Genomic DNA, 110844 nt, shown 5'->3' on the forward strand with positions numbered 1-110844 from the left:
CGCCCACGGCACCGAGGGCGTCCACTTCTTCACCCGCGGCAAGGTCGTCACCACCCGGTGGATCGACCCCGCCAACCGCCCCGAGGGCGGCCTCGAGCTGGGATTCCCGCGCAATGACTGACCTGATCACGAGCGACCTGGCCAGCACGTACGACGCCGGGCGGGCCTACGAGCTCGACCGCGCGCACGTCTTCCACTCCTGGTCGGCCCAGGCCGAGATCAGCCCGATGGTCGTCACCCGCGCGGAGGGCAGCCACGTGTGGGACGGCGACGGCAGGCGCTACCTCGACTTCTCCTCGCAGCTGGTCTTCACCAACCTCGGCCACCAGCACCCGCGCATCGTCGCCGCGATCAGGGAGCAGGCCGAGCACCTGTGCACGATCGCCCCGGCGGTGGCCAACGGCACCCGGTCCGAGGCCGCCCGGCTGGTCGCGAGCCACACCCCCGGCGACCTCGACCACGTCTTCTTCACCAACGGCGGTGCCGACGCCAACGAGCACGCCGTACGCATGGCGCGGCTGCACACCGGCCGCCACAAGGTGCTGACGACCTACCGCAGCTATCACGGCGGCACCCACCTCGCGGTCAACATGACCGGCGACCCGCGCCGGTGGGCCAGCGACCACGGATCGGCCGGCACGGTGCACTTCTTCGGCCCATTCCTCTACCGCAGCGCCTTCCACGCGACCACCGAGGCCGAGGAGTGCGAGCGGGCGCTCGAGCACCTCGAGCAGGTCGTCGCCCTCGAGGGCCCGTCGACCATCGCCGCGATCGTGCTCGAGGCCATCCCCGGCACCGCGGGGATCATGGTGCCGCCGCCGGGCTACCTCTCAGGCGTCCGGGAGATCTGCGACCGCCACGGCATCGTGCTCGCCGCCGACGAGGTGATGTCCGGCTTCGGCCGCGCCGGGCGGTGGTTCGCTGTCGAGCACGGGGGCATCACCCCTGACCTGATCACCTTCGCCAAGGGCGTGAACTCCGGTTACGTCCCGCTGGGTGGCGTCGCGATCAGCGACGCGATCCACGCGACCTTCGCCCACCGCACCTACCCCGGCGGGCTCACCTACTCCGGCCACCCGCTGGCGTGCGCCGCGGCGGTGGCGACGATCCGCGCGATGGAGGACGACGACGTCGTCGGTCGCGCCGACCGCCTCGGCGCCGAGGTGCTCGGTCCCGGCCTCCGCGAGCTCGCCGACCGGCACGAGTGGATCGGCGAGGTGCGCGGCACCGGAGCATTCTGGGCGCTCGAGCTGGTCAGCGACCGGGAGACCCGGGAGCCCCTGGCGCCGTACGGCGGATCGAGCCCGGAGGTGGCCGCGGTCGTGAAGGGCTGCCAGGAGCGCGGGATGCTGCCCTTCGTCAACTACAACCGCATCCACGTCGTGCCGCCGCTCACCACGACCGACGAGGAGGCGCGCGAGGGTCTCGCGATCCTCGACGCCGCCCTGGCCGCGGCCGCCGGCTGACGCCCGACTCCCGGTGACCGCCCACCTCACCGCCTACGAGCGGCACGCCCCAGACCCGCGGCTCGTGGCGGAGTCGCTGGCCGACAGCGTGCAGGCGGTGTTCTGGCTCGACGACGTCGGCGCGGCGGCGGCGTACGACCCGCTGACCGCTCCGACCCGCGCCGACCTCACCGTCGTCGGCGGCGGCTATCTCGGACTCTGGGCGGCCGTCCACGCCAAGCGCCGCGACCCCGGCCGCCGGGTCGTGCTGCTGGAGGCGCAGACCGTCGGGTGGGCGGCGTCGGGGCGCAACGGAGGCTTCTGCGAGGCGTCGCTGACGCACGGTGAGGACAACGGCCGCTCGCGCTGGCCCGAGGAGTACGACGTCCTCGAACGGCTGGGCGCGGCCAACCTCGACGCCTTCGAGGCCGACGTGCGCGACCTCGGCCTGGCCTGCGAGTGGGAGCGGACCGGCGCCCTGTCGGTCGCGGTGGAGGACCACCAGGTCGAGTGGCTGCGCGACTCGCCACGCTTCCTCGACGGCGGACAGGTGCGAAAGGCGATCGACAGCCCGCTCTTCCTGGCCGGCGGACTCGCTCCCGACACCACCGCCCTGGTCCACCCGGCCCGGCTCGCGCTCGGCCTGGCGCGGGCAGCCGCAGACCTCGGCGTGGAGGTGCACGAGCACTCGGCCGTGACCGCGATCCGGCGCGAGGGCGACGTCGTCGAGGTCGCCACGGACCGCGCAACCGTCACGTCCGACCACGTCGTGCTCGCGACCGGCGTCTTCCCCGCCCTGCTGCGCCGCAACCGGCTGATGACCGTGCCGGTCTACGACTACGTGCTCGTCACCGAGCCGCTCACCACCGACCAGCGCGCCTCGATCGGCTGGGCCGGGCGGCAGGGGCTCGGCGACCTCGCCAACCAGTTCCACTACGCCCGGATCACCGCCGACGACCGCGTGCTGTGGGGCGGGTACGACGCGGTCTACCCCGCGGGCGGGCGGCTGCACCCGCGCCACGAGGACCGGCCCGAGAGCCACGAGCGCCTCGCCGCCCACTTCCTCGCGACCTTCCCCCAGCTCGAGGGTGTCCGCTTCACGCACCGCTGGGCGGGCGCCATCGACACGTCCACGCAGTTCGCCGCGTTCTACGGCACCACCCACGGTGGCCGGGTCGCCCATGCCGCCGGCTTCACCGGCCTCGGCGTCGGCGCCACCCGCTGGGCGGCCGAGGTGCTGCTCGACCTCCTCAGCGGTCGGCCGACCGAGCGCACCGAGCTGCGGATGGTGCGCGAACGTCCGCTGCCCTTCCCGCCGGAGCCGCTCGCCTCGGCCGGCATCAACCTCACCCGCTGGTCGCTCGACCGCGCCGACCACCGCGAGGGGCGCCGCAACGGCTTCCTGCGGGTGCTCGACCGGGCCGGGCTGGGTTTCGACTCCTGAGCTGGTCTATGCCTCCGGCGATGGTCGGTTGTCGGGGACCGATGCCGCGAGGAGAGTGAGGAGGTTATCCAACTGCGAAGGAGTTGAGCATGCCCCCGATGTCCGCTCGACCGAGGAGGTCCTCGGTGTTCCTCGCGGTGTTCGCCCTGTTGCTTGCCGCCATGCCCGCACTGCTGGCCAGCAACGCCCACGCCGCGTCCACTACCAAGGCCAAGACCTGGAACGTCATGGTCGGCGCAGAGTCGAGCTCAGGGGCCATCCAGACGATGGCGTACGGGCCGACGAAGATCTGGATCAACGCCGGCGACACGGTGCACTGGGTCTCCAAGTCGATGGAGCCGCACACGGTGTCGTTCGTCGACGACGCGCACCCCGCGGTCGCGTTCAGTCCCACGACCACGTACATGACGGCGCCGACGTCGCAGGRCACGATCTCCAAGCCCGGGAAGTTCCGCAGCTCCGGGATCATGGCCCCAGCACCCGACGCCCTCTTCCCGGACGCGGTCAAGACGTACGACCTGAAGTTCAAGAAGCCGGGCAAGTACCACTACCTGTGCTACGTCCACGGCAAGGCCATGAAGGCGGTCGTCGTCGTGCGCAAGGCGGGCACTCCCTACCCGCACACGCAGGCCGACTACAACGCGATGACCACGAAGGCGTCGAACGCGGACATCGAGCACGGGCTCGACCTGTGGGACGCAGCAATGGGCGCCGCTGACTCCCACCACGTGTTCGCGGGCGCCGCCGACATGCGCGTGCAGGTCAACCGGTTCATCGCTGCCAACGTCGTGGTGAAGGTCGGCGAAAGCGTGACCTTCGACATGGCGAGGAACGCGTTCCCGGTCCCGCACACGATCACGTTCGGTCCGCCCCCGGCCAACCCGTTCGCGCCGACCGGCGACCCGACGAACTTCCAGGGTGCCGCCCTCAGCTCCGGGGTGATCCTCCCTCCGGGCTTCGGACCGCCGCCGAGCACGTTCACGGTGAAGTTCACCAAGGCGGGCACCTACTCGTACGTCTGCCTCATCCATGCCGGGATGGGCATGGTCGGCCAGGTCGTGGTGCAGTAGCCGCCCAGGACTGACGAGAGTCCGGTTCCGACCAGCGGCCGGAACCGGACTCCGTACGTCGTCTGGTTCACATGCACGGGACCGACGTTGCCGTCGTCGTCGAGCCATACTGCCCTCATGCCGAAGTTCGCGTCGGTCGACGACTACCTCGCCTCGCTGCCCGCTGAGCAGAGGGAGGTGGTGGAGGAGATCGAACGGCGCGTGCTGCTGGTGGTGCCCGGAGCCGATCGCGTGATCCGCTACGACATGCCGACCTGGCAGGTTGAAGGCGTTTCCCTCGTTCACGTGGCGGCGTGGAAGCAGCACGTCTCGCTCTATCCCGTGCCACCGGCAGGCGACTCTGGTCTGGACGCCGACCTCGTGCCTTATGCCGGAGCGAAAGGCACGCTCAAGCTGCCGTACCCCGAGGTCGACTACGCCTTGATCGAGCGGGTCGTGCGCCGTCTCCTCGAGACTCGCTCGTCGAACTAGCGTCGAAGCTCCCCAGAGACGCACCCGGCACCGACCGCGCAGCGCCAAGGTCACCCTGTCCGGGTGAAGCAGTGCCCCGGCCAGGACGGCCACGGTGAGGGGACTCGACACCTCCCGCCCAGAGCGGAGGCGTGGGCACAGGAGGGGATGACATGCGCAAGACAGCTTCGTTGGTCGCCATCGTGGTGGGGATCGTGATGGCCGTTGCCGGAATCGCTACCTGGGTGGTCGTCAGCAACACCCTGTCGGAGCAGAAGATCGTGGTGGCGGACGACGCCAACTGCCTCGCGGGCGACGAGGTCAACGGACCGTTCTCCGCCTTCTGCCAGGCCGACGTCATCGACAAGCACACCAAGGCCATCACCGGCGGCCTCACCTACTCCGAGCTCGACAGGGAAGACCCCAACCGGGCGACCGCGATGGACTCCGCGTTCCTGCAAGCCTCGCTGTTCACCTCGGTGGTCGCGTTCGGCGTCGCGTTCATGGCCTTCGGGGTCGGCATCGTGTTCACCCTGATCGGCCTCGGCATGCGCGCGCCCGTCCCGAACCGCGACCCGGCCGGCTACACCGCTGCGGGCTGACCCGCCGCTCGTCTCGACCCATCGCCCCCACCCGGGGGCTACGACCTGGAAGGTGCACATGACGACGTCGACCTACTCCACCCGCAACGCCTGGGCCTCCGGGCTGATGCTCTTCGCGGCCGCCATGCTGCTGACCGTCGGGCTGTTCCAGATCCTGCAGGCCATCGCCGCCCTGGCCAACGACGACATCGTGGTCAGGGGGCCTGAGTACACGTACCACTTCGACCTCACGACCTGGGGATGGGTGCACCTGCTCATCGGGGTCGTCCTGATGGCGGTAGGTGCGTTCCTGTTCACCGGGGCCGCATGGGCCCGATGGGCAGGGATCGTGGTCGCCGTCCTGGCGATGGCGGCCAACTTCATGTGGCTGCCCTACTACCCGTTCTGGGCGATCACCCTCATCGGCCTGAACGTCGCGGTCATCTGGGCCCTCGCCGTGGTCGAGATCGAGCCCGACTTCGTCCGGCCGGCGCCGTAGCCGCGGCTCGCCCACCGGCCCGACCTCACGAGTCAGCCGCGGAGCGCGCGGATGGCCGGGGCCACGTGCTCACCGAGGTCGGCGAGGAACTGCTCCTGATCGTGTCCGGGGCCGTGGAGGACGAGGTGGTCGAAGCCCGCGTCGACATAGGGCCGGACCGCCTCGACCACCTCGGACGGCGTCGTGGCGATGATCCAGCGCGAGGCCACCTGCTCGATCGGCAGGCGGTCGGCGGCCGCCGCCATCTCGACCGGGTCGTGGAGCCGGTGCTTGTCCTCCGCGCTGAGCGAGAGCGGCGCCCAGAAGCGGGTGTTCTCGAGCGCCTCCTCGCGGTGAGCGGCGTACGACAGCTTGATCTCGATCATCCGGGTGAAGTCGCGCGCTGACTGGTCCGACGCGGCGAGACCCTCGTCGACGGCGGGCAACAACTTGTCGGTGTAGAGGTCCATGCCCTTGCCGCTGGTGCAGATGAAGCCGTCGCCCACGCGTCCGGCGTACTTCGCCATCTGCGGCCCGCCGGCCGCCACCCAGATCGGGACGCCGCCGTCGGGCCGGTCGTAGATCGTGGCGTCGACGGTGCGGTAGTAGTCGCCGTCGAAGGTGACCCGTTCGCCGGCCCAGAGCTCGCGCATGAGGCGTACGGCCTCCCGCAGGCGGGCCCAGCGCTCCTTGAAGTCGGGCCAGTCCGGGAGGCCGACGGAGATCTCGTTGAGCGCCTCGCCCGTGCCGACGCCGAGCACCACGCGGTCCGGGTTGAGCAGGGCGATGGTGGCGAGCTGCTGGGCGAGCACGGCCGGGTTGTAGCGGAACGTCGGCGTCAGGACGCTCGTCCCGAGCACGACGCGGTCGGTGCGCTCACCGAGGGCCGCCAGCGCCGCGAGGGCGCTGGGCGCGTGGCCGCCCTCGTGGCGCCACGGCTGGAGGTGGTCGCTGACCCAGACACTGTCCAGGCCGGCGTCCTCGGCGCGCACCCCGAGCTCGACGAGCTCGCGCGGGCCGAACTGCTCGGCCGAGGCCTTGTAACCGACGGCGAGGGAGGAGGTCACCGCGCCATGGTGGCACGGCGACCCGCAACGACCTCGTTGGGCCTCAGGCGGCCGGCGGCCGCTCGACCAGGCCGGCCTTGAGGTCGGTCAGGATCCGCGTGAGGACCCGCGACACCTGCGCCTGGGTCAGGCCGACGGACTCGGCGATCTCCTGCTGCGTCTGCTCCTGGTAGTAGCGCAGCCGGACGATGCGCCGGTCGCGCCCGGTGAGGCCGCGCATCAGCGGGTCGAGCATGACCTTGGCCTCCGCCTGGGCGAGCGCGCGGTCCTCGTGGCCCAGCAGGTCGCCGAGCGACGACGAGCCGTCCGCGACCCGGGCATCCAGCGAGGTGGGCGTGAAGCACCCGTCCGCGGCGAGCGCCTCCACGATGTCGGACGTGTCCTCACCGAGGTGGATGGCGATCTCGCTGGGTCGGGGCGATCGGCCCAACCGCGACTCGAGCTCCTCCTGGGCCGAGGCGATGCGGGTCTGGAGGTCCTGCACCCGCCGGGGCGGACGCACCATCCATCCCGAGTCACGGAAGTGTCGGCGCAGCTCACCGCGGACGGTGGGCACGGCGAACGACAGGAAGTCGTGACCGGCGTTGGGGTCGAAGCGCTGCGCGGCCTTGGTCAGCCCGAGCAGCGCCACCTGCTCGAGGTCGTCGAGGTCGATGCCGCGGTTGCGGTAGCGGGAGGCCATGCTGCGGGCCACGGCCGCGTTGGTCTCGATCAGCTGACGGGTCAGCTCATCGGTGTCGGCCTCACGGCTGACCTCACGGAGGTCGCGGACGATGGCATCGGTGCGCCGGGCTCGTGCCTTGCCCTCGAGGGGCTGGGCCGAGCGGGACTGGATGGGGCGGGACTGGACGGGGTTGGGTCCAGAGGGGCGTACAGGGGCGACAGTCATGGAAACCACGGCTCGCTTCCTGGTGGTGATGGTGCCTGCCGTGGTCTCCAGCAAGACGATCAGGATCCACCTTCGCATGGTCTGGACCAGCCGGACAGCCGCAAAGCGAAGCCACCCCTCAGGACGGGGGACGGAGCAACGTCTGTCCTGGGTTCTCGTCGAAGACCTGGCGGTAGTCCGAGGCGAACCTGCCCGGGTTGAAGAAGCCGAACCGGGCGGCGGCGTCGCCGACCGACTGCGCTGAGCCGTCGCGCAGCGACTGGCGCGCGAGGTCGAGACGCACCCGCCGCAGGTAGTCCTGCGGCGTGCAGCCCAGCTCCTTGCGGAAGGCGTACTGCAGGGCCCGCGGCGTCACCGCGACCGCCCCCGCCAGCTGCTCCAGCGTGAGCTCCTCGTGCGCGCGGTCCTCGATGACGCTGAGGGCACGGCGTACGGCGGACGGGCTGTCGCCGTAGAGCTCGCCGCGCGCCCCCGCGCGGGTGACGCCGTCGACGACGTCGTTGGGGAACGTGTCGAGGAGGGTGTGGCCGAGGAGCAAGGACGCGTCGGCGTGCCCGAGCGCCGCCGTCACCTCGGGGAAGTGGGCAGCGAGCTCGTCCACGGTGGCGCGCCACCGCGCGCCGGCTGCGCGGGAGTGCGGCACGTAGGACCGGAAGCTCACCTGGGGGCCGGACCGCTCGGGGTCGATCTCGGCGACAGCCGTCGCGAGGAGGTCGGCTGTGATGCTCGTGGTACGGATGTCGTAGCCCTCACCGCTGCCGCAGAAGGCCATGTCCCAGCCCGCCGCCAGGATCGTCTCGCCGTCGCGGGCTACGTCGGTCACGCCGTCGCGGGTGTAGGAGACGCTCCCGCCGAGCACGTCGACCACGACGAGCGCCGGCATGGGGTCGGCGTCGAAGGTGACCGGACCGCCGATGGTCAGGTGGTCGAAGGCGACGGTGCCGTGGTCGGCACGCTGGTGGCGGACCGTGCCGAGCTCTCCCGCCAGCCGGAGCCGGGCGCCGAAGGCCTTGTCGAGCCAGTCGCGGGCGACGTCGCCGACCCCCTCGAACTCGAACACCTCGGGGATGCCACGCCTCGAACGCGTGTGCGGCATGCAGCACCTCCTGGTGGAGCGTGCGGACGACCCGACGGCTTGAGTCGGGTCGAGCGTAACCCAGGATCCGGCCTCCCGCCCATCGGGAGGGCTGGAGCACAGCCTGTAGGGTGGACCCGCACAAACCGTCGATCTCCGCCCTGTGTCCGCGGACCTACGTCATGCAAGAGGTGACGATGTCAGGGACACCCCTATCTCCGGGCGAGCCGGCCCCCCACGCCGACGCGCTGCGCGACGAGGTCGCGCACCTGCACGAAGCCGTCAAGTCGCAGCGCGACATCGGCATGGCCATCGGGCTGCTGTCGGCGCGCTTCGACCTCAGCACGGAGCAGGCCTGGCGCACGATGCTGCGCATCTCGCAGGACAGCAACACCAAGGTCCGCACCGTCGCGCGGGTGCTCGTGACGACCCACGACGGCACCGCCGGACCCGAGGACCGCGAGGCCCTGGAGAGGTTCGTCGATCACCTTCCGGCGTCGGGCTGGCCCGGAGGGCCGACGGCTCAGGGATAATCCACTCCATGAACATCGACGACGCCGCGCTGGCCGACAGCCTGCGCCGGCTGTCCCAGCCCCGTGAGGACGACGGCAGCATCACCTCGGCGCTCCAGGTCGTCGTCGCCGCCTGCGTCGACCTGTTCGGCGTGGACGGCGCCGGCGTGCTCATCGCCGACGAGCAGGACATCCTCGTCTACGCCGCGGCGAGCGACGGCCCGGGCCGTCTCCTGGAGCAGACCGAGGCCGAGGCGGGCGAGGGCCCGTGCACCGAGGCGTTCGTCCAGGGGCGGGTGGTCACCAGCCGCGACGTGACAGCGGAGTCCGATCGCTGGCCCACGCTTGCGAGCGCGATGGCCGACCAGCCGGTGCGCGCCGTGCTCGGCACGCCGGTGCTGCTGGGGGGCGTGCCGGTCGGCACGCTCGACGTCTACAAGAGTCACCCCCATGACTGGGACGACAGCGAGGCAGCGGCGCTCGGCAGGTATGCCGAGATCATCGCCACGACCCTGGGCGCCGCGCTCCAGGCCCACACGGCCGGCGAGCTGGCCCGCCAGCTGCAGTACGCCCTCGACTACCGCGTGCTCATCGAGCGAGCCGTCGGCTACCTGATGGCCAAGGACTCGCTGGACGCGGTCGGCGCGTTCAACGCGCTGCGCACCGCGGCGCGCAGCCGTCGTACCAAGATCGGGGTCGTGTCGGAGCACGTCCTCGAGACCGGCGCGCTCCCGGCCTGACGAGGCTCCTCCCAAGGGAGGTGGTCCGCCCTCCGGGGCACGCCCGTGCGCATGAGCCCCAACCCTGCGGGTACTTCTGCGCGTGACCACCTCCGACATGACCACGGGGGCGCGCACGGCGTCGTCCGTGCCGCGTCCGCGTGCCGGGCGCCTCGTCATCGCCTCGGTGCCTGCCAACCACGTGTACGTCCGTCACCTCGCGCCCGAGGACGGCTCGGGTCCGGTGCGCCTGCCCGACCCCACGCCTCCTGGCGCGGCCACCACGCAGCAGTGGTGGCCCCCGGTGATGCTCGACGCCGCCTGGGTCGAGGACCACGACTTCGACGTCTTCCACCTCCACTTCGGCTTCGACGCCCGCAGCCCCGCGGACCTCGAGGAGCTGGTCGCCGCGCTCCGCCGGCGTGGCAAGCCGCTGGTCTTCACCGTCCACGACCTGCGCAACCCCCACCACCTCGACCGCGAGGCGCACGACCGCCACCTCGACGTGCTGGTGCCGGCCGCCGACGCGCTGATCACGCTCACGCAGGGCGCCGCCGACGAGATCCGCGCCCGGTGGGGCCGTGAGGCGGTCGTGGTGCCGCACCCCCACGTCGTACCCCTCGACGTGATGCGCCGCGCCGCCGCCAGGCGCGGGGTGCGAGGACGTGGGCCGCGCGACCGCGAGCTCCGCATCGGCCTGCACGTGAAGAGCCTGCGCGCCGGCATGCACCCCCATCCGCTGCTCCCCGTGCTCGTCGACGCGGTCCGCGACCTGCCGGGCGCGGTGCTGCAGGTCAACGGGCACCGTGACGTGCTGCTCCCCGACGGCCCGAGGTACGACGCCGAGCTGGCCGAGGCGCTCCAGCACCACGCCGCCCGCGGCGAGGTTGACCTGCGCATCCACGACTTCCTCGACGACGACGCGCTGTGGGCCTACCTGGTCGACCTCGACGTGTCGGTGCTGCCCTACCGCTTCGGCACCCACAGCGGCTGGCTCGAGGCCTGCCGCGACCTCGGGGCCGCCGTCATCGCCCCCTCGTGCGGCTACTACGCCGACCAGGGACCGGTGCTGACCTACGAGCACGACGAGGACCACTTCGACGCGGCCAGCCTCGTGGCGGCCGTGCGTGAGGTCCACGCCAGCCACGCACCCGCCCCGATCGACGTGGACGCACGACGGCTGCAGCGGGCACAGGTCGCCGCCACCCACGCCCGGGTGTACGACGCGGTCGTGGGTGGTCGACGGTGAGGATCTGCCTCATCGCCTCCAGCCGCTTCCCCATCCGCGAACCCTTCGCCGGTGGCCTCGAGTCGATGACCTGGACGACCGCGCGCGGCCTGGCCGAGCGGGGCCACGACGTCACGCTCTTCGCCGGTCCCGGGTCGGACACGTCGCTCCCGGTGCGCCTGTTGCCCCTGTCGACGGTGCAGGTCAGCTCCGTCGCGATGGCCGACAGGTTCGCGCCCGGACCGGGGTGGCTGGCCGAGCACCACGCCTACCTCGCCCTGATGCTCTCCCTCGCGCGCACCGGCGCCGAGGAGTACGACATCGTGCACAACAACAGCCTCCACCACCTGCCGATCGCGATGGCTCCGGCGGTCGACGTCCCGATGGTCACCACGCTCCACACGCCGCCGCTGCCGATGATCGAGTCGGCGCTGGCGCTGTGCTCGCGCCCGCCGCGCTTCGTGGCGGTGAGCGAGTGGACGGCCAGGTCGTGGCGCCACGCGGTCGACAGCGACGTCGTGCTCAACGGGCTCGACCTGCGCGACTGGCCGGCCGGACCCGGCGGCGGCCCGGCCGTGTGGTCGGGCCGGATCGTGCCGGAGAAGGCGCCCCACCTCGCGATCGAGGCCTGCCGGATCGCGGGCGTGCCGCTCGTGCTGGCCGGGCCCGTGCAGGACCAGGCCTACTTCGAGCGTGAGGTGGCGCCGCTGCTGGGCGACGACGCCCACTATGCCGGGCACCTCGCGCAGCGCGACCTGTCGGCCCTGCTGCGGCAGGCGTCGGTGGCGGTGGTGACGCCCATGTGGGACGAGCCCTACGGCCTCGTCGCCGCCGAGGCCATGGCCAGCGGCACCCCCGTCGCGACCTTCGCCCGCGGTGGCCTCAGCCAGGTCGTGTCGCCGCAGGGCGGCGTGCTCGCCGCGCCCGGTGACACAGCGGCCCTCGCCGAGGGCGTCGTGGCCGCGGCACGGCTCGACCGGGACGGCGTGCGCGCCTACGCGGAGTCGACGTGCAGCGCCGACGCGATGGTCGAGAGCTACCTCGACATCTACGCCGAGCTCACCCGCCAGGACGACGCGGCGTGACCCGCGACGGCGCCACAGGGGTCGTCGGCTACTACGTGCACCACGTCGGCAGCGGGCACCGCCACCGTGCCCAGGTGCTCGCCACCCGGCTGCGGCGCGACGGCGTCGCCGTGACCGGGCTGTCGTCCCTGCCGCGGCCTGACGGCTGGGACGGCGACTGGGTGCGGCTGCCCCGCGACGACGACGGCGACCCCCGCGACGTCTCCGCGCACGGCCACCTGCACTGGGCTCCCCTCCTGCACGACGGCACCCGCTCCCGGGCCGCCACCCTCAGCGCGTGGCTGGAGACCGCCCGCCCCGACCTGCTCGTCGTCGACGTCTCCGTCGAGGTGCTGCTCCTCGCCCGCCTCCACGGAATCCCCGCCGTCGGCGTGGTCCTCCCCGGACGGCGCGACGACCGCGCCCACCTCCTGGGCCTCGGAGTCGCCGAGGCGCTGGTCGGCTTCTGGCCGCGCGCGGCGCGCGACATGACGCCCGGGCTGCCCGACGACCTACGCGAGCGGCTCGTGCCGGTGGGGGCGCTGTCCCGCCATCCGGTGCGCACGGAGCCGGAGCATGCGGCCGGGGCGGCCGGTCGTACGGTCGCCCTGCTGCTGGGTTCGGGTGGTCACGACGTCACCGCCGACGACGTACGCCTCGCGCAGGCGGCCACGCCCGACTGGCGCTGGCACGTGCTCGGCGCCGACCGCAGCACCTGGGTCGCCGACCCGTCGGCGGTGCTCGCCGGCGCGGACGTGGTGGTCACCCACGCCGGGCAGAACGCGCTCGCCGAGACGGCCGCGGCCCGTCGGCCGGCGGTCGTCCTGCCGCAGCACCGGCCCCACGACGAGCAGCAGACCACCGGCACCGTGCTGGCCGACGGCTGGCCGGCCGTCGTCCGGCCCGCCTGGCCCGCCGCCGGCGAGTGGGCCGGCGTGCTCGACCGGGCGGCCGCTCTCGACCCCCGCCGCTGGGCGGAGTGGTGCGACGGCCGGGCCGCCGACCGGTTCGCCGAGGTGGTCCTGGAGACCCGCGCGCGCCTCGTGGACCGGACCGCCCGATGACCCGCGTCGCCGTCGTCACGATCGCCCACGGCCGGCACGAGCACCTCGCCGCACAGCACCGCTCGCTCGCCTGCGGCACCGTCCGGCCCGACCACTACCTGGCGGTCGCGATGGACGACCCTGCCATCGTCGAGGAGCGGGTCGACGGACTCACCCGCGAGGTCGTCGCCGTCGGTCGCGGACCCGCGGGCGGCCTGCCGCTGGCCGCCGCCCGCAACCTCGGCGTCCGCACCGCGATCGACGCCGGAGTCGACGCGGTCGTGCTCCTCGACGTCGACTGCCTGGCCGGCGCCGGCCTCGTGGCGTCGTACGCCGACGTGGTCACGGCGCGACCGGAGCGCATCTGGTCGGGCCCGGTGACCTACCTGCCGCCCCGCCCGCCGGGCGGCTACCCCGACGACCCGGCCGACCTCGCGGACTGGGACGACCCGCACCCGGCGCGACCGAACCCTGCGCGCGGCGAGCTGCTGGAGTCCGACGACCCCGACCTCTTCTGGTCCCTGTCCTTCGCCGTCGACCCAGGCACGTGGGAGCGCCTCGGCGGCTTCTGCGAGGACTACACCGGCTACGGCGGCGAGGACACCGACCTGGGTCGTACGGCGATCGCCCGCGGCATCGGCCTCGGCTGGGTCGGCGGCGCCCGCGCCTACCACCAGCACCACCCGGTCAACAGCCCTCCGGTCGAGCACCTCGACGACATCCTGCGCAACGGCCGGCTCTTCCACGAGCGGTGGGGCGAGTGGCCGATGACGGGGTGGCTGGAGGAGTTCGAGCGTCGGGGACTGGTGCGCCGCGAGGATGGGCACTGGACCCGGGAGACACCGCCGAGCAGCACGAAGGAGACGACACCATGAGCACGACGACCCGATCCGTGTCCGCCACGCCCGAGCAGGTGTGGGAGGTGCTGGCCGACGGCTGGCTCTACCCCCTCTTCGTCGTCGGTGCGTCCCGGATGCGCGACGTCGACGAGTCATGGCCCGCGGTCGGCGCGAAGCTGCACCACAGCGTCGGCACCTGGCCGCTGCTGATCGACGACACCACGGAGGTCGTCGAGGTCGAGGAGGGCAAGCGGGTCCTGCTGCTCGCCCGCGGCTGGCCCGCCGGTCAGGCCCACGTCGACATCTCGCTGCAACCCGACGGCGACACCACGGTCGTGACGATCGTCGAGGACGCGACGGCCGGTCCCGGGCTCCTGGTGCCGAAGCCGCTGCGCGACGTGCAGCTGCACTGGCGCAACATCGAGACCCTGCGACGTCTGGCCTTCGTGGTGGAGGGCCGGACGCGGTGAGCGCCGGCTCGCCGGGCACGTACGACGCCGTCGTGGTCGGCTCCGGCCCCAACGGGCTGGTCGCCGCCAACCTGCTGGTCGACGCCGGCTGGCGGGTGCTGGTGCTCGAGGCGCAGGCCACGCCGGGCGGCGCGGTCCGCAGTGACCGCGAGGTGCACCCCGACTTCGTCCACGACACGTTCAGCGCGTTCTACCCGCTGGCCGTGGCCTCGCGCGCGATGACCGGCCTGCGGCTGGAGGAGCACGGCCTGACGTGGGAGCACGCCCCGGCCGTGCTCGGCCACCCCTTCGGCGACGGGCAGTGGGCGGTCCTGCACCGCGACCGCCACGACACGGCCGCCGGTCTCGACAAGCTCCACGCGGGCGACGGCGACACCTGGCTCGAGCTGTGCCGCACCTGGGACCGCATCGGCCCGGCGCTCGTCGACGGGCTCACCTCGCCCTTCCCGCCGGTGCGCGCGGGAGCCCGGCTGGTGCCGGCGCTGGCCCGGACCGGCGGCCTCGACACCGTCCGGCGACTGGCGACCCCGGTCGCCTCCCTCGGCCGCGAGCTCTTCTCCGGACCCGCCGCCCAGCTGCTGCTCAACGGCAACGCCGGCCACGCCGACTTCCCGCTCTCCTCGCCCGGCTCGGGGGTCTTCGGCGTGCTGATGACGATGCTCGGCCAGGCGGTCGGCTTCCCCGTGCCCCGGGGCGGCGCCCAGCAGCTCACCGACGCCCTCGTCGCCCGCTGCACCTCCCTCGGCGCGGAGCTGGTGACCGACGCCGAGGTGACGGCCGTCGACGTCCGCGACGGCCGCGTGGCCGGCGTACGCACCCGTGACGGGCAGTCGTACGCCACCCGCGCCGTGCTCGCCGACGTGTCGGCCACCCACCTCTTCGGCCGGCTGGTCGCCGAGGAGCACCTGCCCGCGCGCGTCGTGCGCGGCATGCGCGACTTCGAGCTCGACCCCGGCACCGTCAAGGTGGACTGGGCGCTCTCCGGCCCCGTCCCGTGGACCAACCGGCCCGATCGCGCGCCGGGCACGGTGCACATCGCGGACTCCGTCGAGGAGATGACCCAGACCCTGGCGCAGGTGTCGTCGGGCGTGGTGCCGGACCGGCCGTTCCTGCTGACCGGCCAGATGACGTCGAGCGACCCCACCCGGTCGCCCGCCGGCACCGAGTCGTTCTGGGCCTACACGCACGTCCCGCAGCCCCCGGAGACCCGCCGCGACGCCGCGGACGAGGTCACCGGCGCGTGGGGCCACGACGACACGCAACGCTTCGCCGACCGCATGCAGGCGCGCATCGAGGCGCGCGCGCCCGGGTTCGGCGACCTGGTCCTCGAGCGCCGCGTGCTCGGGCCCCACGAGCTCGAGGCCCGCAACGCCAACCTGGTCGGCGGCGCCGTCAACGGCGGCACGTCTCAGCTGCACCAGGAGCTGGTCTTCCGGCCCGTCCCGGCGATGCGCGGCCGCGCGTCGACCGGCCTGCCGGGGCTCTACCTCGCCTCCGCCTCCGCGCACCCCGGCGGCGGCGTCCACGGCGCGGCAGGCGCCAACGCTGCCCGCGCCGCCCTCTGGCACCGAAGGATCCGCAGATGACCGAGCACCTCGCCTTCGGCACCCTCACGATCGCGTACGACGACCGCGTGCTGCGGCCACGGGAGTGGACGGCCGCCCAGTCGGGCTGGGCCGCCGACCTGATGACCACCGCCCCCCTCGGGACGGTGCTCGAGCTGTGCGCCGGTGCCGGGCACATCGGCCTGCTCGCGGTCGCGGCCTCCGGCCGCCGGCTGCTCTGCGTCGACGCCAACCCCGTGGCGTGCGACTACGCCCGCGCCAACGCGACCGCCGCCGGGATGGCCGAGCTGGTCGAGGTGCGCGAGGGGCGGCTGGAGGAGGCGCTTGCGCCCGAGGAGACGTTCCCGGTGATCATCGCCGACCCGCCCTGGGTGCCGCGCGAGCAGACGTCGCGCTACCCCGAGGACCCGCTCACCGCCATCGACGGCGGCGACGACGGCCTCGACGTCGCCCGCGCCTGCCTCGCGGTCATCGACGACCACCTCTCCCCCGGCGGCTCGGCCGTCCTCCAGGTCGGCACCCGCGCCCAGACCGACGCCCTGCGCCGCGAACCCTGCTTCGCCGAGGGCCGGCTCGCGATGGTCGAGGTGCGCCAACAGGTGCGCGGGGTGCTCGCCCGCATCGACCGGGCCTGAGGTCGTACGACACGCCCGCGGGCGGTGTCCCAGCCACATCTCCCGCCGCAGGAATGTGGCTCACGCACCGCCCCGAGCGCGCCKTCGTACGACACGCCCGCGGGCGGTGTCCCAGCCACATCTCCCGCCGTAGGAATGTGGCTCACGCACCGCTCAACGGCGGAAGCTCAGCTGCGCGGGATGACCTTGTGGGTCCCGTCGCACCAGGGCAGGCGGCTCGACTTCTCGCAGCGGCAGAGGGCGACCACGGGGCGGTCGACGGCGTGGACGGTGCCCTCGAGGTCCTGCACGGACTCGGCGCCGCGGAGCAGCATCGGGCCGTGCGGCACGAGCACGACGTCGGGGTGGTCGAAGTCGCGGTCGCTCACCGCTGGTCCTCCCACGCCCCGAGCATCGCGGTCGCGAAGCGTGCCTCGACGTCGAGGCAGGTGAAGGCGCCGAAGAGGATCTCGGCCGCCTGGTCGGGCTCGTCGTCCGCGAGGGTGCCGCAGATCTCGCGCGCGGCGAGGTGCTCGTGGATCGCGTCGGCCTCGACGTGCTCGTCGTAGTAGTCCGACATCGGCCCGTCGAGCCCGAGCCGGTCGAGCCCCTGCACCATCTTGCGCGAGGGCAGCGAGCTGGTCATCTCGAAGGCCGCGAGGTGCCCCATGGCCGCGCCGCGCAACCGGCGGTGCAGGCCGAAGAGGGAGCCGGCGTTGTTCATCTCGAGGTTCTCCGGGACGGCGTCGTCGACGTAGGCGCCGTACTCCGCTCGCAGCCCGACGGCCTCGAGGCCGCGCGCGAAGAGGTGGGAGTGGAGCCGGTTGGGGTCGCCGTCGCCGTACTCGTCGAACTGCAGCGCCATCAGCGCGGCCTTGGCCCGCACGGGCAGCCGCGGCACGACGAAGGCCGACGGGTCGGACTCCTTGAGGTGGTAGACCGAGCGCTGCCGCAGCAGCTCGAGCACCTGGTCGCGGTCGGCGCGCCGGCGCACGAAGTCGGCCAGGGACGGCCCGTCGTCCGCGGCGAGGAGGTCCTCGAGGGCGGTGGGTACGTCGGCGGGGGCGGGCGACGCATCGACGGCCTCCGTCCACCGCGCGCGCAGCCGGCCCTCGAGGGCGGTCTCGAGGTCACGGCGTACGCCGAGCAGGTCGGGGTCCCACTCGGCACGGTCGTCGGCGTCCTCGAAGCCGCGGAACGACAGCTCGTGCAGCGTCCAGAGCGAGATCGACTCGTCGTCCCACGAGTCCGCCCCGGGTGCCGACCCGCTGAGCTCCGGGTCGGCGAGCCGGGCGACGAGCCACTCGCTCAGCCCGCCGCGCGGCTTGGGCAGCCTCACGGCTGGAACACCACCTTCACCATGCCGTCCTCCTTGTCGCGGAACTTGCGGTAGGCCTCGGGGGCGTCGTCGAGCGGCAGGTGGTGCGTGGCGAACGACTCGACGCCCAGCACGTCCTCCTCCTGCTCGAGCAGCGAGAGGATGTCGTCGCTCCAGCGGCGGACGTTGGCCTGGCCCATCCGCACCTGCACCTGCTTGTCGAACAGCTGGAACATGGGCAGCGGGTCGGTGGGGGCGCCGTACACGCCGGAGATGCTGATGGTGCCGCCGCGGCGGACGCTGTCGATGCAGCTCATGAGGGCGGCGAGACGGTCGACGCCGAAGTTGAGCATCACCTTCTCCTGCACCTTCTTGGGGAGCAGGCCGAGCGCCTTCTGCGCGGTCTCGGCGACCGGCGAGCCGTGCGCCTCCATCCCGACGGCGTCGATCACGCCGTCGGCGCCGCGGCCGTCGGTGAGCTGGCGGACGGCGTCGCCCACCCCGTCGACCTCGGTGAAGTCGATCGTCTCGGCACCGCGGCCGTGCACGCGGGCGAGCCGCTCACGCACGGAGTCGACGACGATGACCCGCAGGCCCCGGTGCAGGGCGATCCGCGCGGCCATGTCGCCGATCGGGCCTGAGCCGACGACCAGGAGCGTGCCGCCGTCCTCGACGTCGGCGTACTCGACGGCCTGCCACGCGGTGGGCAGCACATCCGAGAGGAACAGGAAGCGGTCGTCCACCGGTCCGTGCGGCACCTTGATCGGCAGCGTGTCGCCGAACTGCACCCGCAGCAGCTCGGCCTGCCCACCGGGCACCTGCCCGTAGAGCTTGCTGTAGCCGAGCAGGCTCGCGCCGGTGCCGGTGTCGCGGTTCTGGGTGGTCTCGCACTGGCTGTGGAGGCCGCGCGTGCACATCCAGCAGGTGCCGCAGCTGATGTTGAAGGGCACCACCACGCGGTCGCCGGGCGCCAGGGTCGTGACCGCGGACCCGACCTCGCGCACGATGCCCATCGGCTCGTGGCCGACGATGTCGCCCGTCGTCATGAACGGCGCCAGCGGGTCGTAGAGGTGCAGGTCGGACCCGCACAGCCCGGTCGACGTCACCTCGATGACGACGTCGGTGCGTTCCTCGATGACCGGGTCCGGAACCTCCTCGACCTGCATGTCCTGCTTGCCCTGCCACGTGACTGCCTTCATCGAGCGGTGACCTCCTCGGTCGGTCGTACTGCCTCTGATCCGGTGGGAATGCGTGGACAGCCAGTGCCCCCGGACGGCGCCGTCCATGCGTCCCCCGGGCCTGACCGCGGCCCGGCCGCGGACGACCCGCCCGTTGGCAGGTGGTGCCTCCCCTCGCCGTCTGTGAACCTCGGAGCATGGACGACCAGCCCTCCCCCGAGCACCGCCGGCCCGACGGGGTCACCGACGCGACCGTCGAGGCGGTTGGCAAGCTCTCTGCGGCCCTCGACCACGTCGAGGACGCGCGCGGCCACCTCTACGCCTTCCACCGCCTCATGGGCAGCGCCGAGTCGACGTTCGAGGAGGCCGAGGAGCTCGTGCGGGAGGCCGGCCACGACGACATCGCCGACGCGATGGACCGCGACGTGCTCGGCCAGAACCCGCTGCCGGGGATGTGGTCGTTCCAGATGGTCGAGGCCTTCGACGACGGCTTCTACGCGCGCGCGAAGGGCCTGCACCAGCGCGCCCTCGACGAGCTGATGGACGGGCAGCGCCACGTCTTCGAGGCGGAGATGAAGGAGCTGCGACGCACCCGCGGGCGCGAGGGCCACGAGGCGAAGCCGGCGGACGTCGAGGGCGACCCCGAGTACGACGACTGAGGGCGACGAGGAGCTAGCGCGAGCCGCGCAGCTGCGGGAGCACGTCGGACCCGTAGGCCGCGATCAGGTCGGCGTAGTGCGGTCCCATGTTGGCGACGTACACCTCGTCGAAGCCGGCGTCGACGAACGGCGCGTAGGCCTCCACGTGCTCGGCGACGTCGGGCCCGAAGGCGCCCTTCTCGGCGAACGCCTCGCGCGTGACCAGCTCGCTGGCCTGCTCGAAGTGCTGCGGGCTGGGCAGCACCTGGCTGAGCTCGCCCGGGACACCGGAGTTCGGCCACAGCTCGTACGCCGCGTCGATCGCCTCGTCGCGGGTGGGACCCCAGGCGACCTTGAAGCCCGCCTGCGTCGGGGCGTCGGCGCCCTTGGCGGCACGGAACGTCTGCACCGCCTCGGCGTCGGGCTGGGTGGTGATGAAGCCGTCGGCGATGCGGCCCGCCACGTCGAGCGCCTTCGGGCCGAAGGCGCTCATGTAGATCGGCGGCGGCTGGTCGGGCAGCGTGTAGATGCGGGCCGTGTCGACGGTGTAGTGCCGCCCCTCTCGGGACACCACCTCGCCCGTCCAGAGCGCGCGGATCACCTCCACGGCCTCCTCGAGCATCTCGAGCCGCAGCTCGGCGTGGGGCCACACGTCGCCGAGGACGTGCTCGTTGAGCGCCTCACCGGTGCCCACGCCGAGGGTGAAGCGGCCCTCGCCGAGCAGCACGGCGGACGTGGCCGCCGCCTGCGCGACGATCGCCGGGTGGGTGCGCACCGTCGGGCAGGTGACGGCGGTGGTGACCGGGAGGTCGCACACCTGTGCGACCGCCCCGATCATCGACCACACGAACGGCGACTGCCCCTGGGCGTTGTTCCACGGGTGGAAGTGGTCGCTGATCCACAGGCTGTCGAACCCCGCCCGCTCGGCGAGCCGCGCCTGCTCGAGCAGCTCGTCGGGGGCGTACTCCTCGCAGGAGAGGAAGTAGCCGAAGCGGGTCATCAGCGCCCGGCGTAGGCGCTCACGCGGGGACGGGTCTGCTGCTCCGGTTCGTGGGACATCAGCAGCCCGTGCTGGATGGCCCAGAGCACGGCCTGCGAGCGCGAGGTCACCTCGATCTTGGAGTAGGCGCCACGGATGTAGGACTTCACCGAGTTGATGCTCAGGTTGGTCTCCTCGGCGATGTCGCGGTTGGCCTTGCCGGCCGCGATCATCGAGAGCACCTCGGTCTCGCGCTGGGTCAGCGGCCACTTCTCGGCCGCCGCCTTCTCCGCCTCGGCCTGGCCGGTCCACGCGTCGACGACGACGCGGCCGTCGGCGACCTGGAGCAGGTTCCACACGAGTCGCCGGGCCGGCAGCCACTTGCTGACGAAGCCGGCAGCTCCGCGCGACATCTCGGTGGAGACCGCCTCGGGGCTGCAGTCCCAGCCGAAGGCGACCATGCGGGTCGGGAAGCGCTGCGGAGCGGGGCGTACGCCGGCGGTGCGGCGGTGGGGTTCGTAGAGGGTGAGGTCGCACAGGGGAGCCGGACCGTCGGCCCGGTGTGCCACCACGGTGACCAGCGCGGAGTGGGGCTCGAGCATGGCGCGGAGGCCGTGGACGACGAGCTCGCTCTCCTCCATGATCGCCACCTTGACGTGGCGGGTGACGGGGACAGTAGGTCGTTGCATGGGCCTTCAGTACCCCGATGGGCGGGGCGCATGCGCCCCGGAAGGTGAAGCCCTGGGCCATTCCTAGGCCAGCAGCACCCGGGCCACGCAGGCCGCGTCGGACTCGGAGACGCCAGCACGCTCGGCGGCCTCGATCAGCATCACTGCCGCCATGTCGGTGGTGACCGCCATTCGCGCCGCGACGAGGCCCACGGCCACGTCGATGAGGCGCTGCTCGCGGAGCTTCGCGGGTGCGTGCTGCGCGCGGCGGAGGGTCTCGAACCCGAGGTCCGCGTTGGTGACCGCGCCCGCCTGCCAAGCGCCCAGCGCCTCGACGAGGCCCTCGATCCGGTCGCTGAACGCGTGGGCCGTGGAGGCGTAGAGGTCGATGTTGAGCACCGCGCGTCCCTGCTCGACGACCGGCAGGCACACGGTGCTGGCGATGGAGCCGAACGCCCGCTCGCGGGCCATGTCGGCCCAGTCCAGCTCGTCGAGGGGGTGGGCCTCGCCCGGTGGCGGGCCGGGGCCGGCCTCGCGGGTCTCGTACGCGGCGACCTCGTCCTGCGCAGGCACGCTGGTCGCGTCCCGGTCGACCAGGGTGAAGGTCAGGTCCTCGTCGAGCAGGGTGACACTGAGCGCGACGCAGTCCGGCACCGAGCGCACGGCCCAGCCCTCGATCACCCGCAGCAGGCCTTCCATGTCATCGATGGACGCCGTCACGTACTCGTCCAACGCCTCCCGACTCTGCGGCAGCAGCTCCATGACGATCCCCTCGACACATCGGTGTTGCCTGAGCCCTTGATGCTCCTCCGACGGCAAACACCACACCACACCCGCGCGGGCGGTGACGCATGGTGCCCCGTCCCCCGGGGTACGACGCGGCCGTGAGCGCGGAGAACCGGCACCTTCCCATCGTGGTCCTCGACCTGGACGGCACGCTCGTCGACTCGGTCTACCAGCACGTCGTCGCCTGGCACGCGGCGTTCCACGACGTCGGCCTGCACGTGAGCGCAGCACGCATCCACGAGACGATCGGGATGGGTGGCGACCGGGTGGTCGCCCAGGTCGCCGGGGACCCTGCCGAGGCAGCCGTGGGCGAGGACGTCCGCAGGTTGCACGACGACTACTTCCGCTCGTACCTCCGCACGGTGTGCGCCCTCGACGGTGCCGCCGACCTGGTGGAGGCACTCGCCGGCCACGGGCACCGGCTCGTGCTGGCCAGCTCGTCGGAGGCCGACCTCGTCGACGACCTGCTCGAGCTCGTCGGCGTACGCCACCACCTGACGGCGGTCGTGACCGGATCGGACGACGCCGCGACCAAGCCCGCGCCCGACATGGTCGAGCTCGCGATCGAACGGGCCGGTGGCGGCCAGGCGATCGTCATCGGCGACGCCGTCTGGGACGTGCTGTCCGCCGAGGCCGCCGGGGTGCCGTGCCTCGGGCTGCGCAGCGGTGGCGTCAGTGCCGAGCGGCTCAGCTCCTCAGGCGCGTCGCAGGTCTACGACGGCCCACGCGACCTGCTCGACCACCTGGAGGGCGGAGCTCTCACGCTGCCGGGTGGCTCGACGACCTGAGCAGCCGCGTGACACGTGGTGGGCACGTACGAAACCCGCCGGAGTCACCTCGCACGGCGTACGGGAGGTCAAGACCGGCGGGTCTCGCGTTGGTCGCCGGGGTCGTGGCGGGACAACCCCGGCGCGACTGAGGTGTACCCCTCAGGGGTGGAGTGCATACGCCCCCCGACTGAGAGCCGGTCGACGGGGTACGGGAACCACGACCTGAGACGTCCCCGCACCCCCCAGGAGGAAGAGATGAGTCCGTCCGACGACCGGTCGCAGGAGCCCTGGACCGACCCGCAGACCCACCTCGACACCGACCCGGTGAACGCCGAGGAGAGTCCCACCGACGACGACGCCGAGGAGGACGAGTCGTGACCTCGCTCTGGCTCGACCGGGCGTCGCCGATCGCCGACGACCCGCTGCCCGGCTCCGGGGATGCCCTGGACGCCCTCGTCGTGGGTGCCGGGCTGACCGGCCTGACCACCAGCCTCCTGCTCGCCCGCGCCGGGCTGCGGGTCGCGTGCGTCGAGGCCCGCCAGGTCGGCGCGGTCACCACCGGCCGCACCACCGGCAAGGTCTCACTCCTCCAGGGCACGCACCTGTCCCGCATCCGCAGCCACCAGTCCGAGGAGGTCGCGGCGGCCTACGTCGACGCCAACCGCGAGGGCATGGAGTGGCTGCTGCGGTTCTGCGACGACCACGCCGTCCCCTACCAGCGCCGCACCGCGGTGACGTACGCCGCCGACGAGCAGGAGCGCTCGTCGGTCGAGAAGGAGCACCGGGCCGCCGCCGCGCTCGGCCTGGCCGTCGAGTGGCGCGACACCCTCGACGTGCCCTTCCCCCACGTGGCCGCGACGACGCTCGCCGACCAGGCCCAGCTCGACGCCATGGACGTCCTCGCGGCGCTCGCCGAGCAGCTGCGCGCCCACGGCGGCACCCTGCACCAGGGCCACCGCGTGCGGTCGGTCTCGAAGGCCGGCAGGCCGACCGTCCGCCTCGAGGGAGGTGAGACGCTGACCGCCGACCACCTCGTGCTCGCCACCGGCACCCCGATCCTCGACCGCGGGCTGCACTTCGCCCGGCTCGAGCCGCAACGCTCCTACGTGCTGGCCCTCGACGGCGCCGGGCCGATGGAGGGGATGTACCTCTCGGCCGGGTCCGACGCCCGGTCGGTGCGCGACGCCCCCGGCGGCACGCTCGTCGTGGGCGGCGCCGGCCACGTGGTCGGTCGTACGGACTCCCACCTCGCGCACCTCGAGCGGCTCCGGGGGTGGGCGACGAAGTGGTACCCCGCCACCACCGAGACCCACCACTGGTCGGCCCAGGACTACAGCAGCCCCGACGGTGTGCCGTACGTCGGACCGCTGCGGCGGGGCGGCGACCGGATCCACGTCGCCACCGGCTACGAGAAGTGGGGCATGACCAACGCGGTCGTGGCCGCCCGCGCGATCTCCTCCGACATCCTCGGCGACCTGCCGTCGTGGGCGCAGACCCTCAGCGGCCGGTCGCCGTCGGCCTCCAACGCCGCCGAGATCGCCCGGATCAACCTCGGCGTCGGCGCCGCGGTCGTCACCGGGGTCGTGCGCACCGCTCGCGAGCGGCTGCCCGGCAACGCCGGACCGGCCCAGGCCAACCAGTGCGGCATCGTCGGCGTCTGCACCCACCTCGGCGGACTGCTGAAGTGGAACGACGCCGAGGAGACGTGGGACTGCCCGCTGCACGGCTCCCGCTTCTCGCCCGACGGCGACGTGCTCGAAGGTCCCGCGACCCGGCCGCTCCTCAAGCGCCCGAACGCCGCCGAGTGAGGTCGTCCTAGCGGTTGGCGCAGACCAGGTCGGCGGAGAGGGCTGCCTCGGCGGAGAGCTCGACGTCGGGGCCGCAGACCAGGTCGAGGGGGTCGGCCGCCTGCTCGACGGTGGCCACGGCCTTGTCGAACGCCGGGACCACGTCGGGGCAGGCGTGCTCGAGGCCGATGCGGGTGAGGCCCGAGGTGGACAGGTCGCCGCTGAGCGCCAGCTCGACGGTCCAGTCGCCGGCGTCGGTGCGCACACAATCGGCGGTCGCGGTCTGCCGCAGGGCGGCGAAGTCGAAGGTGCCGGTGCCGAGCTCGTCCTCGAGCGCTGACTGCCAGTCGGCGAGCGCCTCGTCCTCGGCCCGCGAGGCCGTCTCGGACGACTCGGTGGTGGCGTCGGCACCGCCGCCGCAGGCGGCGAGGGCGGGGACGAGCAGGACGGCCAGGAGTGCGGCGGGGGCGAGGGAGCGGAGGGCGGGAGCGCGCATGACGGGCAGGGTAGGAGCCGGACGACGGACCCGTCCGGGGTTCGTTACCGATCAGTACGTGATGCTCGACTCACTCCGCTGGCGGGTGGTCAGCACCCGTGCGGCGACGAACCCGCCGATGGCCCCGAAGAGGTGGCCCTGCCACGAGACGCCCGGCTGGCCGGGGAGGACACCGAGCAGCGCGCCGCTGTAGAGCAGGAAGACCGCGACCCCGATGAAGATCTCGACGGTGCGACGGTTGAGGAAGCCGCGGACGATCAGGTAGACGATCCACCCGAAGATCAGCACCGAGGCGCCGGCGTGGGTGCTGCCCGGCTGCGCGAAGAGCCAGACGCCGAGCCCGCCGACGACCCAGATGATCGCGGTGGCGGCGAGCCCGCGGGCCAGCCCGGTCGCGAGGGTGAGGAAGCCGAGCACCAGCACCGGGACGGTGTTGCTGACCAGGTGGTCGAAGCCGAAGTGCAGGGTCGGCGCGAGCGCGACCCCGACCAGGCCGTCCTCGCTGCGGGGCTGGACGCCGTACGCGTCGAGCGGGTTGCCCGTCGCGGCGTCGAAGATCTCGAGCAGCCACAGCAGCACGACGAACCCACCGGTGACGAGTGCGGCACCCTTCCAGGCGGGCTCACGGGCGGTGGTCTGCATGCCCCTCATCGTGACATCCGGCGCGAAACGGGCGCCCTGTCTCGGCGGCGCTCAGGACCGGCGGGCGGCGACCTCAGGTGGGAAGCCGCCGGTGGAGACGGTGCCCCAGCGGGTCGGCGTGATCCGGAGCAGGGACTTGCCCTGGTCGACCATCGCCTGCCGGTACTCCTCCCAGTCGGAGTGCTCGCCGGCGATGGAGCGGAAGTAGTCGACGAACGCGTCGAGCGCCTCCTCCCCCTCGCTCGCGTCGAGCACCTCGCACGTGCCGTCGACCTGCACCCACGCGTCGTCCCACTCGTCGGAGAGGACGACGACGGAGACGCCCGGCCGGTGCCGTGCGTTCTTCGTCTTCGCGCGCTGCGGGTAGGTGGCGACGACGATGTGTCCGCCGCCGTCGACGCCGCCGCTGACCGGCGACGCCTGCGGGCTGCCGTCGGCGCGCTCGGTGATGAGCAGCATGCGGTGGCGCGGGCGTACGAACTCGAGCAGCTCGTCGAGCCCGACCTCGGTGTTCGTCGCGATGTTCGGAGCCATGGCTTCGAGGTTAGCGACTGCCCTGCTGCTCCCCCGCCGGGGTAGTCCAGTGAGATCTGGTTGCCGGAACGTCGTTCCGACGACCGTTCGCCACTGGACTACCCCGATCTGGGGTGCGCGGATGCAGGGGAACACTCAGCGCACGAGGGCCCGCAGGTCGGCGACGGTCCTACCCGCGAGCGTCGGCCACACGACGAAGTCACCGCACTCCGGCAGCACCGCGTCGTTCGGCACCGCGATGCTCGTCGCGCCCGATGCGATCGCTGACGTGAGCCCGTTGGCCGAGTCCTCGATTGCCACGCAGTCGGAGGCACGTACGCCGAGCAGCTCGGCCGCGCGGAGGTACGGCTCGGGCGACGGCTTGGTCTGCGCGACGTCCTCGGACCCGACGACCACGGCGATCGCGCCCTCGGGCGCGGCTGCGGCGACGAGCGACGCCATCTCGTTGGAGGAGGTGGTGGCGATGGCGCACGCGATGCCTTCGAGCTTCAGCTCGCTGAGGAGCTCCCGCACTCCGGGCCGCCACGGCACGCTCTGGCGCAGCGAGTCGATCACTGCGCGCTCGAGCGTCGCGACGAGCACGGCCGCCTCCATGTCCACGCCCGCCGCCTGCATCGCTACTGCAGTGTCGTGCATGTCCGCGCCGACGAGCGCGAGTCCCTGCTCCCGCGACCAGGTCGCACCGTGCTTATCGGCCAGCACGAATTGTTGGGCGATCCAGATCGGCTCGCTGTCGATGAGGGTGCCGTCCATGTCCCACAGGACTGCGGCGAGGCGAGAGGTCACGGGGTGACCACCTCTCCCCCGATCCAGACGCGCTCGACCCGGGCGGCGCCGATCTCGTCGGGGGCGTCGAAGGGGTCGCGGTCGAGGAGGACGAGGTCCGCGACCGCGCCGGGCTTGACCATCCCGGCGTCGTCGCGGTGGCACACCCAGGCCGACCCGGAGGTGTACGCCGCGAGGGCGACCTCAAGGGACAGGGCCTGGTCGGGGAGGAACGGCTCGCTCCCGGCACGCCCGGGTTCCCCGTAGGCCATCCGGTGGACGGCGACGTGGACCGCCTCGAGCGGGTTCGGGGTGCTGACCGGCCAGTCGCTGCCGGCGACGAGGCGGGCGCCGGCGCGGTGGAGGTCGCCGAAGGGGTACTGCCGCGCCGCCCGCTCCTCGCCGAGGAACGGGATGGTGAGGTCGACCATCTGGTCGTCGTAGCAGGCCCAGAGCGCCTGGACGTTGGCCACGACCTGCAGCTCGGCGAACCGCGACACGTCGGCCGGGTGCACCAGCTGGAGGTGCGCGACCTGGTGGCGGTGCAGCGGCTCGGTGCCCTCGAGCGCGTCGAGCGCCTCGCGGACGCCGCGGTCACCGAGGCCGTGGACGTGCACCTGGAAGCCGGCCTCGTCGAGGGCGCCGACGATGCCGCGCAGCGCGCCCGGGTCGACGAAGGAGAGGCCTGTGTTGGTCGTCGCGTGCCCGCACCTGTCGAGGTAGGGCTCGACGAGGGCCGCGGTCCCGTTCTCCGCGACGCCGTCCTGCATGATCTTGACCGAGGTCGCGGCGAACCGCCCGTGGGAGTACGCCGTCCGCTTCTCCACCAGCTCGGCGACCTGCTCCAGCCCGCGCTCGCGCTCCCACCACAGCGCCCCGACCACCGAGGCCACGAGGTCACCCGAGCGGGCGGCGCGCAGGTAGGTCGGCCCGGTGTCCTGCATGCCGGCGTACGCCCCGACGATCGCGTCCTGCCAGCCGGTGATCCCCAGCGACAGCAGGTGGCGCTGGCCCTCGAGCAGCCCCGTGTAGAGCTCGTCCGCCGTCGCCGTCGGGAGCACCGCGAGCACCAGGCCCATCGCGCCTTCGTGCAGCATGCCGGTCGGCTCGCCCGAGGCGTCGCGCTCGACGCGGCCGTCGGCCGGGTCGGGGGTGTCACGCGTGATGCCGGCGACCTCGAGCGCGCGGCTGTTGACCCACATCCCGTGGTGGTCGCGGTTGACCAGCGCGGCCGGGCGGTCGGCGACGACGGAGTCGAGCTCCGCCGCGGTCGGGAGGCCGCCGGGGAAGGCCGCCATCGCCCAGCCGCCGCCCTGCACCCAGTCGAGGTCGGGCCGGGAGGCGGCGTACGACGCCACGTGCGCGAGGTAGGCGGCGCGGTCGACCGGCAGGCCGCTGAGGTCGCACGTCAGCCGTTCGAGACCACCCTGCACCGGGTGTACGTGCGCGTCGGTGAAGCCCGGCAGGAGCAGCGCCCCGCCGCAGTCGACGACCTCGGCGCCGGGCGTGCGCAGCGAGCCGCCGACCGCCACGACGCGGCCGTCGCGCACGAGCACGTCGCCGACGTCGCCGAGGTGGCGGGAGCCGTTGAAGACGCGTGCGTCGGTGAAGACGGTGTCCGGCATGGCGCCCATCGTGGCAGGCCGCCGGCCCGCGCTACGGTCGGTCGCATGCAGATCGACCTCGCCGGCAGGAGCGCGCTCGTCACCGGATCCACCCAGGGCATCGGCCTGGCGATCGCCGAAGGCCTCGCGTCCGCGGGTGCCCGCGTGGGCGTCAACGGGCGGTCCGAGGAGTCGGTCAGCCGGGCGGTCGACGAGCTCCGGGCGGCGGTCCCCGGCGCGGACGTCGTACCCGTCGTGGCCGACGTGGCCACCGACGACGGCTTCGCCGCGGCCGTCGACGCGATGCCGGAGGTCGACGCGCTGGTCAACAACCTCGGCATCTTCGAGAGCCGGCCGGCGCTGGAGATCACCGACGAGGAGTGGCGGCGGTTCTTCGAGGTCAACGTCCTCGCGAGCGTGCGGCTGACCCGCCACCACCTGCCGAAGATGGCGCGGCGGGGCTGGGGCCGGATCCTCTACATCGCCAGCGACTCGGCGGTCGTGACGCCGGTCGAGATGATCCACTACGGCATGTCCAAGACGGCCCTGCTGGCCGTCTCGCGCGGCTTCGCGAAGGAGGCCGCGGGGACGGGCGTGACCGTGAACTCCGTCATCGCCGGTCCGACCCACACCGGTGGTGTCGAGGACTTCGTGCGCAGCCTGGTGGGCGACGACCTGCCGTGGGACGAGGCGCAGCGCGAGTTCATGACGAAGCACCGCCCGCAGTCGCTGCTCCAGCGGCTCATCGAGCCCCACGAGATCGCCGCGATGGTGACCTACCTCAGCTCGCCGCTCGCCTCCGCCACCACGGGCGGTGCGCTGCGGGTCGACGGCGGGTACGTCGACGCCATCCTGCCCTGAGGACGGCCTCAGCCGCCGTCGAGCCCGCGCCGGTGCAGGTCCCGTACGCGGTCGTCGTACGGCGACACGGGTCCGTGGACGGGCACGCCCGGGGCGACGTCGGTGATCGGCAGCGCTGCGACCGGCGAGGCGGGCAGACCCCACCCGGCCCGCCACTGCGAGAGCTGCGCGGACGAGGCGGCGTACACGATCGGCCCGAGCCCGACCCAGGCGTGGCCGGCGGCGCACATCGGGCAGTGCTCGCCCGAGGTGTAGACGACGCAGCCGGCGCGCTCCTCCTCGGGCACGTGGGCGGCGGCCCACTGGGCGAGCTCGAGCTCGGGATGCGCGGTCGGGTCCGAGCCGGAGACCTCGCGGTTGCGCCCGGCGCGCAGGACCGCGCCCGAGGAGTCGACCAGCACCGAGCCGAACGCGCCGTCGCCGTCCCCGAGCGCCTCCTCGGCGAGGCGCAGGCAGAGCTCGAGGTGGTCGGCCGCCCCGGGCAGGTCCGGCAGGTCGCGTGGCATGGGCCCATCTGACCCGATCCGGGCCGGCGCGGACAAGGGTGCAGCGCGCACCCCTTCGGGCGGTCTGCGCTCGGCGACGGTCTGCCTACTGTCGAAGGCATGACCACCGTCAGCCGCACCTTCGACGTCCACCCGCAGCCCGCAGTCGTCATCGACTACCTCAAGGACTTCAGCAACGCCGAGCAGTGGGACCCCGGCACCGAGTCGTGCACCCGGCAGGACTCCGGCCCGGTCCAGGTGGGCTCCTCGTGGCACAACGTCTCGAAGATCGCCGGCGTGACGACCGAGCTGACCTACACGCTCCAGGAGCTGACCGACGACACGATCGTGCTGGTCGGCCACAACGACACCGCGCGCTCCGTGGACACGATCACGGTCGTGCCGAGCCCCGACGGGCCGGGCAGCCGGATCACCTACGAGGCCGTCATCGAGCTCAAGGGCGCGGCCAAGGTCGCCGACCCGGTCATGAAGATCGTGTTCGAGAAGATCGGCAGCGACACCGAGGACGACATGACGACCGTGCTCAACCGTCTCGCCGCCTGACCTCCCGGCACCGTAGTCTCGGTGTCACCACGCCGTGCGACGAGCGGAGGGGCGATGGCCGGGGACGACGAGCGCTACAACTCCGCGGGGCGCCTGCGGGGCAAGGCGTACGACACCGAGATGGAGCGGCTGCAGGAGCAGCTGGTGCTGCTGCAGTACTGGATCCAGTCGCAAGGGCTCAAGGTCCTCGTTGTCTTCGAGGGCCGCGGCTCGGCCGGCAAGGGCGGCGTGATCAAGCGGATCACCGAGCGCACCAGCCCGCGCACGGTGCGGATCGCAGCGCTGCCGAGGCCGACCGACCGCGAGCGCAGCCAGTGGTACTTCCAGCGCTACGTCGAGCACCTGCCTGCCGGCGGGGAGATGGTCCTGCTCGACCGCAGCTGGTACAACCGCTCGAACGTCGAGTGGGTGATGGGCTTCTGCACCGAGGACGAGCACCAGGAGTTCCTGCGCAGCTGCCCGGAGTTCGAGCGGATGCTGGTGCGCTCGGGGATCGTGGTCCTGAAGTACTGGTTCTCCGTGAGCGCCGAGGAGCAGCGGCGCCGCTTCGAGGCCCGCAACGACGAGCCGCTCAAGCGGTGGAAGCTGTCCGACATGGACCTCGCCGAGCGTGAGCTCTACGTCCGCTACTCGATGGCGAAGGACACCACGTTCCAGTACACCGACATCAAGCAGGCGCCCTGGTACGTCGTCCCGTCAGACGACAAGCGCGCGGCGAGGCTCAACTGCATCACCCACCTGCTCTCGCAGTTCGACTACGAGGACGTGGCGCCGCCGCGCGTCGAGCTGCCCGAGGTGCGCGACATCCCCTACGTCCGCCCGCCGCTCCACGAGCAGACCTTCGTGCCGCAGGTGTTCTGAGCGCTCACGTCAGCAGCAGCGTCCGTCTCCCGGCAGGTGCTCACGCTCGTCGTCCCGCAGACGCTCGAACTCGCGCCGGGACATCGGCTGCTCGCCGAAGTCCGCGCACTCGGCAAGGTAGTCGTCCCACCTGGCCTCCCCGGTGAGCTCACGGACGCGCCGGCGCAGCGTGCGTACCATCTCCAGCAGCGCGGTCATCGGCGCCTCCCCACTCCGGTGCCACGCCCGGTGGTCTCCCACTCCCGGACGGCCTCCTTCTCTTCGGCCGTGGCGAGGAAGTCGGAGGGCTGGACCAGGTGGGACTCCTGCCGCGGCACCTCGGTGGTCGGCAGGCTGCCGGCGCGCAGCGCGCGGAACCAGATGACGAACGCGTTGACGACCACCACGAGCACCAGGAGCGCGAAGATCGACTGCAGGGTGCCGTTGACGGTGGAGTTGAAGACCACCTGCTCCATCTGGTCGACGCTGGTCGCGGGTGCGAGCAGCTCGCCGGCGTCCAGGGCGTCCGCGTAGCGCTCGCGCTGGGTGAAGTAGCCGATGGCCGGGTTGTCGGAGAAGACCTTCTGATAGCTGGCCGTCATGGTGACGATGAGGTCCCAGGCCAGACCGATCCCCGGGACCCACACCCACTTGGCCTTGCCGTGCTTGATCAGCAAGGTCACGCAGAGCGTCAACGCGATCGCGGCGAGAAGCTGGTTGGAGATGCCGAAGAGCGGGAAGAGCTGGTTGATGCCGCCGAGGGGGTCGGTCACGCCGACGTACAGCATGTAGCCCCACAGGGCGACCACGATGGCGCTCGCCGACCACGAGGCCGGCTTCCACGAGAGGTCGGCGTACCTGGGCCACACGTTGCCGACGGTGTCCTGGAGCATGAAGCGACCGACCCGTGTGCCGGCGTCGACGGCGGTCAGGATGAAGAGCGCCTCGAACATGATCGCGAAGTGGTACCAGAAGGCGGCGAGCCCGCCTCCGAACGCCTCGGTGAAGATCTGGGACATGCCGAGCGCGAGCGTCGGTGCACCGCCAGTGCGGGAGATGAGCGTCTGCTCCTCCACCGCTGCGGCCGCCTGGGTCAGCTGGTCAGGGGTGATGCTGAAGCCGAGGCCGGCGATGAACTCCGCCGCGGTGGCCGGGTCGGCCCCGGTGGCGCCGGCCGGGCTGTTCATCGCGAAGTAGAGGCCCGGGTCGATGATGGACGCGGCGATGAGGGCGCTGATGGCCACGAAGGACTCCATCAACATGGCGCCATATCCGATCATCCGGACCTGGCTCTCCTTGGCCAGCATCTTGGGCGTGGTGCCGGAGGCGATGAGGGCGTGGAATCCCGACAGTGCCCCACACGCGATGGTGATGAAGACGAACGGGAACAGCTTGCCAGCGAAGACGGGGCCGGTGCCCTCGCGGGCGAAGTCGGTCACCGCCTCCTGCTGCAGGACCGGGGCGGCGAGGATCAGGCCGACGGCCAGCAGGACGATCACGCCGACCTTCATGAACGTCGACAGATAGTCACGAGGAGTGAGCAGCATCCAGACCGGCAGGATCGAGGCGACGAAGCCGTAGACGACCAGCGCGAGCGTCAGCTGTTCCTTCGAGAGGGTCAACGCCTCCTCGATGCCCATCTGGTCGACGTAGCCACCGCCGATGATCGCGAGCAGCAGCAGCCCGACCCCGATGGCCGTGACCTCCGAGACCCGGCCGGGGCGCAGCACCCGCAGGTAGTAGCCCATGAACAGGGCGATGGGGATGGTCAGGCCGATCGAGAAGACGCCCCAGGGCGACTCCGCCAAGGCGTTGACGACGACCAGCGCGAGCACCGCCAGGATGATGATCATGATCGCGAAGACCGCGATCAGGGCTGCGATCCCGCCCACCACGCCGATCTCCTCGCGCACCATCTGGCCCAGGCTCTTGCCGTCGCGGCGCATCGAGAAGAAGAGCACCACCATGTCCTGCACGGCGCCGGCGAAGATGACGCCGACGATGATCCAGATCGTGCCGGGCAGGTAGCCCATCTGGGCGGCGAGCACCGGACCCACCAGCGGGCCGGCCCCGGCGATCGCGGCGAAGTGGTGCCCGAACAGCACGTGACGATGGGTGACGTCGAAGTCACGCCCGTTGTCGTATCGCTCCGCCGGGGTGGCACGGGTGTCGTCGACCTCCAGCACCGTGTAGGCGATGAAGCGGGCGTAGAAGCGGTAGGCGATGGCATAGGACGCCAGGGCCGCGAAGAGGATCCAGAGGGCCGAGACCTCCTCCCCGCGGGAGAGCGCGAGGACGGCCCAGCAGACGGCGCCGACGACGGCGACCGTCCCCCAGATGGCGATCGACTTCGCGTCCAGGCGACGAGGGCCGCCCATCGGGCCTGGGGATGGAGGCGTGTGTGTCGACTGGGTGGACATGGTGCGACTCCTTCGTGCCAGGGCGCGCCCCGACGGACCGCGAGCCCTCCCCTGATGACTACCCCTCTCCGGGACCCACCACAAGACCTTCCCTGCATCGACGCTGGCGGGCCGCCCCGCGCACGTGCGGCGGTTGTGGCCCTCGATCCCGGCCCGCGGGGGCGACATCCGCCGCACGTGCGGCGGTCAGGCCACCGCTGGCAGGACCAGGTCCGCGATGGCCCGCGCCTCGGTCAGCGGGTCGGTCGGCGCGCCGCGCAGGAGGCTGGCGAGCGCTCCGTTGTAGACCACGAGGAGCCGGGCGACCGTCCCCTCCGGATCGGCGATCCCCGCGTCGTCGACGAGCTCGCGCAGCCGCGCCACCAGGGCGGTGGTGTCCGCCTCGACGAGGCGCAGCACGGGGTCGTCCGTCCCGTCTCGCGGGCGCTCGGACGCGGTCGCGAGGAAGCAGCACCACTGGGTCGTGCCCGACGAGCGGCGGAACTCCACGAGCGCGTCGAAGAGTGCGAGCACCCGGTCCCGCGGCGAGCCGGCTGCCGCGATCGATGCCTCCCACTGGACCGTCCAGGCCGCGAGCCGGCGCTCCAGCACCGCCGCGAGCAGCCGGTCCTTGCTGCCGACGTGCTGGTAGAGCGTGGCGATGGCGACGCCCGCCTCCGCCGCGACCCGGTCGACGCCGGTCACCCCGATGCCGTCGACGAAGAAGAGCCGCTCGGCGGTGTCGAGGATGCGCTCACGGGTCTCGGTCCTGGCCACACCTGAAGCATAACGCTCGTTATGGTAGAACGGTCGTTATGGCCACCGTGATGCGCGCCGATCAGCGCTCCCCCGCGAGGAGCGTCGCCGTCGCACTGGCGGGCACCCTGCTGATCGCGTCGACGTACGGCATGGCGCGGTTCGGGGTCGGCCTCTTCGCGCCGCGCCTCGTCGCCGAGCGCCCCGAGCTGGCGCCGGTCGTCGGGTGGGCGGCCGCGGCCCAGTTCGTCTCGTACTCCCTGGCCGCGGCAGTCGCGGCCCGGGTCTCGGACCGCCGGCCCCGCGCGGCCGTCCTGACCGCGGGGACCAGCGCCGCACTCGGGTGCGTCGGGGTCGCGACGACCGCGTCACCGGGCTGGTTCGTGGTCCTCGTCTTCGTCGGCGGCACGGGCGCCGGCCTCGCGTCACCAGCCCTGGTGCGCCTCGTCGACGCCGTCACCCCGCCCCCCGCGGCCGCGACCGCCCAGTCGCTCGTCAACACCGGGACGGCGGTCGGGGTCGTCGTCGCCGGCGCGCTCGCCCTCGCGGTCCCGTCCACCGCCGGCGCCTGGTGGACCATGGCGGCGCTGAACGCCCTCGCCGCCAGTGGGGTGCTCCTGCTCGTGCGTGGTCGCGCCGGGGTCGACGAGCACCGGCCCGCATCGGGCAGCGGGACGTCGTACGACTCGCGTCCCCTCGCGACGCCAGCGGTCGCGGCGGCGGTCGTCGGCGCCGGCTCGGCGCTCCTGTGGTCCTACGGCCCGCTCGTCGCGACCGGCGCCGGGCCGGTCGACGAGGGCAGCGTCGGGTTCCTGTGGATCGCGCTGGGCCTCGGCGGTCTCCTGGGCCCGCTGACCGGTCGGCTCGTCGAGCGCCGCGGACTGGCGGGCACCTGGGCCTGGTCCGTCAGCGCGGTGGCCTTCGCCTCCGTCGCCCTGGCCGGCGCGGTCGGCCTCGGCCTCGCGTGGCTGGCGTACGTCGCCATGGCGTGCTTCGGCGCCGGCTACATGTGCCTGTCGGGCGTGCTGATCCTGTGGGCGCGGGAGGTGTGGCCCGAGGCGGCGGGACGCGGGACGTCGGTCCTCTTCGTCGCGCTGGCGGTCGGCCAGGCGGTCGGTGCGGTCGCCTTCGACGTGTGGCTCGACGTCGCCGGTGCCGTCACCGCCTGCCTGACCGCCGCCCTCCTCTGCCTCGCTGGCGCAGCGCTGGTCAGGCGTCGCTGACGTCGATCAGCACCTTGCCGACCGCACCGTCCTCGACGGACGCGTGAGCCGCGGCGGTCCGCTCGAGCGGGTAGTGGTGCAGCGGCAGGCCGTGATCGTCGCCGACCCCGTAGCCGCCGTCGGCAACGGCGGCCGTGATGTCGTCGGCCGCCGCGCGCAGCGCCGCCTCCCCGACCGTGTAGAGCAGCACCCACTGGAAGCGGGCGTTGGTCGAGAAGGTCTCCCGCACGCTGATGCTCACCTCGTCGCCGCCGTTGTTGGCGTAGATCGCGATGGCGCCGCGCGGCTTGATGACGCGCAGGTCGAGCTTCAGGTTCTGCGCGGGTGCCACCTCGACGACGATGTCGACGCCGTCGGGCGCCAGGTCGCGCACGGCGTCGGCGGTGTCGCCCTCGCGGTAGTTGACCGTGTGGTGCGCACCGGCGGCGGTCGCCAGCCTGGCCTTGTCGTCGCTGCTGACGGTGGCGATGACGGTCGCGCCGGCCCACCGCGCGAGCTGGATGGCGGCGTTGCCGACCGCGCCGGCACCGCCGGCGACGAGCACCGTTCGACCGGACAGGGCGCCCGGGGCGAGCCGTTCGGGCCCGTCCTCTGAGGTGGTCAGGGCGCGGTGGGCGGTGATCGCCGGGACGCCGAGGGAGGCGCCCACGTCGTACGACACCCCCTCGGGCAGCGCGGTCAGGTGGCCGACGGGCAGCACGACGAGCTCCTGCGCGGTGCCGCCGGGGCGCCGGTGCTGCGCGAGCATCGTCCAGACCCGGTCGCCGACCGCGAGCCCGTCGACGTCGGGTCCGACGGCGTCGACGACACCTGAGCCGTCCTGGCCGGGCACGACCTCGGGGAAGGCGAGCTCGCCCATGCCGCCGGCGCGGAACTTCCAGTCGGTCGGGTTGACCCCGGCGCGGACGATCCGCACCCTGACCTCGCCCGGGCCGGGGTCGGCCGCCTCGCKCTCGACCACCTCGAGGACCGAGCTGTCGCCTGTCTCGGTGTAGACCACGGCACGCATCGCGCTTCTCCTTCGTCGGGGACGTGTGGTGTGCCTCAACGCACGCACCCCGCCGACTATGCCGCCCGGGGTCAGGTCGTGCCGAAGCGCCACTCGAGGTGGGCGGCGTACGTCTCCCCCTGCCGCAGCGTCGCCGACGGCCACTCGGGTCGGTTGGGCGAGTCTGGGAAGAGCTGCGGCTCGAGCGCGACGCCGTCGCCCTGGCGGTAGCGGCCCGCGCTGGTCGAGCGGCGGGTGCCGTCGAGGAAGTTGCCGGTGTAGACCTGCAGGCCCAGCTGGTCGGTCCACAGCTCGACGGAGGTGCGCGTCCTGGGTGACATCAGGGTCGCAGCGCGACGCAGCCCGCTGCCGCGCACGACGAAGTTGTGGTCGATGCCGCGGGCGTCGACCACCTGCGGGTGCTCGGTGCGGAGCGCCGGACCGACCTTGGTTGCGCTCCGGAAGTCGAAGGGGGTGCCGGCGACCGGGCTGTGGCCGCCGGTCGGGATGCCGGTCCCGTCGATCGGGGTGACGTCGTCGGCCTCGACGAGCAGCTCGTGGCCGTCGATCGTCCCGGCGCCCTCACCGTCGAGGTTGAAGTAGGCGTGATTGGTCAGGTTGACCACGGTGGCGGCGTCGGTGGTCGCCTCCAGGGTGACCCGGACGGTCTGGCCCTCCACCTGGTAGCGGACCCTGGCGCTCACAGTGCCCGGGAACCCCTGGTCCCCGTCCGGGCTCACCAGCGACAGCACCAGCTCATCGGCGTCGTGCGACTCGACGTCCCACAGTCGTACGTCGAACCCCTCGGGCCCGCCGTGCAGGCTGTTGCCCCGGTCGTGGGTGCGCACCTCGACGTCCCGACCGTCGAGCGTGAAGCGGCCGCCGGCAATGCGGTTGGCGTAGCGCCCGATGACTCCGCCGATGTAGTCCCCGCTCGCGAGCCGCTCCGCGACGTCCGGATGTCCGAGCACGATGTTGCGCCGCTCGCCATCGCCGCAGGCCACCACCAGCCGGTGGACGGCCGCGCCGAGGGTGAGGACCTCGACCACGGGCCCGGGCTCGGCGCCGATCGTCAGGCGGCGTACGTCGCGTCCGTCGGGCATCTGACCGAAGAGCTGGTCCTGCGTGGGGTTCTGGCTCACGGGAACATCCTCCGGCATGGCGGCGCGGGCGACCTCGCGCTGCCCCCCGTGTGTCGGCGCCCAGTCGGAACGTGACCTGTCTGGCATCGCGAGACGCCGATCTATCGTGCGTTCGTGACCTTCTGGCAGTTGGCGATCGATGCGAACGACCCGCCTCGACTAGCTCGGTTCTGGGCAGCGGTGCTGGGCTATCAACGCGTTCCGCCGATCGATCCCCCCACTACGTGGCACGCGCACTACCGTCGACGGCTGGGGAACGCTGCAGCTTTCGACGACCGGATCTTCGATCCAGCGGGAGGCGGACCGCCCATCTGGTTCCAGAAGGTCCCCGAGTCGAAGGCTGGGAAGAACCGGCTGCACCTCGACGTGTATCCCACCGGCCGCGACGACACGTTGACCATGGCGAGTCGAGTCGAGATCGTCGACGCTCGCGTCGCCGCGCTCGTGAGCCTCGGCGCAAGCGTGGATCGGCGAACGAAGGGCGATGAGCCAGGTGACGAGTTCTACTACGTCGTCATGCGCGACCCGGAGGGCAACGAGTTCTGCGTCAGCTGACCTGCGCCGTCACCCGCCCGCCCGCCCGCGACCATCAGCGCCCTCGAGCCGTCCTCGGATCACCGGCTGAGCATCGCCTCGGTGTCGATGCCGCTGAGCTTGGCCGGGTTGCGGATCGCGTAGATCTGGGAGATGCGGCCGTTCTCGACGACGAGGCTGATAGCGGTGTCGTAGCCGTCGGCGACGTCGACGATCTTGGCGCCGGGTGAGCCGTTGAGGGTGACGGGGACGATGCGGGCGCCGGCGCCGAACTTCTCGAACGTGCGGAGCAGGTTGGCGACCTTCTTCGCCCCGACGACAGGCTTGAGCGTCGCCTGGGCGATGCCTCCGCCGTCGGCGACGAGCACAACGTCAGGGGCCAGGGCGTCGAGGAGGCCCTGTAGATCACCCTGGGCAACCGCGGCGAGGAACCGTTCGACGACCTGCTGCTGCTCGCTGCGGTGGACCTCCACGCGCGGCCGGCGGGATGCGACGTGCTCGCGGGCGCGGTGACCGATCTGGCGCACCGCGGCCTGGGACTTGCCGACGGCCTCCGCGATCTCGGCGTACGGCAGGTCGAAGACCTCACGCAGCACGAACACGGCTCGCTCGACCGGCGTCAGCGTCTCGAGCACAGTGAGCATCGCGAACGAGACGCTCTCCGCCAGCTCGACGTCCTCGGCCACGTCCGGGGCCGTCAGCAGCGGCTCGGGCAGCCACTCGCCGACGTACTGCTCGCGCCGCCGGGCGTTGGCGCGGAGCTGGTCGAGGGCCTTGCGGGTGATCATCCGGACCAGGAACGCGCGGGGGTCGCGCACCTCTTCGCGCGCCTCCGCGCCGATCGCGTCCCAGCGGATCCACGTCTCCTGGACGACGTCCTCCGCCTCGGCGGCCGAGCCGAGCATCTCGTAGGCGACGGTGAAGAGCAGTCCGCGGTGCGCGACGAACGGGTCCTCGGTCACGGTCACGAGCCTACGGCGACCGGCGGTGTGGTCGGCTGGGCCAACGGCTTCAGGCCGCACGCATCGGCGAAGCCGTCGGACTCGATGCCGAGCGCGACGTTGGCGCGGGTGGTGAAGTTGGCGAACGCGACCACCGCGGTCAGCTCGAGCACCCCGGCCTCGCCGAGCTGCGACACCAGCGACTCGACGAGCTCGTCGGTCACGGTCGGCTGGGTCTCGGTCATCGCCTCGGCGTACTCGAGGACTGCCTGCTCGAGCGGGGAGAACACCTCCGACTCGCGCCAGCGCGGAACCTCGCGGGCCTTGTCCATGTCGAGGTCCTTGTTGTGGGCCTCGAAGTAGTTGAAGTCGAGGCACCAGCTGCAGCCGACGCGCGAGGCCACGACCATGTGCGCGAACGACTTGAGCTGCTCGTCGCACCGGTCCCACTTCTGGACCTTCCTGCCGACGGACGCCATGTCCATCAGCACCTGCTGGTGGTGCCAGTAGACGCCGATCGACGCGGGCACCGTGCCCAGCGTCCTGCGCGCGAAGCGCTTGATGAGCCGGCCCTTGGGGCCGGTGATCTCGGCAGCGGGGATGCGGGTCGTTCCAGACATCTCGTCCTCCTCATGGGGTGGGTAGGACATCAAGACGCCGGTCGGCCCGGATGTGTGACACCGGCTGTCGGATCAGGGCGGAACCAATGCGTGATCGCGACCGCGGGCAGCGCGAACACAAGGCCAGCGCACCCTCCCCGTGGCGGCGACACAGGGAGGATGACTGCGAGGACAGGTCGCAGCCAGGTGAGCGGCTGGAGCCGCGTCGCTGGTGATGTGAGTCGGTGGGACATGGAAGTTGCTACTGGGTGATCTCGGTCAGAGGGTCGTGACGAGGCCGCCGTCGATCGTGAGGTCTGCGCCCGTGATGTTGGCAGCGGCGTCACTCGCGAGGAACGCCACCAGGCGGCCTATCTCGGCTGGCTGCGTGAACCTGCCGGTCACGCTCGCGGCCGCCGCGCCGGCGGCGACGGCCGCGGGGTCCGAGCCAGTGGCCCGAGCGACAGTCGCGGCAACCCCCGATGCGCCGAGCCACAGATCGGTGGCGACGGGTCCCGGGCTGATGGTGTTGATCCGGATCCCGCGCGAACCGAACTCCTTCGAGATCGCCTTGCAGAAGTTGGACAGGGCGGCCTTGGCCGCCCCGTAGTCGATCACCGCCGGGTCGGGCAGGAAGGCGTTGACCGAGCTGGTGGTGACGATGACTCCCTTTCCTGCGTCGAGCATCGGAACCAGCGCCGCTCGAGTCGTGCGTACAGCGGCCATCAGGTTCAGCGTGATCGAGGCGAACCACTGATCGTCGGTCACGGAGAGGAAGCCTTGCGTTCTCGGTGCTGCGGCGCCGACGTTGTTGACGAGCACGTCGATCCGCTGATGTCTCTCCATCGCTGCCGCGACCAATGCGTTCGGGCCGTCTCGATCAGCGAGGTCGACGGCGACGAAGGAGACGTGGCCCTCGTCGACGAGGTTGTCGAGCTCATCCGACCGCTGGCGGGCCCCGGCCACGACATGCCCACCCTCGGCGACCAGCGCCTTGACGATCGCGAGTCCGATGCCTCTGCTCGCGCCGGTGACCACGGCGATCGACCCGTTCAGGCCCAAGTCCATGACGTCAGAGACCTTGTTCCTTGAGCCAGATCAGGACCGCATCGGCCACGTCTCGCCAGCCATGGTCGATCGTGAGTGAGTGCCCGCGACCTTCGAACTGCTTGAGCTCGGTCACCGCCGACGACTTGCGGTACTGCTTGAGGGTCGAGCGAGTGACGACGTCCGGCACCGTGTGGTCCTCCAGCCCCGAAATGAGGAGAAGAGGCCCGCGAGTCTGGTTGCCGGTCTCGACGGCGGCCGGTGAGTGCAGGGAGAAGTTGGCCACGGCAGCCTGGAACAGCGGTCTCGCGGGCGACGGAATGGTCCAGGACTCGAACAGCTCATCGGACTCCTCCTGACTGACCGCGTTGCCGAAGCCGAACCGGAACTCCTCCTTGGTCAGAGCGACGGCACGATGACGATTCGCCGGATTCCCGAGCGCAGGCAGGCCGGCCCGCAGCTGCGAGAGCGGCAGCGGCAGCACTCCCCTGATCTGGGCGGGGTCTATGGCGACCCCAGCGGCGCCGACTCCCTCCCCGAGCAGCTTCTCGGCCAGGAGACCACCGAAGGAGTGACCGACGAGCACCGGCGCGGCACCCAGCTGCTCGATGATCGAGGTGAAGTGTCGCGCAGCCTCATCGATCCCGATGTCTGCCACGAGCTCGGGTTGCTCGCGTGCTGCCGCGACTGTTCTCGGCTCGTTCGGCCAGCCAGGAGCGATCGGCTCGTAGCCGTTGTCCCGGAACAGCTCCATCCACGGGCCCCAGCTGGTGGCGTGCAACCACAGACCGTGGATGAACACGACGGGTGTCGGAGTTCTTGGCATGAGGAGGACCTCTCTCGAAGAGCTCGGCAGTGGCGTCCGAGCGCAGATCGAGCCAACACCCGCGTCACCTCGACGGTCCAATACCTGTTCCTGCCCGACCGATAACCAGCCCGCTCCTCGAGCGAGGTCCGACACCGAGTGAATCCGCTATCGTGAGAATGCGGGCTCGGCGTACCGCGGTGCTCCGACCGGCAGGGGTGACGGCATGGATATCGACCTGCGCCTCGTGCGCTACTTCGTCGCGGTCGCCTCCGAGCTGCACTTCGGCCGCGCAGCCGCCCAGCAGTTCGTCAGTCAGCCCGCGCTCTCCAAGCAGATCAAGAAGCTCGAGACCCAGGTCGGGGAGCCGCTGCTCGTACGCGACAGCCGGCACGTCAGCCTCACGCCCCGCGGCGAGCGGTTCTACGACGATGCGCAGCAGCTCCTCGCCATGGCAGACCGGCTCCAAAGACCGGCCCGCTCCCCAGGTATTCGGGTCGCCCACATCCATGAGCTCGCGACCAGCCGCGACGTGTGCGACGCCTTCGCACTTGCCTTTCCCGACACGCCGTTGCTCGAACACGCCATGGTCAGCGACGCTCAGCTGGAGGCCCTCCTGGCCAACCGGCTGGACGTCGCGATCCTCCGGGTCACGCCCGCGATGGTTGCCCGGCATCCGCACGGATGGAGCCATCGGCTGCTACGCATGGAGCCCATGCTCATCGTCGGAGCAGTCGATGAGGACGACGCGCACGTGGCGTCGCTGCTCGACCTCCCGCTCGCGGTCTTCGGTGACCCGATTGACTCCGGCACCTACAACGCATACGGCGAATACCTGACCGCGCTCGAGCAGGACCTCGACGTCACGATGAGGTGGCTCGGCACGCCAGGCGCCTTCAGCCACTGCCTGGCCCACGTACGACGAGCGGACCCGCCGCTCAGACACTTGGAGTTCCTCACCTACGCCGAACGCTACGCCGCCGCCGGACTCCCGACTCGGCGGCCGCGAGAGCGTCAGCCGTACTACCCCTGGTCGCTCGCGTGGCGCGACGACGACACGAGCCACGCGACCGTCGAGTTCCTCCGGGTCGCTCAGGACGTCTCGAGCGAGCGTGGCTGGCTTGACCTCTCCGGTCATGCTCCCCCATGGCTGCCGACAGACGAGCCGGTCCGCGCCGAAGCACTCGGCCCTGAAACCGACAGTGGGATTCGAATACAGACCCGGCACGCCCACCCGGCTCTGCCGTGGGATCCCGACAAACGCGTCAGTCCGAGGCCCGCCGTTCACAAGTAGGTGCACCGGGGCGGAGTCCTCGACTTGTTCAACCTTGTTTGCTGCGTCGTTTCGCAGCCTGTGAGCTTCGAGAGAACGTCCCGATCTAGAGCGATGAGTGCGCGCGTCTGTCGATGCGGCAGCGACGATTTACACGCGGAGAGGATTGGCGCTGTTGGCGGACCGATGGACACCAGTCCGCGTCCTGGAGCATCCTGAAAGTCGCGGACGGATCTGGAGACCGGATGAGCGCGCTGCCACGACCGGACATCCCGCCGGGGCCACACCGGCAGCTGGTCAACGCGCTGCACGGCCTCCACCACCGCGCCGGCTGGCCTAGCCTCCGCCGGCTCGCCATCGCGGCCGGCTGCTCCCACACCACCGTCTCCAAGGCGTTCTCCAGCACGGCGCTGCCCACTTGGGGCACTCTGGAGCTCCTCGTCGAGGCCATGCACGGCGACACCACCGCCTTCCATGACCTTTGGCTGGCCGCTTCGAGTCCCACCGTCGCCCACCCCGCACCTTCGGCGGCCCGGATCGCTGGCCGACGCACGGAGCTGGCCGCCGTACGGGACCATCTGCAGACCGGCACCGGTCTCCTGCTTGTGACCGGAGAAGCCGGCATCGGCAAGACAACTCTCGTTGCAGCCGCCGCCCGCAACGCCGACGCCTTGATCGCCACCGGTCACTGCCGCCCGCTCTCGGCCTCGGTGCCGCTGCTCCCCATCGGCGAACTCCTCCGTCAACTGCTCGAGGACTCCGAGTGGTTCTCCACGGCGCTTGAGTCGTGCCCTCGTTACGTCGCGTCCGCGCTAGCGCCGCTGCTACCCGAGATCGCCATCCTGCCCTCAGCCGCGCCGACCTTCGACGTCGCCCAGCAGCAGCTGTTCAGCGCGATCCCGACCTTCCTCATGGCCCTCACCGAGACGAGGCCCCTGGCAATCCTCATCGAGGACCTGCATTGGGCCGACTCGGCCACGCTCGACCTCCTCGAAACGATCGTCGTCCGGAGCGTCGACGTGCCCCTCGTCGCGACGTGGCGCACGGACGACCTGGACACGCCCCCCGGGCACGAGTCGTGGCGCGCGCGCCTCGCTCGACTGACGAACAGCGTGACGCTGGGGCCACTGTCTGTCGAGGACACCGCGACCCAGCTCGCGCTGGTGCTAGGGCACCAACCCGACACCCAGGAGACCGAACGCATCTTCCGACGCAGCGGCGGGCATCCTCTTTACACCGAGCAGCTCGCCCTGGTCGCCAACAGCGACGAGAGCGTGCCAGCCGCCCTTGTCGACCTCCTTGGCCAGCGGCTCTCGGCGCTCGATGAGGACACCTGGCGCCTCGCTCGAGCACTGGGCGTTGCCGACCGACCCCTGACGCCAGAGCAACTGGCCTCGATCGTCGGCGCGGAAGGCGATCTCACCGCCCAGCTGCGCACGCTCATCGGTTACCAGCTGCTGGCTCGGGACACCGGCCCCGACATCCGGCTGCGCCACCCCCTGATCGCGGCCGTCATCCGCCAGCAGCTCGTACCGGGAGAGGCAACCGAGATCCACCGGCGCCTGGCCGACATGCTGGCCGGGCTGCCCGACCCCCCGGCGTCCGAGATCGCCGAGCACTGGCGGGGTGCCGGAGTAGCCGAGACAGAACTCAGCTGGCGGATTCGGTCCGGCGAGGCTGCGGACCAACGCTTCGCGAGGAGTGAGGCGTTCGCCGAATGGTCACGAGCCCTGGAGCTTTGGGACCGCGCCGCCACCGGAGGAAATGACGACCCATTCGCACTGGCCCGGATTCACACGAGGGTCATCGAGTCGGCAATCGGGAGTGGGGCCGATGCCGGCGCGGTCAGACAGCTCGTTGAGCGAGCCATGGCCGCGGAGGTGCCGGAGCAGGGTCGCGCGGAAATCCTGCTCCGCGCCGGTGATCTCGAATGTGCCTTCGGAGATGAAGAAACCGGCCTCCGGCTGATCCGCGAGGCGGTGGTCATCAACGACCGGTACCCGCCGACCGCCGAGGCCGGCCACGTTCTTGAGGTCAGCGCACTGGTCAACGCCTCGCTCGGACGGTTCAACGACGCCATGGCCGACGTGGACAAGGGCACCCGGGTGGCCGATCAGGTGGGCACTCCCGCACTGCGTCGGCGGATGCTGGCGGTGGCCGCAGACATGCGGGCAGAGCGGGGCGAGCACGCCGACGCGCTGAGACTGGCAGCGGAAGCACGCACGGCGTTGCCGGCGGCCGATGACCCCGACACCGCGATCCGGGTGGCAGCGCTCGAGACGAACGTGCTCCTGATGACCGGCGCGCCGGCAGCTGCACTCGTCACTGCAGCCCGGGAAGCACTTCGCGAGGCCGACCGGTGGGGCATGACCGGCATCTCCGTTGACGTGACCATCGCCAACGTGGCGGAGGCCCATCTCCGCGAAGGTGACGTGGCATCGGCTGAACGTCTCGTTGGCCCCCGCGTGCCGGGGTTGTCGGTGTTCGAGCTGCGCTACACCCAAGCCGCGCACGCGGCGGTGGAGATGCGCCGTGGGCGGCTCGAGGCGGCAATCGAACTCCTTGTGGCCCTGGTCTCGGTCGGCAACTACTCCGCTGGCGCAGCCGAGATCGACCTTGTTCTTGCCGATGCGCTGTTGTGGGGCGGTCGACCCGAGGAGGCGACCGAGCGGCTCGTTCGTGCGGGAGAGATGCTCCTGAAGACCGGGTACGCCGCGGGCGCGCGGCGGCTGTTGGTGGCGCTCGCGCGGTCCGAAGCGGACCTCGCCATGAAGCGGCGAGCCAGCGACGCGCAGCGGCAAGAAGGCCACCAAAGGCTGCTCAGTGCGCGTCAGTCTGCGACCCCAGATCCCCTAGATGACGCGGCGCAAGGACCCGACGTGCCTGGAAACGCGCTCGTGTGGCGGGCCGAAGTGGCGCGGCTCCTCGGCGAGGAACGCATGGGGTACTGGGTCGAGGCGGCGACGGAGTGGGACCAATTGCGCCGACCCCACGACGCTGCCTACTGCCGCTGGCGGGCAACACAACTGGCGTCGCCTGACGGCCAAGGCACACTGGCGGCACGCCTGCGGAGACGCGCCGCGAAGGACGCACACGGGCACGAGCCCTTGTCACAGGCCATCATCGGGACCGCGGCGCGCGGTCGGTGACCCCCTGCACTGCCCGGACCCACCACCTGGCACATGCCCGGAACTGTCCAACGCGGTGCACGACCTGCACCACCGCGCGTGATGGCTCAGCCCAAAGGTGCCTCGCACCGGTCGCGGGGCCGTGCGCAGAAACCTGCCGAAGTCGCACGCATGACGCGGATCCCAGCTCGTGACGCACCGCACTGACACGCAGCTCGTCACGTCACCCCACCGGGATCTGCGCGACAAGTGCGTTCACCCGGTGCGTCTTTTCGCCGCCTGTCGCCGCAGCTCAAGCATCCGAATCCGTCGCAATGGGCGTTGCCCGGTCAATGGCTAGGCAGTGAGCCGCTGAGTCGCTCGTGGCGCTCGGCGCTCGTAGCGTTGAGGCCGATGATCTCGACGGTCTTGGCCTTGCGGTGGTACTTGGTGGCGATGGCGTCGAGGGCCGCGACGGTGGAGGCGTCCCAGATGTGGGAGGAGGAGAGGTCGATGACGACGTGGTCGGGATCGTCGGCGTAGTCGAACTGCGTGTAGAGGTCGTTGCTGGAGGCGAAGAACAGCTCGCCAGTGACGCGGTAGACGGCGGACGTGGTGCCGTCGCGGTTGGTGACGAGCTCGCGGTTGGTCTCGGTGAGGTGGGCGACCCGGCGGGTGAACAGCGTCATCGCGATGAGGACGCCGACACCGACGCCGATGGCCAGGTTGTGACTGAGCACGGTCACGACGACGGTGGCGGCCATGACGGTGGTCTCGGACTTCGGCATGCGTCGCAGTGTGGCGGGCTGGATGGAGTGCCAGTCGAACGTGCCGACGGCGACCATGATCATCACCGCGACGAGAGCGGCCATGGGGATGAGGGCGACCACGTCACCGAACCCGACGACGAGGATCAGGAGGAACACGCCGGCGAGGAAGGTCGAGAGGCGGGTGCGGGCGCCGGAGGCCTTCACGTTGATCATCGTCTGGCCGATCATCGCGCAGCCGCCCATGCCGCCGAAGAAGCCGGTGATGACGTTCGAGGCGCCCTGGCCCCACGCCTCGCGGGTCTTGTCGGAGTGGGTGTCGGTGATGTCGTCGACCAACTTGGCGGTCAGCAACGACTCCAGCAGCCCGACCAAAGCCATGGCGAGCGCGTAGGGGGCGATGATCTCGAGCGTGTGGAGGGTGAGCGGGACGTCGGGGAGGAACAGGGTGGGGAGGCTGTCGGGCAGCTCCCCTTCGTCGCCGACGTCGGGCAGGCTCAGGCCGGCGACGAGGGTGAACGCCGTGAGCGCCCCGATGGCCACCAGGGGTGACGGCACGACCTTCGTGACCCTCGGCAGGGCGACGATGACGGCGATGCCCACGGCGACCATCGGGTAGACGAGCCACGGCACGTCGACCAGGTGCGGGAGCTGCGCGAGGAAGATCAGGATCGCCAGGGCGTTGACGAAGCCGACCATGACCTGCCGAGGGATGAACCGCATGAGCCGCGCGACACCCACCAGACCGAGGACGACCTGCAGCAGCCCGCCCAGCAGGACCGTGGCGATCAGGTAGTCGTACCCGTGATCACGCATGACGGGCGCGATCACCAGCGCGATGGCGCCTGTCGCGGCGGAGATCATCGCAGGACGTCCGCCCAGGAAGGCGATGGAAACGGCCATGGTGAAGGACGCGAACAGCCCGACTCGGGGGTCGACTCCGGCGATGATGGAGAACGAGATGGCCTCGGGGACGAGGGCGAGCGCGACAACGAGTCCGGCAAGGACCTCGGTGCGCAGCATCTTCGGGGACCGCAGCGCGCCGCGTACGGTCGGCTGCAAGGCCGGTGCCGTGGCAGTGGGGGCAGACAAGACGGGGATGCTCCGTTCGGGCGTGACACGCTGGGCCGGGGCGGGGCGGCTGCGTGAGAACCGCAGTCCCCGCCCGACACGTGTTGGACGAGAGGGTGCGCACACCCCGAGTCGAGCGCACCGGCGGGGCGTCCTGGGGTGTCTGTACTGGCGTCGGTGCCAGTGGAAGTCTGCGATGAACTCTACCCTTACGTGAGGGTAGGGTTGGAATCGTCATCAAGGAGGAGAACGTGGGCGACGAGCCCGTCCTGCACATCGGCGAGGTCGCCGCCCGCACCGACCTGTCCCTGCGAAGCTTGCGGCACTGGGAGGAAGTCGGGCTCCTCAAGCCTTCCGGGCGCAGCGGCGGCGGGTTCCGTCTCTACACCGAGGCCGACGTCGCCAAGATCCTCGTCATCCGCCGCATGAAGCCCCTCGGATTCAGCGTGGACGAGATGAAGGCCGTCATGAGCGACGTCGAGACCCTCGCCCACCCGAACCTCACCGACGACGAAACCTCCGCAGCTCGCCTGCGGCTCGCCGCAACCCAGCAAGACGCCTCACGACGGCGCGAGAAGCTGGTGGCCCAGCTCGCCATGGCGGACGAATTCATCGAACTGGTCAACGCCCGCCTCGGCTAGCGCCTCAGAGTCGGCAAGCCCTCTCAGATCGGCCGCGACGAGTGCGTCACTCCGCCCCTGTCGGTAAAGGTCCGGATCTGGCGAGATCTGCGCACTAGCGACTCCTGCGACCACGGACGGTGCTCAGTTCAGGTCGTATGCCTCACGGAAGAGCAACGCAGCGTTCCTGTACAGGTCCAAGTTCTGCAGGCCCGGACCGGAGACCTCGTAGCCATGCGAGGCAGCAGTCGAGTGTTCAGCCGACAACCACTCGGCCATGGAGTCCAACCAGTCCACGAGGGCCTGAGCGGTGGAGCGATCGAGGTTCGGCGGCGGCGGGAAGGGCGCGTCCCGTCACGTCACCCGACACGGATGATCCGAGAGCGTCGGGAGTGGACAAGCCTTGTCCCATGAGCGATCGCACGTTCCCGGGACGACCGTGAGGAGGACCCATGAACGACGTCATCGGTGAGACCCTCCCCCTGGCCCTCGGCGTCGCGATCAGCCCGATCCCGATCATCGCGGCCATCCTGATGCTGCTCTCCCCCAAGGCGAGAGGCACCAGTCTGGGATTCCTGCTCGGGTGGGTGCTCGGGATCCTGGTCGCTGTCGTCGCCTTCACCTTCCTCGCATCCGTCCTCCCCGAGGCGGACGACAGCTCGTCCAAGCCGGTCGCCGGCACGATCGAGATCGTCCTGGGCGCGCTCCTGCTGGTCCTCGCGATCAAGCAGTGGCGATCGCGGCCCGCCGGCGACGCCGAGCCTCCCCTGCCGCACTGGATGCAGGCCATCGACACCATGACCGCCGGACGGGCCCTGGTCCTGGGCTTCCTGCTGTCCGGACTGAATCCCAAGAACCTGCTCATGGGAGCCGCCGCTGGTATCGCGATCGGGTCCGCCGACATGACGACCAACGGCTACGTCGTCACCATCGCGGTCTACACCGTCGTCGCGGCGTGCACCGTCGCTGTCCCCGTCATCGCCTACCTGGTCGCCACGGACAAGATGGCCGCCCCGCTCGCCAGCCTGCGCACGTGGTTGGTGCACAACAACTCCACCGTCATGGCCGTGCTGCTGCTCGTCATCGGCGTCGTCCTCGTCGGCAAGGGCATCGGCAGCTACTGACGTCCCCATCTGCCCGTTGGGCGGGCGGACCTTGGCGAGATGCGCGACGTGCCGTCAGGTCACCTCAACCGGGTGAAGTGAGCAACCATCTGCTCGCAGAGGCTGCTCGCGTACCTGACCACAACCATGATGTCCGGTCCACTACTGGTCTTGTCGACCATCGCCTCGGCTCGAGAGGAACGCGCTCATGCAGACGTCCGACGACTCCGCGGAGATCACCACGCAGACGTACTTGTACGGCTTTCCGCTGGTGTTCAACCTCGATCAGGTGACGCGCTACGTCACCGAAGGGGTGGGGGCGAACCCGGCAGCGCCGTTCAACAGCTTCAGCCACGCCCGGAAGCTGGCCGGGCCACAAGACACGTTCGTGACGATCAACAACGACACGGTCTACTCGATGGCTCAGCTCGACCTCAGCGTCGGGCCAGTGGCGCTGCACGTGCCGGACACCGGTGGCCGGTACTACGTGCTGCAGTTCGTCGACGCCTGGACGAACAACTTCGCTTACGTCGGCCACCGCGCCACCGGCACGAGGGAAGGCGACTTCCTCCTGGTCCCACCCGACTGGGACGGCCCCACCCCCGAGGCGCAGACCCTGATCCAGTTCCCCACCACGGTTGCCTCGATCGTCGGACGCTGGTCGGTCGCCAGCGACGAGGACCTGCCGGCCGTGCACGCACTCCAGGACGCGACAACCCTCAGCCCTGTCGATGCCGCCGCGGTGGCGGTTGGCCTCGCGGCACCGGATCCCGGCGTGCCGGACGAGCTGATGTTCCTGGAGACGCTGCGCGTGTGGTCGCAGCAGTTCCCGCCCGCCGACCGCGACAGGCCGCTCCAGGAAAGCCTCGCCCCGATCGGTACGACGCAAGCCGGCGCCTCGCCGTACCTCACGATCTCGGACGAAGAAGTGGCATCTCTCGCCGCTGCGCTCGAGGATGCGAAGGCGACGCTCCACCAGGCACTCGTCTCGGGTCACAGCCCGGAGGTGAACGGCTGGAAGCTCACCTTCCACGCCTTCGACTACAACCTGGACTTCTTCGAGGTCGGAGCGCTCGACGACGACACGTTCAAGATCTCCGATCCGAAGCTCCGCATCGTCGAGCGAGCCGCCGCCGCGATCGGTGGCCTCTGGGGCAACCATCCCTACGAGGCGGCGTACATCATGACCTACCTCGACGACCACGGCGAGCAGCTGAACGGCGCCAACACCTACACCCTGCGCTTGAACCCGACCCCACCGGTCAGGGCCTTCTGGTCTCTCACGATGTACTCCGTTCCCGACTTCTACCTCGTCGACAACCCGATCAACCGCTACTCGATCGGCGACCGCACACCCGGAGTCATCCTCGACGACGACGGCGCCCTGACCATCACGATCAGCCACGAACGCCCCGGGGGGACCAAGGAAGCGGCCAACTGGCTCCCCAGCCCAGCAGGCGATTTCCGCCCCGTCATGCGCATGTACGAACCCGACGCGGCGATACTTGACCAGAGCTACGAGTTTCCCGCCATCACCCGAGCCTGATGTCCCAAAGCAACGCAAAGCCCTGCGCAGGTAGCGGCCCTCGCTTCTGCCACACGCACGGGTCTGCCGCGATCAGCTCGACCGGATCTGCCGATGAGCGGGCGCGGACTCTCACTGAGACAGGTTGGTCAGGTGCCGTCGACTTCCGCCTCTAGAGCGGCAACCTCGGCTATGACTTCTGTACGGCGTTTCTCGAGGTTCTCACGGTCCTTGGAAGTCATCCGCCGGAACTGCATGTCCATCACAGCCGATGACTGCACCTCCGTGAACCCGTACCGCTGTTCAAGTACCGCCCGTGCGGCAGCACCTCGGCCTCAGGGGATCCACGGGATGCGGCAGATCCGGGCTCCCGGCACACCTGCGGCAGTAGCCTCCGGCCATGGGGGAAGAGACGACCACCGAACCGCTCGACGACATGGCCGCGGCCGACTGGCTGGTGTCGGCCATCCCCGACTTCCATGGCCGGGTCATCGACCTGGTCACGGACACCTTCCCCGCGTACGCACGGATCTTCCATCGCCCCGATCAGGGCCTTCCCCACAGCGATCGGCCGAGCTCGTGGGCCGCGATGGCCGAAGACCGCGGCACCGTGTTCCACCCCGCTGCGCAGTTCACCGACCTGGCCCGTGAGGCCTATCAACCGGATGGAGAACGGATCCCGGGACCGCGGTTCGGGACACTCGATCGGATCACCCTGCCGCTCGTCATCGATCACCTGAACGCGCACACCGCCACCCCCGAGGTGTGCTGGTCCGCCCTGTGGGTCGGTTTTGGGAACTCTCCCGAACGATGGCGCGCCAAGCCCGGCTTTCGGCTGCCCGGTCGCGAGTACTGGCTCTTCTCGGGCGCGTTGAAGGACGTGGTCGATCTGTCGTCCGAGTTCGAGACCGCCGGACTCTCCGACGACTGGCGCAGGATGACTCGCGAGATGGGCATCATCCACTCACCCACGATCTGGTGGCCTCTTGACAGGTCCTGGCTGGTCCACTCGGAGATCGACTACGACTCCACGATCGTGGGCGGCACGCCTGCGCTGATCCACGAGCTCGTGGCGGACTCTGAGATCGAGGCTCTGCAGGTTGACGGAGACATCTCGCTGTATGCGAACGGCGACAGGATCAACGGCTCGTATCCGAGTGGCTGGCCGCAGAACGACTGAGGCTACGGCTCGCCACGAGAGTCGGGGGGATGCGACATCGGCATGAGCGCGGCGTTCAGGCGGTCCGGTCCTGGTGAACTCGCGGCGGCTGCTTCGCTTGCATGATCGCCTCGTCCCGCCGGGTGAGAACGAACATGCCGACCCAGAACCCGGAGATGGCACATGCGCCTGCGACGACCCTCAACGCTCGAACAAGCGCATGGTCGGCGGCAGCCACAGCCGACTCATCGAGATACTCGGCGACTGCAGCGAAGTACACCGCGAGCCCGCACACGACGAGGGAGAGCATCCCCACCACGCGGAGCAGCATCGGGTGGTCCGGTCGCTCGCCCTTGACGGGCTGGATCGTCGCGGGCTGTTCCTCGTTGCTCGTCGACACGGCTCCACCTTCTCACCCGGCCACGTCAGTCGCGCGCACATCGGCAAGAGCGGATGCTCGGTTCGCGGCTACTAGGAGACTTCCCGCAGGATCGGGGTCTGGCCAGACTGCGATCCAGGTGATCGGCGGGACGCTCTCATTGCGGCTGCCCACCCGGTTTCGGGTGTGGCTCACATCTGGACTGCGACCCGTCGACCACCGTGACGAGGAGTGGCTCCAGAGGGGTCTGCCCAGCTCGTAGTAGCAATGCCCACCTCGTCGTCCATTGGCACCGGCCACAAGACGAGGTGAGCAGATGAGCAACACGAAGAAGGGCGTGATCATCGGGGTCGATCCCCACAAGATGTCGGCGACCATCGAGGTCGTCGACACCCACGAACAGCTACTCGGTGGCGGTCGGTTCGACACCACCAACGCCGGCTATGCCGCCATGCGCCGTTATGTGAAGCAGTGGCCCGACCGCGTTTGGGCGGTCGAGGGCGCCAACGGCGCCGGCCGTCCGTTGGCGCAAAGACTCGTCGCGGCAGGCGAACGGGTCGTCGATGTTCCGGCCAAGCTCGCAGCGCGGGTGCGGCTCTTCGACACCGGTCACAACCGCAAGACCGACGCCCTGGACGCCCACTCCATCGCCGTCGTCGCGGTCCGCACCGAAGGGTTGCGGGTGGTGGTCGAGGACGGTGGACTCGAGGCGCTGCGGATGCTCACCGACCGCCGCGACGAGCTCGCCCACCAGCGGGTCCAGACGGTCAACCGGCTGCAGCGCCTGCTCAGCGAACTGCTGCCTGGCCAGCGCAAACGCGACCTGTCCGCCACCCAGGCCAAAGCCATGCTGGCCACCATCAGGCCCCGCGACATCGTCGGCAAGACCCGGCGCCGGATGGCCGCCGAGGAGATCGCCGACCTGGTCGCGGTCGACGCAAAGCTGAAGAAGATCAAGGCCGAGCTGAAGGCCGCGGTCCTCGCCCGCGGCTCGCACCTGATGGACATCTATGGCGTCGGACCAGCCGGCGCGGCCCGTGTCCTGGCCGACGTCGGCGACGTGGCCCGGTTCGTCGACCGGAACCGGTTCGCGTCCTGGACCGGGACCGCACCACTGGACGCCTCGTCCGGTGAGCAGACCCGGCATCGCCTGTCGCGGGCAGGGAACCGGCGGATGAACCACCTGCTGCACGTCGCGGCGATCGTGCAGATCCGTCACGACACCGAAGGCCGTGCCTACTACCGACGCAAGCTCGCCGCGGGCAAGACACCGATGGAGGCCCTGCGGTGTCTGAAGCGACGCCTGTCCGACGTCGTCTACCGCCAGCTCGTCGCCGACGCCGGGCGCAGCCCGCAGCCGGATGAGGCGAGTCCGGGAGGGCACTGCGGGGCGACACTTCAATCCAGCGCGGCCGACTCACACCCGCACATCGACACTTCGGATCAGCCACTTCCCGGACCCGCAGATCGGACGCTACGCCGACCATCTCTCGGTCGGAAGACCCTCACTCCAAGCGCTCCTTGACACAGAGGGGTGCCAGATCCGGACAGTCCTGGTCTAGCGTTCAGGCCGTGGCCGACACCCGTCTTCCTACGCCTGGATGGCGCGCAGTCGGCATGTGTTGGGACGGCGAGGAGTTCGACCTCGGCGGCGTGAATCCGTGGGAGCACGAGTGGGAGCGTTCCGAGCCAGAGCGCATCGTGGTTGCGCATCCGGAGTACCCCGCTCGGCGCCATGACGTTGACGTGTGGGTGATCCACGCGCCCGACAGAGTCGTGCGATTCGCGGCGGGCGAGATGTCCAACCTGGCGTGGGCCTTCTTCTTGCCGATACACGACTGACCTCAGTCGGTTGAGTGTCCGCGCATCGGCAGATCCGTACGTTCGGCGCAGAGAACTCCGCCAGATGCTCGTGGAGACGTCCCGGCGGGGTGACGCTCATGGCGTGATTGGCGCAAACGACGTTCTTGCATAGCCCTGACGATCCGCTCCGGCCACCAAGCACTCCGGTTTGGCGCGGCAGATCCGAACGCTCAACGGTTGAACCTCGGCCGCCGTCTCAGGTGCAGGAAGCGAAACGCCGCTTCCGGTCGCTGAGTCGAGTCCGTGTGCACCTGTGTCAGGCCGTGCGCCGTCAGCTCGCCACTGGCCGCGAGACGAGACGAGGGTCGGACGTCGCATCACATCTGCAACCGCGGGTCTTCGCTCGGGTCGTCGTACGGGTCCGGACACCCCTTCTCGACGGCGTCGAGATCCAGCTCGAAGTGCCACGGCTCGTTGTCGTACACCTGGCACAGGCCGTAGTCGGCGCCGTGCTGCGCCAGCCAGTCGACGGCACTACTCGGCCCCAGGTCGACGGCCGCGCCCGACTCGTGCACGGACGTGCCGGGCCGCGCGACCCAAGCCGCGGCCGCGGCCTCCGAGCCGTGCTCGGCGACTGCCTCCTCGAACAGCAGCGACTGGTACGCCTTCGACCGCCACCCGCTGTTGACAATGATGCCGACGCCCTGAGCGGACGCGTCCACCGTGGCGGCGCGGAGCTCCTCGAGGAGCCGGCTGTCCAGTCGGATCAGCCCGGGGTGGTCGTCGTACACCGTCGCGCCGGCAGGCAGCATGCCGTCCGCGAAGCCACGCGACGCTCCGGACGGCGGCTGGGGCGGACCTTCGGGGACCGGGGCCGGCAGCGCGACGAACGACGACGGGTCCTGGGTTGGTGCGCAACCGAGGGCGAGCATCGCGACGAGGGCGAGCGCAGAGGGGAGACGTCGTGTCATGCGACCAGTGAAGAGAGCGCGACGTTGYCGCAGCGTATGCCGTTTTCCATACGCCGAGCACACACGGCCCTCTCTACGATCGGGACATGCGCGTGCTGATCGTCGAGGACGAGCCCCTGATGGCGGGCGCCATCCGCGACGGCCTGCGGCTCGAGGCGATCGCAGCAGACGTCGCCGGTGACGGCGATACCGCACTCGAGCTGCTCGGGGTGAACTCCTACGACATCGCCGTCCTCGACCGCGACATCCCGGGGCCCTCCGGCGACGAGGTCGCCGCGCAGATCGTCGCGTCCGGCTCGGGCCTGCCGATTCTCATGCTGACCGCCGCCGACCGGCTCGACGACAAGGCGTCCGGCTTCGAGCTCGGCGCCGACGACTACCTCACCAAGCCGTTCGAGCTTCGGGAGCTGGTCCTCCGACTGCGCGCCCTGGACCGCAGGCGCGGTCACCACCGGCCACCGGTGCGTGAGCTCGCTGGGCTGCGCGTCGATCCGTTCCGGCGCGAGGTGCACCGCGACGGACGCTACGTCGCCCTCACCCGCAAGCAGTTCGCCGTGCTCGAGGTCCTCGTCGCAGCTGAAGGCGGGGTGGTGAGCGCCGAGGAGCTGCTGGAGCGGGCCTGGGACGAGCACGCCGACCCGTTCACCAACGCCGTACGCATCACGGTGTCCGCGCTGCGCAAGCGCCTCGGCGAGCCCTGGGTGATCGCCACCGTGCCCGGGGTGGGCTACCGCATCGACGTGTCGGACGCCGACCGTCGTGGCTAGGCCGCCCGGCCCCAGCGTCCGGCTGCGGCTGACCCTGAGCTATGCGGGCTTCGTGCTGGTCGCGGGCACTGGGCTGCTGGTCGTGGTGTGGGTCTTCCTGCTGCGCTACGTGCCCGACGAGGCCGGGTCGACCAGTGGACTCGGCGCGCCGGACGGCGCCTTCGGCAGCACGTTCATGCCGGGCCGCTCCGACCTCTGGAACGCCTTCGCACCCAAGGCCGCGCTGATGATGGGCCTGCTCCTCGTCGTCGGGCTGGCCGGCGGCTGGGTCCTCGCGGGCAGGATGCTCGCGCCGCTCGACCGCATCACCGCAGCCACCCGCGCCGCAGGCAGCGGCGCGCTCGACCACCGCATCCGGCTGCCCGGCCGCGACGACGAGTTCCGCGAGCTGGCCGACGCCTTCGACGCCATGCTCGAGCGCCTCGAGCGCCATGTCGCCGAGCAGCAGCGATTCGCGGCCAACGCCTCGCACGAGCTGCGTACGCCGCTCGCGATCACCCAGACGTTGCTCGACGTGGCCGCGAAGGACCCCGACCCGGACGTCGACCTGCTCGTGGAGCGGCTGCGCACGGTCAACACCCGGGCCATCGACCTCACCGAAGCGCTGCTGGTGTTGAGCCAGGCGGACCAGCGCAGCTTCGAGCGAGAGCTCGTCGACCTGTCGCTCCTCGCGGAGGAGGCGAGCGAAGTGCTGCTCCCGCTCGCCGAGGACCGCGGCGTCACGATCACGACCGCGGGCGAGGCGGCTGGGACGTCTGCCTCACGCGCGCTGCTGCTCCAGCTGACCACGAACCTGCTGCACAACGCGATCGTGCACAACGTGCCGTCCGGCGGCGGCGCGTGGGTCACCACCCGGACCACCGAGTCGGGGGTTGCCCTCGTCGTTGAGAACACCGGCGACCGCCTCGATCGAGTCCTCGTTGCGACGCTGGCCGAGCCGTTCCGACGTGGCTCCGGACGGCTGCACGACGACCACGGGGGCGTCGGCCTCGGCCTTGCGATCGTGCAGCGGATCGCCGCGGCGCACGACGGGACGCTCTCGCTCGACCCGCGTCCGGGCGGGGGGTTGGTCGCAACCGTCAGCCTGCCGCGACGCTGACCGGTGAACACCCCTCACCGGACGTGTGGCTGCACGTCACACGCTCCGGGTGATGCCCTGCGCCGCGCGGCGCTGGACAGTGATCGGGCGGTGTCGTGGCGGCGCGACCTCCCGTCGACGAAGGGAGCGAAGGATGCCTGTCACCTCTGACGAGCCAGCGGCTCGACTCACCGATGCCCAGGTCGGCGAGGTGTTGGCACTGGCGAGGGACGCGGACAGCGTCGAGCTCAAGATGACGGTGCCGGACTCCTACCGGCGGCAGGCAGCCGCCTCCCTGGGGGTCGACCCGCTCGACGCCCAGATCCGGCAGGTGTACTTCTTCGACACCCCCGACCTGGCCCTCAACGCGGTCGGTGTGGTCGCCCGGGCCCGCCGGGTCCAGGGGCGGGGGGACGACTCCGTGATCAAGCTGAGGCCCGTGGTCCCCGCGGACGTCCAGGAGGAGCGGGCATCCGACAACCTGGTGGTCGAGGTCGACGCCATGCCGGGTGGCTTCGTGTGCTCGGCGTCCATGAAGGGCGTGCTCGGCTCGAAGGCCGTCAAGGAGGTCGCGGCGGGACGCAAGGGCATCCGCACGCTGTTCTCCAAGGAGCAGCGGTCGTTCTACAAGGCGCACGCGCCCGAGGGCGTGGCGCTGGACGACCTGTCCATCCTGGGGCCCATCACGGTCTTCAAGCTCAAGATCCGACCTCCGGAGCTGAGCAGGCGCATCGTCGCGGAGCTCTGGTTCTATCCCGACGGGTCGAGGATCCTCGAGCTGTCGGCCAAGGCCGCGCCCTCCGAGGCCTTCCAGGCCACGGCCGAGCTGCGGGCCTTCCTGGCCGCCAAGGGCCTGGACGTCTCGGGCGAGCAGCAGACGAAGACGAAGACAGCGCTCGAGTTCTTCGCTGCCGAGCTCTCCGGGGATTCGGGCGCCGCGCCGGCCGTCGGGCCGGGGTGAACCGGACAGTCCAGCGGTCCCATGAGCCCCGGTGTGCCGCCTGACAGCGTCGTAGCCTCCCCTGCGAGGTCCGTCCTCCGCTTCCTGCCGATCCTCGAGCAGGTGCGCCAGTACCAGGGGGACTGGCTGCGCGGTGACCTCGTCGCCGGTGTCGTGGTGGCGGCCCTGATCATCCCCAAGAACCTCGGCTACGCCGAGATTGCCGGCGTGCCGCTCGAGAACGGGCTCTACGCCGCCGCTGCCGGGACGATCCTCTACGCCCTGTTCGGCACCTGCCGCCAGATCTCGATGGGTCCCAGCTCGGGCCTGGCGGCCGTGGCCGGCGGCGCGGTGCTGGCGGCCAGCCTGAGCGACCCCGCCGACGCGGCCACCCTGGTGGCGGGCATCACGCTGACGAGCGGCTTGTTCTTCCTCGCGCTCGCAGTGTTCCGGATGGGGTGGTTGTCCCAGTTCCTGTCCCGGGCTGTCGTCACCGGGTTCCTCTTCGGCGCAGCCATCGACGTCGTCATCGGCGAGCTGCCCAAGCTGACCGGCACCGACAGCGAGGGCAGCAGCTCGTTCCAGGAGCTCTGGTCGTGGCTGTCCACGCTGGACCAGGCGCACCTCGCCACCGTGGTGGTCGGGGTCGTGGCCCTCGTCGTCGTCTTCGGCCTCCGCTGGATCGCCCCGCAGGTCCCCGGCGCGCTCGTGCTGCTCGTGGGCGGACTCGTCGCGTCGGGCGTGCTGGATCTCGGGGACCAGGGGGTCGCCCTCGTCGGAGACATCCCGAGAGGGCTGCCGTCGTTCGAGGTGCCCGATCCCGGCCTGCTGGTGGACCACGCCGGCACGGTCCTCGTGGCCGCCTTTGCGCTCGTGATGATCGGTTTCTCCCAGACCGCGGGGGACGCCCGGGCGATGGCAGCCAGGCACCACTACCGGGTCGACATCGATCAGGAGTCCGTCGCCCAGTCAGCCGCCAACATAGGCGCGGGCGTCCTCCACGGGATGCCGGTCTCCACGAGCCTCTCCGCCACCTCGTTGAACGACCGGTCGGGCGCGCGCACCGGTCTCGCGTCGCTGACGTCGGGAGTCACCGTCCTCCTGGCACTCCTCTTCCTCGCCCCCCTCTTCTCGTCGCTGCCCAAGCCGGTCCTCTCCGCCTTGATCATCGAGGCCGTCGTCATGGGGATGATGGACTTCGAGGAGATGCGACGCCTGCGCAGGGTGTCGAGGGCCGACTTCTGGGTGGCCGTGGCGGCGATCCTCGGGACCCTGGTGTTCGGCATCCTCGCCGGTGTGGTGATCGGCATCGCGCTGTCCCTGGTGTGGCTCGTGTACGTCGTCACGCACCCGCTCGTGTCGACGCTCGGCCGTGAGCACGGCACGCAGGTGTTCCGGGACCTCGACACCCATCCCGAGGACGAGACGACCCCCGGGATCGTGGTGCTGAGGATGGACGGCGGGGTCTTCTTCGCGACTGCTGACGCGTTCGTCGACCAGGTTCGCGCCGCCGTGCTCGATCCCGGCGTGGGCGGCGTGGTGCTGCACTTCGCGGGCGTCAACTTCATGGACTCCCAAGGGGCGGCGACGGTGTCGGAGATGATCCGGATGGCGGAGGAGTCGGATGTGGAGCTGCGGTTGGCGGCTGTCCGGCCGGGGGTGCGAGACGTGCTCGAGCGGGAAGGTGCGGTGGACCTGTTGGGGGCCGATCGCATCCACGGCAATGTCCACCGAGCCGTGGCCGCGCTGGGAGCGACCCGCTTCCTGCCGGTTCACGGGTCCGGGGACTCCGAGAAGGATGAGAGACAGTGACCATGAGCGACCACACGATCCACCCGTCCGCGCCGGCCGTCGTTCCACGCTGGGAGTGGCGCACGTTCGGCGACGCCCTCGACGCCCTCGACGCCCTGGCACCGTTGCGGACCACCGCGCCCGTCGAGAGCGACGAGACCTACGTCCTGTCGATGCACGGCGACGCCTCGGTCAAGGTCCGCGCGGGAGTCCTGGACGTCAAGGTCCTGCAGCGGCTGAGCGGCGCCGGTCTGCAGCTGTGGGTGCCGACGATGAAGGCCCCCTTCCCGCTGGATGCCGCAGCGGTCGCGGGCGCCTTCGCCGCGCTCGGCGTGCCACCGCCGGAGACCCGGCGGACCGATCTCAGCCTCGAGCAGCTGCTGCAGGAGCTGGTCGCTCCGCGTGACGACCTGCGGCTCGTGGAGATCCACAAGCGCCGTCGCCGGACGCTCGTGGACGACTGCATGGTCGAGCTCACCGAGGTGAGCGCCGAGGGAGTGACCAGCCGGACCGTCGCCGTGGAGTCCCCGGACCCGGGCCTCGTGTCGCGGACGATCGGCCGGCTGGGGCTCGACGGTCGGCCCAACGTCTGCGTCGCCAGGGGGCTCAAGTCGCTGCTCGGGTGGGGACCGAGGCGGTTCGCCGTCCTCGACGTCGGCACGAACTCGGTCAAGTTCGCACTCGGTCGGCGCGACGATGGTGGCACCCCGCGGATCGAGACGGAGACTGCCGTGGTCACCCGGCTCGGCGAGGGCCTGGTGGCGGCAGGTGGGCTGACGGCCGCCTCGATGGGCCGCACGGTCGACGCCATCGAGGGCCTGGTCGACGACGCCCGACGAGGGGGTCCGCTCGACATCGTCGCCGTGGGCACGGCGGGGCTACGACAGGCATCGAACCGGGACGAGTTCCTCGCGGCCGTCCACGGCCGCTGCGGGGTCACCGTGGAGGTCATCTCGGGCCGGGACGAGGCACGGCTCGCGTACATGGCCGCCGTGTCGACCCTCCCGCTGACGGGTGACCGGCTGCTGGTGTTCGACTCCGGCGGCGGCAGCAGCCAGTTCACCTTCGGGAGCGCGGACCGGATCGAGGAGCAGTTCAGTGTCGACGTGGGCGCCGTGCGGTTCGCCGAGCGCTTCGGGCTCGCGGACGCCGTGCCCCGCGAGACCGTCGACGCGGCGCTCGACGCGATCGCGGCCGAGCTCGCCGAGCTGGCGGACCGACCTCGACCGGACATGGTGATCGCGATCGGAGGCACCTCCACCAACCTGGCGGCCATCAGGCACGGCCTGGACCGCTACGACCCGGACGTGGTCCACGGGACCGTCGTCGACGTGGACGAGGTGGACCGACAGATCGAGGCGTTCCGGACTCGCTCCACGGAACGACGGCGTGAGATCGCCGGCCTGCAGCCGGCCCGGGCCGAGGTGATCCTCGCCGGGGCGTGCGTCGTCCGCACGATCCTCAGGCTCACGGGGCAGGACGCCGTGACCGTCAGCGACCGCGGGTTGAGGCACGGTGTCATCGCCGAGAGGTTCGGTACCCCGCGACCTCGGTGAGCCTGCAGGCCGCGTCGGCTCAGCCCCGCGCTCGCCGCTCGTCGGCGGCGAGGCGCAGGTCGCGCCAGTCGGTGACGGCGAGCCGCGATGCCGAGGCCAGCTGCGCGAGGTCGCCCGAGGCGACGGTCCAGACGTCCTCGACGACCTCGGGCGGTGGGGCCGCGTCGCCGTGGCTGTCGTGCCAGGCGAGCTCGAGGAGCTCCAGGAGGTCGAGCGCAGCGTCGGCCCGGTCGCCGTACTCCAGCGTCGCGCGGTCGCGTGCGCCCTCGCGCCGCTCGTCCCTGCTGCGCGCCGCGACCGAGTGCGGGACCCGTCCACCGCTGCCGGCGCCGACAGCGCCGTCCCGGACCATCACCAGACGGGCCGTCGCGGTCGGACCGTGCTCATCGTGTGCAGCAACGCATCGCGGCGTACCGCCCGCACCTCGCCCAGCTTCACCTGGCACTCCCAGCAGCGGTCGGTCGGGACGCAGCACATCGCGTCACGGACCTCGGCCTCCAGCTGGTCTGCGTGGGCGCTCCTGCTCAGGACGCTTCCCATGGTCTTCCTCCCCTGTCGTTGCCCTTCGAGTGTGACCGGGGCAGCGACACGGCCGCATCAGCATTACTACCGATGTCTGGACCGGTGCCCCGGACCAGCGGGAGCAGCCCGACCGCTTCGCACGGCGATACCCTGCCGGCGTGCCCGTGACCGTACGTCGAGCGAACGAGGCCGACGCCGCGGGCCTGTCCCGGCTCGCGGGGCTCACCTTCCCCCTCGCCTGCACCCCGCAGACCCCGGCCGACCTCCTCGCGGCCCACATCGCCACGCGGCTCGACCCGGCGAGCTTCCGTAGCCACGTCGGCGACCCGGCCTGCACCCTGTTCCTCGCCGAGGACGGGACGGGCGGTGACCCGGTCGGTTACACGATGCTGGTCCTCGAGGAGCCGTCCGACCCGGACGTCGCGCGAGCCATCCGCCACCGCCCCACGGTCGAGCTGGTGCGGTTCTACGTCCACCCGGAGCACCACGGCTCGGGGACGGCCGGGCTCCTGATGGAGCACACGCTCGCGGCGGCCGCCGGCACCGAGGCGCGGGGGGCCTGGTTGGGGGTCAGCGAGGAGAACGCCCGCGCCAACGCCTTCTACGCCCGCCACGGCTTCGAGCCGGTCGGACGCAAGAGGTTCCACATCGGGGACGCCTGGGAGGACGACGTCGTGCGGGAGCGCGTGCTCCTCACCTCGTAGCCGTCTCCGCACCGGTCCATACCGGTCAACCCGTTCCGGGGACAGCGGCCTTCGTCTCCCCTACCCTCGTTCTCGGACCCAGCCCTCGGTGCCTCTGGCCGACCGTCGGGCGAGTCTGTCCGCCCGGTTTGCGTCGGCTAGAGATCCACCTCGCCGACGATCCGGGTGGTCGCGTCGCCCGAGACCCACACCCGGTCGGCCACGGCCTCGAGCCGGACCCGCCCCTCGCGACCGATGACGCTGCCCTGGCGCGAGGTGTACGACGGCGGCAGCGCGCCGGTGCCGATGAGCCACTGGGCGAGCCCGGCGTTGGCGCTCCCCGTGACCGGGTCCTCCCCGAACTCCCGGCCGTCGGCGTAGAACGCACGCACCTCGACGTCGGCACCGAGCTCGTCGGCGGACGTCGCGTCCCAGCGACCGAGGACGGTCACCTTGAGGTCGGTGAAGGCGGCGATGTCGGGCACGACGCCGACGACCGCGTCCGCCGAGCCGAGGTCGACACCGACCCAGCCGGGGCCGTTGTCGATCCACGCCATGTCCTCGACGGCCGCGTCGGTGACGCCGAGCGCGCGCACGATGCGGGCCCGCAGGTCCGCGTCGACCGGCCCGGACCGGCGCAGGGGCGGGGCGGCGAACCCGAGCCGCGGCGAGCGTCGTACGTCGACGAGCCCGGTGCCGCACTCCTGCACCACCACGTCGCCGCGGGGCACTCCCCCTGCCTCCAGCCACGCATGGGCGCTGCCGATGGTGGGGTGGCCCGCGAACGGCAGCTCGCCGGTGGTCGTCCAGATCCGCACCCGGTAGTCGGCGGCCGGGTCGGTCGGCGCGGACAGGAAGGTCGTCTCGGACAGGTTGGTCCACCGCGCGACGTGCGCCATCTGCTCGTCGGTGAGGCCGTCGGCGTCGTGCACGACCGCGAGCGGGTTGCCGAGCCACGGCTCGGCGCTGAAGACATCGACCTGGCGGAAGGGCAGCACCCGCCGATCCAAGCACAGCTCCGGACGGGGGCGGGCGGTCAGGCGTGGGCCGCCCACCTGCGGGCCGCCTCGTCCGCCGCTGCCGAGACCAGTGCGGCGAGCTCGGGGCGGTCCGGCACCGGGAACGAGACATACGCACCCCGTCCTCCGGCGACCGGTCGTCCGTAGGCCTTCGCAGCGAGCGTGCCGTCGGGCAGCATCCTGACCGTCAGCGACTGGAGCTCGAACTCCTCGTCGCGGCGCGTGTCGCGCCAGCGCAGCTCCTCGGGGATCACGACGTTGATGGCGAGGGCACTGAGGTCCACCGGTGCGTCCATGGCGTCACCCTCGCACGTGGCGCCCACGCCCTCAGGTCAGCGCCAGGACGTCCCGCCAGAGCGAGACCAGCGCGATGGTGGCCCACGCGGCGAACACGCCACGGAGCACCCATGCGGCGGCGGGAGCGCGACCAACGAGCTCCAGACCCGGCGGCGTACCACCCGCGCGGAGCATCACGGCATGCATCAGCGGGCCGTACGCGGCCGGAACGGCCACGAACAGGCCGATCGCGAGCCACAGCGGTTCCAGCAGGATGAAGTCGACCCCGGTCGGGTGCACCACGAGGCTGCCGGCCACCACACCGGGAGGCACGCTGATGCTGAACCACTGGAACCATGCCGGCCCGACCAGCAGCGGCCGTGCCACCAGGTAGGTCAGCCATCCCACGATGCCGACGGCGACCCCGACCACGGCGAGGTTGACCGAGCCGTCAAGAGTCACGACTCCCATCTCGAAGCCGTCGTCGCTGATCCGCCCGTGCGCCTGCGGATTCTGGCGGGCGAGCAGTGACATCGCGAGCCGGGAGAGCACACCGACGCAGAAGACGCCCGTCGCCACCGCGACCACCAGCGCCGAGAGGACGTAGCGCGCACGCACGGCACACCCCCTTCCCTTCCCGATGTGCATCGTCCTCCGTGCCGCGGGCCGAACGGAAGGCAGGTCCAGACGGGTTCGGCGCCGCGTACGTGCGACGTGCCGCCAAACGGGGGCGCTCCACCCCGCCGACGCGGCGACCCGCGCGCTGCTGGGCCCGACCTAGGCTCCGGCCAGCACCTCGAGCGCCTGCCGGTAGCCGTCGATCCCCTGCCCGACGATCGTCGCCACCGCGTGCGGCTCGATCACGGAGGTGTGGCGGAACTCCTCGGCACGCTGCTTCGGGTCGGAGATGTGCACCTCGACCAGCGGTGCGGTGAGCTGGGCGCACGCGTCCCAGAGCGCGAGGGAGTAGTGGGTCCACGCGCCGGCGTTGAGCACCACGCGAAGGCCGTCGTCAGCGGCGGTGTTCAGCCAGTCGAGGAGCTCGCCCTCGTGGTTGGTCTGGCGGACCTCCACCTCGAGACCCAGGTCGCGACCCCACTCGACGCACTGGTGGGCGAGCTCGGCATGGGTGGTCGAGCCGTAGATCTCCGGCTGTCGACGACCGAGCCGGCCCAGGTTGGGGCCGTTGAGGACGAGCACCTTCGTCATGACTCTCCCCCGATCGCGGCGTAGGCCGCCCGCAGGTCGTCCTCGCTGGGCCCGGCGAGGATCCGCGGCGTGGCGAGGTCGTCCAGCACGACGAAGCGCAGCTGCGAGCCGCGTGCCTTCTTGTCGACCTTCATCGCGGCGTGCAGGTCGTCGAAGGAGGCGGCGTCGTACGTCGTCGGCAGCCCCACGCGGGACAGCGCGTCGCGGTGCCGCTCGACGAGGGCGGGGTCGAGGCTGCCGGCCCGGGCGGCGAGCTCGGCGACGTAGACGCACCCGATGGCGACGGCCTCGCCGTGGCGGACGGCGTAGTCGCTGGTGCGCTCGATCGCGTGGGCGAGGGTGTGGCCGTAGTTGATCACCTCGCGACCGGGGTGGCCGTCGGCGCCGCCGGTCTCCTTGAGGTCGTCGACGACGACGTCGACCTTGACCCGGATCGCCCGCTCGACGAGCTCGCGCAGCTCGGCGGAGTCCCAGGTCAGGTCCGCCGGGTCGGCGCCCTCGACGATGTCGAGGATGGCGGGGTCGGCGACGAAGCCGCACTTCACGACCTCGCCCAGCCCGGCGACGAGCTCCTCGTGCGGCAGCGTCTCCAGCAGCGCCAGGTCGCACAGCACACCGGCGGGCTCGTGGAAGGAACCGACGAGGTTCTTGCCGGCGCCCGTGTTGATGCCGGTCTTGCCGCCGACCGCGGCGTCGACCATGGCCAGCAGGGTGGTGGGCACGTGGACGACGCGGACGCCACGCAGCCACGTCGCGGCGACGAACCCGCCGAGGTCGGTGGTCGCTCCCCCGCCGATGGTCACGACCGCGTCGGACCGGGTGAAGCCGGCCTCGCCGAGCGCCTCCCAGCAGTCGGACGCGACGGGCGCGGTCTTGGCGCGCTCGCCGTCGGGGAGCCCGAGCGCGAGGACGTCGTAGTGCTCCACCAGGGCGTCGACCACCGGGTCGGCCAGCTCGCCCAGCGTGCCGGCGTAGAGCACCGCGACCCGCTCGACCGACTCGCCCAGCAGCGCCGGCAGCCGCTCGGGCAGCCCGTGGCCGACGACGACGTCGTAGGGGGCGGCACCGCCGACGTGCAGCACGGTGTCGCCGGACTCCTGCCGGACCGGTGGGTCGGACTTCTGGGGCTGGCGCTGGGTGTGCTGCTGCGGACGCTGCTGGGTCCGCTGCTGGGTCCGCTGCTGCTGCTTCCGGGTCTGGCGCTTCGTCATCCGAGCAGCCTCCGGACCTCGGCCGCCACCTCGTCGGCGGTGCGGCCGTCCGTGTCGACGGTGTGGGCCGACACGGACTCGTAGACGGGGATGCGCTCGTCGAGAAGCGCCTTGATGCGCGCGCGCACGTTGCCGAGCAGGAGCGGTCGCCCGACCCCGAGGCCGACCCGCTTCACGGCGTCGGCGAGGCCGACCCGCAGGAAGACGACCGGCAGCCCGGCCAGCAGCTCGCGCGTCTCCGGCCGCAGGACCGCACCACCGCCGAGCGCCAGCACCCCCTCGTGCTCCGCGAGCGCAGCGGCGACCGCGGCCGCCTCGAGGTCGCGGAAGTGGTCCTCGCCCGACTCGACGAAGATGTCGGAGACCGCGCGGCCGGTCGCGGCCTCGATGTCGGCGTCGGTGTCGCGCACGGGCAGGTCCCAGGCGTCGCCGAGCAGGCCGGCGACCGTCGTCTTGCCGGACCCCATGGGCCCGACCAGCACCACGCGCGGGCTCATCGGAGGCTCACCGGAAACGGAGGGTGTCGAGGTAGGACTCGGCGTTGCGCCGCGTCTCCTGCACCGAGTCGCCGCCGAACTTCTCCACCACGGCGTCGGCCAGCACGAGCGCCACCATCGCCTCGGCGACGATGCCGGCCGCGGGCACGGCGCACACGTCGGAGCGCTGGTGGTGCGCGACGGTCGCCTCACCGGTGGCCACGTCGACCGTGCGCAGCGCCTTCGGCACGGTGGCGATGGGCTTCATCGCGGCGCGCACCCGCAGCACGTCACCGGTGGACATGCCGCCCTCAGTGCCGCCGGAGCGGCCGGAGGTGCGGCGCAGGCCGTCGTCGGTCGTGACGATCTCGTCGTGCGCGAGCGAGCCGGGGGTGTCGGCGAGCTCGAAGCCGTCGCCGACCTCGACGCCCTTGATCGCCTGGATCCCCATCAGCGCGCCGGCGAGCCTGGCGTCGAGGCGCCGGTCCCAGTGCACGTGGGAGCCGAGGCCCGGCGGGAGGCCGTGGACGACGACCTCGACGACGCCGCCGAGGGTGTCGCCGTCCTTGTGGGCCTGGTCGATGCGGGCGACCATCGCGGCGCTCGCCTCGGGGTCGAGGCAGCGGACCTCGTCGGCGTCGAGGCGCTCGACGTCGTCGGGAGCGGGGATGAGGCCAGCGGGCGCCTTGACGCCGCCGAGCGAGACCACGTGGGACACGATGCGGGCGCCGACGGCCTGCTCGAGGAAGTTGGACGCCACGCGGCCGAGCGCGACGCGGGCCGCGGTCTCGCGGGCGGACGCGCGCTCGAGGATGGGACGGGCCTCGTCGAAGTCGTACTTCTGCATGCCGACGAGGTCGGCGTGGCCGGGCCGCGGACGGGTCAGCTTGGCGTTGCGGGCGAGCGCCTCGAGCTCGACGGGGTCGACGGGGTCGGCCGACATGACCTTCTCCCACTTCGGCCACTCGGTGTTGCCGACCTCGATGGCCACGGGACCGCCCTGGGTCTCACCGTGGCGCACGCCGCCGAGCACGCGGACCTGGTCCTGCTCGAACTTCATCCGGGCGCCGCGGCCGTAGCCGAGCCGGCGCCGGGCCAGTGAGTCGGCGAGGTCGTCGGTCGTGACGCGGACGTGGGCGGGCAGCCCCTCGAGGATCGCCACCAGCGAGGGACCGTGGGACTCGCCTGCTGTGAGCCATCGGAGCATGGGTGAAGTCTCTCAGCCCCACATGCGCGCAGCGAGCGCAGTCCCCCAGACGAGACCCACCAGCGCGCCACCGACCATGAACGGACCGAAGGGGAACGACCTCTTGAGCAGGCTGCGGTCGCGTCGCGCCAGCAGCACGACGAGCGCCGGGACGACGAACAGCATGAAGCTCGCCCACAGGCCGATCGCCAGCGCGCCCCACCCGGTCCAGCCGAGCACGAGCCCGACCGGCGCGGCCAGCCGCACGTCGCCGAAGCCCATCCCGGCCGACCGCACGAACCACAGCACCCAGAAGAAGGACCGGGCGAGCACCATCGCGACGAGGGCGCGCACGAGTGCCTCACGCTCCCCCGTCGCGAGGCCCACCACCGTCACCACGACGATCGCGGCGAGGGTCACGGGTACGACGACGACGCGGGGCAGCAGGCGGGTGTGCCAGTCGATCACCGACAGGGCGACCGCGACCGGGGTCAGCGGCACCAGCCACAGCAGCGGCCAGTCGAGCCCGGTGACCGCGCCGAGCAGCGCCGCCGCCACGGCCGACATCAGCGCGCTGCGCCACGCGAGACCCGGCCGGGCGGCGATGTCGGCGTAGAGCATCTTGGGGGGCTCGTCGGCGGGCGGCGCGTCCTCCGCCACCTGCTTCGGCGCGGGCTCCGGCACGCGCGCGACCAGCCGCGGGACCAGCAGGCCGCCCACCCCGGCGAGCAGAGCCGCGACGAGCGCGGCGAGCGCAGGGTCGGTCAGGGTGTCGGTCACGGGGTCATTCAACCGGCATGGCGCGCCGCAAGGGCGCGTTCGCCGGCTTCTCGCAGCACGTCGACCGCGACCGTCCGTCCGGTGAACAGCTCGACCTGAAGCACCGCCTGGTGCACGAGGAGGTCCAGGCCGCCGACGACCGTGCGGCCCGCCGCCGCGGCGACGAGGGGCGTGGGCCACGGGTCGTACAGCACGTCGAAGACGACCGGCACGTCCGCGCAGCCCGCGACCAGCTCGGGCGTCTGGGCCGACGCCGGGATGGTCGACACCAGGATGTCGGAGCCGGCGGGTCCGGCGCCCAGCGTCGACACCACGACCTCGGGCGCAGCCGGGTGCGCCCGGAGGGCGGCGAGGGTCTCGGTCGCCCGGGCCTCCTCACGCACCGCCAGGACGATCGTGCGCACGCCGAGGTCTGCCAGCGCCAGCCCGACCGAGGTGGCCGTCGCACCACCGCCGAGGATCGTCGCGGTCACCAGTGGGGTCGACGCGCGCTCACGGATGGCGGCGACCGCCCCGGGCAGGTCGGTGTTGTCGCCGACCCGGGTGCCGTCGTCCTCGATCACCAGCGTGTTGACGGCGCCGGCCAGGCGCGCACGGTCGGTGACCCGGTCAACCAGGGGCAGCGCCTCGCGCTTGAGGGGCATGGTCAGCGAGAGCCCGCGCCACTCCCGGCCGAGTCGCGAGAGGAACTCCCCGAGGTCGCCGGACCCGACCCGGTGGGCGTCGTAGGTCCAGTCCAGTCCCAGATCGACGTACGCCGCCCGGTGCAGCGCCGGCGACAGCGAGTGGGCGATCGGGTCGCCCAGCACGCCGCAGCGCCGGCCCGGCCCGCTGCTCACGTCAGCGGGCTCGGGGTCGGGCTCAGCATCGGTCGGAGGTCTCGCAGTAGGTCTTGTACTCGTCGCGCCCCTCGAGGAAGCCGTCGTAGTCCTCGTAGAACTTGGTCTCGCCCGTCGAGAGGTCGACCGTGACGTAGTAGTACCAGTCGCCGTCGGCGGGGTTGGCGGCTGCTGCGATGGCGTCGTCACCCGGCGACTCGATCGGGGTCGGCGGGAGACCGGCGTTGATGCGCGTGTTGTAGGGCGTGTCCTCGGCCAGCTGGTCGGGGGTCAGCTCCGTCGAGCCGGGCGAGAGCCCGAGACCGTAGGCGATCGAGGCGTCGATGCCGAGCGTGCCGTTGGTGCCGCCCTTGTCGCCGGGCCCGTCGAGACGGTTGTAGATCACGCGGGAGATCTTGGGCATGTCGTCGCCGCGGCCCTCGGCCTCGATCAGCGAGGCGATGATCATCAGCTCGCCGGGCGTCTTGCCGAGCTCGGCGGCCTTCTCCTCGAGGCCGGCGGCGTCCGCGGCCTCGCGCCAGCGGTCGACCATCATCTTGAGGATGCGGGGCGGCTTCATGCCCGGCTTGATCTCGTAGGTGGCCGGGAACAGGTAGCCCTCGGCGTTGCCGTCGGCGTAGTCGGGCAGCCCGAGGCGGTCGGGCTGCTGGAGCGCCCGGTTCCACGCCTGCTCGGGGTAGTCGGTGTTCTCGGCGAGCGTCGAGACGATCTCGGTGAGCCGGAGGCCCTCGGGGATCGTGACGGTCGGGAACCCGATGAGGTTGTCGGGGTCGACGAGGACCTCGAGGGCGTCGGCTGCCTTCATCTGCTTCTGGAGCTCGTAGGCACCGACCTGGATGCCGGCCGCGTCGGGCTCGCCGGCGGCCGCGTCGATGAAGGCCTGGACCGACTTGGTGACGCCGTCGGCCTTGAGGTTGCGGCCGATCTGGGCGGTCGAGTCGCCCTCGTTGACGGTGAACTCGACCGAGCCCTTGCCCGGGCCCGGGTAGTCGTCGGGTCCCTGGAACTGGTCGGCGACCCACGAGACGCCCTGCGTCAGCGCGACGTAGAAACCCCCGAGGAGCACCACGAGCGCGACCAGCACCGCGAAGCAGCCCTTGAGGCCGCGTCCCTTGCGGCGCTTGCCGCCCGGGACGTAGTCGCGCTCCTCGAGCTCCTCGCGCTCGTCCGCGCGCACGTCGTCGTCCGGACGGGTCTCGTGCTCACTCATCTGTCTCCGTCACCTCGACGATCTCTCCCGGTGCGTGTCCACTCGACCGCTCCGTGTCCAGTGCAGTCTGCAGGATCAGCACGGCCGCTGCCTGATCGACGACGGCGCGCCGCTTGGCCCCGTGGCGCCCCTGCTCGCGCAGGATCGACTCGGCGGACACCGTGGTCAGTCGTTCATCACACAGCCTCACGGGCACGGGGGCAACTCGGCGAGCCAGCCGGCCGGCGAGCGCACGCGCCTTCTCCGCCGCCGGGCCCTCGGTCCCGTTGAGCGAGCGCGGCAGCCCGACCACGACCTCGACCGCCTCCATCTCGGCGACGAGCTGTGCGAGACGACGTACGTCGCCCCGGCCGCTGCGCACCGTCTCGACGGGGGTGGCGAGGAAGCCCGAGGGGTCGCTGCTCGCGACGCCGATCCGGGCGTCGCCCGGGTCGACGCCGAGCCGCACGCCGGTCCGCATCCTCAGCCCTGCACCTTCTCCGCGACCTCACGGGTCACCAGCGCGAGGGCCTCGTCGATGCGCGAGGCGTCGGTGCCGCCGCCCTGGGCGACGTCGTCCTTGCCGCCGCCCTTGCCGCCGAGGAGCGGCCCGACGGTGCGGACCAGCTCGCCGGCGGACAGCCCGCGGGCACGCGCCTCGTCGTTGGTGGCGGCCACGACCGACACCTTGCCGTCGGCCTGACCGATGATGACCACGACACCGGGCTCGCCCTGGGGCAGCCGGCCACGCACGTCCATCGCCAGGTTGCGTACGTCGCCACCGGCGGCGCCGTCGGCGCGGTGGGCCACGACCTTGACCGGGCCGACCTGCGTCGCGCCGGCCGCCAGGTCGGCGCTGGCGCCGAGCAGCTGGGCAAGCCGGGCCTTCTCCAGCTCCTTCTCGGCGGCCCTGAGGCGCTCGGTGAGGCCCTGCACCCGGCCGACCAGGTCGTCCGGCTGGGTCTTGAGCAGGCCGGTGAGCTGGGCGACGACATCACGCTCGCGGGCGAGGTAGCCGAAGCCCTCGACACCCGTGAGCGCCTCGATGCGACGGTTGCCCGAGCCGACGCTGGTCTCGCCGGTCACCACGACGGTGCCGATCTGCGAGGAGTGGGCGACGTGGGTGCCGCCGCAGAGCTCGCGCGACCAGGGCCCGCCGATCTCCACGACACGGACCTTGGTGTTGTCGTAGGTCTCGCCGAAGAGCGCGATCGCGCCCCACTCCTTGGCCTGCTCGAGGGTCATGTAGTCCCACGACACGGGCAGGTCGGCGCGCAGCGCCTGCTGGGAGACGAGCTCGATGTCGCGGACCTGCTCGGGGTTCAGCGCCTGTGTCCAGCCAAAGTCGAGGCGGAGGTAGCCGGGCCGGTTGTAGGAGCCCGACTGCAACGCGGTGGGGCCGAGCACCTCGCGGAGGGCGGCGTGCACGACGTGGGTGCCGGAGTGCGCCTGGCGCGCGCCGGTGCGCCACTCCGGGTCGACACGGGCGTGGACCTCGCGCCCGGGGTCGAGCTCACCCTCCAGCACGCGGACCTGGTGCACGACCAGGCCCTTGATCGGGCGCTGGACGTCGAGCACCTCGAGGCGACCGCCGTCGAAGACGATCGTGCCGGCGTCGGCGACCTGTCCGCCGGACTCGGCGTAGAAGGGGGTGCGGTCGAGGACCAGCTCGCCGACCTCGCCCTCCGCGAGCCGCGGCACGGACGCGCCGCCGCTCAGCAGCGCGAGCGGGCGCGACTCGGTCTCGAGCGTCTCGTAGGCCAGCCACTCGGTGGGACCGAACTCGTCGAAGACGCCGCGGTAGACGGCCGTGTCGCCGTGGGAGCCCTTCTTGGCGCGGGCATCGGCCTTGGCGCGCTCGCGCTGCTCGGCCATCAGGCCGCGGAAGCCCTGCTCGTCGACCGTGATGCCCTGCTCGGCCGCCATCTCGAGCGTGAGGTCGATGGGGAAGCCGTAGGTGTCGTGGAGCGCGAAGGCGCGCTCGCCGGACAGCGTCGAGCCACCGGTGCTCTTCACCTCGGTCGCGGCTTGGTCGAAGATCTGCGTGCCGGCCTGGAGCGTCTTGCGGAACGCGTCCTCCTCGGCGTAGGCCACCTGCGAGATGCGCGGCCAGTCGGTGAGGAGGTTGTCGTAGGTCTCCCCCATCTTGTCGCGGGAGATCGGCATCAGCTCGGGCAGCACCCGGTCCTCGCAGCCGAGCAGCCGCATGGAGCGGACCGCGCGGCGCAGCAACCGGCGCAGGACATAGCCGCGGCCGTCGTTGCCGGGCGTGACGCCGTCACCGATGAGCATCATCGAGGACCGGACGTGGTCGGCGACGACGCGGAACCGGACGTCGTCGTCGTGGTCGTGGCCGTACTTCTTGCCGGTGAGCTCCTCGGCCCGCTGGATGACGGGGTAGACCACGTCGATCTCGTACATGTTCTGCTTGCCCTGCAGGAGCAGCGCGACCCGGTCGAGGCCCATGCCGGTGTCGATGTTCTTCTTGGGCAGCGAGCCCGCGATGTCGAAGTCCGACTTCGAGCGGACGGCACTGAGCTCGTCCTGCATGAAGACGAGGTTCCAGATCTCGAGCAGCCGGTCCTCGAGCTCGAAGGGCATGTCCGGGCCGAGGGTGGTCACGTCGAAGTCGGGACCGAAGTCGGGACCGCGGTCGTACAGGATCTCCGAGCACGGCCCGCCGGGACCGGGCACGCCCATCGACCAGTAGTTCTCCTTCGGGCCGAGCTGGACGATCCGCTCCCGCGGCAGCCCGGTGACGTCCACCCAGAAGCCGATCGCCTCCTCGTCGCCGGCGAGCACCGACGGGTAGAGACGGTCCTTCTCCAGGCCGTAGCCGCCGTCCTCGACGGGCTTGGTGATCAGGTCCCAGGCCAGCTCGATGGCGCCCTTCTTGAAGTAGTCGCCGAAGGAGAAGTTGCCGCACATCTCGAAGAACGTGCCGTGGCGCGTGGTCTTGCCGACGTCCTCGATGTCAGGGGTCCGCACGCACTTCTGGATGCTGGTGGCGCGGTCGTACGGCGGCGTCTCCTGCCCCAGGAAGTAGGGCTTGAACGGCACCATGCCCGCCGGGACGAACAGCAGGTTGGGGTCGTCGGCGAGCAGCGAGGCGGAGGGCACCACGGCGTGTCCGGCGGCCTCGAAGTGCGCGAGGAAGCGGCGGCGGATCTCGGCGGTGTCCATCAGTTCTCGTTCTCCTGGGTGGTGCTGGCGGTCAGTTCGGGTGGTCCGGGCTCATGAGAAGTGGGCCGCAGGCCGAGCTGCTCGCGCAACTCGGTTTCGCGCTCGGCACGGCCCTGCTGGACCTCCTCGGCGAAGAGCCGGGCGCCGGCCTGCCAGCCGCGGACACGGTCGCGCAGGCCGTCGGCGGTGAGGGACTCGGCGACGCGGCGGGCGCGGGCAGCGGCGTACACCCCGACCCCCGCCCCGGCGACGAACCAGAGAGGGCGTCCCATCAGGCGACGTCCTCCCCGAACGATCCCGGGCCGTCGTCGCGCGCGGCGGCCCGCTCACGGGCCCGGAACTCGCGCAGTGCCTGCTTCATCTCGGCGCGGCGGCCTCGCCCGGCACGCCGGGTCTCCTGCCGGACCTCGAAGCGGATCCGGTTGCGGGTCTCGGGCGACAGTGCCCGGCGCAGGCCGTGGGTCCAACCGGCCGCCTTGACCACGGTCTCGCGGGCGACGATGTCGGTGAAGAGGCGGCCGTCGATCGGGCGGGCCACCGGCACAGGCACGGCGGGCGCGTCGTCCTCGCGGGGGGTGCCCACCTGGGTGATCACGAAGGCTGCGGTGTCGCTCTCGGCGACCGGGGGCGCCTGCGCCACCGGGCCCGAGGGCACGGCGACGTGCTCGGCGAGGGAGGCCACGAGGGCCTCGGCCCGGCGGGCCCTGCGGTGCGCGAGCAGCGCGACGACGAGCGCGACGAGCGCGACGAGCGCCACTGCGCACGCTGCACCCAGCCCCACCTGCTCCGTCGTCACGGCGCCGAGCCTACAAGCCCCGCAGAGGCTCACGGGATGGCGAGGTCACCCGCGGGGCGCACCCGCAGCCAGCGGAACCCGTAGCCCTCCAGCGCGACGCGGGTCGTCGCCGCACCGCTGAGCACCTCCTCGGCCATCAGGTCCACCGCCTCGAGACCCTCGTCGCGGGGATCGATCGGTACGTCGACGGTGACCGGGTCGGCACCGAGGTTGTGCACCGTCACGACCGCGCTGCCGTCGAGCTGGCACCGCTGCACCAGCACCTGCGCGGACGGCTGGTCGACGACGCTCCACCTGCCCCATCCCAGCTCCGGACAGGTGCGCCGGATGCTGATGAGCTTGCGCATGAAGCTCCACAGTGAGTCCGGATCGTGCACCTGGGAGACGACATTGACGTGCTCGGGCCCGCAGGCGCCCGGCACGACCCGCTGCACCAGGCGCGACGGAGCCGCCGTGGAGAAGCCACCGTTGCGACCGGCGCTCCACTGCATCGGCGTGCGCACGGCCATCCGGCCGTCCGCCTCGAGGTCCTCCCCCATCCCGATCTCCTCGCCGTAGTAGAGCGTGGGCGTGCCGGGCAGGGAGAACATCAGGCTGTAGGCCATCCGGATCCGGCGCGGGTCGCCGCCGAGCATGGTGGGGAGCCGCCGCTTGAGGCCGCGGTCGTAGAGCTGCATCTCCGGCTCCGGGCCGAAGGCCGCGAACACCTCCTGACGCTCGGCGTCGCCGAGCTTGTCGAGCGTGAGCTCGTCGTGGTTGCGCAGGAACGTCGCCCACTGGCAGGTCAGGCCGATGGCCGGCCGCTCCTCGAGCGCGGTGACGATCGGTCCGGCGTCCTCGCGGGCCAGGGCGAGGTAGGTCGCCTGCATGCCGATGAAGTCGAACTGCATCTGCAGCTCGTCGGCCGAGTCCCCACCGAAGAAGTCCAGCTGTTGCGGGTGCTCCAGATTCACCTCGCCGAGCATCATCGCGTGCCCAGCACGCCGGTTGAGGAAGCTGCGGATGGTCCGCATGAGCTCGTGCGGGTCGACGACCAGCGCAGGGTCGCCGATGTTCTTCGCGTTCTGCTCCAGGAACGGGATGCCGTCGACCCGGAACCCGTCGAACCCCAGCTCCAGCCAGAACCCGACGACCCGCAGGATCTCGTCGACCACCTCGGGGTTGGCGAGGTTGAGGTCGGGCTGGTGCTTGTAGAAGTTGTGGAGGTACCACTCACCCGTGCGGTCGTCGAGCTCCCAGATCGAGTCCTCCCGGTCGGGGAAGACGACCAGCTTCGAGGTGTCCGGCGGTTCGGTGTCCCTCCAGACGTAGTGGTCGCGGTAGCGGTTGGACGTGCTGCGACGCGCGGCCTGGAACCACGGGTGCCGGTCCGAGGTGTGGTTGACGACCAGGTCGGCGATGACGTTGATGCCGCGGTCGTGCGCGGTGCGGATCACCTCGACCAGCTGGCCGTGGTTGCCCAGGCGTGGGTCGACGCCGTAGAAGTCGGTCAGGTCGTAGCCGTCGTCGCGGTCGGGGCTCGGGTAGAACGGCATCAGCCACAGGCAGGTGATGCCGAGCTCCGCGAGGTAGTCGATGCGCTGCGCCAGGCCCTCCAGGTCGCCGGTCCCGTCGCCGTCGCCGTCGTAGAAGGTCTCGACGTCGAGGCAGTAGATCACCGCGCTCTTCCACCACAGGTCGCTCGTGTCAGTCACTCGCACGGACCCACACAAGCAGACCCCGTCCGTCCGCGTCAGCCCCGAAGGGCGGGCAGCACGTGCTCGCCGAACGCGTCGAGGAAGCCTGCCTGCTCCTGTCCGACGAAGTGCAGGTAGACGTCGTCGAAGCCGACGGACGCGAGCTCGGCGATCCGGTCCCGGTGCCACCCGAGGTCCTCCGACACCTCCACCGAGCGGCGTACGCCCTCGATCCCGACGTGTTCGGCCATCACGTCGAACGCCTCGGGGGTCTCGGTGTCCCAGTTGACCGGCTCGGTGAAGACGTTGGTGCGCCACTGGTCGAGCGCGATCGCCTCGGCCTCGTCGCGCGTCGGCGCCCACGACAGGTGCACCTGGAGCGACAGTGGACCCGCGCCACCGGCGTCGCGGTAGGCCGCGACGAGGTCGCGCAGCACGTCGACCGGCTGGTTGATGGTGACGAGACCGTCAGCCCAGCCCGCCACGCGGGCTGCTGACGCCACCGACACCGCGGGGGCGATGAGCCGGGGCTGGACCTGCGGCAGGTCCCACAGCCGGGCCCGGTCGACGGTGACGAGGCCGTCGTGGGTGACCTCCTCGCCGGCGAGGAGGCGACGGATCACGTCGACGCACGCCTCCAGGCGGCGCGTGCGTTCCTCCTTCGGTGGCCAGCGGTCGCCGGTGATGTGCTCGTTGCTCGCCTCGCCACTGCCGAGGGCCGTCCAGAACCGTCCCGGGAACATCTCGGCAAGGGTGGCGATCTTCTGGGCGACGACGGCAGGGTGGTAGCGCTGCCCCGGTGCGCACACGCAGCCGAGCTCGAGATCCGTCGTGGCCAAGGCGGCCCCCAGCCAGCTCCAGGCATAGCCGGAGTGGCCCTGCCGGGTGCCCCACGGGGCTATGTGGTCCGAGCACATCGCCATCTCGAACCCGGCCCGTTCGGCGTGCTGGACGTCGCTCAACAGCCGCGAGGGAGCGATCTGTTCGTGGGAGGCGTGGAACCCGAGGCGCATCCCGTCACCGTAGCGAGGTCAGCCGCCCCGGACGATGCGTCGTACGCGCTCCCAGCGCTCCTTGACCCCGGCCTCCGCGCCCAGTGCCGTCGGCTTGTAGTAGCTGGCGTCGCTGAGCACGTCGGGGAGGTACTGCTGCTCGGCGACGCCGTAGGGCTCGTCGTGCGGGTAGGCGTAGCCCTTGCCGTGGCCGAGGTCCTTGGCGCCGCCGTAGTGGGCGTCGCGCAGGTGGGGCGGCACCTGCCCGATCTTGCCGGCCTTCACGTCCGAGATGGCGGCGTCGATCGCGCTGATCACGGCGTTGGACTTCGGCGCCACCGCCAGGTGGATGGTGGCCTGGGCGAGGTTGATCCGCGCCTCCGGCATCCCGATGAGCTGCACGGCCTGCGCCGCCGCGACGGCCGCCTGCAGGGCGGTCGGGTCGGCCAGGCCGATGTCCTCGCTGGCGTGCACGACGAGGCGGCGCGCGATGAAGCGGGGGTCCTCCCCTGCCTCGATCATCCGCGCGAGGTAGTGGAGCGCGGCATCGGGGTCGGAGCCGCGGATGGACTTGATGAAGGCGGAGATGACGTCGTAGTGCTGGTCACCCTGGCGGTCGTAGCGGACCGCGGCCTGGTCGACGGCGGTCTCGGCGGTGGCGAGGTCGATGACGGTGGAGCCGTTGCTGGCTGCCGCTCCGGCGGCCGCCTCGAGGTAGGTCAGTGCCCGTCGCGCGTCGCCGCCGGCCAGTCGTACGAGGTGGGCGCGGGCGTCCTCCTCGAGCTCGGTCTCCCCCGCCAGGCCGCGCTCGTCGGTGAGCGCCTGGTCGATGACCTCGGCGACGTCGTCGTCGGTGAGCGACTGCAGGCGCAGCAGCAGGCTGCGCGACAGCAGCGGGCTGATCACGGAGAAGAACGGGTTCTCCGTGGTGGCGGCGATCAGCGTGACCCAGCGGTTCTCCACCCCGGGCAGCAGCGCGTCCTGCTGGGCCTTGGTGAAGCGGTGCACCTCGTCGACGAACAGGACGGTCTCCTGCCCGCCCCGGGCGAGCTCGGCCCTGGCCCCGTCGATGGCGGCGCGGACCTCCTTGACGCCCGCCGCGACGGCCGACACCTCGACGAACCGACGCCGGGTCTGCTGGCTGACGATGGCCGCGATGGTCGTCTTCCCGGTGCCTGGAGGTCCCCAGAGCAGCAGCGACATCGACTGGTCGCCCTCGATCAGTCGCCGAAGCGGTGACCCGGCGGCCCGCAGCTGCTGCTGCCCGACGAGCTCGTCGATCGTGCGAGGCCGCATCCGCACGGCGAGCGGCGCCGAGGCGTGCGTGTTGGCGCCCAGCGACCCGGCGCTCGGCACCTGTCCGGACGCGGATCCGGGCGCGGGTTGCCCCGCGCCCGGTATCTCGAACAAGCCATCCACGCCGGTGAGTATCCCCGACGCCGTCGGTGCGCCCCTCAGACCCCCGTCGTCTGCTTCGACTTCAGGTCGTACCAGGTCTTCTCGTAGCCCGGGATGGTGAGCTGCTCGTTGGTCGGCGTGGCTCCGGGCACCGGGGTGCCCTGGTCGTCGACCGCGAGCAGGTCGGTGGTCACGGGCGCGGCCGGGTGGGAGCCCAGCTCGCCGGCGAAGTGGCAGGCCACCTTGTGACGCTTGCCGATCTGCAGCAGCGGCGGCTCCACCTTCGCGCAGATCTCCTGGGCGAACTGGCAGCGGGTGCGGAACCGGCAGCCCGACGGCGGGTTGATCGGGCTCGGCACGTCGCCCTCGAGCCGGATCCGCTCCCGACGGCCGCCGACCGCCGCCTGCTTCACGTCGGGCACCGCCGAGAGCAGCGCCTGCGTGTAGGGGTGGTGGGCGTGACTGTAGATCCTGTCGCGGTCACCGATCTCGACGATCTTGCCGAGGTACATCACCGCGACCTCGGGGCAGAAGTGGCGCACCACCGCGAGGTCGTGGGCGATGAAGAGGAAGGCGATGTCGAACTCGCGCTGCAGGTCCTGGAGCAGGTTGACCACCTGCRCCTGGATCGACACGTCGAGCGCCGAGACCGGCTCGTCGGCGACGAGGAGCTTGGGGTTGAGCGTGAGCGCCCGGGCGATGCCGATCCGCTGGCGCTGACCGCCGGAGAACTCGTTGGGGTAGCGGTTGTAGTGCTCCGGGTTGAGGCCCACCACCTCGAGCAGCTCCTGGACCCGAGGCAGGATCTTGTCCTTCGGYACGATGTTGTGCACCGCGAGCGGCGAACCGACGATCGTGCCGACCGTGTGGCGCGGGTTGAGCGAGGTGTAGGGGTCCTGGAAGATCATCTGCACGTCGCGGCGCAGCGGCCTCATCTGCGAGTTGGACAGCTTGGCCAGGTCGTGGCCCTCGAACATCATCGACCCGCCGGTCGGCTTGTAGAGGCGGGTGATCAGCCGGCCGGTGGTGGACTTGCCACACCCGGACTCGCCGACCAGACCGAGCGAGCCGCCGCGCGGCACCTCGAAGGACACCCCGTCCACCGCCTGGACGTGACCGACCGTCCGGCGGACGAGCCCCGAGGACTTCACGGGGAAGTACATCTTCAGGTTGTCGATCGTGATGATGGGCTCGGCGTCGGGGTCGAGCGCGGTGGCGGCGTGTCCCTGCTCGGCGAGCTCGTGGAAGTCCAGCGGCGCGTGGACCACCTCGTGGTCGTCGACGACGTCCGTGTCGTGGTGGGAGAGGTCCCGGTCACCCGTCTCCGCCGCGTTGGCGCCGATCTCGCTCGCGTCGATCGCCACCTTGGCGTTGGGGTCCTGGCTCATCGAATCTCCTCGGCGAGGTCGGGGGCGATCTCCGGCAGCACTTCCGTACGGTAGATCTCTTCGGGGTTGGGCAGGTGGCACCGCTTGAGGTGGCCGGCCCGATTGCTGGCCGGCGTCAGGGCGGGCAGCTCGGTGAAGCACAGGTCGCCGGGCACCTTGTCCCGGTGCGAGCAGCGGGGGTGGAACGAGCAGCCCGACGGCGGCTTCAGCAGGCTGGGCGGATTGCCCGGGATCGGGATGAGACGGGCGTCGGTGGAGGCCCCGACCTCGGGGATGCTCGACAGCAGGCCCCACGAGTAGGGCATCTCCGGACGGGTCAGGATCTCCTTGGTCGTCCCGAACTCCACACAGCGGCCGGCGTACATCACGAGCACGTCGTCGGCCATCTCGGCGATGACGCCGAGGTCGTGGGTGATGATGATGACGGCGGAGTTGAACTCGCGCTGCAGGTCCTGGAGCAGGTCGAGGATCTGCGCCTGCACCGTCACGTCGAGCGCGGTGGTCGGCTCGTCGGCGATCAGCAGCGACGGGTCGTTGATCAGGCCCATCGCGATCATCACGCGCTGTCGCATGCCGCCGGAGAACTGGTGGGCGAAATCGTCGACGCGGCGGTCGGGCTGGGGGATGCCGACACGGTCGAGCATCTCGATCGCCTTGCGACGGCCGTCGCGCTTGGACGCCTTGGGGTGGTGCATCGCGTAAGCCTCGGCGAGCTGGTCGCCGACCCGGTAGAAGGGGTGCAGCGCAGCCAGGGCGTCCTGGAAGATCATCGCCATCGCGTTGCCGCGCAGCTTGCGCATGCGGCTCTCGGCAAGGCCGACGACCTCGGTGCCACCGACGCGGATCGAGCCGGAGATCTCGCTCGACTTCGCGTCGTGCAGGCCCATCACGGCCATGCTCGAGACCGACTTGCCGGAACCGGACTCGCCGACGATGCCGAGCGTCTTGCCCAGCTCGACCGAGTAGCTCAGCCCCTTCACGGCCTGGACCGGCCCGTCCTGGGTCGGGAACGTCACCGTGAGGTCCTCCACCTGGAGGTACGGCCCGTCGACGTCGCTGGGGGACGAAGCGGAGGAGGGGGACGTGATGGTCAAGAGAGCCTCACTCGGGGATCGAGAACGCTGTAGATGACGTCGACGACGATGTTGGAGATGATCAGGACGGCGGCCGCGAACAGAGCAGTGGCCGACACCACGGGCAGGTCACGCTGGGCGACCGCCTGCAGGCTCCACAGTCCGATCCCGTCGATGTCGAAGATCGTCTCGGTGAAGATCGTACCCGCGAGCAGGGTGCCGAACTCGATGCCGAAGATCGTGATGACGGGCACCAGCGCGGACCGCAACGCGTGCTTGTAGACCACGGTGTTGTCCCGCAGCCCCTTGGCCTTCGCGGTGCGGATGTAGTCCTCGTTGAGGACCTCGACCATCGAGCCGCGGGAGTAACGCGTGTAGGTCGTGCACCCGAAGGCACCCAGAGCCATCCACGCAAGGAACATGCCACTGAACCACTTCGCCGGATTCTCGGTGATCGGGAAGTAGCCGGTATCGGAGAACAGGGGTATCTCCCAGCTGATGGTGAGGAACAACCAGGTCAGCAGGGCGAACAGGTAGTAGGGGATGGACGAGATGACCAGGAAGCTCGACACGAGCGCCTTGTCGGTCAACGTCCCCCGTCTTCGGGCCGCGGCGACACCGATCGGGATGCCGAGGGTCAGGTAGAGGAACGCGCCGCCGATCGCCACCGAGAACGTGGCCGGCATGCGCTGCTTCATCTCCTCGAACACCGGAGCCTTGGTCCGGTAGGAGTAGCCCAGGCACGGGGCCGGGCAGTCGAACACGGTGGTGCTGCCGAACTGGATCTCGCGCCCGGCCACGACACCCTTCATGAACTTGCCGTACTCCTCGTACCACGGGTTGTTGAAGCCGAGGTTCTCGCGGAACACCTCGAGCCGCGCGGGTGTGCAGCGGTTGCTGGTGTCGTTGTCGCAGATCGTCTGCGCGGGCTCGGACGGTCCGTACCAGAAGAGCAGGAACACGCTCATCGAGATGAGGAACAGGACGACCACGCCCGAGAGCAGGCGCTTGACGACATAGGCGAACACGAGGATTTCCCTCCGAGGTTGTGAGCAGCTGCCGGCATGGCCGACACACGGTGGTGTGGGGGCCCCGGTTCACGGGGCCCCCACACCGAGGTGGAGCAGGATCGACTCAGTCAGTGGACCACAGGGTCACTGAGCGACGAAGAGATCCTTGTAGTTGGGCGCGCCGAGGGCACCGTCACCGGTCGGGTTCCCGATCTTCTCGCCGAAGGCGAAGAGGTCGTTGCGGAACGCGGTCGGGATGATCGGGTAGAACTCGGTCGCGATCTGCTCGTCCAGGGCACCCCAGGCATCGGGCTGCGCGTCGAGCTCCATGGTGCCGATCTCGTCCATCTTCGCGTCGATGGAGTCCTCGGAGAAGAACGCCGTGTTGTAGGTGGCGCCCGTGCGGAGCAGGGCCGGGATCATCGTGGAGCCGGACGGCCAGTCCGAGCACCAGTTGACGCCGCGCAGGTTGAGCTTCTTGTTGATCTTGTTGTCCGGGTCGGTCCAGATCGTGTAGAGCGAGGTCTCGATCGGCACGGGGTAGGACGTGACCTTGAAGCCGGAGTCGGTGAGACCCTTCTCGATCTGCTTCTGAGCAGCCTCGGTGGTCGGCGAGCCGGTGTTGTAGGCCATGTGGATCTCGTAGCCCTCCTCGCCAGCCTCGGCCAGGAGCTCCTTCGCCTTCTCGGGCTGGTAGGTGATCTGCTCACCGTCGACCTGGTAGTCGGACTTGCCCGCCATGCCGGGGGGCATGACCGAGTTCGCCGGGACACGGGTCACGCCGGGGACCTCACCGGAGGCCTGCCACACGCTCTCGTACGGGTAGGCGTACGCCAGGGCCTTGCGGATCTCCGGCGTCGTCTTCTCGTAGTCGGGCGCCCAGAAGCTGGTGCACTGCGCCGACTGCTGCACGAGGCGGTCGCCCAGGTCCTGGTTGAACTTGGCGTAGTTCTCGGCGGTGACGCTGGCCGAGAGGGCCGTCTGCGACTCGGTGTTGCCGCTGAGCATCAGCTCGTCGGTCTGGGTCGGGTCAGCAGCGAACTTGAAGATCCACTTGTCGGCGTACTGGTGACGGGCCGGGTCGGAGTCGGCGACCCAGGCGTCGTTCTTGACGAGCACGAGCTCCTCGCTCGGGCGGAACGACTCGACCTTGTAGGGGCCGGTCGACAGCGGGCTACGACCGTACTCCGGCGGGTCGGAGACCTTGCCGAGCGGGGACGGGCCCATCGCCATGAAGGCGCCCCAGTAGTCCATGTCCGGGAACGGCATGGACATCTTGATGGTCACCGTGCGGGCGTCCTCGTCGAACGTGATGCCCTTGTAGTCCTTGCCCTTGTCGGTGTAGGGACCCTTGTAGCTGTCGGCGTCGAGGAAGTAGTGCGTGGAGTACTCGGTGCCGGGACCCGACGGGAAGGCCTCGGAGTCGAGCGAACGCTCGATGCCCCAGGCGACCTCCTCGGCGGTGATCGGCTTGCCGTCCTCCCACGTCGCGTCGTCGCGGATGGTGAACGTCCACTCGGTGAAGTCCTCGTTGGGGCTACCCAGGTCGGTCGCCAGGTCCGGGACGAGGATCATCTCGCCGGACTCGGTGTCGCGGGAGTACTGGGTCAGCGACCGGTGCGTGAGCGCCTGCTGGATCGAGTTGCCCGTGACCGACCAGCCGTTGGTCGGGTCGAGGTCCTCGGGGCCCGGGTCGTCCGGCAGGTACACCGTGATGGTGCCGCCGGCCGAAGCGCCCTCGACATCAGCCGCGGGGCCCTGGCGCTCTGGGTCCTTGGCGATGGTCTCCGAAGCATCCTGGAAGCCTTCGCTGCCGCTTCCGCTGCTGCCCTCGTCGTCGTTCCCGCCGCCGCCACCACAGGCAGCGAGGGTCACGAGCGCGGCACTGGTGGCGAGTGCTGCCGCCGCCTTGGTCCGTCTCATTGTCCAGCCTTTCGTTGTTGTTCGCACACCGGAAGCCCCCGGGTGACGTCTGTTGAGGATCTCCGCCTCAGCGGCGGGTCTTCGGGTCGAACGCGTCTCGAACCGCGTCGCCGAGGAGGTTGAGTGCGAGCACCAGGGCGACGACGCCGATCAGGGGCTCCCACAGGTAGAGGGGGTAGTTGCTCCAGTAGGGCACCGCGTTGGCGATGGTCTGGCCCCACGAGGCGCTGCCGGTGACGCCGATGCCGAGGAACGCCAGGCCGGCCTCTGCCGCCACGAACGCCGGCAGCATCAGGGAGATGCTGATGACGATGGGAGCCGTGAGGTTGGGCAGGAGCTCCTTGAACAGGATGCGCCGCGTCGGCATGCCCAGCACCCGGGCGGCGTGGATGAACTCGCGCTCACGGAGCGAGAGCACCTCGCCGCGGATCAGACGGGCCACCGTCATCCAGCCGAACAGCGACAGGATGAGGATGAGCGAGCCGATCTGGATGGTCTCGTAGCTGTCGCTGGTGCCGAAGCGGTCGATGATGATCGGCGAGATCGTCAGCGCCGCGAGGAGGAACGGGATCGTGAGGAAGAAGTCGGTGATGAACGACAGGATCTTGTCGACGACGCCGCCGGTGAAGCCGGACACCAGGCCGACCACGATGCCGACCACGGAGGAGAAGAGCGTCGCCGCGCCCGCGATCATCAGCGAGGTGCGGCACCCGTAGATCCAGTGGGCCAGGTTGTCGGCGCCGGTGCGGGGGGCGATGCCGAAGGGGTGCGCGGGGTCGAACGGGTAGAACGGCGGGCCCGTCTTGGGGTAGCCGACGCCCGGCTCGGCGAAGTTGCACTCGAGGACCTCGCACGCGGTGACGGTGTCGAGACTCACCCCGAACGCCTTGGCGATCAGGTCCGCGAAGATCGCCACCAGCAAGAAGAAGATCACGATGACCGCGCACGTGACGGCGATCTTGTCCTTCCGCAGCCGGCCGAACGCGATCTGCATCGGCGACTTGCCGGAGATCTCCTTGGCCTGCTTGCTGTTCGGGTCTTTGATCTCCGGTTCGTCGCTGAGCGAGCCCAGGGTCTCAGGCCCCGTCGCTTGTGCCGACATTCTCTCCCCATCGAGTTCGGGTCCGGTGGTGTCTGCGGTCCCTCCGGGGACCGCGCCGAACGGGACTCTATGTGACCTGCGACGCGTGAACGATCACCGACGGGTAACGATCCCGTTACGACGCGTTCGGCCCGTGGTCACCGGGATGGCCGGGCAAACCTGCGGGTGATCACTCCCCCGGCGGGACGTCCTTCGCGGGCGCGGCGTCGACACCGGCTTCCTTGCGCTGCTCCGGGGTGATGGGCGCCGGCGCCGCCGTGAGCGGGTCGTAGCCGCCCCCGGACTTCGGGAAGGCGATGACGTCGCGGATGGAGTCGGTGCCCGCGAGCAGCGCCACGATGCGGTCCATGCCGACGGCGATGCCGCCGTGCGGAGGCGCCCCGAACTTGAAGGCATCGAGCAGGAAACCGAACTTCTCCTGCGCCTCGTCCTCGGACAGCCCCATCACCGCGAACACGCGCTTCTGGATGTCACCGCGGTGGATACGGATGGACCCGCCGCCGAGCTCGTTGCCGTTGCAGACGATGTCGTAGGCGTAGGCCAGCGCGCTGCCGGGGTCGGTGTCGAAGGTGTCGAGGAACTCGGGCTTCGGGCTGGTGAAGGCGTGGTGCACCGCCGTCCAGGCGCCCGCACCGACGGCGACGTCGCCGCTGGCGACCGCGTCGGAGCTCGGCTCGAAGAGCGGGGCGTCGACGACCCAGGTGAAGGCGAAGGTCGAGTCGTCGAGCATGTCACCGCGGCGACCGATCTCGAGGCGCGCGGCGCCGAGCAGCGCCCGGCTGCTCTTGGCGGGTCCGGCGGCGAAGAAGATGCAGTCGCCCGGCGAAGCCCCGACGTGGGCGGCGAGGCCCTCGCGCTCGGCGTCGGTGAGGTTCTTCGCGACCGGACCGCCGAGCTCGCCGTCCTCGGCGATCGTGACGTACGCCAGGCCCTTGGCACCGCGCTGCTTGGCCCAGTCCTGCCAGGCGTCGAACTGGCGACGCGGCTGGCTGCCGCCGCCCGGCATCACGACCGCGCCGACGTAGTCGGCCTGGAACACCCGGAACGTGGTGTCCTGGAAGTAGTCGGTGCACTCGACGAGCTCGAGGCCCATCCGGAGGTCCGGCTTGTCGGACCCGTACCGCGCCATCGCGTCGGCGTACGTCATCCGCGGCAGCGGGCGCTGGATGGTGTGGCCCGCCTGGGCCCACATGGCCTCCAGGACGTCCTCCATCAGCGTGATGACGTCCTCCTGGTCCACGAAGCTCATCTCGATGTCGAGCTGGGTGAACTCCGGCTGCCGGTCGGCGCGGAAGTCCTCGTCGCGGTAGCAGCGCGCGATCTGGTAGTAGCGCTCCATGCCGCCGACCATGAGCAGCTGCTTGAACAGCTGCGGGCTCTGCGGGAGGGCGTACCAGCTGCCGGGGGCCAGACGGGCCGGCACCAGGAAGTCGCGGGCGCCCTCGGGCGTGGAGCGGGTCAGTGTGGGCGTCTCGACCTCGACGAAGTCGCGGGCGTCGAGCACGTCGCGGGCGGCCTTGTTGATCCTGCTGCGCAGGCGGAGGGCGGCGTTGGGGCCGGAGCGACGCAGGTCGAGGTAGCGGTGCTTGAGGCGGGCCTCCTCGCCGACCTCGCCGCCCTTGTGGCCGGACGCGTCGTCGACGGGGAACGGGAGCGGGTCGGAGGCCGAGAGCACCTCCACCTCGGTCGCCACGACCTCGATCTCGCCGGTGGCGAGGTTGGGGTTCTCGTTGCCCTCCTTGCGCGCAACGACCTCGCCCACCACCTTCAGGCAGAACTCGCTGCGGAGGCTGTGCGCGACGGCCTCGTCGCGCACGACGACCTGCACCACGCCGCTGCGCTCGCGGAGGTCCAGGAACGCGACCCCGCCGTGATCGCGCCGACGCGCCACCCACCCGGCGAGCGTGACGGTCTGGCCGACGTGCTCGGCGCGCAGGGCGCCGGCGTCATGGGTGCGGATCACTGGTTCTCCTCTGAATCACTGGTGGTGCTGCTGGGGGTGGCGGTGCTGATGATCGTCGGCCGCAGGTCGGCCTCGGGCGGGGTCCACGACCCCGGGTCCGCCTCGACCTGCTCGCCGGTCCGGATGTCCTTGACCTGGCTCGTGCCGTCGGCCTGGACGAACCAGACGTAGGGGATGCCTCGCCGCTCGGCGAAGCGGATCTGCTTGCCGAACTTCGCCGGCGACGGGGCCACCTCGCAGGCGACGTCCCGGGCCCGCAGCGCGGCGGCGATGCCGGTGCTGGCCGTGCGGTCGTCCTCGTTGTTGAGGGCGACCAGGACGACGCTGGGCACGGGGCGGCTGCCGGACAGGACGCCGTCGGAGATGAGCGGGACGAGGGTGCGGGACACGCCGAACGACACGCCGACGCCGGGGTACGTCGTACGCCCGTCGCTGGCGAGCGCGTCGTAGCGCCCTCCCCCACCGACGGACTTGAGCCGCTCGTAGCCCTCCATGAAGATCTCGACGACGGTGCCGGTGTAKTAGTCGAGCCCCCGCGCGATGCGCAGGTTGGCCTCGACTCCCACGCGGTCGCCGGCGACGGCGCGGCAGCCCTCGACCACGGCCGCGAGCTCCTCGAGCCCCTGGTCGAGCAGCTCGTCGCTGACCCCGAGCGCCCGGACCTTCTCCACGAACGAGGTGTCCTCGACGCGGATGGTGGCGAGCTCGAGGCAGCGCTGCGCCTGCTCGGGCGTGGTGCCGACACGCTCGACCAGCAGCCGGGCGACCTCGTCGGCCGGGAGCTTGTCGAGCTTGTCGATGACCCGGATGGCGTCGGTGACGTCGTCGATGCCGAGGCCCCGGTAGAAGCCCTGGATCAGCTTGCGGTTGTTGAACTGGAACGACACCCGCGGGATCGGCAGCCGGCCGAGGGCGTCGACCATCACCGCCATCACCTCGACGTCGTGGTGGAAGGGCAGCTCGTCGCGGCCCACGATGTCGACGTCGGCCTGCGTGAACTGCCGGTAGCGCCCCTCCTGCGGCCGCTCGCCGCGCCAGGCGGGCTGCACCTGGAAGCGCCGGAAGGGGAACTCGAGGTGGCCGGCGTGCTCGAGGACGTAGCGCGCGAAGGGCACGGTGAGGTCGAAGTGGAGGCCGAGCTCGGCCCTCGCGTCGGGCTCGGCCGCGATGCGCTGGAGGACGTAGATCTCCTTGTCGACCTCGCCGCCCTTGGCCAGCCGGTCGACCGGCTCGACGACACGGGTCTCGATGTTGGTGAAGCCGTGCAGCTCGAACGTCCGCGAGACCGAGGCGATGACCTCGCGCTCGACGGCGCGCTGCGCAGGCAGCAGCTCGGGGAACCCGCTCAGCGGGGCGATCTTGCTCATCAGACGTCCTGGGTCAGGTCTTGGAGGAAGGGGTTGGTGGCGCGCTCGCGTCCGATCGAGGTCTGCTCACCGTGACCGGGCAGCACCACGATGTCGTCGGCGAGCGGCAGGACCTTGCCGGCCAGGCTGCGCAGCATCGTGGCGTGGTCGCCGCCGGGGAGGTCGGTGCGGCCGATGGACCCGGCGAAGAGGAGGTCGCCGGAGAACATCAGCTCCGAGACGTCCTGCTGCGCGTACGGCGTCCGGAACGTCACCGAGCCCTGGGTGTGGCCCGGCGTGTGGTCGACCACGAACCGCAGCCCTGCGAGCTCGAGCTCGGCGAGGTCGGACAGCTCGCGCACGTCGTCGGGCTCGGCCCACGAGTAGTCGCCACCGAGCAGCATCTGGGTGGTCTCCGGGCTCATCCCGGCCATCGGGTCGGACAGCAGGTGCCGGTCGGACGGGTGGATCCACGCCGTCGCGTCGTAGGTGCCCGCCACGGGCGCGACGCACCACATGTGGTCGACGTGGCCGTGCGTGACCAGCACGCTGACCGGCTTGAGCCGGTGCTCCCGGACGACCTGGTCGACACCGGCTGCGGAGTCCTTGCCGGGATCGATGACCACGCACTCCGACCCGGGACCCGTCGCCACGACGTAGCAGTTGGTACCCCACGGTCCGGCGGGGAAGCCGGCGATGAACACGGGCGTCAGTCCTTGCTGGTCGTCGACCGGCGTCCGGCCGGTGGTCTGCTTGTCGGTGGGAAGCCTACCGAGGGCAGTCCGGGCCATGACTACGATGGGCGACCATGAGCTCCGACAAGCAGTCCCGAGACGACTCGGCACAGGGTGAGCAGCCCTGGGGCCGGGTGGCCGAGGACGGCACCGTCTATGTCCGAACCGCCGATGGCGAGCGTCCCGTGGGGTCCTACGAGGCCGGCACCTCCGAGGAGGCGCTGGAGTTCTTCACCAAGCGCTACGAGGAGCTCGAGGGCAAGGTCCACCTGCTCGAGCAGCGGGTGGCCTCGGGGCGACTGGCGCCCGAGGAGGCGACGTCGTCGGTCAAGGCGCTGCGCGAGCAGGTCGGCGACGCCCACGCGGTCGGTGACCTCGTCTCCCTCGCCGCGCGCCTCGACGCGCTGGCCCCGGTGATCGCCGTCCAGCGCTCGGCGCGCAAGGAGGAGCGGGCGCAGAAGAGCGCCGAGTCGAAGGCTGCGAAGGAGAAGCTCGTCGCCGAGGCCGAGCGGCTCGCCGACAGCACCGACTGGCGCAACGGCGCCAACCGGCTCCGTGAGCTGCTGGCGACGTGGAAGGAGCTCCCCCGGCTCGACCGGGCCACCGACGACGCCCTGTGGCGCCGCTTCTCCACCGCGCGGACGACGTACACCCGCCACCGCAAGGCGCACTTCGCCGAGGAGCACGAGCGCCGCGACTCCGCGCGCGTCGTCAAGGAGCGGCTGGCCAAGGAGGCCGAGGCGCTCTCGTCCTCGACCGAGTGGGGCCCGACCGCCGGCAAGTACCGCGACCTGATGCGGGAGTGGAAGGCCGCCGGCCCCGCGCCGCGCGAGGTCGACGACCAGCTGTGGCAGCGCTTCCGCGGCGCCCAGGACACCTTCTTCGGCGCCCGCGACGCGACCAACGCCGCGCTCGACGAGGAGTTCGCCGCCAACGCCGAGGTCAAGGACGCCATCCTCGTCGAGGCCGAGGCGCTGGTCCCCGTGACCGACCTCGAGGCCGCCAAGAAGACCTTCCGCGACCTCGCCGACCGCTGGGACGCCGCCGGCAAGGTCCCCCGTGACCGGATGAAGGAGCTCGAGGGCCGGATGCGGAAGGTCGAGCAGGCCATCCGCTCGGTCGAGGACGAGCAGTGGAGCCGCAGCGACCCGGAGAAGTCCGCGCGCGCCGACGACATGATCGGCAAGCTCGAGTCCGGCATCGCCGAGACCCAGGCCAAGCTCGACAAGGCGTCCGCCGCCGGCGACGACCGGCGCGTGAAGGACCTCGAGTCCGAGCTCGCCAACAAGCAGGCGTTCCTCGACATGGCCCGGCGGGCCGCGGCCGACTTCAGCTGATCGGGCACCTCGTGCCCCGTCCTGAGCACTGACCGGGCACTTCGTCGCGCAACACGGGCACGAAGTGCCCGGTCACCGTCCCTGACGGGCACGAAGTGCCCGATCGGCTTGTCCGACAGGGACCGAAGTGCCCGCTCGACCTCAGGCCGTGACGCGGTAGGCGTCGAACACGCCCGGCACGGCGCGTACGGCGCGGAGCACGCCGTCGAGGTGGGCCGCGTCGGCCATCTCGAAGGAGAAGCGGCTCTTGGCCACCCGGTCGCGGGTGGTGGAGAGCGTCGCGCTGAGGATGTTCACGTGGGCGTCGGAGAGCGCCATCGTGATGTCGGAGAGCAGCCGGGCGCGGTCGAGCGCCTCGACCTGGATGTTCACCAGGAACGTCGACTGCGACGTGGGCGCCCACTCGACCTCGAGCACCCGCTCCGGCTGCCCGAGCAGGCTGGAGGCGTTGGTGCAGTCCTTGCGGTGCACCGACACTCCCCCGCCCTTGGTGACGAACCCCAGGATCGGGTCGGGGGGCACCGGGGTGCAGCACTTGGCGAGCTTGACCCAGAGGTCGTCGACGCCCTTGACGATGACGCCGGAGTCGGTCGGGCCACGCTTGGTGGCGGTCCGTGACCGGCCGGTGATGGTGACGCCCTCGGAGAGGTCCTCCTGGGCTCCATCGTCGCCGCCGTGCAGGTCGATGACGCGTCGTACGACGGCCTGCGCACTGAGGTTGCCCTCGCCGACCGCGGCGTAGAGGGCGGAGACGTCGGCGTGGTGGAAGTGCTCGGCCACGAGCGCCAGCACGTCGTGGGTCATCAGCCGGGTGAGGGGTAGGCCCTCCTTGCGCATGAGCTTGGCGATCTGGTCCTTGCCGCGCTCGATCGCCTCCTCGCGGCGCTCCTTGGTGAACCACTGGCGGATCTTGGAGCGGGCGCGCGGGGACTGGACGAAGTTGAGCCAGTCACGCGACGGGCCTGACGTCGGCGACTTGGAGGTGAAGACCTCGACGACGTCGCCGTTGTCGAGCGTCGACTCCAGCGGCACGAGTCGGCCGTTGACCCGAGAGCCGATCGTGTGGTGGCCGACCTCGGTGTGCACGGCGTAGGCGAAGTCGACGGGGGTCGCGCCCGACGGCAGCGGGATCACGTCGCCACGCGGGGTGAAGACGTAGACCTGCTGCTGGTTCATCTCGAAGCGCAGGGACTCCAGGAACTCGCCCGGGTCCTCGACCTCGCTCTGCCAGTCGAGCAGCTGCCGCAGCCAGGTGAGGTCGTCCTTGTCACCGAGGCGGTCGGTGTCGACGCCCGCCTTGCTGTTCTCCTTGTACTTCCAGTGCGCGGCGACGCCGTACTCGGCGCGGCGGTGCTGGGCGAAGGTGCGGATCTGCACCTCGACCGGCTTGCCCGCGGGGCCGATGACCGTCGTGTGGAGCGACTGGTACATGTTGAACTTCGGCATCGCGACGTAGTCCTTGAACCGCCCCAGGACCGGGTTCCAGCGGGAGTGGATCACGCCGAGGGCGCTGTAGCAGTCGCGGTCCTCGTCGACGAGGATGCGGATGCCGACGAGGTCGTAGATGTCGGAGAAGTCGCGGCCGCCGACGATCATCTTCTGGTAGATCGAGTAGTAGTGCTTGGGCCGGCCGGTGACCTTGGCGTTGATCCGGGAGGCCTTGAGGTCCTGCTCGATCTCGGCCACGACCTCGGCGAGGAACTGGTCGCGCGACGGCGCGCGCTCGGCGACCATCCGCACGATCTCGTCGTAGATCTTGGGGTGCAGCGTCGCGAAGGCGAGGTCCTCGAGCTCCCACTTGAGGGTGTTCATGCCGAGCCGGTGGGCCAGGGGCGCGTAGATGTCGAGGGTCTCGCGGCTCGACCGCTCCTGGGAGGCGGCCGGGACGTAGCGCAGGGTGCGCATGTTGTGCAGCCGGTCGGCGAGCTTGATGACCAGCACCCGGATGTCGCGCGACATCGCCACGATCATCTTGCGGATCGTCTCGGCCTGGGCCGAGTCGCCGTACTGCACCTTGTCGAGCTTCGTGACGCCGTCGACGAGCACCGCGACCTCGTCTCCGAAGTCGGCCCGCAGCGCGTCGAGGGTGTACGCCGTGTCCTCGACCGTGTCGTGGAGCAGCGCCGCGACGAGCGTCGGCTCGGTCATGCCGATGTCGGCGAGGATCGTCGTGACGGCGAGCGGATGGGTGATGTAGGGGTCGCCGCTCTTGCGCATCTGGCCGGTGTGCCACTTGTCGGCGACCGCGTAGGCGCGCTCGAGGAGGGCCAGGTCGGCCTTCGCGTGGTTGGCGCGCACGGCCCGGAAGAGGGGCTCGAGGACCGGGTTGGACGAGGGCGGGCGGGTGCCGACCCGAGCGAGGCGAGCACGCATGCCCCGAGCGGTGAGGGGCGCCTTGGCGTCCTGCGCGGGTGCCTCCTCCTCTGCCATTGGCCCAGTCTAGTGAGGAGTCGGGCACCGCCGTGCGGGGACCGGGGTGGATCCGGTCAGATCGTGAGCAGCGTGGCGATCGGGAGGTCGCCGGTGACCGACCGCGGCTCGAGGAACGACAGCTCCATCAGCACGGCGGCGCCGGTCGCGACGCCGCCGCAGGCCTCGATGAGCTGCCGCGTCGCGACGGCGGTGCCGCCGGTCGCCAGCACGTCGTCGACCATCAGGACGCGCTCGCCCGGCGCGATCGCGTCCTGGTGCACCTCGAGCGTCGCCTCGCCGTACTCCAAGGAGTACGACACCGCGTGAGCGGCGCGCGGCAGCTTGCCGGCCTTGCGCACCGGCACGAAGCCGATGCCGAGGGCGAGCGCCACCGGCGCGGCGAGGATGAACCCGCGCGCCTCCATGCCGACGACCTTGTCGACGACCACGGTGCCGTGGTCGTCACGGCCGGCGGCCGCCAGCGCGGTGATGATCGCGGAGAACGCGTGGTGGTCGGCGAGGACGGGGGTGATGTCCTTGAACGTCACGCCCTTCTCCGGCCAGTCGGGCACGTCGACCGTCAGGCGCTGCAGCGCCTCCTGGGCCGTACGACGGTCAGGCATCGTCGCGCGCGTCGGGAGCGGGCTGCTCCAGCGGCTCGTCGACCTTGGCGATCGCGGCGCGTGCGATGTCGATCTGGGTGCCGGGCGCGATCTCGAGGCGGGCGCGGTCGTCGGCGAGCGAGACCACGGTGCCGTAGATGCCCGACGACATCATCACGCGCTGGCCGACCTCGATGCTCTGCTGGAGACGGACGACGTCCTTCTGCCGGCGCTGCTGGGGGCGCACCACCATGAACCAGAAGAGGGCCAGGATGGCCACCAGGGGCAGGAGTGCAGCAAGGTCGTTCACGGTCGGGGCTCTCCTCGAGGGGTCGGGTGCGGGAGCGCGTGGAGTCTACGCGGGTGCCCCGACCGGCCTCACACGTCGTCGAAGAGGGTCGAGTCGACGGTCGGGAGCGGCGGCGGCGTCAGGCCGAGGTGGTGCCACGCCGCCGGCGTCGCCACCCGCCCGCGGGGCGTGCGCGCGAGCATCCCCATCCGGACCAGGAACGGCTCGGCGACCTCCTCGACCGTCTCGCGCTCCTCGCCGACCGCGACGGCCAGGGTGGAGACACCCACCGGTCCCCCGCCGAAGCGTCGGCACAGCACGTCGAGCACGGCGCGGTCCAGCCGGTCGAGGCCGGACTCGTCGACCTCGAACAGCTCGAGCGCGGCCTGGGCGACCGGCAGGCTCAGCACGCCGTCGGCGCGCACCTGGGCGTAGTCGCGGACCCGGCGCAGCAGGCGGTTGGCGATGCGGGGGGTGCCGCGCGAGCGCGAGGCGATCTCGCTGGAGCCCTCGGAGGTGAGGTGCACGCCGAGCAGCCCGGCGGAGCGGTGAACGATCTGGTCGAGCTCGTGGGGCTCGTAGAACTCGAGGTGGGCGGTGAAGCCGAACCGGTCGCGCAGCGGGCCGGGCAGGAGGCCGGCGCGGGTGGTGGCGCCGACGAGGGTGAAGGGCGGGATCTCCAGCGGGATGGCAGTCGCCCCCGGCCCCTTGCCGATGACGACGTCGACCCGGAAGTCCTCCATCGCCATGTAGAGCATCTCCTCGGCCGGCCGCGACATCCGGTGGATCTCGTCGACGAAGAGGACGTCGCCGTCGTTGAGGCCCGACAGGATCGCGGCGAGGTCACCGGCGTGGGTGATCGCCGGGCCGCTCGTGAGCCGCAGCGGCGTGCTCATCTCGGCGGCGATGATCATCGCAAGCGTGGTCTTGCCGAGCCCGGGCGGGCCGGAGAGCAGCACGTGGTCGGGCGCCCGGCCCCGGCGGCGGGCCGCCTCGAGGACCAGCCCCAGCTGGTCGCGCACGCGCGCCTGCCCGACGACCTCGTCGAGCGTCTTGGGGCGGAGCGCCGCCTCGACCGCACGGTCGTCGCCGTCGGCCTCGGCGTCGGTCAGCCGCTGCAGGTGGCCCAGCTCGGCCTCGGTCAGCTCGACGTCGTCGGTGTCCTCGTCGGTGTCGTCCCAGTTCATCGTCGTACCCGTCTCACGCCTTGCTCAGCGTGCGGAGGGCGGCGCGCAGCAGGGCGCCGACGTCGGGGGCGTCACCCGCATCGGGGGCGACGGCCTCGACCGCCTTCTCCGACTCCTTGGCCGACCAGCCCAGCCCGATGAGGCCCTGCTGCACCTGGTCGCGCCAGGCGTCGGTGGCCGAGGGGGCAGCCGCGGCCGGGTGGTGCACGCCCACCGGCGGGCCGATGCGGTCCTTGAGCTCGAGGATGATGCGCTGGGCACCCTTCTGCCCGATCCCCGGGACCCGGGTCAACGCCTTGACGTCCTCGGTCGTGATGGCACGGCGCACGTCGTCGGGGCTCATCACCGCGACGATCGCCTGCGCGACCTTGGGGCCGACGCCGGACGCGGTCTGGACGATCTCGAAGACCTGCTTCTCGTCCTCGTCGAGGAAGCCGAAGATCGTCAGGCTGTCCTCGCGCACGACCATGCTGGTGGGCAGCGTCGCGGGCCGGCCGACGCGGAGCGTGGCGAGGGTGCCGGGCGTGCACATCAGCTCGAGGCCGACGCCGCCGACCTCGAGGACGGCGCTGGCCAGGGTGACGGCGGCGACCTCGCCGCGGACGAAGGCGATCATCGGGTCCTCATCGGGGTCTGCTTCTGCGGGGCGCGGGCCTGTGCCCGGGCCTGGGCCGCGGCGGCCTCGAGCCGCGTGTGCGCCGAGCCGCGCCAGACGTGGGTGATGGCCAGCGCGAGCGCGTCGGCGGCGTCGGCGGGCTTGGGGAGCTCGGACAACCGCAGGATGCGGACGACCATCGCCCCCACCTGGGCCTTGTCGGCGCGCCCGTTGCCGGACACGGCGGCCTTCACCTCGCTCGGGGTGTGCATGGCGATCGGCAGCCCGCGTCGCGCTGCGACGACGAGCGCGATGCCGCTGGCCTGGGCGGTGCCCATGATGGTGCTGGAGTCGGAGCGGGCGAAGACCCGCTCGACCGCGACCGCGTCGGGCCGGTGCTCCTCGATCCAGGCGTCGAGGCCCTTCTCGATCGTGACCAGCCGCTCGGCGATCGGGAGCGTCGAGCTCGTGCGCACCACGCCTGCGTCGACCATCGTCAGCGGCCGGCCGACGCTGCCGTCGACCACGCCCACGCCACACCGGGTCAGGCCGGGGTCGATGCCGAGCACGCGCACGCGCACACCCCTTCCGCCGTCGATCTCGTCCGAACATGTGTTCGTGCGATCACGCTAACCCGCGCCGGCTGCGCGACGTCGTACGACACGCGGCGCGTCCCGGTCCGGCACGGCCCCGGAGGCGCCTCAGGCGTCGGCGGTCTCGAGCTCGGCCATCACGTCGGCGGGGATGTCGACGTTGGTGAAGACGTCCTGGACGTCGTCGAGGTCCTCGAGCGCGTCGACGAGGTGGAGCACCTTGCCGGCGCCGGCGGCGTCGACCGGGATCTCCAGGCTCGGCACGAACTCCACGTCGGCGGAGTCGTAGTCGATGCCGGCGTCCTGCAGGGCGGTGCGGACCGCGACGACGTCGGTGGCCTCGCTCTGCACCTGGAACGCCTCGTCGAGGTCGTTGACCTCCTCGGCGCCGGCGTCGAGGGTCGCCTCGAGGACGTCGTCCTCGGTGACCTCACGGACCGTGCCGTCGTGGTCCTGCGACTTGGGCACGACCACGATCCCCTTGCGGGTGAACAGGCGCGAGACCGAGCCGGGGTCGGCCATGGTGCCGCCGTTGCGGGTGACCGCCGTGCGGACCTCCATCGCGGCGCGGTTGGTGTTGTCGGTGAGGCACTCGACGAGGATCGCGACGCCCTGCGGGCCGTAGACCTCGTAGGAGATCGACTTGTAGTCGACGCCGCCCGACTCCGCACCCGAGCCCCGCTTGAGCGCGGAGTCGATGTTCTTGTTGGGGACCGAGCTCTTCTTCGCCTTCTGGATGGCGTCGTAGAGCGTCGGGTTGCCGGCCGGGTCGCCGCCGCCCTGCTTCGCCGCGACCTCGATGTTCTTGATCAGCTTGGCGAAGAGCTTGCCGCGCTTGGCGTCGATCGCGGCCTTCTTGTGCTTGGTCGTTGCCCACTTGGAGTGGCCTGACATGAGTCCCTCTATCCGTCGCTTCGTCTGTACGTCGTCAGGCCGAGCGCACCAGGTCCACGAACATGCCGTGCACCCGGCCGTCGCTGCCGACCTCGGGATGGAACGAGGTCGCCATCAGGGGGCCTTGACGGACCGCGACGATCCTACCCGCGGCGGGCCCGTCCTCCACCCGGGCCAGCACCTCGACGTCGTCGTCGATCGCCTCGACCCACGGCGCGCGGATGAAGACCGCTCGCACCGGGTCGGCCAGTCCGTCCACGTGGAGGTCTTCCTCGAAGGAGTCGACCTGGCGGCCGAAGGCGTTGCGGCGCACCGTGATGTGCAGGCCGCCGACGGTCTCCTGCCCCGCCGCGCCGTCCTCGATCCGGTCGGCGAGCAGGATCATCCCCGCGCACGTCCCGAAGGCGGGCAGCCCACCGCGTACGGCGTCGCGCAGCGGCTCGAGCAGGTCGAAGATCCTGGCGAGCTTGACCATCGTCGTGGACTCGCCGCCCGGGAGGACGAGGCCGTCGCACGCGGCGAGCTCGGCGGGACGGCGTACGGAGATCGGGTCCGCGCCCAGCGCCCGCAGGACGGCGAGGTGCTCGCGCACGTCGCCCTGCAGCGCGAGCACGCCGATGGTCGGATTCACGAACGCCGATCCTAGGACCGGCGGGTCGCCGTAGGGTCACGCCCCATGAGTCTCACCCGTCCGGCCCTCCTGGGCGCCGCGCTCCTCGCCCTGTCGCTCGCCGCCGGCAGCACCTCCGCGAGCACCGCCGGTGCCGTCGCCGGGTCCGTCGACGCGACCACCGGTCGCCCCGCGCCCGGCGCCCGTGCGGTCGAGGGCTGCCCGTCGCGACGCCCTCCCGACTCGGCCTGCGCAAGAAGGCCGTCCAGCGCGGTGCGGCCGAGGCCCGCCGACTCGACTCCACCTGCTTCGCGGTCCTGCGCAAGGGCAAGCTCGTCGGCGAGTGGAGCTGGAAGCTGCCCCGCGAGGAACCCCGCGAGGTCTTCTCGATCACGAAGTCGGTCACGAGCACCCTGGTCGGCATCGCGGTCCGCGACGGCGACCTGCGCCTCGACGACCCGGTCTCGACCTACGTGCCGCAGTGGCGCGGCACCGCGTCGGAGTCGGTGACGGTGCGCAACCTCCTCTCCAACGACAGCGGCCGCTTCTGGTCGCTCACGACGGACTACTCCGAGCTGCTCGCCGCCCGGAGCCGCACGAAGTACGCCGTCTCGCTCCCGCAGCAGTACGCCCCCGGCAGCGCCTGGGCCTACAACAACGCCGCCATCCAGGTCCTCGAGCCGGTGCTGGAGAAGGCGACCGGGATGCCCGTCGCGAGGTTCGCCCGGGAGCGCCTGTTCGAGCCGCTCGGCATGACCCGGTCGTCGTTCATCACCGACCGTGCGGACGACGCCGCGGTCTTCTACGGCCTCCGCACGACGTGCCTCGACATCGCCAAGCTCGGGCGGCTCTACCTCGACGGCGGGACGGTCCGCGGTAAGGCGGGCGGCAAGCGCCTCCTCGACGCGGCCTACGTCAGGCACGCGGTCGGGCGTTCCTCGACGGTCCACAACGCGGCCTACGGCTACCTGTGGTGGCTCAACCGGCCCGGTGCCCTGCGCGGCGCGACCGACCCGGTCGACGCCCAGGGGCAGCCGCTGAACCCGGTGACCGGACAGCTCGCCCCGTCGGCGCCCATCGACGTCTTCGCCGCGCTCGGCTTCGGCGGGCAGGTGCTGCTCGTCGACCCGTCGACGCGCCGCCCGGTGCGGCACACTCAGCGGATGGTCGGGGCGTGGGAGCACCTGCCGGAGGCACGGGTCCCGGCGCCGCTCGCCCCGCACGTCCTGGCGATGTACGGCTACTCCGCCGAGGGCCTCGCCCCCGGCGTCCACCGGGGACTCCCGTCCGCCGGGCTCACCCTCGTGCTGAGCCTGGAGCGTCCGCTGCGCACCGCACCCACCGCCGAGGCATGGGACGCCGGCGTGCGCGACTCGCAGTGGGTGAGCCTCGGCGGGCTGCACACCCGCGCGGCGATGGTGGAGCAGCCCGGTCGGTGGACCGGGGTGCAGCTGACCCTCCACCCGGTGGGCGTGCGGCGCCTGCTCGGTGTCCCTGCCTCCGACCTCCCGGTCGGCAGCTGGGACGCGCGCGACCTGGTCGGCGACGAGGTCGACCGGGTGGTCGAGGAGCTGCACGCGGTGGCCGACTGGCCCGGGAGGTACGCCGCGGTGAGCCGCTTCCTGCTGCGGCTGGCCGATCGCGCGGACCGCGCCGCCTCCCGCCAGGGACCGTCGCCCGAGGTCGAGGAGGCGTGGCGCCTGCTCACCGGCCCGAGCCCCCGAGCGGTCGCCGAGGTCGCCGACGCCGTGGGCTACAGCCGTCGGCGGCTGACCCAGCTGCTCACGGCCGAGACGGGCCACGGACCCAAGACCGTGCAGCGGCTGGCCCGCTTCGACACCGCGCGCCGCGAGGTGGTCGCCGCGGCGTCCGTGGGCGCGTCACTGGCGCAGGTGGCCGCCCGCACGGGCTACTACGACCAGTCGCACCTGGTGCGCGACTTCCGCGAGTTCGCCGGGCTCGGGCCGTCGGCGTGGCTCGCGGCGGAGTTCCCAAATGTCCAAGGCGCGCCGACTGGTGTCGCGGCAGCATCGGGGCCATGAGCGATCCCCACCGCACCACCGTCTGGCCCGCGCTGCAGGCGCACGACCCCGACCTCGTGATCCGTGCGCTCGTCGCGCTCGGCTTCGAGGAGACGGCCGCCTACCGCGACGAGGCGGGCGTCGTCCAGCACGCCCAGCTCGACTGGCCCGAGGGCGGCGGGGTGATGCTCGGCTGCCACAAGCCCGACGGGCCGTTCACCCAGCAGCCCGGGACCACGGCGGCGTACGTCGTCGCCTCCGACGTCGACGAGGTGCACCGGCGTGCCGTCGAGGCGGGCCTCGACCCGTCGCCGGTCGTCGAGCAGGACTACGGCAGCCGGGAGGTCCGCGTCACCGACCCGGAGGGCAACCAGTGGTCCTTCGGGACGTACGCCGGTGAGCCGCGGCGGGGCTGAGACCGCCGCGGCGACGCGTCACCAGCCGCGCTCGGACAGGCGGTGCGGCTGCGGGATCTCGTCGACGTTGATGCCGACCATGGCCTCGCCGAGGCCGCGCGAGACCTTGGCGACCACGTCGGGGTCGTCGTGGAAGGTCGTGGCCTTGACGATCGCCTCGGCGCGCTGGGCCGGGTTGCCCGACTTGAAGATGCCCGACCCGACGAAGACGCCCTCGGCGCCGAGCTGCATCATCATCGCGGCGTCGGCCGGGGTGGCGATGCCGCCCGCGGTGAAGAGGACGACCGGCAGCTTGCCTGCGGCCGCGACCTCCTTGACCAGCTCGTAGGGGGCCTGCAGCTCCTTGGCAGCGACGTAGAGCTCGTCCTCGGACATGCTGTGCAGCCGCCGCAGCTCGCCACCGATGGTGCGCATGTGCATCACGGCGTTGGAGACGTCGCCGGTGCCGGCCTCGCCCTTGGAGCGGATCATCGCCGCGCCCTCGGTGATGCGGCGCAGGGCCTCGCCCAGGTTGGTCGCACCACAGACGAACGGGACCGTGTAGGCCCACTTGTCGATGTGGTTGGTGTAGTCGGCCGGGGTGAGCACCTCGGACTCGTCGATGTAGTCGACGCCGAGCGACTGGAGCACCTGCGCCTCGGCGAAGTGGCCGATGCGGGCCTTGGCCATCACCGGGATCGAGACGGCCTCGATGATGCTGTCGATCATGTCGGGGTCGCTCATCCGGGACACGCCGCCCTGGGCGCGGATGTCGGCCGGCACGCGCTCGAGCGCCATCACGGCGACGGCGCCGGCGTCCTCGGCGATCTTCGCCTGGTCGGCGGTGACGACGTCCATGATCACGCCGCCCTTGAGCATCTCGGCCATGCCGCGCTTGACGCGGCTGGTGCCGTGCTCGATGGGGGTCTCAGAGGTGTGCTCAGCCATGTCTCGATCGTAGTGCGGCCTCATCCCGAAGGATGCATCGCCGATGGCAGTGGTTGAGCGCTTGATCAGGCCTGCGAGGCTGCCCGCGCGAGCGCCTGGCGGCGGACGACCCAGATGCGCTGCGCGACGGTCACGGTGGCCGCGACCGCAAGAGCCCAGAGGGCGACCTCGAGCAGGACCCACAGGTCGAGGAGGTCGGCGAAGAAGGCCGGCACGAGCATCCCGACGAGGCGGTCGGGCCGCTCGGCGATGCCGACCTTGGCGTCGTAGCCGAGGTGGTCGGCCTTCGCCCGTGCGTACGACGTCACCGCGCCCATGACGAGGATGACGAGGCACAGCCAGAGGTAGAGCTGGCTCTCCCGCTGCCAGGCGAAGAAGAGGACCAGCCCACCGAACAGCGCGCCGTCGGCGACCCGGTCGAGCGTCGAGTCGAGGAAGGCGCCGAAGTCGTCCTTGCGCCCGACCTTGCGCGCCATCGCGCCGTCGATCAGGTCGCTGAAGACGAAGACGGTGATGAAGAGGACGCCTTCCCAGACCATGCCGCGGGGGAAGAAGAACAGCGCCCCGAAGCTGACCCCGAAGGTGCCGACCAGCGTCACGACGTCGGGGCTGATTCCCAGGCGGATGAACAGGTTGATGAAGGGCGCGAGCATCACGCCCTGCCAGAACTGCTTGAACCGATCGAGCACGGCCGCAGGCTACCGGCTCCCTCTTGACGTGGACTGCACCGGAGAGGATCGTCCTAACGGTGTTAGTCATTCCTAACGGCGATCGGGTCGCGGTCCGCCGAGCCGCGACCCGGCTCGAGATCCTCGAGGCGGCGTGGGAGGTGGCGCGCTCCAAGGGCCTCGTCGAGCTCACGCTCCGCGACGTCGCGGACCGCGTCGGGATGAGGGCCCCGTCGCTCTACGGCCACTTCGCCTCCAAGAACGCCATCTACGACGCCATGTTCGAGCAGGCGTGGAGCGACTACGAGGCCACGATCCCCGACCTCGAGGGCGCCCTCCCGTCCCACCCCCGGACGGCGATGCGGGTGATCGCCGCGCACTTCTACGACTTCACCGCGACCGACCTGGCGCGGCACCAGCTGATGAACCAGAGCGTGATCGCCGGCTTCGCCCCCTCCGTCGAGGCGTACGCACCCTCCGTGCGGGTCCTCGAACGCGCCCACCGCACGATCGTCGCCCTCACCGGCGCCAGGACCGAGGACGTCGAGGTCTGGGTGGCTCTCGTCGGCGGCCTCATCAACCAGCACCACGCCAACGACGCAGGAGGCAGCCGGCACCGCGTGCTGCTCGACCGGGGCGTCGACATGTGGGCCGACGCCGTCGGCCTTCCTCCGGACGACCAGCAGTAGGACCGGCACCAGGACCAGAAGCGCACCGCGAAGGACCCCGACCATGACCACGACAGACACCCCGCAGCGACGTCGCCACTCCCACCTCGACACCCGGACGTCCATGACCCTGGCCCGGACCGAGCACGGGCGCACGATCGACACGTTGCGCGCCCTCGGGCCCGACGACTGGGCGCGCCCGACGTCCTGCCCCGAGTGGGACGTCCGGCAGCTCGCGTGCCACATGGTCGGCATGGCCGAGTTCCCCTCGTCGCCGATCGAGATCGCCCGGCAGCAGCGCAAGGCCTCCGCCGTCCACGCCCGCCGCGGCGGGCCGGCGGTCGACGGGCTCACCCAGGTGCAGGTCGACGAGCGCGCCGACTGGACGCCCGAGCAGGTGGTGGCGGGTGCCGTCAGGGCTGCCCCCCGCTCCGTCCGCGGGCGGCGGTGGATCTCCGCGTGCGCCGGTCGCGCGCCGCTGCCGGGGACCCAGCCCGTGAACGGCCGGGAGGAGTCCTGGAGCGTGGGCTACCTGCTCCGGACCATCCTCACGCGCGACCCCTGGATGCACCGGACCGACCTGTCGGCCGCGACCGGCCTGCCGATGACCCTGACCCCGGACCACGACGGCGTGATCGTGGACGACGTGGTCGCGGAGTGGGCCGAGCGCCACGGACGGCCGTACCAGCTGGAGCTGACCGGACCCGCGGGCGGCTCCTGGCGGCGAGGTGACGCCGAGCTCGTGACCCTGGACGCGGTCGAGTTCTGCCGGATCATCTCCGGCAGGGGCGTCGGGGTGGGGCTCCTGGCGACCCAGGTGCCCTTCTGACCGACCCGCTCAACCCAGCAGCGCCGCCCGGACGTCGGCCACCGCGGCCGGCGCCCCGGAGACCGTCCAGTCCACGCCCGCAGCGGGTACGACGACCGACGTGCCGCCTGCGCCGCGGATGATCGCGGCACCGGGGAGCCGGTCCCAGTCGGCGACGGAGTGCTGGAAGAGCACGTCCCACTGACCCGACGCGATCGCCATCGTGTCCATGGTCCCGGAGCCGAACATCCGCAGCGTGCCGACCTGGCCGAGTGCGCGGGCGAATGCCTCGCCCACCTCGCTGCCGTAGAACGGCGGGTGCAGGTAGGTCGCGGCGCACCGGGCCTCGGTCGGGGTGTCGGGGAGCGGCGCGAGCGGCGTGCCGTCACAGGTGCTCGGCAGGTCGGGTCCGCCCACCCACGTGCGCAGGCTGGCGGCGTGGTGGACCGCGCCGAGCAGCACGTCGTCCTCGTCGTGCAGGGCGATCGCGGTGCACCACCAGTCGCTGCCACGGGAGAAGTTGTAGGTGCCGTCCACCGGGTCGATCACCCATGTCCGTCCCGACGTGCCGGGCTTCGACGCGCCCTCCTCCCCCACGATCGCGTCGTCCGGCCGCTCGGCGGTGAGCTGCTGCACGATGAGCCGCTCGGCGGCGGTGTCGGCCTGCGTGACGATGTCGGACCCGCTCGTCTTTCGCTCGATGTCGAGCCCCTCGAGGCGGATCCGAGCGGCCAGGAGGGCCGCCTCCCGCACCAGGTCGCCGGCGAGCGCGGCGTCGCGCTCCAGTCGCGCGTCGTCGTCCACGGTGCCACCGTAGCCGGGGGCGTACTGTGGCAGGACGGAGCCACCCAGGCTTCCTACTGAGGAGCCTCGATGAGCGACAAGTCGCCGCGACAGGGCATGTCCAAGAAGTCCGGGAAGTCCATCAAGGAGAAGCGCGCCGAGAAGCACGCGAAGGCGGCGGGGAAGACCGACCACAGCGAGCCGTTCATGCCCAAGAAGAAGTGAGCCCCCTCAGCCTCGGCGTCATCGGCACGTCCGCGAAGGAGAACGAGCACCGCCTCCCGCTGCACCCCGACCACCTGCCGCGCCTCGACCCCGGGATCGCCGCTAGGACGACACTCGAGCACGGGTACGCCGACCACTTCGGCATCACCGACGACGAGCTGGCCCCGCACGTGGCCGGCTTCGCGTCCCGCGACGAGATCCTGCGGGACTCCGACGTCGTCGTGCTGCCCAAGCCCCAGCACGAGGACGTCGCGGCCATGCACGCCGGTCAGGTCCTCTGGGGGTGGCCGCACTGCGTGCAGGACCGCGCGATGACGCAGCTCGCGATCGACCGCGAGCTCACCCTGATCGCCTTCGAGTCGATGAACCACTGGACGGCGGACGGGCACGTCGGCCTCCACGTCTTCCACAAGAACAACGAGCTCGCCGGCTACTGCTCGGTGCTCCAGGCCATGGAGCTCGTCGGGATCACCGGCGACTACGGCCGCCGGTTGAGCGCGGTCGTCATCGGGTTCGGCGCCACGGCCCGGGGCGCGGTCACCGCCCTGAAGGCTCACGGCGTCCACGAGGTCGTGGTGCTCACCACCCGCGGGGTCGCCGCTGTGGGGTCTCCCATCCACTCGGTGCGGATCCGGCAGTTCGACCACCACCCCGGGGACTCGACCGTCACCCACGTCATCACCGAGCGCGGCCGGATGCCCCTGGCCCCCTACCTGGCCGAGGCGGACATCGTCGTCAACTGCACGCTGCAGGACACCGCGGCGCCGCTGACCTACCTCCAGACCGAGGACCTGGCGGACTTCCGGCTGGGCAGCCTCATCGTGGACGTGTCCTGCGACGAGGGCATGGGGTTCTCGTGGGCCGTGCCGACGACGTTCGACGAGCCGATGTTCACCGTCGCGGACCGGGTGCACTACTACGCCGTCGACCACAGCCCCTCCTACCTGTGGAACTCGGCCACGTGGGAGAACAGCGAGGCTCTGCTGCCCTTCATGGAGACGGTGCTCAGCGGTCCTGAGGCATGGGACGCCGACGAGACGATCACGCGCGCCATCGAGATCCGCGACGGCCGGGTCTGCAACCCCGCGATCCTGGCGTTCCAGGGTCGGGCCGCCGAACACCCCTACCCGGTGGTCTGAGCCGGGTCCCACGCGTCGGCAAGCAGCTCGCGCGTGTCCTCGAGCAGCTGGGGCAGCGTCTTGGTGCCGCCGACGACCGTGATGAAGTTGGCGTCACCGGTCCACCGCGGCACCACGTGCTGGTGCAGGTGCTCGGACAGGGACCCGCCGGCGGACCGGCCGAGGTTGAGGCCGACGTTGAAGGAGTGCGGGCGGCTGACCTTCCGCACGGTCCGCAGCGCCTGCTGGGTCATCGCCATCAGCTCCGCTGCTTCCTCCGCCGTGAGGTCGGTCAGGTCGGCGACGTGGCGGTAGGGCAGCACCATCAGGTGCCCGGGGTTGTAGGGGTGCAGGTTGAGCACGACGTACGTCGACTCGCCGCGCGCGACGAGCAGCGACTCCTCGTCGGGGTGCGAGGGGATCGCGCAGAACGGGCAGCCCTCGTCGTCGACCGCCGTGCGGACGTAGGCCATCCGGTGAGGCGTCCAGATCCGCTCGAGCGCGTCGTCACTCATGGCAGCGATCCTAGGGTGGCCCCATGACGTCGATCCGACCGGCCGACGACGCCGACATGGCCGCGGTCGCCGACCTCTGGCACGAGGGCTGGCACGACGGCCACGCCGGCCACGTGCCCGACGGGCTCACGGCCGCACGCACCCTGCCGGCGTTCCACGAGCGCACACCGTCGCGGGTGGCGGACACCGCGGTGGCGGTCGCCGAGGACGGGTCGCTGCAGGGCTTCGTGATGGTGGTCGACGACGAGGTGGAGCAGGTCTTCGTGGCCCGGTCGGCGCGCGGGACCGGGCTGGCGTCCGACCTGCTGGTCGAGGCCGAGCGGCGGGTGGCGGCCGGCGGCCATGCCTCGGCCTGGCTGGCGGTCGTGGTGGGGAACGCGCGTGCCCGGCGGTTCTACGAGCGCCAGGGGTGGGTCGACCGCGGCGACCTGCCCTACGAGGTCAGCGCCGGCGGGCAGACCTTCGTCTCGCCGTGCCGGAGGTACGTCAAGCGGGTGGCGCTGGACTGACCGTGTCGAGAACCCGACGCCGGCTCCGTCCCTGACACATCAAGCCGTCGGCCACGCAGGGCAGTCGAGAGGTGGAGAACAACATGACCGTGCGGATGGACAACGTCCTCGTCGTCGTCGACGACCTCGAGGCCGCGATCGCCTTCTTCGGTGTGATCGGCCTGGAGGTGGAGGGCCGGGCCGTCGTGGAGGGTGAGGCCGTCGACCGGCTGGTGGGCATCGACGGCGTCCGGAGCGAGATCGTCATGATGCGGACCCCGGACGGTCAGTCGCGGATCGAGCTCGACAAGTTCCACGCTCCCGACGCCGTGCGGGCCGAGACCGAGCAAGCACCGGTCAACGCGCTCGGTATCCGCCGCTTCATGTTCGCCGTCGACGACCTCGAGGACGTCCTCGCGCGGCTGCGCGGCCAGGGTGCCGAGCTCGTCGGTGAGGTGACGGAGTACGCCGGCTACCGGATGTGCTACCTCCGCGGCCCCGACGGGGTGATGGTCGCACTCACCGAGCAGCTGGACTGAAAGGCCCTCGCGACGAGGAAGGAGCCGATCGACGCCGCACCCGCCGGGGTGTGGCCCGCGCTCCGGCAGCAGGAGTACGACGGGGAGAACCCATCTCGGAGGCCACCATGTCGCTGCGCGTTCTCATCGGTCCGATCGGCCTCGCCCTGGCGGCGGCCACGCTGGCCCCGCCACTGGGCGCGGGTGCGGACACCGCGGAGCGTGCGGCCCCCGACCGCGGCGCCAAGAGCACATGGACCGAGGCCGACAAGGCGGGCTTCGGCACGGCGCGCACCCGGCGGAGCAACGTGTGGTTCACGCTGCAGGACGGGCGGGTCAGCGAGGTCTTCTACCCCGACCTGTCGACGCCGAGCACCCGCAGCCTCGAGCTCGTGGTGACGGACGGGCGCACGTTCACCGACCGGGAGTCCGAGGACGTCGACGTGGTGACCACGCGTCCCGACGAGCGCAGCCTGCGTTTCCAGCAGGTCGGCACCGCGACCTCCGGCCGCTACCGCATCACCAAGACGTACGTCACCGACCCGCGCCGCGACGCGCTCGTCGTCCGGGTCCGCCTCGAGTCGCTCGACGGCGGCCGCTACCGGCTGTACGCCGTGCACGATCCGGCGCTCGCCAACTCCGGGATGGACGACCGCGGCCGCGCGACCCGGACGGCGCTCGTGGCCACGGACGTGAAGGAGCCCGTCGCGTCCGCGCTCGTCTCGCGCCCGCGCCTCGGCCGGAGCAGCACCGGGCTGCTCGGTCGCGACGACGGCTGGACCGACCTCGGGGACGACCAGCGACTCGACGAGGGCAGCCGTTCGGCCGGGCCGGGCAACATCGTGCAGACCGGCCGGATCTCGGGCGTGACGGGGCTCGCCGGCGAGCAGCGCGCGACGCTGGTCCTGGGCTTCGGGCGGACGGGCGCGGAGGCGCAGCGCACGGCACGGTCGGGTCTCCGCGCGGGGGCGCGCCGGATCGCGGCGCGCTACGACCGCGGTTGGCACCGCTACCTGCGCAGCCTCAAGGACGTGCCCGACAGTGCCGCGGCCGTCCGGCGCCACTACCTCGCGTCGGCGCTCGTGCTGGCCGCCGCGGAGGACAAGCTCAACCCAGGGGCGCTCGTGGCCTCGCCGTCGGCACCGTGGGTCTGGGGTGACGAGGTCAAGGACCTCTCCTCCCCGTCGGGCGCCTACCACCTCGTGTGGTCGCGCGACACGTACCAGTTCGGCACCGCGCTGTGGGCCATGGGCGACAAGGCGGCCGCGCGCCGCTCGGTCGACTGGCTCTTCGACGTGCAGCAGCTGCCCGACGGCTCGTTTCCGCAGAACTCCGACGTCGCGGGGACGCCGGTCTGGTCCGAGCTCCAGCTCGACGAGGTGGCGCTGCCGATCGTGCTGGCCCGCCTCGTGGGCCGCGACGGGCGGCACACCTACCGAGGCGTGAAGCGGGCCGCGCAGTTCCTCGTCCGCTTCCGTGACGAGGAGACCGGGAGGCGGGCGCCCTTCTCGCCGCAGGAGCGCTGGGAGAACCAGTCCGGCTACTCCCCCAACTCGATCGCCACCCAGGTCGCCGGCCTGGTCTGCGCCGCCGACATCGCCCGCAAGAACGGCGACCGCGCCTCCGCCCGACGCTGGCTCCGGCTGGCAGATCGTTGGCAGTCGAAGGTCAAGCAGTGGACCCGCACGACCAGCGGCCCCCTCAGCAGCAGCCCCTACTACCTGCGGATCACCAAGGACGGTCGCCCCGACCGCGGCACGGAGTACGGCATCGGCGACGGCGGGCCGTCTGCCGTCGACCAGCGGCGCGTGGTCGACCCGAGCTTCCTCGACCTGGTCCGGCTCGGGCTGGAGCAGCCGGACGACCCGGACGTGCTGACCACGCTCTCGGTGGTGGACGACGAGCTGCGGGTGGACACGCCCAACGGGCCGTTCTGGCACCGCTTCAGCTTCGACGGCTACGGCGAGACGCGCGACGGCGGGCAGTGGGAGATCACGGAGGACGACACCGGCACGACGCTCGGTCGCGCCTGGCCCCTGCTGACCGGGGAGCGCGGTGAGTACGCCGTCACCGCTGGGCAGGACGCGACGCCCTACCTCGCCGCCATGGCAGCGGCCGCCGGCACGAGCGACATGATCTCCGAGCAGGTCTGGGACAGTCGCGAGCCCGCCGGCGAGGCCTGCTGCCCGGCGGGCGAGGGCACCCGGGCCGCCACTCCGCTGACGTGGTCGCACGCCGGGCTGGTGCGGCTGGCCTGGACGATGCAGCGCGGTGCCCCCGTCGACCAGCAGGCGGTGGTGGCACGCCGCTACCTGCGCTGAGCGTGCGTGGGACGACCTGGATCGGCAGTCCTGCCGGCTTCCGGTTCAGTCCGGCTCGCAGACGACCAGTTGAAGCGCCGCATCGGCGGCGAGTGGCGCTCGGGACCAGTCGCCGAGACGTTCGACGACCCGGAGACCGCCGAGCGAGAGGAGGAGCGGCAGCTCCTGGGGAAGATGCTCCTGATCTCCAGCGGCGCGACGAAGAAGTCGGCCTCGGACTCGGTCGAGAAGTACCACGTCCCTCTCGTCACCTGCGCGGTCGCGTCGTACGTCTCCGCGACATCGACCCGCACCACGCCACGGTCGGGGTCCACGAACGACAACGCGTCACGCCTGCGTCGTACGCCGTCGGCCTGGGCGAGCATGTGCACGCTCGGGTTGAACACGTCGAGGACGAGCCGCGCTCCGGGCGCCAGGTGCCGTCGCACCGATCGGAAGCAGTCCACCAGGTCGTCCGCCTCGTGGAGGTGGAGCAGGGAGTTGGCGGCGATGACCACGAGGTCGAACCTCCGACCGAGGTCGAACCTGCGCATGTCGCCCTGCACCCACTCCACGTCCACGCCGCGCTCGTCCGCCTTGTGCCGAGCCTCGGCGAGCATGCCGGGCGAGAGCTCGAGACCGGTGCACGGGTGCCCGTCGGACGCGATCCAGATCAGCTTGTTCCCGGTGCCCGACCCGAGCTCCAGGACGGACCCGCCCTGCCGATCGGCCTCGGCCCGGTAGAAGTCGACAGCCTGCTCGCCACCGGGGAACAGCAGGTCGTACAACCTCGCGTCCGAGTAGAACTGCTCGCTCACGCGGCTCCCCACTCCCGTCGAGGATCAGTCGCGGAGGACGTCGATGACGTCCTTGCTGTGGGTGAGCGGGATGCGGTTGCCCTCGAGCTGGATGGAAGACCCGGTGGAGCTGTCGACCAGCTCGAGGATCCTCACGTTGACGCGCTGGTGGACCTTCACCTCGATCCGGTCGCGGGACACGCGGAAGACCAGCGCGCCGGCGGGGCTGTTCCGGTGCGCCGCGTCGAACCCGTACACGTGCGTCGCCGTGACCCCGACCAGCATGT

At 71.3% G+C, this 110844-nt stretch carries 117 protein-coding genes (2 of these 117 only partly in view); 49 read left to right on the forward strand and 68 right to left on the reverse strand.

Features of this window, described 5'->3' with window-relative positions; translation table 11 throughout:
* From AC1DP1_RS08520 to AC1DP1_RS08550, 7 genes are all read left to right on the forward strand, one after another.
* Positions 1 to 121, forward strand: partial view of a CoA-acylating methylmalonate-semialdehyde dehydrogenase gene (locus AC1DP1_RS08520; protein ID WP_477506497.1) — the 3' portion only. 1424 nt of this gene lie to the left of the window's left edge; only the last 121 of its 1545 coding nucleotides appear in the window; the start codon falls outside the window, past its left edge; it ends in the stop codon at positions 119 to 121.
* Complete coding sequence (locus AC1DP1_RS08525) at positions 114 to 1466, forward strand: aminotransferase class III-fold pyridoxal phosphate-dependent enzyme (protein WP_477506498.1); 1353 nt, start codon at positions 114 to 116, stop codon at positions 1464 to 1466. The genes AC1DP1_RS08520 and AC1DP1_RS08525 overlap by 8 nt, the downstream gene beginning before the upstream one ends.
* A gap of 13 nt (positions 1467 to 1479) precedes the next feature.
* Positions 1480 to 2889, forward strand: coding sequence for an NAD(P)/FAD-dependent oxidoreductase (locus AC1DP1_RS08530; RefSeq protein ID WP_477506499.1), 1410 nt, complete (start codon positions 1480 to 1482; stop codon positions 2887 to 2889).
* A gap of 98 nt (positions 2890 to 2987) precedes the next feature.
* Positions 2988 to 3959 carry a cupredoxin domain-containing protein gene (locus tag AC1DP1_RS08535; protein WP_477506500.1) on the forward strand — a complete coding sequence of 324 codons (972 nt, stop codon included), beginning with the start codon at positions 2988 to 2990 and terminating at the stop codon, positions 3957 to 3959.
* 117 nt (positions 3960 to 4076) lie between these two features.
* Complete coding sequence (locus AC1DP1_RS08540) at positions 4077 to 4430, forward strand: iron chaperone (protein WP_477506501.1); 354 nt, start codon at positions 4077 to 4079, stop codon at positions 4428 to 4430.
* A 152-nt stretch (positions 4431 to 4582) separates the two neighbouring features.
* Positions 4583 to 5011 (forward strand): aromatic ring-opening dioxygenase LigA, encoded by a 429-nt coding sequence (locus AC1DP1_RS08545; RefSeq protein WP_477506502.1) that lies wholly within the window; start codon positions 4583 to 4585, stop codon positions 5009 to 5011.
* Between the two features lie 58 nt (positions 5012 to 5069).
* Entirely contained in the window at positions 5070 to 5489 is a 420-nt protein-coding gene (locus AC1DP1_RS08550; protein ID WP_457188400.1) for a DUF7144 family membrane protein, read from the forward strand.
* A gap of 32 nt (positions 5490 to 5521) precedes the next feature.
* Here AC1DP1_RS08550 and fgd read toward each other — a convergent pair whose 3' ends face one another.
* The 3 genes from fgd to AC1DP1_RS08565 form a co-directional block, all read right to left on the reverse strand.
* The gene (fgd, locus tag AC1DP1_RS08555; RefSeq protein ID WP_477506503.1) at positions 5522 to 6535 is read right to left on the reverse strand and encodes a glucose-6-phosphate dehydrogenase (coenzyme-F420); all 1014 of its coding nucleotides are present in this window, start codon (positions 6533 to 6535) and stop codon (positions 5522 to 5524) included.
* 43 nt (positions 6536 to 6578) lie between these two features.
* On the reverse strand, positions 6579 to 7424 hold the full coding sequence (locus AC1DP1_RS08560) for a sigma-70 family RNA polymerase sigma factor (protein ID WP_477506504.1): 846 nt from the start codon (positions 7422 to 7424) through the stop codon (positions 6579 to 6581).
* A 118-nt stretch (positions 7425 to 7542) separates the two neighbouring features.
* A complete protein-coding gene (locus AC1DP1_RS08565) occupies positions 7543 to 8520 on the reverse strand; it encodes an AraC family transcriptional regulator (RefSeq protein ID WP_477506505.1) in 978 nt (325 codons plus the stop codon).
* Between the two features lie 176 nt (positions 8521 to 8696).
* Here AC1DP1_RS08565 and AC1DP1_RS08570 point away from each other — a divergent pair, with 176 nt between their 5' ends.
* The 9 genes from AC1DP1_RS08570 to AC1DP1_RS08610 all read left to right on the forward strand — a co-directional run bounded on the left by AC1DP1_RS08570 (position 8697) and on the right by AC1DP1_RS08610 (position 16574).
* Positions 8697 to 9032, forward strand: coding sequence for an ANTAR domain-containing protein (locus AC1DP1_RS08570; RefSeq protein ID WP_477506506.1), 336 nt, complete (start codon positions 8697 to 8699; stop codon positions 9030 to 9032).
* 8 nt (positions 9033 to 9040) lie between these two features.
* Positions 9041 to 9751: a GAF and ANTAR domain-containing protein gene (locus AC1DP1_RS08575; RefSeq protein ID WP_457188390.1), complete on the forward strand. Its 711-nt coding sequence runs from the start codon at positions 9041 to 9043 to the stop codon at positions 9749 to 9751.
* Positions 9752 to 9833: 82 nt separating this feature from the next.
* Positions 9834 to 10979 (forward strand): glycosyltransferase, encoded by a 1146-nt coding sequence (locus tag AC1DP1_RS08580; protein ID WP_477506507.1) that lies wholly within the window; start codon positions 9834 to 9836, stop codon positions 10977 to 10979.
* Positions 10976 to 12043 (forward strand): glycosyltransferase family 4 protein, encoded by a 1068-nt coding sequence (locus tag AC1DP1_RS08585; protein ID WP_477506508.1) that lies wholly within the window; start codon positions 10976 to 10978, stop codon positions 12041 to 12043. Before AC1DP1_RS08580 ends, AC1DP1_RS08585 begins: the two co-directional genes overlap by 4 nt.
* Positions 12040 to 13086: a glycosyltransferase gene (locus AC1DP1_RS08590; RefSeq protein ID WP_477506509.1), complete on the forward strand. Its 1047-nt coding sequence runs from the start codon at positions 12040 to 12042 to the stop codon at positions 13084 to 13086. Before AC1DP1_RS08585 ends, AC1DP1_RS08590 begins: the two co-directional genes overlap by 4 nt.
* Entirely contained in the window at positions 13083 to 13940 is an 858-nt protein-coding gene (locus AC1DP1_RS08595; RefSeq protein ID WP_477506510.1) for a glycosyltransferase family 2 protein, read from the forward strand. The genes AC1DP1_RS08590 and AC1DP1_RS08595 overlap by 4 nt, the downstream gene beginning before the upstream one ends.
* Positions 13937 to 14374 (forward strand): SRPBCC family protein, encoded by a 438-nt coding sequence (locus AC1DP1_RS08600; RefSeq protein WP_477506511.1) that lies wholly within the window; start codon positions 13937 to 13939, stop codon positions 14372 to 14374. Before AC1DP1_RS08595 ends, AC1DP1_RS08600 begins: the two co-directional genes overlap by 4 nt.
* A complete protein-coding gene (locus tag AC1DP1_RS08605; protein WP_477506512.1) occupies positions 14371 to 15960 on the forward strand; it encodes a phytoene desaturase family protein in 1590 nt (529 codons plus the stop codon). The genes AC1DP1_RS08600 and AC1DP1_RS08605 overlap by 4 nt, the downstream gene beginning before the upstream one ends.
* Positions 15957 to 16574, forward strand: coding sequence for a methyltransferase (locus tag AC1DP1_RS08610; RefSeq protein WP_477506513.1), 618 nt, complete (start codon positions 15957 to 15959; stop codon positions 16572 to 16574). The genes AC1DP1_RS08605 and AC1DP1_RS08610 overlap by 4 nt, the downstream gene beginning before the upstream one ends.
* A gap of 167 nt (positions 16575 to 16741) precedes the next feature.
* On the opposite strand, the gene AC1DP1_RS08615 is transcribed toward AC1DP1_RS08610, so the two are convergent.
* Genes AC1DP1_RS08615 through AC1DP1_RS08625 form a run of 3 tightly spaced genes read right to left on the reverse strand, consistent with a single transcriptional unit; the run spans position 16742 to position 19070 of the window.
* Complete coding sequence (locus AC1DP1_RS08615; RefSeq protein ID WP_457188374.1) at positions 16742 to 16942, reverse strand: CDGSH iron-sulfur domain-containing protein; 201 nt, start codon at positions 16940 to 16942, stop codon at positions 16742 to 16744.
* Positions 16939 to 17892, reverse strand: a complete 954-nt coding sequence (locus tag AC1DP1_RS08620; protein WP_477506514.1) for an iron-containing redox enzyme family protein — start codon at positions 17890 to 17892, stop codon at positions 16939 to 16941. Before AC1DP1_RS08620 ends, AC1DP1_RS08615 begins: the two co-directional genes overlap by 4 nt.
* Entirely contained in the window at positions 17889 to 19070 is a 1182-nt protein-coding gene (locus AC1DP1_RS08625; RefSeq protein WP_477506515.1) for a zinc-dependent alcohol dehydrogenase, read from the reverse strand. Before AC1DP1_RS08625 ends, AC1DP1_RS08620 begins: the two co-directional genes overlap by 4 nt.
* Before the next feature lie 176 nt (positions 19071 to 19246).
* Between AC1DP1_RS08625 and AC1DP1_RS08630 the strand changes: the two genes are divergently transcribed.
* Positions 19247 to 19708 carry a hypothetical protein gene (locus tag AC1DP1_RS08630; RefSeq protein WP_477506516.1) on the forward strand — a complete coding sequence of 154 codons (462 nt, stop codon included), beginning with the start codon at positions 19247 to 19249 and terminating at the stop codon, positions 19706 to 19708.
* Between the two features lie 13 nt (positions 19709 to 19721).
* Here the strand turns inward: AC1DP1_RS08630 and AC1DP1_RS08635 are convergent, their stop codons facing one another.
* The 3 genes from AC1DP1_RS08635 to AC1DP1_RS08645 form a co-directional block, all read right to left on the reverse strand.
* Positions 19722 to 20687: a TIGR03557 family F420-dependent LLM class oxidoreductase gene (locus AC1DP1_RS08635; protein ID WP_477506517.1), complete on the reverse strand. Its 966-nt coding sequence runs from the start codon at positions 20685 to 20687 to the stop codon at positions 19722 to 19724.
* Positions 20687 to 21355 (reverse strand): helix-turn-helix transcriptional regulator, encoded by a 669-nt coding sequence (locus AC1DP1_RS08640; protein ID WP_477506518.1) that lies wholly within the window; start codon positions 21353 to 21355, stop codon positions 20687 to 20689. The genes AC1DP1_RS08635 and AC1DP1_RS08640 overlap by 1 nt, the downstream gene beginning before the upstream one ends.
* 63 nt (positions 21356 to 21418) lie before the next feature.
* Entirely contained in the window at positions 21419 to 22096 is a 678-nt protein-coding gene (locus AC1DP1_RS08645; protein WP_477506519.1) for a hypothetical protein, read from the reverse strand.
* A gap of 122 nt (positions 22097 to 22218) precedes the next feature.
* On the opposite strand from AC1DP1_RS08645, the gene AC1DP1_RS08650 reads away from it, so the two are divergent.
* The 3 genes from AC1DP1_RS08650 to AC1DP1_RS08660 all read left to right on the forward strand — a co-directional run bounded on the left by AC1DP1_RS08650 (position 22219) and on the right by AC1DP1_RS08660 (position 24698).
* A complete protein-coding gene (locus tag AC1DP1_RS08650; RefSeq protein ID WP_477506520.1) occupies positions 22219 to 22908 on the forward strand; it encodes an HAD family hydrolase in 690 nt (229 codons plus the stop codon).
* 237 nt (positions 22909 to 23145) lie between these two features.
* Positions 23146 to 23268, forward strand: a complete 123-nt coding sequence (locus AC1DP1_RS08655; protein ID WP_457188359.1) for a hypothetical protein — start codon at positions 23146 to 23148, stop codon at positions 23266 to 23268.
* Positions 23265 to 24698 (forward strand): FAD-dependent oxidoreductase, encoded by a 1434-nt coding sequence (locus AC1DP1_RS08660; RefSeq protein ID WP_477506521.1) that lies wholly within the window; start codon positions 23265 to 23267, stop codon positions 24696 to 24698. Before AC1DP1_RS08655 ends, AC1DP1_RS08660 begins: the two co-directional genes overlap by 4 nt.
* A 7-nt stretch (positions 24699 to 24705) precedes the next feature.
* Here the strand turns inward: AC1DP1_RS08660 and AC1DP1_RS08665 are convergent, their stop codons facing one another.
* The 5 genes from AC1DP1_RS08665 to AC1DP1_RS08685 form a co-directional block, all read right to left on the reverse strand.
* Positions 24706 to 25173, reverse strand: a complete 468-nt coding sequence (locus tag AC1DP1_RS08665) for a hypothetical protein (RefSeq protein WP_477506522.1) — start codon at positions 25171 to 25173, stop codon at positions 24706 to 24708.
* Between the two features lie 51 nt (positions 25174 to 25224).
* Positions 25225 to 25815 carry a rhomboid family intramembrane serine protease gene (locus AC1DP1_RS08670; RefSeq protein ID WP_477506523.1) on the reverse strand — a complete coding sequence of 197 codons (591 nt, stop codon included), beginning with the start codon at positions 25813 to 25815 and terminating at the stop codon, positions 25225 to 25227.
* 51 nt (positions 25816 to 25866) lie between these two features.
* Positions 25867 to 26349 (reverse strand): PPOX class F420-dependent oxidoreductase, encoded by a 483-nt coding sequence (locus tag AC1DP1_RS08675; RefSeq protein WP_477506524.1) that lies wholly within the window; start codon positions 26347 to 26349, stop codon positions 25867 to 25869.
* A 135-nt stretch (positions 26350 to 26484) separates the two neighbouring features.
* Entirely contained in the window at positions 26485 to 27135 is a 651-nt protein-coding gene (locus AC1DP1_RS08680) for an HAD family hydrolase (protein ID WP_477506525.1), read from the reverse strand.
* Complete coding sequence (locus tag AC1DP1_RS08685; protein WP_477506526.1) at positions 27132 to 28739, reverse strand: amidohydrolase; 1608 nt, start codon at positions 28737 to 28739, stop codon at positions 27132 to 27134. The genes AC1DP1_RS08680 and AC1DP1_RS08685 overlap by 4 nt, the downstream gene beginning before the upstream one ends.
* 45 nt (positions 28740 to 28784) lie before the next feature.
* Between AC1DP1_RS08685 and AC1DP1_RS08690 the strand changes: the two genes are divergently transcribed.
* Positions 28785 to 29579 (forward strand): SDR family NAD(P)-dependent oxidoreductase, encoded by a 795-nt coding sequence (locus AC1DP1_RS08690; protein ID WP_477506527.1) that lies wholly within the window; start codon positions 28785 to 28787, stop codon positions 29577 to 29579.
* A gap of 8 nt (positions 29580 to 29587) precedes the next feature.
* Here AC1DP1_RS08690 and AC1DP1_RS08695 read toward each other — a convergent pair whose 3' ends face one another.
* Entirely contained in the window at positions 29588 to 30085 is a 498-nt protein-coding gene (locus tag AC1DP1_RS08695; protein ID WP_477506528.1) for a nucleoside deaminase, read from the reverse strand.
* A 99-nt stretch (positions 30086 to 30184) separates the two neighbouring features.
* On the opposite strand from AC1DP1_RS08695, the gene AC1DP1_RS08700 reads away from it, so the two are divergent.
* Positions 30185 to 30628, forward strand: coding sequence for an SRPBCC family protein (locus tag AC1DP1_RS08700; RefSeq protein WP_457188343.1), 444 nt, complete (start codon positions 30185 to 30187; stop codon positions 30626 to 30628).
* Between the two features lie 21 nt (positions 30629 to 30649).
* A complete protein-coding gene (gene ppk2, locus AC1DP1_RS08705; RefSeq protein ID WP_477506529.1) occupies positions 30650 to 31489 on the forward strand; it encodes a polyphosphate kinase 2 in 840 nt (279 codons plus the stop codon).
* Between the two features lie 9 nt (positions 31490 to 31498).
* On the opposite strand, the gene AC1DP1_RS08710 is transcribed toward ppk2, so the two are convergent.
* From AC1DP1_RS08710 to AC1DP1_RS08720, 3 genes are all read right to left on the reverse strand, one after another.
* On the reverse strand, positions 31499 to 31687 hold the full coding sequence (locus tag AC1DP1_RS08710) for a CstA-like transporter-associated (seleno)protein (protein ID WP_477506530.1): 189 nt from the start codon (positions 31685 to 31687) through the stop codon (positions 31499 to 31501).
* On the reverse strand, positions 31684 to 33846 hold the full coding sequence (locus AC1DP1_RS08715; RefSeq protein ID WP_477506531.1) for a carbon starvation CstA family protein: 2163 nt from the start codon (positions 33844 to 33846) through the stop codon (positions 31684 to 31686). The genes AC1DP1_RS08710 and AC1DP1_RS08715 overlap by 4 nt, the downstream gene beginning before the upstream one ends.
* A gap of 228 nt (positions 33847 to 34074) precedes the next feature.
* Positions 34075 to 34644 (reverse strand): TetR/AcrR family transcriptional regulator, encoded by a 570-nt coding sequence (locus AC1DP1_RS08720; protein ID WP_477506532.1) that lies wholly within the window; start codon positions 34642 to 34644, stop codon positions 34075 to 34077.
* A gap of 38 nt (positions 34645 to 34682) precedes the next feature.
* Between AC1DP1_RS08720 and AC1DP1_RS08725 the strand changes: the two genes are divergently transcribed.
* Positions 34683 to 35846 carry an MFS transporter gene (locus AC1DP1_RS08725; RefSeq protein WP_477506533.1) on the forward strand — a complete coding sequence of 388 codons (1164 nt, stop codon included), beginning with the start codon at positions 34683 to 34685 and terminating at the stop codon, positions 35844 to 35846.
* Here AC1DP1_RS08725 and AC1DP1_RS08730 read toward each other — a convergent pair.
* Positions 35833 to 36855, reverse strand: a complete 1023-nt coding sequence (locus tag AC1DP1_RS08730; protein WP_477506534.1) for an NADPH:quinone reductase — start codon at positions 36853 to 36855, stop codon at positions 35833 to 35835. The two genes, AC1DP1_RS08725 and AC1DP1_RS08730, sit on opposite strands and share 14 nt — an antisense overlap.
* Before the next feature lie 71 nt (positions 36856 to 36926).
* The gene (locus tag AC1DP1_RS08735; protein WP_477506535.1) at positions 36927 to 37976 is read right to left on the reverse strand and encodes an aldose epimerase family protein; all 1050 of its coding nucleotides are present in this window, start codon (positions 37974 to 37976) and stop codon (positions 36927 to 36929) included.
* A 114-nt stretch (positions 37977 to 38090) separates the two neighbouring features.
* On the opposite strand from AC1DP1_RS08735, the gene AC1DP1_RS08740 reads away from it, so the two are divergent.
* A complete protein-coding gene (locus AC1DP1_RS08740) occupies positions 38091 to 38531 on the forward strand; it encodes a VOC family protein (RefSeq protein WP_477506536.1) in 441 nt (146 codons plus the stop codon).
* A gap of 59 nt (positions 38532 to 38590) precedes the next feature.
* Here AC1DP1_RS08740 and AC1DP1_RS08745 read toward each other — a convergent pair whose 3' ends face one another.
* From AC1DP1_RS08745 to AC1DP1_RS08760, 4 genes are all read right to left on the reverse strand, one after another.
* Positions 38591 to 39472 carry an RNA polymerase sigma-70 factor gene (locus AC1DP1_RS08745; RefSeq protein WP_477506537.1) on the reverse strand — a complete coding sequence of 294 codons (882 nt, stop codon included), beginning with the start codon at positions 39470 to 39472 and terminating at the stop codon, positions 38591 to 38593.
* Positions 39473 to 39474: 2 nt separating this feature from the next.
* Positions 39475 to 40071: a carboxymuconolactone decarboxylase family protein gene (locus AC1DP1_RS08750; protein ID WP_477506538.1), complete on the reverse strand. Its 597-nt coding sequence runs from the start codon at positions 40069 to 40071 to the stop codon at positions 39475 to 39477.
* Positions 40072 to 40329: 258 nt separating this feature from the next.
* On the reverse strand, positions 40330 to 41118 hold the full coding sequence (locus tag AC1DP1_RS08755; protein ID WP_457188328.1) for an SDR family NAD(P)-dependent oxidoreductase: 789 nt from the start codon (positions 41116 to 41118) through the stop codon (positions 40330 to 40332).
* 4 nt (positions 41119 to 41122) lie between these two features.
* Positions 41123 to 41923 carry an alpha/beta hydrolase gene (locus AC1DP1_RS08760; protein ID WP_477506539.1) on the reverse strand — a complete coding sequence of 267 codons (801 nt, stop codon included), beginning with the start codon at positions 41921 to 41923 and terminating at the stop codon, positions 41123 to 41125.
* 205 nt (positions 41924 to 42128) lie between these two features.
* On the opposite strand from AC1DP1_RS08760, the gene AC1DP1_RS08765 reads away from it, so the two are divergent.
* Both AC1DP1_RS08765 and AC1DP1_RS08770 read left to right on the forward strand, forming a co-directional pair.
* On the forward strand, positions 42129 to 43196 hold the full coding sequence (locus AC1DP1_RS08765; RefSeq protein WP_477506540.1) for a LysR family transcriptional regulator: 1068 nt from the start codon (positions 42129 to 42131) through the stop codon (positions 43194 to 43196).
* Between the two features lie 224 nt (positions 43197 to 43420).
* Positions 43421 to 46324 carry an ATP-binding protein gene (locus AC1DP1_RS08770; protein ID WP_477506541.1) on the forward strand — a complete coding sequence of 968 codons (2904 nt, stop codon included), beginning with the start codon at positions 43421 to 43423 and terminating at the stop codon, positions 46322 to 46324.
* 308 nt (positions 46325 to 46632) lie between these two features.
* Here the strand turns inward: AC1DP1_RS08770 and AC1DP1_RS08775 are convergent, their stop codons facing one another.
* Positions 46633 to 48141 carry a SulP family inorganic anion transporter gene (locus AC1DP1_RS08775; protein ID WP_477506542.1) on the reverse strand — a complete coding sequence of 503 codons (1509 nt, stop codon included), beginning with the start codon at positions 48139 to 48141 and terminating at the stop codon, positions 46633 to 46635.
* 230 nt (positions 48142 to 48371) lie between these two features.
* Between AC1DP1_RS08775 and AC1DP1_RS08780 the strand changes: the two genes are divergently transcribed.
* The 4 genes from AC1DP1_RS08780 to AC1DP1_RS08795 all read left to right on the forward strand — a co-directional run bounded on the left by AC1DP1_RS08780 (position 48372) and on the right by AC1DP1_RS08795 (position 52548).
* Positions 48372 to 48761, forward strand: a complete 390-nt coding sequence (locus tag AC1DP1_RS08780) for a helix-turn-helix domain-containing protein (RefSeq protein ID WP_477506543.1) — start codon at positions 48372 to 48374, stop codon at positions 48759 to 48761.
* A 431-nt stretch (positions 48762 to 49192) separates the two neighbouring features.
* Entirely contained in the window at positions 49193 to 49864 is a 672-nt protein-coding gene (locus AC1DP1_RS08785) for a GAP family protein (protein ID WP_457188324.1), read from the forward strand.
* Between the two features lie 268 nt (positions 49865 to 50132).
* The gene (locus AC1DP1_RS08790) at positions 50133 to 51389 is read left to right on the forward strand and encodes a DUF1254 domain-containing protein (protein ID WP_477506544.1); all 1257 of its coding nucleotides are present in this window, start codon (positions 50133 to 50135) and stop codon (positions 51387 to 51389) included.
* Positions 51390 to 51768: 379 nt separating this feature from the next.
* Positions 51769 to 52548 (forward strand): hypothetical protein, encoded by a 780-nt coding sequence (locus AC1DP1_RS08795; RefSeq protein WP_477506545.1) that lies wholly within the window; start codon positions 51769 to 51771, stop codon positions 52546 to 52548.
* A gap of 55 nt (positions 52549 to 52603) precedes the next feature.
* Here AC1DP1_RS08795 and AC1DP1_RS08800 read toward each other — a convergent pair whose 3' ends face one another.
* A complete protein-coding gene (locus tag AC1DP1_RS08800; protein WP_477506546.1) occupies positions 52604 to 52927 on the reverse strand; it encodes a hypothetical protein in 324 nt (107 codons plus the stop codon).
* Positions 52928 to 53222: 295 nt separating this feature from the next.
* Here AC1DP1_RS08800 and AC1DP1_RS08805 point away from each other — a divergent pair, with 295 nt between their 5' ends.
* On the forward strand, positions 53223 to 54431 hold the full coding sequence (locus tag AC1DP1_RS08805; RefSeq protein WP_477506547.1) for an IS110 family RNA-guided transposase: 1209 nt from the start codon (positions 53223 to 53225) through the stop codon (positions 54429 to 54431).
* A 47-nt stretch (positions 54432 to 54478) separates the two neighbouring features.
* A complete protein-coding gene (locus tag AC1DP1_RS08810; RefSeq protein ID WP_477506548.1) occupies positions 54479 to 54748 on the forward strand; it encodes a hypothetical protein in 270 nt (89 codons plus the stop codon).
* A gap of 338 nt (positions 54749 to 55086) precedes the next feature.
* Here AC1DP1_RS08810 and AC1DP1_RS08815 read toward each other — a convergent pair whose 3' ends face one another.
* Positions 55087 to 55680: a M15 family metallopeptidase gene (locus AC1DP1_RS08815; protein WP_477506549.1), complete on the reverse strand. Its 594-nt coding sequence runs from the start codon at positions 55678 to 55680 to the stop codon at positions 55087 to 55089.
* A gap of 86 nt (positions 55681 to 55766) precedes the next feature.
* On the opposite strand from AC1DP1_RS08815, the gene AC1DP1_RS08820 reads away from it, so the two are divergent.
* The 5 genes from AC1DP1_RS08820 (at position 55767) to AC1DP1_RS08840 (ending at position 61812) form a co-directional block, all read left to right on the forward strand.
* The gene (locus AC1DP1_RS08820; RefSeq protein WP_477506550.1) at positions 55767 to 56447 is read left to right on the forward strand and encodes a response regulator transcription factor; all 681 of its coding nucleotides are present in this window, start codon (positions 55767 to 55769) and stop codon (positions 56445 to 56447) included.
* Positions 56440 to 57546 carry a sensor histidine kinase gene (locus AC1DP1_RS08825; RefSeq protein ID WP_477506551.1) on the forward strand — a complete coding sequence of 369 codons (1107 nt, stop codon included), beginning with the start codon at positions 56440 to 56442 and terminating at the stop codon, positions 57544 to 57546. The genes AC1DP1_RS08820 and AC1DP1_RS08825 overlap by 8 nt, the downstream gene beginning before the upstream one ends.
* 133 nt (positions 57547 to 57679) lie before the next feature.
* On the forward strand, positions 57680 to 58486 hold the full coding sequence (locus AC1DP1_RS08830) for a hypothetical protein (RefSeq protein ID WP_477506552.1): 807 nt from the start codon (positions 57680 to 57682) through the stop codon (positions 58484 to 58486).
* A 33-nt stretch (positions 58487 to 58519) separates the two neighbouring features.
* Positions 58520 to 60277, forward strand: a complete 1758-nt coding sequence (locus AC1DP1_RS08835; protein ID WP_477506553.1) for a SulP family inorganic anion transporter — start codon at positions 58520 to 58522, stop codon at positions 60275 to 60277.
* Between the two features lie 2 nt (positions 60278 to 60279).
* Positions 60280 to 61812: a Ppx/GppA phosphatase family protein gene (locus AC1DP1_RS08840; protein WP_477506554.1), complete on the forward strand. Its 1533-nt coding sequence runs from the start codon at positions 60280 to 60282 to the stop codon at positions 61810 to 61812.
* Between the two features lie 19 nt (positions 61813 to 61831).
* On the opposite strand, the gene AC1DP1_RS08845 is transcribed toward AC1DP1_RS08840, so the two are convergent.
* Together AC1DP1_RS08845 and AC1DP1_RS08850 are read right to left on the reverse strand one after the other, a co-directional pair.
* Entirely contained in the window at positions 61832 to 62167 is a 336-nt protein-coding gene (locus AC1DP1_RS08845) for a hypothetical protein (protein ID WP_477506555.1), read from the reverse strand.
* On the reverse strand, positions 62164 to 62352 hold the full coding sequence (locus tag AC1DP1_RS08850) for a hypothetical protein (RefSeq protein ID WP_204811145.1): 189 nt from the start codon (positions 62350 to 62352) through the stop codon (positions 62164 to 62166). The genes AC1DP1_RS08845 and AC1DP1_RS08850 overlap by 4 nt, the downstream gene beginning before the upstream one ends.
* A gap of 140 nt (positions 62353 to 62492) precedes the next feature.
* On the opposite strand from AC1DP1_RS08850, the gene AC1DP1_RS08855 reads away from it, so the two are divergent.
* Positions 62493 to 63038, forward strand: coding sequence for an N-acetyltransferase family protein (locus tag AC1DP1_RS08855; protein WP_477506556.1), 546 nt, complete (start codon positions 62493 to 62495; stop codon positions 63036 to 63038).
* Between the two features lie 137 nt (positions 63039 to 63175).
* On the opposite strand, the gene AC1DP1_RS08860 is transcribed toward AC1DP1_RS08855, so the two are convergent.
* The 25 genes from AC1DP1_RS08860 to AC1DP1_RS08980 form a co-directional block, all read right to left on the reverse strand.
* Positions 63176 to 64015 (reverse strand): PhzF family phenazine biosynthesis protein, encoded by an 840-nt coding sequence (locus tag AC1DP1_RS08860; protein WP_477506557.1) that lies wholly within the window; start codon positions 64013 to 64015, stop codon positions 63176 to 63178.
* A 38-nt stretch (positions 64016 to 64053) separates the two neighbouring features.
* A complete protein-coding gene (locus tag AC1DP1_RS08865) occupies positions 64054 to 64332 on the reverse strand; it encodes a hypothetical protein (RefSeq protein ID WP_457186710.1) in 279 nt (92 codons plus the stop codon).
* 31 nt (positions 64333 to 64363) lie between these two features.
* On the reverse strand, positions 64364 to 64930 hold the full coding sequence (locus AC1DP1_RS08870) for a hypothetical protein (protein WP_457186708.1): 567 nt from the start codon (positions 64928 to 64930) through the stop codon (positions 64364 to 64366).
* Positions 64931 to 65089: 159 nt separating this feature from the next.
* Complete coding sequence (locus tag AC1DP1_RS08875) at positions 65090 to 65521, reverse strand: type II 3-dehydroquinate dehydratase (protein WP_477506558.1); 432 nt, start codon at positions 65519 to 65521, stop codon at positions 65090 to 65092.
* On the reverse strand, positions 65518 to 66732 hold the full coding sequence (gene aroB / locus AC1DP1_RS08880; protein ID WP_477506559.1) for a 3-dehydroquinate synthase: 1215 nt from the start codon (positions 66730 to 66732) through the stop codon (positions 65518 to 65520). The genes AC1DP1_RS08875 and aroB overlap by 4 nt, the downstream gene beginning before the upstream one ends.
* The gene (locus AC1DP1_RS08885) at positions 66729 to 67229 is read right to left on the reverse strand and encodes a shikimate kinase (RefSeq protein ID WP_477506560.1); all 501 of its coding nucleotides are present in this window, start codon (positions 67227 to 67229) and stop codon (positions 66729 to 66731) included. Before AC1DP1_RS08885 ends, aroB begins: the two co-directional genes overlap by 4 nt.
* A 7-nt stretch (positions 67230 to 67236) precedes the next feature.
* Positions 67237 to 68415, reverse strand: coding sequence for a chorismate synthase (aroC, locus tag AC1DP1_RS08890; protein ID WP_477506561.1), 1179 nt, complete (start codon positions 68413 to 68415; stop codon positions 67237 to 67239).
* A gap of 12 nt (positions 68416 to 68427) precedes the next feature.
* Positions 68428 to 69174 (reverse strand): prepilin peptidase, encoded by a 747-nt coding sequence (locus AC1DP1_RS08895; RefSeq protein WP_477506562.1) that lies wholly within the window; start codon positions 69172 to 69174, stop codon positions 68428 to 68430.
* 8 nt (positions 69175 to 69182) lie between these two features.
* Positions 69183 to 70013, reverse strand: a complete 831-nt coding sequence (locus tag AC1DP1_RS08900; protein ID WP_477506563.1) for a shikimate dehydrogenase — start codon at positions 70011 to 70013, stop codon at positions 69183 to 69185.
* A 22-nt stretch (positions 70014 to 70035) separates the two neighbouring features.
* On the reverse strand, positions 70036 to 71223 hold the full coding sequence (gene mltG / locus AC1DP1_RS08905; protein WP_457186694.1) for an endolytic transglycosylase MltG: 1188 nt from the start codon (positions 71221 to 71223) through the stop codon (positions 70036 to 70038).
* Positions 71216 to 71683, reverse strand: a complete 468-nt coding sequence (ruvX, locus tag AC1DP1_RS08910; protein ID WP_457186692.1) for a Holliday junction resolvase RuvX — start codon at positions 71681 to 71683, stop codon at positions 71216 to 71218. The genes mltG and ruvX overlap by 8 nt, the downstream gene beginning before the upstream one ends.
* A gap of 2 nt (positions 71684 to 71685) precedes the next feature.
* Entirely contained in the window at positions 71686 to 74385 is a 2700-nt protein-coding gene (gene alaS / locus AC1DP1_RS08915; RefSeq protein ID WP_477506564.1) for an alanine--tRNA ligase, read from the reverse strand.
* A complete protein-coding gene (locus tag AC1DP1_RS08920) occupies positions 74385 to 74657 on the reverse strand; it encodes a DUF6167 family protein (RefSeq protein WP_300045059.1) in 273 nt (90 codons plus the stop codon). The genes alaS and AC1DP1_RS08920 overlap by 1 nt, the downstream gene beginning before the upstream one ends.
* A complete protein-coding gene (locus tag AC1DP1_RS08925; RefSeq protein WP_477506565.1) occupies positions 74657 to 75181 on the reverse strand; it encodes a hypothetical protein in 525 nt (174 codons plus the stop codon). The genes AC1DP1_RS08920 and AC1DP1_RS08925 overlap by 1 nt, the downstream gene beginning before the upstream one ends.
* Positions 75182 to 75210: 29 nt before the next feature.
* Positions 75211 to 76875, reverse strand: coding sequence for an alpha-amylase family protein (locus AC1DP1_RS08930; protein ID WP_477506566.1), 1665 nt, complete (start codon positions 76873 to 76875; stop codon positions 75211 to 75213).
* Between the two features lie 38 nt (positions 76876 to 76913).
* On the reverse strand, positions 76914 to 77870 hold the full coding sequence (locus AC1DP1_RS08935) for a TIGR03885 family FMN-dependent LLM class oxidoreductase (RefSeq protein ID WP_477506567.1): 957 nt from the start codon (positions 77868 to 77870) through the stop codon (positions 76914 to 76916).
* 18 nt (positions 77871 to 77888) lie between these two features.
* Positions 77889 to 79268 (reverse strand): replication-associated recombination protein A, encoded by a 1380-nt coding sequence (locus AC1DP1_RS08940; protein ID WP_477506568.1) that lies wholly within the window; start codon positions 79266 to 79268, stop codon positions 77889 to 77891.
* A 35-nt stretch (positions 79269 to 79303) separates the two neighbouring features.
* Positions 79304 to 80635: an ABC transporter ATP-binding protein gene (locus AC1DP1_RS08945; RefSeq protein WP_477506569.1), complete on the reverse strand. Its 1332-nt coding sequence runs from the start codon at positions 80633 to 80635 to the stop codon at positions 79304 to 79306.
* Positions 80632 to 81651 carry an ABC transporter ATP-binding protein gene (locus AC1DP1_RS08950; protein WP_477506570.1) on the reverse strand — a complete coding sequence of 340 codons (1020 nt, stop codon included), beginning with the start codon at positions 81649 to 81651 and terminating at the stop codon, positions 80632 to 80634. Before AC1DP1_RS08950 ends, AC1DP1_RS08945 begins: the two co-directional genes overlap by 4 nt.
* 74 nt (positions 81652 to 81725) lie before the next feature.
* Positions 81726 to 82736, reverse strand: a complete 1011-nt coding sequence (locus tag AC1DP1_RS08955; protein ID WP_477506571.1) for an ABC transporter permease — start codon at positions 82734 to 82736, stop codon at positions 81726 to 81728.
* A gap of 126 nt (positions 82737 to 82862) precedes the next feature.
* Entirely contained in the window at positions 82863 to 84641 is a 1779-nt protein-coding gene (locus tag AC1DP1_RS08960; protein WP_457186674.1) for an ABC transporter substrate-binding protein, read from the reverse strand.
* A 67-nt stretch (positions 84642 to 84708) separates the two neighbouring features.
* Positions 84709 to 85743 carry an ABC transporter permease gene (locus AC1DP1_RS08965; RefSeq protein WP_477506572.1) on the reverse strand — a complete coding sequence of 345 codons (1035 nt, stop codon included), beginning with the start codon at positions 85741 to 85743 and terminating at the stop codon, positions 84709 to 84711.
* A 169-nt stretch (positions 85744 to 85912) separates the two neighbouring features.
* Complete coding sequence (gene aspS, locus AC1DP1_RS08970) at positions 85913 to 87706, reverse strand: aspartate--tRNA ligase (protein ID WP_477506573.1); 1794 nt, start codon at positions 87704 to 87706, stop codon at positions 85913 to 85915.
* On the reverse strand, positions 87703 to 89073 hold the full coding sequence (hisS, locus tag AC1DP1_RS08975; RefSeq protein WP_477506574.1) for a histidine--tRNA ligase: 1371 nt from the start codon (positions 89071 to 89073) through the stop codon (positions 87703 to 87705). Before hisS ends, aspS begins: the two co-directional genes overlap by 4 nt.
* The gene (locus tag AC1DP1_RS08980) at positions 89073 to 89843 is read right to left on the reverse strand and encodes an MBL fold metallo-hydrolase (RefSeq protein ID WP_477506575.1); all 771 of its coding nucleotides are present in this window, start codon (positions 89841 to 89843) and stop codon (positions 89073 to 89075) included. The genes hisS and AC1DP1_RS08980 overlap by 1 nt, the downstream gene beginning before the upstream one ends.
* Before the next feature lie 17 nt (positions 89844 to 89860).
* On the opposite strand from AC1DP1_RS08980, the gene AC1DP1_RS08985 reads away from it, so the two are divergent.
* A complete protein-coding gene (locus AC1DP1_RS08985) occupies positions 89861 to 91123 on the forward strand; it encodes a DUF349 domain-containing protein (RefSeq protein WP_477506576.1) in 1263 nt (420 codons plus the stop codon).
* Between the two features lie 141 nt (positions 91124 to 91264).
* Here AC1DP1_RS08985 and AC1DP1_RS08990 read toward each other — a convergent pair whose 3' ends face one another.
* The 8 genes from AC1DP1_RS08990 to pdxT all read right to left on the reverse strand — a co-directional run bounded on the left by AC1DP1_RS08990 (position 91265) and on the right by pdxT (position 98326).
* Positions 91265 to 93553 (reverse strand): RelA/SpoT family protein, encoded by a 2289-nt coding sequence (locus tag AC1DP1_RS08990; RefSeq protein ID WP_457186662.1) that lies wholly within the window; start codon positions 93551 to 93553, stop codon positions 91265 to 91267.
* A 56-nt stretch (positions 93554 to 93609) separates the two neighbouring features.
* Positions 93610 to 94158, reverse strand: a complete 549-nt coding sequence (locus tag AC1DP1_RS08995) for an adenine phosphoribosyltransferase (RefSeq protein WP_457186660.1) — start codon at positions 94156 to 94158, stop codon at positions 93610 to 93612.
* The gene (yajC, locus tag AC1DP1_RS09000) at positions 94151 to 94447 is read right to left on the reverse strand and encodes a preprotein translocase subunit YajC (protein ID WP_457186658.1); all 297 of its coding nucleotides are present in this window, start codon (positions 94445 to 94447) and stop codon (positions 94151 to 94153) included. Before yajC ends, AC1DP1_RS08995 begins: the two co-directional genes overlap by 8 nt.
* Before the next feature lie 68 nt (positions 94448 to 94515).
* On the reverse strand, positions 94516 to 95613 hold the full coding sequence (gene ruvB / locus AC1DP1_RS09005) for a Holliday junction branch migration DNA helicase RuvB (RefSeq protein ID WP_477506577.1): 1098 nt from the start codon (positions 95611 to 95613) through the stop codon (positions 94516 to 94518).
* 13 nt (positions 95614 to 95626) lie between these two features.
* Complete coding sequence (gene ruvA, locus AC1DP1_RS09010) at positions 95627 to 96229, reverse strand: Holliday junction branch migration protein RuvA (RefSeq protein ID WP_477506578.1); 603 nt, start codon at positions 96227 to 96229, stop codon at positions 95627 to 95629.
* The gene (ruvC, locus tag AC1DP1_RS09015) at positions 96226 to 96783 is read right to left on the reverse strand and encodes a crossover junction endodeoxyribonuclease RuvC (RefSeq protein WP_457186652.1); all 558 of its coding nucleotides are present in this window, start codon (positions 96781 to 96783) and stop codon (positions 96226 to 96228) included. The genes ruvA and ruvC overlap by 4 nt, the downstream gene beginning before the upstream one ends.
* Before the next feature lie 126 nt (positions 96784 to 96909).
* Positions 96910 to 97695 (reverse strand): YebC/PmpR family DNA-binding transcriptional regulator, encoded by a 786-nt coding sequence (locus AC1DP1_RS09020; protein ID WP_477506579.1) that lies wholly within the window; start codon positions 97693 to 97695, stop codon positions 96910 to 96912.
* Between the two features lie 34 nt (positions 97696 to 97729).
* Positions 97730 to 98326, reverse strand: coding sequence for a pyridoxal 5'-phosphate synthase glutaminase subunit PdxT (gene pdxT / locus AC1DP1_RS09025; RefSeq protein WP_457186648.1), 597 nt, complete (start codon positions 98324 to 98326; stop codon positions 97730 to 97732).
* A gap of 227 nt (positions 98327 to 98553) precedes the next feature.
* On the opposite strand from pdxT, the gene AC1DP1_RS09030 reads away from it, so the two are divergent.
* Positions 98554 to 100347 carry a serine hydrolase gene (locus tag AC1DP1_RS09030; protein WP_477506593.1) on the forward strand — a complete coding sequence of 598 codons (1794 nt, stop codon included), beginning with the start codon at positions 98554 to 98556 and terminating at the stop codon, positions 100345 to 100347.
* Positions 100344 to 100742, forward strand: coding sequence for a VOC family protein (locus AC1DP1_RS09035; RefSeq protein ID WP_477506580.1), 399 nt, complete (start codon positions 100344 to 100346; stop codon positions 100740 to 100742). Before AC1DP1_RS09030 ends, AC1DP1_RS09035 begins: the two co-directional genes overlap by 4 nt.
* An 18-nt stretch (positions 100743 to 100760) precedes the next feature.
* Here AC1DP1_RS09035 and pdxS read toward each other — a convergent pair whose 3' ends face one another.
* Together pdxS and pgsA are read right to left on the reverse strand one after the other, a co-directional pair.
* Positions 100761 to 101669 (reverse strand): pyridoxal 5'-phosphate synthase lyase subunit PdxS, encoded by a 909-nt coding sequence (gene pdxS, locus AC1DP1_RS09040; protein WP_300045109.1) that lies wholly within the window; start codon positions 101667 to 101669, stop codon positions 100761 to 100763.
* Between the two features lie 65 nt (positions 101670 to 101734).
* Complete coding sequence (gene pgsA / locus AC1DP1_RS09045) at positions 101735 to 102358, reverse strand: phosphatidylinositol phosphate synthase (protein ID WP_477506581.1); 624 nt, start codon at positions 102356 to 102358, stop codon at positions 101735 to 101737.
* 59 nt (positions 102359 to 102417) lie between these two features.
* Between pgsA and AC1DP1_RS09050 the strand changes: the two genes are divergently transcribed.
* Both AC1DP1_RS09050 and AC1DP1_RS09055 read left to right on the forward strand, forming a co-directional pair.
* The gene (locus AC1DP1_RS09050; RefSeq protein WP_477506582.1) at positions 102418 to 103026 is read left to right on the forward strand and encodes a TetR/AcrR family transcriptional regulator; all 609 of its coding nucleotides are present in this window, start codon (positions 102418 to 102420) and stop codon (positions 103024 to 103026) included.
* Between the two features lie 43 nt (positions 103027 to 103069).
* On the forward strand, positions 103070 to 103834 hold the full coding sequence (locus AC1DP1_RS09055) for a maleylpyruvate isomerase family mycothiol-dependent enzyme (protein ID WP_477506583.1): 765 nt from the start codon (positions 103070 to 103072) through the stop codon (positions 103832 to 103834).
* Positions 103835 to 103843: 9 nt separating this feature from the next.
* Here AC1DP1_RS09055 and AC1DP1_RS09060 read toward each other — a convergent pair whose 3' ends face one another.
* Positions 103844 to 104617: an inositol monophosphatase family protein gene (locus AC1DP1_RS09060; protein ID WP_477506584.1), complete on the reverse strand. Its 774-nt coding sequence runs from the start codon at positions 104615 to 104617 to the stop codon at positions 103844 to 103846.
* 69 nt (positions 104618 to 104686) lie between these two features.
* Between AC1DP1_RS09060 and AC1DP1_RS09065 the strand changes: the two genes are divergently transcribed.
* On the forward strand, positions 104687 to 104821 hold the full coding sequence (locus AC1DP1_RS09065) for a hypothetical protein (protein WP_457186632.1): 135 nt from the start codon (positions 104687 to 104689) through the stop codon (positions 104819 to 104821).
* Complete coding sequence (locus AC1DP1_RS09070; protein WP_477506585.1) at positions 104818 to 105960, forward strand: N(5)-(carboxyethyl)ornithine synthase; 1143 nt, start codon at positions 104818 to 104820, stop codon at positions 105958 to 105960. Before AC1DP1_RS09065 ends, AC1DP1_RS09070 begins: the two co-directional genes overlap by 4 nt.
* Here the strand turns inward: AC1DP1_RS09070 and AC1DP1_RS09075 are convergent.
* Positions 105945 to 106454 carry an HIT family protein gene (locus AC1DP1_RS09075; RefSeq protein WP_457186628.1) on the reverse strand — a complete coding sequence of 170 codons (510 nt, stop codon included), beginning with the start codon at positions 106452 to 106454 and terminating at the stop codon, positions 105945 to 105947. The two genes, AC1DP1_RS09070 and AC1DP1_RS09075, sit on opposite strands and share 16 nt — an antisense overlap.
* 23 nt (positions 106455 to 106477) lie before the next feature.
* Between AC1DP1_RS09075 and AC1DP1_RS09080 the strand changes: the two genes are divergently transcribed.
* The 3 genes from AC1DP1_RS09080 to AC1DP1_RS09090 all read left to right on the forward strand — a co-directional run bounded on the left by AC1DP1_RS09080 (position 106478) and on the right by AC1DP1_RS09090 (position 109781).
* On the forward strand, positions 106478 to 106963 hold the full coding sequence (locus AC1DP1_RS09080) for a GNAT family N-acetyltransferase (RefSeq protein WP_477506586.1): 486 nt from the start codon (positions 106478 to 106480) through the stop codon (positions 106961 to 106963).
* A gap of 83 nt (positions 106964 to 107046) precedes the next feature.
* Complete coding sequence (locus AC1DP1_RS09085) at positions 107047 to 107481, forward strand: VOC family protein (RefSeq protein WP_477506587.1); 435 nt, start codon at positions 107047 to 107049, stop codon at positions 107479 to 107481.
* Between the two features lie 107 nt (positions 107482 to 107588).
* Positions 107589 to 109781: a glycoside hydrolase family 15 protein gene (locus AC1DP1_RS09090; RefSeq protein ID WP_477506588.1), complete on the forward strand. Its 2193-nt coding sequence runs from the start codon at positions 107589 to 107591 to the stop codon at positions 109779 to 109781.
* On the opposite strand, the gene AC1DP1_RS09095 is transcribed toward AC1DP1_RS09090, so the two are convergent.
* Positions 109769 to 110578 carry a class I SAM-dependent methyltransferase gene (locus AC1DP1_RS09095; RefSeq protein WP_477506589.1) on the reverse strand — a complete coding sequence of 270 codons (810 nt, stop codon included), beginning with the start codon at positions 110576 to 110578 and terminating at the stop codon, positions 109769 to 109771. The genes AC1DP1_RS09090 and AC1DP1_RS09095 overlap by 13 nt on opposite strands.
* A gap of 24 nt (positions 110579 to 110602) precedes the next feature.
* Positions 110603 to 110844, reverse strand: part of the annotated coding region (locus AC1DP1_RS09100; RefSeq protein ID WP_477506590.1) for a hypothetical protein (this coding region is incomplete at its 5' end). The annotated region continues 304 nt past the right edge of the window; 242 of its 546 annotated nt are in view.

It is taken from the genome of Nocardioides sp. P4_G10, assembly GCF_056401175.1.

Excerpts from the sequence above, each read along its gene's own strand:
- AC1DP1_RS08525 (WP_477506498.1), top strand. The coding sequence starts at position 114 with ATGACTGACCTGATCACGAGCGACCTGGCCAGCACGTACGACGCCGGG.
- AC1DP1_RS08540 (WP_477506501.1), top strand. The coding sequence starts at position 4,077 with ATGCCGAAGTTCGCGTCGGTCGACGACTACCTCGCCTCGCTGCCCGCT.
- AC1DP1_RS08545 (WP_477506502.1), top strand. The coding sequence starts at position 4,583 with ATGCGCAAGACAGCTTCGTTGGTCGCCATCGTGGTGGGGATCGTGATG.
- AC1DP1_RS08550 (WP_457188400.1), top strand. The coding sequence starts at position 5,070 with ATGACGACGTCGACCTACTCCACCCGCAACGCCTGGGCCTCCGGGCTG.
- AC1DP1_RS08560 (WP_477506504.1), bottom strand. The coding sequence starts at position 7,424 with ATGACTGTCGCCCCTGTACGCCCCTCTGGACCCAACCCCGTCCAGTCC.
- AC1DP1_RS08565 (WP_477506505.1), bottom strand. The coding sequence starts at position 8,520 with ATGCCGCACACGCGTTCGAGGCGTGGCATCCCCGAGGTGTTCGAGTTC.
- AC1DP1_RS08570 (WP_477506506.1), top strand. The coding sequence starts at position 8,697 with ATGTCAGGGACACCCCTATCTCCGGGCGAGCCGGCCCCCCACGCCGAC.
- AC1DP1_RS08575 (WP_457188390.1), top strand. The coding sequence starts at position 9,041 with ATGAACATCGACGACGCCGCGCTGGCCGACAGCCTGCGCCGGCTGTCC.
- AC1DP1_RS08595 (WP_477506510.1), top strand. The coding sequence starts at position 13,083 with ATGACCCGCGTCGCCGTCGTCACGATCGCCCACGGCCGGCACGAGCAC.
- AC1DP1_RS08600 (WP_477506511.1), top strand. The coding sequence starts at position 13,937 with ATGAGCACGACGACCCGATCCGTGTCCGCCACGCCCGAGCAGGTGTGG.
- AC1DP1_RS08610 (WP_477506513.1), top strand. The coding sequence starts at position 15,957 with ATGACCGAGCACCTCGCCTTCGGCACCCTCACGATCGCGTACGACGAC.
- AC1DP1_RS08625 (WP_477506515.1), bottom strand. The coding sequence starts at position 19,070 with ATGAAGGCAGTCACGTGGCAGGGCAAGCAGGACATGCAGGTCGAGGAG.
- AC1DP1_RS08630 (WP_477506516.1), top strand. The coding sequence starts at position 19,247 with ATGGACGACCAGCCCTCCCCCGAGCACCGCCGGCCCGACGGGGTCACC.
- AC1DP1_RS08635 (WP_477506517.1), bottom strand. The coding sequence starts at position 20,687 with ATGACCCGCTTCGGCTACTTCCTCTCCTGCGAGGAGTACGCCCCCGAC.
- AC1DP1_RS08640 (WP_477506518.1), bottom strand. The coding sequence starts at position 21,355 with ATGCAACGACCTACTGTCCCCGTCACCCGCCACGTCAAGGTGGCGATC.
- AC1DP1_RS08645 (WP_477506519.1), bottom strand. The coding sequence starts at position 22,096 with ATGGAGCTGCTGCCGCAGAGTCGGGAGGCGTTGGACGAGTACGTGACG.
- AC1DP1_RS08655 (WP_457188359.1), top strand. The coding sequence starts at position 23,146 with ATGAGTCCGTCCGACGACCGGTCGCAGGAGCCCTGGACCGACCCGCAG.
- AC1DP1_RS08665 (WP_477506522.1), bottom strand. The coding sequence starts at position 25,173 with ATGCGCGCTCCCGCCCTCCGCTCCCTCGCCCCCGCCGCACTCCTGGCC.
- AC1DP1_RS08670 (WP_477506523.1), bottom strand. The coding sequence starts at position 25,815 with ATGCAGACCACCGCCCGTGAGCCCGCCTGGAAGGGTGCCGCACTCGTC.
- AC1DP1_RS08675 (WP_477506524.1), bottom strand. The coding sequence starts at position 26,349 with ATGGCTCCGAACATCGCGACGAACACCGAGGTCGGGCTCGACGAGCTG.
- AC1DP1_RS08685 (WP_477506526.1), bottom strand. The coding sequence starts at position 28,739 with ATGCCGGACACCGTCTTCACCGACGCACGCGTCTTCAACGGCTCCCGC.
- AC1DP1_RS08690 (WP_477506527.1), top strand. The coding sequence starts at position 28,785 with ATGCAGATCGACCTCGCCGGCAGGAGCGCGCTCGTCACCGGATCCACC.
- AC1DP1_RS08695 (WP_477506528.1), bottom strand. The coding sequence starts at position 30,085 with ATGCCACGCGACCTGCCGGACCTGCCCGGGGCGGCCGACCACCTCGAG.
- AC1DP1_RS08700 (WP_457188343.1), top strand. The coding sequence starts at position 30,185 with ATGACCACCGTCAGCCGCACCTTCGACGTCCACCCGCAGCCCGCAGTC.
- AC1DP1_RS08710 (WP_477506530.1), bottom strand. The coding sequence starts at position 31,687 with ATGACCGCGCTGCTGGAGATGGTACGCACGCTGCGCCGGCGCGTCCGT.
- AC1DP1_RS08715 (WP_477506531.1), bottom strand. The coding sequence starts at position 33,846 with ATGGGCGGCCCTCGTCGCCTGGACGCGAAGTCGATCGCCATCTGGGGG.
- AC1DP1_RS08725 (WP_477506533.1), top strand. The coding sequence starts at position 34,683 with ATGGCCACCGTGATGCGCGCCGATCAGCGCTCCCCCGCGAGGAGCGTC.
- AC1DP1_RS08750 (WP_477506538.1), bottom strand. The coding sequence starts at position 40,071 with ATGTCTGGAACGACCCGCATCCCCGCTGCCGAGATCACCGGCCCCAAG.
- AC1DP1_RS08755 (WP_457188328.1), bottom strand. The coding sequence starts at position 41,118 with ATGGACTTGGGCCTGAACGGGTCGATCGCCGTGGTCACCGGCGCGAGC.
- AC1DP1_RS08760 (WP_477506539.1), bottom strand. The coding sequence starts at position 41,923 with ATGCCAAGAACTCCGACACCCGTCGTGTTCATCCACGGTCTGTGGTTG.
- AC1DP1_RS08765 (WP_477506540.1), top strand. The coding sequence starts at position 42,129 with ATGGATATCGACCTGCGCCTCGTGCGCTACTTCGTCGCGGTCGCCTCC.
- AC1DP1_RS08770 (WP_477506541.1), top strand. The coding sequence starts at position 43,421 with ATGAGCGCGCTGCCACGACCGGACATCCCGCCGGGGCCACACCGGCAG.
- AC1DP1_RS08785 (WP_457188324.1), top strand. The coding sequence starts at position 49,193 with ATGAACGACGTCATCGGTGAGACCCTCCCCCTGGCCCTCGGCGTCGCG.
- AC1DP1_RS08795 (WP_477506545.1), top strand. The coding sequence starts at position 51,769 with ATGGGGGAAGAGACGACCACCGAACCGCTCGACGACATGGCCGCGGCC.
- AC1DP1_RS08805 (WP_477506547.1), top strand. The coding sequence starts at position 53,223 with ATGAGCAACACGAAGAAGGGCGTGATCATCGGGGTCGATCCCCACAAG.
- AC1DP1_RS08815 (WP_477506549.1), bottom strand. The coding sequence starts at position 55,680 with ATGACACGACGTCTCCCCTCTGCGCTCGCCCTCGTCGCGATGCTCGCC.
- AC1DP1_RS08820 (WP_477506550.1), top strand. The coding sequence starts at position 55,767 with ATGCGCGTGCTGATCGTCGAGGACGAGCCCCTGATGGCGGGCGCCATC.
- AC1DP1_RS08830 (WP_477506552.1), top strand. The coding sequence starts at position 57,680 with ATGCCTGTCACCTCTGACGAGCCAGCGGCTCGACTCACCGATGCCCAG.
- AC1DP1_RS08840 (WP_477506554.1), top strand. The coding sequence starts at position 60,280 with ATGAGCGACCACACGATCCACCCGTCCGCGCCGGCCGTCGTTCCACGC.
- AC1DP1_RS08850 (WP_204811145.1), bottom strand. The coding sequence starts at position 62,352 with ATGGGAAGCGTCCTGAGCAGGAGCGCCCACGCAGACCAGCTGGAGGCC.
- AC1DP1_RS08865 (WP_457186710.1), bottom strand. The coding sequence starts at position 64,332 with ATGGACGCACCGGTGGACCTCAGTGCCCTCGCCATCAACGTCGTGATC.
- AC1DP1_RS08875 (WP_477506558.1), bottom strand. The coding sequence starts at position 65,521 with ATGACGAAGGTGCTCGTCCTCAACGGCCCCAACCTGGGCCGGCTCGGT.
- aroB (WP_477506559.1), bottom strand. The coding sequence starts at position 66,732 with ATGACGAAGCGCCAGACCCGGAAGCAGCAGCAGCGGACCCAGCAGCGG.
- AC1DP1_RS08885 (WP_477506560.1), bottom strand. The coding sequence starts at position 67,229 with ATGAGCCCGCGCGTGGTGCTGGTCGGGCCCATGGGGTCCGGCAAGACG.
- aroC (WP_477506561.1), bottom strand. The coding sequence starts at position 68,415 with ATGCTCCGATGGCTCACAGCAGGCGAGTCCCACGGTCCCTCGCTGGTG.
- mltG (WP_457186694.1), bottom strand. The coding sequence starts at position 71,223 with ATGAGTGAGCACGAGACCCGTCCGGACGACGACGTGCGCGCGGACGAG.
- ruvX (WP_457186692.1), bottom strand. The coding sequence starts at position 71,683 with ATGCGGACCGGCGTGCGGCTCGGCGTCGACCCGGGCGACGCCCGGATC.
- alaS (WP_477506564.1), bottom strand. The coding sequence starts at position 74,385 with ATGGACACCGCCGAGATCCGCCGCCGCTTCCTCGCGCACTTCGAGGCC.
- AC1DP1_RS08920 (WP_300045059.1), bottom strand. The coding sequence starts at position 74,657 with ATGGGACGCCCTCTCTGGTTCGTCGCCGGGGCGGGGGTCGGGGTGTAC.
- AC1DP1_RS08935 (WP_477506567.1), bottom strand. The coding sequence starts at position 77,870 with ATGCGCCTCGGGTTCCACGCCTCCCACGAACAGATCGCTCCCTCGCGG.
- AC1DP1_RS08960 (WP_457186674.1), bottom strand. The coding sequence starts at position 84,641 with ATGAGACGGACCAAGGCGGCGGCAGCACTCGCCACCAGTGCCGCGCTC.
- AC1DP1_RS08965 (WP_477506572.1), bottom strand. The coding sequence starts at position 85,743 with ATGTCGGCACAAGCGACGGGGCCTGAGACCCTGGGCTCGCTCAGCGAC.
- AC1DP1_RS08980 (WP_477506575.1), bottom strand. The coding sequence starts at position 89,843 with ATGGCCCGGACTGCCCTCGGTAGGCTTCCCACCGACAAGCAGACCACC.
- AC1DP1_RS08985 (WP_477506576.1), top strand. The coding sequence starts at position 89,861 with ATGAGCTCCGACAAGCAGTCCCGAGACGACTCGGCACAGGGTGAGCAG.
- AC1DP1_RS08990 (WP_457186662.1), bottom strand. The coding sequence starts at position 93,553 with ATGGCAGAGGAGGAGGCACCCGCGCAGGACGCCAAGGCGCCCCTCACC.
- AC1DP1_RS08995 (WP_457186660.1), bottom strand. The coding sequence starts at position 94,158 with ATGCCTGACCGTCGTACGGCCCAGGAGGCGCTGCAGCGCCTGACGGTC.
- ruvB (WP_477506577.1), bottom strand. The coding sequence starts at position 95,613 with ATGAACTGGGACGACACCGACGAGGACACCGACGACGTCGAGCTGACC.
- ruvA (WP_477506578.1), bottom strand. The coding sequence starts at position 96,229 with ATGATCGCCTTCGTCCGCGGCGAGGTCGCCGCCGTCACCCTGGCCAGC.
- AC1DP1_RS09020 (WP_477506579.1), bottom strand. The coding sequence starts at position 97,695 with ATGTCAGGCCACTCCAAGTGGGCAACGACCAAGCACAAGAAGGCCGCG.
- AC1DP1_RS09035 (WP_477506580.1), top strand. The coding sequence starts at position 100,344 with ATGAGCGATCCCCACCGCACCACCGTCTGGCCCGCGCTGCAGGCGCAC.
- pdxS (WP_300045109.1), bottom strand. The coding sequence starts at position 101,669 with ATGGCTGAGCACACCTCTGAGACCCCCATCGAGCACGGCACCAGCCGC.
- AC1DP1_RS09055 (WP_477506583.1), top strand. The coding sequence starts at position 103,070 with ATGACCACGACAGACACCCCGCAGCGACGTCGCCACTCCCACCTCGAC.
- AC1DP1_RS09065 (WP_457186632.1), top strand. The coding sequence starts at position 104,687 with ATGAGCGACAAGTCGCCGCGACAGGGCATGTCCAAGAAGTCCGGGAAG.
- AC1DP1_RS09075 (WP_457186628.1), bottom strand. The coding sequence starts at position 106,454 with ATGAGTGACGACGCGCTCGAGCGGATCTGGACGCCTCACCGGATGGCC.
- AC1DP1_RS09080 (WP_477506586.1), top strand. The coding sequence starts at position 106,478 with ATGACGTCGATCCGACCGGCCGACGACGCCGACATGGCCGCGGTCGCC.
- AC1DP1_RS09085 (WP_477506587.1), top strand. The coding sequence starts at position 107,047 with ATGACCGTGCGGATGGACAACGTCCTCGTCGTCGTCGACGACCTCGAG.
- AC1DP1_RS09090 (WP_477506588.1), top strand. The coding sequence starts at position 107,589 with ATGTCGCTGCGCGTTCTCATCGGTCCGATCGGCCTCGCCCTGGCGGCG.